The organism is Streptomyces cyaneus (assembly GCF_004028635.1).
In the GTDB taxonomy this organism is placed as follows: Bacteria; Actinomycetota; Actinomycetes; order Streptomycetales; family Streptomycetaceae; genus Streptomyces; species Streptomyces cyaneus.
The window spans coordinates 228,970-339,293 of sequence record NZ_RQJW01000012.1 but is presented as its reverse complement, the minus strand read 5'-3'; the positions used below and the strand labels follow the sequence as shown (position 1 = coordinate 339,293).

The 110,324-nt window shown below is 68.3% G+C and carries 100 protein-coding genes and 2 tRNA genes (1 of these 102 running past the window's edge); 46 read left to right on the top strand and 56 right to left on the bottom strand.

The genetic code is table 11. The annotated features are described in order from the left end of the window. From EHO50_RS36915 to EHO50_RS36875, 9 genes are all read left to right on the top strand, one after another. The coding region (locus EHO50_RS36915; protein WP_164905054.1) for an FHA domain-containing protein at positions 1-378 on the top strand (378 nt) is incomplete at its 5' end. A 10-nt stretch (positions 379-388) separates the two neighbouring features. Further along, on the top strand, positions 389-901 hold the full coding sequence (locus tag EHO50_RS36910; protein ID WP_128435574.1) for an FHA domain-containing protein FhaB/FipA: 513 nt from the start codon (positions 389-391) through the stop codon (positions 899-901). A 128-nt stretch (positions 902-1,029) separates the two neighbouring features. Next, the gene (locus tag EHO50_RS36905; RefSeq protein ID WP_246101754.1) at positions 1,030-2,574 is read left to right on the top strand and encodes a Stp1/IreP family PP2C-type Ser/Thr phosphatase; all 1,545 of its coding nucleotides are present in this window, start codon (positions 1,030-1,032) and stop codon (positions 2,572-2,574) included. Positions 2,575-2,601: 27 nt separating this feature from the next. After that, the gene (locus tag EHO50_RS36900) at positions 2,602-4,053 is read left to right on the top strand and encodes an FtsW/RodA/SpoVE family cell cycle protein (protein ID WP_128435573.1); all 1,452 of its coding nucleotides are present in this window, start codon (positions 2,602-2,604) and stop codon (positions 4,051-4,053) included. Beyond that, positions 4,050-5,525: a peptidoglycan D,D-transpeptidase FtsI family protein gene (locus EHO50_RS36895; protein WP_128435572.1), complete on the top strand. Its 1,476-nt coding sequence runs from the start codon at positions 4,050-4,052 to the stop codon at positions 5,523-5,525. The genes EHO50_RS36900 and EHO50_RS36895 overlap by 4 nt, the downstream gene beginning before the upstream one ends. Positions 5,526-5,694: 169 nt before the next feature. Continuing rightward, on the top strand, positions 5,695-7,707 hold the full coding sequence (pknB, locus tag EHO50_RS36885) for a Stk1 family PASTA domain-containing Ser/Thr kinase (protein ID WP_128435571.1): 2,013 nt from the start codon (positions 5,695-5,697) through the stop codon (positions 7,705-7,707). Positions 7,708-7,905: 198 nt separating this feature from the next. Next, positions 7,906-8,097 (top strand): hypothetical protein, encoded by a 192-nt coding sequence (locus EHO50_RS36880; protein WP_128435570.1) that lies wholly within the window; start codon positions 7,906-7,908, stop codon positions 8,095-8,097. Between the two features lie 200 nt (positions 8,098-8,297). Next, the gene (locus tag EHO50_RS45435) at positions 8,298-8,558 is read left to right on the top strand and encodes a hypothetical protein (protein ID WP_246101752.1); all 261 of its coding nucleotides are present in this window, start codon (positions 8,298-8,300) and stop codon (positions 8,556-8,558) included. A gap of 80 nt (positions 8,559-8,638) precedes the next feature. Beyond that, a complete protein-coding gene (locus EHO50_RS36875; protein ID WP_246101751.1) occupies positions 8,639-9,349 on the top strand; it encodes a restriction endonuclease in 711 nt (236 codons plus the stop codon). Positions 9,350-9,445: 96 nt separating this feature from the next. Here EHO50_RS36875 and EHO50_RS36870 read toward each other — a convergent pair whose 3' ends face one another. From EHO50_RS36870 to EHO50_RS36845, 6 genes are read right to left on the bottom strand one after another with little or no spacing between them, the layout of a single operon-like run. Next, positions 9,446-10,219 (bottom strand): class E sortase, encoded by a 774-nt coding sequence (locus EHO50_RS36870; RefSeq protein ID WP_425472347.1) that lies wholly within the window; start codon positions 10,217-10,219, stop codon positions 9,446-9,448. A 6-nt stretch (positions 10,220-10,225) separates the two neighbouring features. Then, positions 10,226-11,539, bottom strand: a complete 1,314-nt coding sequence (locus EHO50_RS36865; protein WP_128435568.1) for a class E sortase — start codon at positions 11,537-11,539, stop codon at positions 10,226-10,228. Then, positions 11,536-12,174, bottom strand: coding sequence for an aminodeoxychorismate/anthranilate synthase component II (locus EHO50_RS36860; RefSeq protein WP_128435567.1), 639 nt, complete (start codon positions 12,172-12,174; stop codon positions 11,536-11,538). The genes EHO50_RS36865 and EHO50_RS36860 overlap by 4 nt, the downstream gene beginning before the upstream one ends. Next, complete coding sequence (locus EHO50_RS36855; protein ID WP_164905044.1) at positions 12,171-12,368, bottom strand: hypothetical protein; 198 nt, start codon at positions 12,366-12,368, stop codon at positions 12,171-12,173. The genes EHO50_RS36860 and EHO50_RS36855 overlap by 4 nt, the downstream gene beginning before the upstream one ends. 17 nt (positions 12,369-12,385) lie before the next feature. Continuing rightward, entirely contained in the window at positions 12,386-13,111 is a 726-nt protein-coding gene (locus tag EHO50_RS36850; RefSeq protein ID WP_128435566.1) for a class E sortase, read from the bottom strand. Positions 13,112-13,130: 19 nt separating this feature from the next. Continuing rightward, on the bottom strand, positions 13,131-13,907 hold the full coding sequence (locus EHO50_RS36845) for a DUF881 domain-containing protein (RefSeq protein ID WP_128435565.1): 777 nt from the start codon (positions 13,905-13,907) through the stop codon (positions 13,131-13,133). 141 nt (positions 13,908-14,048) lie between these two features. On the opposite strand from EHO50_RS36845, the gene crgA reads away from it, so the two are divergent. Then, a complete protein-coding gene (gene crgA / locus EHO50_RS36840; protein ID WP_128435564.1) occupies positions 14,049-14,303 on the top strand; it encodes a cell division protein CrgA in 255 nt (84 codons plus the stop codon). A 339-nt stretch (positions 14,304-14,642) separates the two neighbouring features. Here the strand turns inward: crgA and EHO50_RS36835 are convergent, their stop codons facing one another. Both EHO50_RS36835 and EHO50_RS36830 read right to left on the bottom strand, forming a co-directional pair. Next, a complete protein-coding gene (locus tag EHO50_RS36835; RefSeq protein WP_128435627.1) occupies positions 14,643-15,530 on the bottom strand; it encodes a rhomboid family intramembrane serine protease in 888 nt (295 codons plus the stop codon). Positions 15,531-15,632: 102 nt separating this feature from the next. Continuing rightward, the gene (locus tag EHO50_RS36830; RefSeq protein ID WP_128435563.1) at positions 15,633-16,166 is read right to left on the bottom strand and encodes a peptidylprolyl isomerase; all 534 of its coding nucleotides are present in this window, start codon (positions 16,164-16,166) and stop codon (positions 15,633-15,635) included. Between the two features lie 326 nt (positions 16,167-16,492). On the opposite strand from EHO50_RS36830, the gene EHO50_RS36825 reads away from it, so the two are divergent. Continuing rightward, positions 16,493-17,206 carry a DUF5324 family protein gene (locus EHO50_RS36825; protein ID WP_128435562.1) on the top strand — a complete coding sequence of 238 codons (714 nt, stop codon included), beginning with the start codon at positions 16,493-16,495 and terminating at the stop codon, positions 17,204-17,206. 147 nt (positions 17,207-17,353) lie between these two features. Here EHO50_RS36825 and EHO50_RS36820 read toward each other — a convergent pair whose 3' ends face one another. The 4 genes from EHO50_RS36820 to EHO50_RS36805 form a co-directional block, all read right to left on the bottom strand. Continuing rightward, positions 17,354-18,364: a hypothetical protein gene (locus EHO50_RS36820; RefSeq protein WP_128435561.1), complete on the bottom strand. Its 1,011-nt coding sequence runs from the start codon at positions 18,362-18,364 to the stop codon at positions 17,354-17,356. Beyond that, complete coding sequence (locus EHO50_RS36815; RefSeq protein ID WP_342787031.1) at positions 18,348-18,959, bottom strand: RNA polymerase sigma factor; 612 nt, start codon at positions 18,957-18,959, stop codon at positions 18,348-18,350. The genes EHO50_RS36820 and EHO50_RS36815 overlap by 17 nt, the downstream gene beginning before the upstream one ends. After that, positions 18,956-19,135, bottom strand: a complete 180-nt coding sequence (locus EHO50_RS36810; protein WP_128435560.1) for a hypothetical protein — start codon at positions 19,133-19,135, stop codon at positions 18,956-18,958. The genes EHO50_RS36815 and EHO50_RS36810 overlap by 4 nt, the downstream gene beginning before the upstream one ends. A 401-nt stretch (positions 19,136-19,536) precedes the next feature. Beyond that, positions 19,537-19,609, bottom strand: a tRNA-Ala gene (locus tag EHO50_RS36805). Between the two features lie 182 nt (positions 19,610-19,791). On the opposite strand from EHO50_RS36805, the gene EHO50_RS36800 reads away from it, so the two are divergent. Together EHO50_RS36800 and EHO50_RS36795 are read left to right on the top strand one after the other, a co-directional pair. Then, positions 19,792-20,340: a helix-turn-helix domain-containing protein gene (locus tag EHO50_RS36800; protein ID WP_128435559.1), complete on the top strand. Its 549-nt coding sequence runs from the start codon at positions 19,792-19,794 to the stop codon at positions 20,338-20,340. Positions 20,341-20,659: 319 nt separating this feature from the next. Further along, complete coding sequence (locus EHO50_RS36795; RefSeq protein ID WP_128435558.1) at positions 20,660-22,462, top strand: serine/threonine-protein kinase; 1,803 nt, start codon at positions 20,660-20,662, stop codon at positions 22,460-22,462. Between the two features lie 329 nt (positions 22,463-22,791). Here the strand turns inward: EHO50_RS36795 and EHO50_RS36790 are convergent, their stop codons facing one another. Continuing rightward, positions 22,792-24,183, bottom strand: coding sequence for a hypothetical protein (locus tag EHO50_RS36790; protein WP_246101750.1), 1,392 nt, complete (start codon positions 24,181-24,183; stop codon positions 22,792-22,794). Between the two features lie 231 nt (positions 24,184-24,414). Continuing rightward, the gene (locus EHO50_RS44725) at positions 24,415-24,543 is read right to left on the bottom strand and encodes a DLW-39 family protein (protein WP_003999697.1); all 129 of its coding nucleotides are present in this window, start codon (positions 24,541-24,543) and stop codon (positions 24,415-24,417) included. A 337-nt stretch (positions 24,544-24,880) separates the two neighbouring features. On the opposite strand from EHO50_RS44725, the gene EHO50_RS36780 reads away from it, so the two are divergent. Beyond that, on the top strand, positions 24,881-25,255 hold the full coding sequence (locus tag EHO50_RS36780) for a DUF6344 domain-containing protein (RefSeq protein WP_128435557.1): 375 nt from the start codon (positions 24,881-24,883) through the stop codon (positions 25,253-25,255). A gap of 191 nt (positions 25,256-25,446) precedes the next feature. Here EHO50_RS36780 and EHO50_RS36775 read toward each other — a convergent pair whose 3' ends face one another. The 10 genes from EHO50_RS36775 to dnaA all read right to left on the bottom strand — a co-directional run bounded on the left by EHO50_RS36775 (position 25,447) and on the right by dnaA (position 39,440). Then, positions 25,447-26,190 carry an AAA family ATPase gene (locus tag EHO50_RS36775; protein ID WP_128435556.1) on the bottom strand — a complete coding sequence of 248 codons (744 nt, stop codon included), beginning with the start codon at positions 26,188-26,190 and terminating at the stop codon, positions 25,447-25,449. Positions 26,191-26,267: 77 nt separating this feature from the next. Next, positions 26,268-26,344: transfer RNA gene (locus tag EHO50_RS36770), tRNA-Ile, on the bottom strand. A gap of 160 nt (positions 26,345-26,504) precedes the next feature. Then, positions 26,505-27,326: a DUF3566 domain-containing protein gene (locus tag EHO50_RS36765; RefSeq protein ID WP_128435555.1), complete on the bottom strand. Its 822-nt coding sequence runs from the start codon at positions 27,324-27,326 to the stop codon at positions 26,505-26,507. A gap of 18 nt (positions 27,327-27,344) precedes the next feature. Further along, positions 27,345-29,936: a DNA gyrase subunit A gene (gene gyrA, locus EHO50_RS36760; RefSeq protein ID WP_128435554.1), complete on the bottom strand. Its 2,592-nt coding sequence runs from the start codon at positions 29,934-29,936 to the stop codon at positions 27,345-27,347. A 42-nt stretch (positions 29,937-29,978) separates the two neighbouring features. Further along, positions 29,979-32,039: a DNA topoisomerase (ATP-hydrolyzing) subunit B gene (gene gyrB, locus EHO50_RS36755; RefSeq protein WP_128435553.1), complete on the bottom strand. Its 2,061-nt coding sequence runs from the start codon at positions 32,037-32,039 to the stop codon at positions 29,979-29,981. A 525-nt stretch (positions 32,040-32,564) separates the two neighbouring features. After that, positions 32,565-33,113, bottom strand: a complete 549-nt coding sequence (locus EHO50_RS36750) for a DciA family protein (RefSeq protein ID WP_128435552.1) — start codon at positions 33,111-33,113, stop codon at positions 32,565-32,567. After that, the gene (recF, locus tag EHO50_RS36745) at positions 33,110-34,231 is read right to left on the bottom strand and encodes a DNA replication/repair protein RecF (RefSeq protein ID WP_128435551.1); all 1,122 of its coding nucleotides are present in this window, start codon (positions 34,229-34,231) and stop codon (positions 33,110-33,112) included. Before recF ends, EHO50_RS36750 begins: the two co-directional genes overlap by 4 nt. Positions 34,232-34,391: 160 nt before the next feature. Further along, positions 34,392-35,267: a phosphogluconate dehydrogenase (NAD(+)-dependent, decarboxylating) gene (gnd, locus tag EHO50_RS36740; RefSeq protein ID WP_128435550.1), complete on the bottom strand. Its 876-nt coding sequence runs from the start codon at positions 35,265-35,267 to the stop codon at positions 34,392-34,394. 270 nt (positions 35,268-35,537) lie between these two features. Beyond that, a complete protein-coding gene (gene dnaN / locus EHO50_RS36735) occupies positions 35,538-36,668 on the bottom strand; it encodes a DNA polymerase III subunit beta (protein ID WP_128435619.1) in 1,131 nt (376 codons plus the stop codon). Positions 36,669-37,526: 858 nt separating this feature from the next. After that, the gene (dnaA, locus tag EHO50_RS36725) at positions 37,527-39,440 is read right to left on the bottom strand and encodes a chromosomal replication initiator protein DnaA (RefSeq protein WP_128435549.1); all 1,914 of its coding nucleotides are present in this window, start codon (positions 39,438-39,440) and stop codon (positions 37,527-37,529) included. A 384-nt stretch (positions 39,441-39,824) separates the two neighbouring features. Here dnaA and rpmH point away from each other — a divergent pair, with 384 nt between their 5' ends. The 9 genes from rpmH to EHO50_RS36680 all read left to right on the top strand — a co-directional run bounded on the left by rpmH (position 39,825) and on the right by EHO50_RS36680 (position 46,738). Next, complete coding sequence (gene rpmH, locus EHO50_RS36720) at positions 39,825-39,962, top strand: 50S ribosomal protein L34 (RefSeq protein WP_015659252.1); 138 nt, start codon at positions 39,825-39,827, stop codon at positions 39,960-39,962. A gap of 21 nt (positions 39,963-39,983) precedes the next feature. Continuing rightward, complete coding sequence (rnpA, locus tag EHO50_RS36715; protein WP_128435548.1) at positions 39,984-40,355, top strand: ribonuclease P protein component; 372 nt, start codon at positions 39,984-39,986, stop codon at positions 40,353-40,355. After that, complete coding sequence (gene yidD, locus EHO50_RS36710; RefSeq protein ID WP_128435547.1) at positions 40,352-40,705, top strand: membrane protein insertion efficiency factor YidD; 354 nt, start codon at positions 40,352-40,354, stop codon at positions 40,703-40,705. The genes rnpA and yidD overlap by 4 nt, the downstream gene beginning before the upstream one ends. Positions 40,706-40,708: 3 nt before the next feature. After that, positions 40,709-41,968, top strand: coding sequence for a membrane protein insertase YidC (gene yidC, locus EHO50_RS36705; RefSeq protein ID WP_128435546.1), 1,260 nt, complete (start codon positions 40,709-40,711; stop codon positions 41,966-41,968). A gap of 15 nt (positions 41,969-41,983) precedes the next feature. Then, positions 41,984-42,496: a Jag family protein gene (locus EHO50_RS36700; protein ID WP_128435545.1), complete on the top strand. Its 513-nt coding sequence runs from the start codon at positions 41,984-41,986 to the stop codon at positions 42,494-42,496. 124 nt (positions 42,497-42,620) lie between these two features. After that, entirely contained in the window at positions 42,621-43,337 is a 717-nt protein-coding gene (gene rsmG, locus EHO50_RS36695) for a 16S rRNA (guanine(527)-N(7))-methyltransferase RsmG (protein ID WP_128435544.1), read from the top strand. Between the two features lie 298 nt (positions 43,338-43,635). Next, complete coding sequence (locus EHO50_RS36690; RefSeq protein WP_128435618.1) at positions 43,636-44,709, top strand: ParA family protein; 1,074 nt, start codon at positions 43,636-43,638, stop codon at positions 44,707-44,709. After that, positions 44,706-45,803 (top strand): ParB/RepB/Spo0J family partition protein, encoded by a 1,098-nt coding sequence (locus EHO50_RS36685; RefSeq protein WP_128435543.1) that lies wholly within the window; start codon positions 44,706-44,708, stop codon positions 45,801-45,803. The genes EHO50_RS36690 and EHO50_RS36685 overlap by 4 nt, the downstream gene beginning before the upstream one ends. A 317-nt stretch (positions 45,804-46,120) precedes the next feature. After that, the gene (locus EHO50_RS36680; RefSeq protein ID WP_128435542.1) at positions 46,121-46,738 is read left to right on the top strand and encodes a GNAT family N-acetyltransferase; all 618 of its coding nucleotides are present in this window, start codon (positions 46,121-46,123) and stop codon (positions 46,736-46,738) included. A gap of 70 nt (positions 46,739-46,808) precedes the next feature. Here EHO50_RS36680 and trxA read toward each other — a convergent pair whose 3' ends face one another. The 7 genes from trxA to EHO50_RS36645 all read right to left on the bottom strand — a co-directional run bounded on the left by trxA (position 46,809) and on the right by EHO50_RS36645 (position 56,647). Next, positions 46,809-47,141, bottom strand: a complete 333-nt coding sequence (gene trxA, locus EHO50_RS36675) for a thioredoxin (protein WP_062707865.1) — start codon at positions 47,139-47,141, stop codon at positions 46,809-46,811. 42 nt (positions 47,142-47,183) lie between these two features. After that, positions 47,184-48,152 (bottom strand): thioredoxin-disulfide reductase, encoded by a 969-nt coding sequence (trxB, locus tag EHO50_RS36670; RefSeq protein ID WP_128435541.1) that lies wholly within the window; start codon positions 48,150-48,152, stop codon positions 47,184-47,186. Positions 48,153-48,322: 170 nt separating this feature from the next. Then, a complete protein-coding gene (locus tag EHO50_RS36665) occupies positions 48,323-49,249 on the bottom strand; it encodes an anti-sigma factor family protein (RefSeq protein WP_128435540.1) in 927 nt (308 codons plus the stop codon). After that, on the bottom strand, positions 49,246-49,980 hold the full coding sequence (gene sigM / locus EHO50_RS36660) for an RNA polymerase sigma factor SigM (RefSeq protein WP_128435539.1): 735 nt from the start codon (positions 49,978-49,980) through the stop codon (positions 49,246-49,248). The genes EHO50_RS36665 and sigM overlap by 4 nt, the downstream gene beginning before the upstream one ends. 93 nt (positions 49,981-50,073) lie before the next feature. Further along, positions 50,074-51,786 (bottom strand): protein kinase family protein, encoded by a 1,713-nt coding sequence (locus EHO50_RS36655; protein ID WP_128435538.1) that lies wholly within the window; start codon positions 51,784-51,786, stop codon positions 50,074-50,076. 136 nt (positions 51,787-51,922) lie between these two features. Beyond that, entirely contained in the window at positions 51,923-54,193 is a 2,271-nt protein-coding gene (gene murJ / locus EHO50_RS36650) for a murein biosynthesis integral membrane protein MurJ (RefSeq protein ID WP_128435537.1), read from the bottom strand. Between the two features lie 45 nt (positions 54,194-54,238). Next, positions 54,239-56,647 carry a DUF6049 family protein gene (locus EHO50_RS36645; RefSeq protein ID WP_128435536.1) on the bottom strand — a complete coding sequence of 803 codons (2,409 nt, stop codon included), beginning with the start codon at positions 56,645-56,647 and terminating at the stop codon, positions 54,239-54,241. 268 nt (positions 56,648-56,915) lie between these two features. On the opposite strand from EHO50_RS36645, the gene EHO50_RS36640 reads away from it, so the two are divergent. After that, positions 56,916-58,358: a CCA tRNA nucleotidyltransferase gene (locus EHO50_RS36640; RefSeq protein WP_128435535.1), complete on the top strand. Its 1,443-nt coding sequence runs from the start codon at positions 56,916-56,918 to the stop codon at positions 58,356-58,358. A gap of 99 nt (positions 58,359-58,457) precedes the next feature. On the opposite strand, the gene EHO50_RS44315 is transcribed toward EHO50_RS36640, so the two are convergent. The 4 genes from EHO50_RS44315 to EHO50_RS36620 form a co-directional block, all read right to left on the bottom strand. Further along, the gene (locus tag EHO50_RS44315; protein WP_164905052.1) at positions 58,458-58,961 is read right to left on the bottom strand and encodes an LppU/SCO3897 family protein; all 504 of its coding nucleotides are present in this window, start codon (positions 58,959-58,961) and stop codon (positions 58,458-58,460) included. 110 nt (positions 58,962-59,071) lie between these two features. Further along, on the bottom strand, positions 59,072-60,349 hold the full coding sequence (locus EHO50_RS36630; RefSeq protein WP_128435534.1) for an MFS transporter: 1,278 nt from the start codon (positions 60,347-60,349) through the stop codon (positions 59,072-59,074). 96 nt (positions 60,350-60,445) lie between these two features. After that, positions 60,446-61,528, bottom strand: a complete 1,083-nt coding sequence (locus tag EHO50_RS36625) for an inositol-3-phosphate synthase (protein ID WP_128435533.1) — start codon at positions 61,526-61,528, stop codon at positions 60,446-60,448. A 44-nt stretch (positions 61,529-61,572) separates the two neighbouring features. Then, complete coding sequence (locus EHO50_RS36620) at positions 61,573-62,256, bottom strand: PadR family transcriptional regulator (RefSeq protein ID WP_128435532.1); 684 nt, start codon at positions 62,254-62,256, stop codon at positions 61,573-61,575. A 352-nt stretch (positions 62,257-62,608) separates the two neighbouring features. Here EHO50_RS36620 and EHO50_RS36615 point away from each other — a divergent pair, with 352 nt between their 5' ends. Then, positions 62,609-65,236: a transglycosylase domain-containing protein gene (locus tag EHO50_RS36615; protein WP_128435531.1), complete on the top strand. Its 2,628-nt coding sequence runs from the start codon at positions 62,609-62,611 to the stop codon at positions 65,234-65,236. 232 nt (positions 65,237-65,468) lie between these two features. Further along, positions 65,469-66,968: a glycosyltransferase family 87 protein gene (locus tag EHO50_RS36610; RefSeq protein ID WP_128435530.1), complete on the top strand. Its 1,500-nt coding sequence runs from the start codon at positions 65,469-65,471 to the stop codon at positions 66,966-66,968. A gap of 114 nt (positions 66,969-67,082) precedes the next feature. On the opposite strand, the gene EHO50_RS36605 is transcribed toward EHO50_RS36610, so the two are convergent. From EHO50_RS36605 to EHO50_RS36595, 3 genes are all read right to left on the bottom strand, one after another. Beyond that, positions 67,083-68,114, bottom strand: coding sequence for an alanine racemase (locus EHO50_RS36605; protein WP_128435529.1), 1,032 nt, complete (start codon positions 68,112-68,114; stop codon positions 67,083-67,085). Positions 68,115-68,212: 98 nt separating this feature from the next. Continuing rightward, positions 68,213-69,331 carry a peptidoglycan bridge formation glycyltransferase FemX gene (gene femX / locus EHO50_RS36600; protein WP_128435528.1) on the bottom strand — a complete coding sequence of 373 codons (1,119 nt, stop codon included), beginning with the start codon at positions 69,329-69,331 and terminating at the stop codon, positions 68,213-68,215. 217 nt (positions 69,332-69,548) lie between these two features. Beyond that, positions 69,549-69,860 carry a hypothetical protein gene (locus EHO50_RS36595; RefSeq protein WP_062707911.1) on the bottom strand — a complete coding sequence of 104 codons (312 nt, stop codon included), beginning with the start codon at positions 69,858-69,860 and terminating at the stop codon, positions 69,549-69,551. A 264-nt stretch (positions 69,861-70,124) separates the two neighbouring features. On the opposite strand from EHO50_RS36595, the gene rpsF reads away from it, so the two are divergent. The 4 genes from rpsF (at position 70,125) to rplI (ending at position 71,851) form a co-directional block, all read left to right on the top strand. Beyond that, positions 70,125-70,415: a 30S ribosomal protein S6 gene (rpsF, locus tag EHO50_RS36590; protein WP_005482942.1), complete on the top strand. Its 291-nt coding sequence runs from the start codon at positions 70,125-70,127 to the stop codon at positions 70,413-70,415. Between the two features lie 80 nt (positions 70,416-70,495). After that, positions 70,496-71,092, top strand: coding sequence for a single-stranded DNA-binding protein (locus tag EHO50_RS36585; RefSeq protein ID WP_128435527.1), 597 nt, complete (start codon positions 70,496-70,498; stop codon positions 71,090-71,092). A 57-nt stretch (positions 71,093-71,149) separates the two neighbouring features. Beyond that, positions 71,150-71,386 (top strand): 30S ribosomal protein S18, encoded by a 237-nt coding sequence (gene rpsR, locus EHO50_RS36580; RefSeq protein ID WP_003949403.1) that lies wholly within the window; start codon positions 71,150-71,152, stop codon positions 71,384-71,386. A gap of 18 nt (positions 71,387-71,404) precedes the next feature. Next, positions 71,405-71,851, top strand: coding sequence for a 50S ribosomal protein L9 (gene rplI, locus EHO50_RS36575; RefSeq protein WP_019760035.1), 447 nt, complete (start codon positions 71,405-71,407; stop codon positions 71,849-71,851). A gap of 121 nt (positions 71,852-71,972) precedes the next feature. On the opposite strand, the gene EHO50_RS36570 is transcribed toward rplI, so the two are convergent. Further along, positions 71,973-73,310, bottom strand: coding sequence for an MATE family efflux transporter (locus EHO50_RS36570; RefSeq protein ID WP_128435526.1), 1,338 nt, complete (start codon positions 73,308-73,310; stop codon positions 71,973-71,975). Positions 73,311-73,769: 459 nt separating this feature from the next. Between EHO50_RS36570 and dnaB the strand changes: the two genes are divergently transcribed. Then, on the top strand, positions 73,770-75,248 hold the full coding sequence (gene dnaB / locus EHO50_RS36565) for a replicative DNA helicase (RefSeq protein ID WP_128435525.1): 1,479 nt from the start codon (positions 73,770-73,772) through the stop codon (positions 75,246-75,248). Between the two features lie 60 nt (positions 75,249-75,308). Beyond that, complete coding sequence (locus EHO50_RS36560; RefSeq protein ID WP_128435524.1) at positions 75,309-76,700, top strand: serine hydrolase domain-containing protein; 1,392 nt, start codon at positions 75,309-75,311, stop codon at positions 76,698-76,700. A 46-nt stretch (positions 76,701-76,746) separates the two neighbouring features. Here EHO50_RS36560 and EHO50_RS36555 read toward each other — a convergent pair whose 3' ends face one another. Further along, complete coding sequence (locus EHO50_RS36555) at positions 76,747-77,199, bottom strand: GNAT family N-acetyltransferase (RefSeq protein WP_128435523.1); 453 nt, start codon at positions 77,197-77,199, stop codon at positions 76,747-76,749. Between the two features lie 9 nt (positions 77,200-77,208). Then, positions 77,209-77,667, bottom strand: a complete 459-nt coding sequence (locus EHO50_RS36550) for a MarR family winged helix-turn-helix transcriptional regulator (protein ID WP_128435522.1) — start codon at positions 77,665-77,667, stop codon at positions 77,209-77,211. 140 nt (positions 77,668-77,807) lie between these two features. Between EHO50_RS36550 and EHO50_RS36545 the strand changes: the two genes are divergently transcribed. Beyond that, complete coding sequence (locus tag EHO50_RS36545) at positions 77,808-79,019, top strand: MFS transporter (protein WP_128435521.1); 1,212 nt, start codon at positions 77,808-77,810, stop codon at positions 79,017-79,019. An 88-nt stretch (positions 79,020-79,107) separates the two neighbouring features. Next, complete coding sequence (locus EHO50_RS36540; protein ID WP_128435520.1) at positions 79,108-79,530, top strand: GlcG/HbpS family heme-binding protein; 423 nt, start codon at positions 79,108-79,110, stop codon at positions 79,528-79,530. Between the two features lie 146 nt (positions 79,531-79,676). On the opposite strand, the gene EHO50_RS36535 is transcribed toward EHO50_RS36540, so the two are convergent. Continuing rightward, on the bottom strand, positions 79,677-80,543 hold the full coding sequence (locus EHO50_RS36535; protein WP_128435519.1) for a GNAT family N-acetyltransferase: 867 nt from the start codon (positions 80,541-80,543) through the stop codon (positions 79,677-79,679). A gap of 228 nt (positions 80,544-80,771) precedes the next feature. On the opposite strand from EHO50_RS36535, the gene EHO50_RS36530 reads away from it, so the two are divergent. Beyond that, positions 80,772-81,404, top strand: a complete 633-nt coding sequence (locus EHO50_RS36530) for an HAD family hydrolase (RefSeq protein WP_128435518.1) — start codon at positions 80,772-80,774, stop codon at positions 81,402-81,404. A 406-nt stretch (positions 81,405-81,810) separates the two neighbouring features. Beyond that, complete coding sequence (locus EHO50_RS36525) at positions 81,811-83,655, top strand: globin domain-containing protein (protein ID WP_128435517.1); 1,845 nt, start codon at positions 81,811-81,813, stop codon at positions 83,653-83,655. An 83-nt stretch (positions 83,656-83,738) separates the two neighbouring features. On the opposite strand, the gene EHO50_RS36520 is transcribed toward EHO50_RS36525, so the two are convergent. From EHO50_RS36520 to EHO50_RS36500, 5 genes are all read right to left on the bottom strand, one after another. Further along, positions 83,739-84,221: an NUDIX domain-containing protein gene (locus EHO50_RS36520; RefSeq protein WP_128435516.1), complete on the bottom strand. Its 483-nt coding sequence runs from the start codon at positions 84,219-84,221 to the stop codon at positions 83,739-83,741. Positions 84,222-84,309: 88 nt separating this feature from the next. Then, positions 84,310-85,215, bottom strand: a complete 906-nt coding sequence (locus EHO50_RS36515) for a LysR family transcriptional regulator (RefSeq protein ID WP_128435515.1) — start codon at positions 85,213-85,215, stop codon at positions 84,310-84,312. A gap of 231 nt (positions 85,216-85,446) precedes the next feature. Further along, complete coding sequence (locus tag EHO50_RS36510; protein WP_128435514.1) at positions 85,447-86,601, bottom strand: cystathionine gamma-lyase; 1,155 nt, start codon at positions 86,599-86,601, stop codon at positions 85,447-85,449. Beyond that, the gene (locus tag EHO50_RS36505; RefSeq protein WP_128435513.1) at positions 86,598-87,089 is read right to left on the bottom strand and encodes a low molecular weight protein-tyrosine-phosphatase; all 492 of its coding nucleotides are present in this window, start codon (positions 87,087-87,089) and stop codon (positions 86,598-86,600) included. Before EHO50_RS36505 ends, EHO50_RS36510 begins: the two co-directional genes overlap by 4 nt. Before the next feature lie 7 nt (positions 87,090-87,096). Next, on the bottom strand, positions 87,097-87,474 hold the full coding sequence (locus EHO50_RS36500) for a phage holin family protein (RefSeq protein ID WP_128435512.1): 378 nt from the start codon (positions 87,472-87,474) through the stop codon (positions 87,097-87,099). 60 nt (positions 87,475-87,534) lie between these two features. On the opposite strand from EHO50_RS36500, the gene EHO50_RS36495 reads away from it, so the two are divergent. The 4 genes from EHO50_RS36495 (at position 87,535) to EHO50_RS36480 (ending at position 89,859) form a co-directional block, all read left to right on the top strand. Further along, positions 87,535-87,852, top strand: a complete 318-nt coding sequence (locus EHO50_RS36495) for a cupin domain-containing protein (RefSeq protein ID WP_019755167.1) — start codon at positions 87,535-87,537, stop codon at positions 87,850-87,852. A 161-nt stretch (positions 87,853-88,013) separates the two neighbouring features. After that, positions 88,014-88,226 (top strand): DUF5326 family protein, encoded by a 213-nt coding sequence (locus EHO50_RS36490; RefSeq protein WP_128435511.1) that lies wholly within the window; start codon positions 88,014-88,016, stop codon positions 88,224-88,226. A 238-nt stretch (positions 88,227-88,464) separates the two neighbouring features. Next, on the top strand, positions 88,465-89,325 hold the full coding sequence (locus EHO50_RS36485; protein ID WP_181449754.1) for an IclR family transcriptional regulator: 861 nt from the start codon (positions 88,465-88,467) through the stop codon (positions 89,323-89,325). 96 nt (positions 89,326-89,421) lie between these two features. Continuing rightward, positions 89,422-89,859, top strand: a complete 438-nt coding sequence (locus tag EHO50_RS36480; protein ID WP_062707976.1) for an SsgA family sporulation/cell division regulator — start codon at positions 89,422-89,424, stop codon at positions 89,857-89,859. 143 nt (positions 89,860-90,002) lie between these two features. On the opposite strand, the gene EHO50_RS36475 is transcribed toward EHO50_RS36480, so the two are convergent. Further along, a complete protein-coding gene (locus EHO50_RS36475; protein WP_128435509.1) occupies positions 90,003-91,604 on the bottom strand; it encodes a YibE/F family protein in 1,602 nt (533 codons plus the stop codon). Positions 91,605-92,127: 523 nt separating this feature from the next. Between EHO50_RS36475 and thiC the strand changes: the two genes are divergently transcribed. After that, on the top strand, positions 92,128-93,912 hold the full coding sequence (thiC, locus tag EHO50_RS36470) for a phosphomethylpyrimidine synthase ThiC (protein ID WP_128435508.1): 1,785 nt from the start codon (positions 92,128-92,130) through the stop codon (positions 93,910-93,912). Between the two features lie 155 nt (positions 93,913-94,067). Here thiC and EHO50_RS36465 read toward each other — a convergent pair whose 3' ends face one another. From EHO50_RS36465 to EHO50_RS36455, 3 genes are all read right to left on the bottom strand, one after another. Beyond that, on the bottom strand, positions 94,068-94,937 hold the full coding sequence (locus EHO50_RS36465) for a hypothetical protein (protein WP_128435507.1): 870 nt from the start codon (positions 94,935-94,937) through the stop codon (positions 94,068-94,070). 193 nt (positions 94,938-95,130) lie between these two features. Next, the gene (locus tag EHO50_RS36460; protein WP_128435506.1) at positions 95,131-96,207 is read right to left on the bottom strand and encodes a metallophosphoesterase; all 1,077 of its coding nucleotides are present in this window, start codon (positions 96,205-96,207) and stop codon (positions 95,131-95,133) included. Between the two features lie 241 nt (positions 96,208-96,448). Beyond that, positions 96,449-97,561: a LacI family DNA-binding transcriptional regulator gene (locus EHO50_RS36455; protein ID WP_128435505.1), complete on the bottom strand. Its 1,113-nt coding sequence runs from the start codon at positions 97,559-97,561 to the stop codon at positions 96,449-96,451. 428 nt (positions 97,562-97,989) lie between these two features. On the opposite strand from EHO50_RS36455, the gene hisC reads away from it, so the two are divergent. Then, positions 97,990-99,069 carry a histidinol-phosphate transaminase gene (gene hisC, locus EHO50_RS36450; RefSeq protein ID WP_128435504.1) on the top strand — a complete coding sequence of 360 codons (1,080 nt, stop codon included), beginning with the start codon at positions 97,990-97,992 and terminating at the stop codon, positions 99,067-99,069. Positions 99,070-99,104: 35 nt separating this feature from the next. Here the strand turns inward: hisC and EHO50_RS36445 are convergent, their stop codons facing one another. Then, entirely contained in the window at positions 99,105-99,497 is a 393-nt protein-coding gene (locus EHO50_RS36445; RefSeq protein ID WP_128435503.1) for a cyclophilin-like fold protein, read from the bottom strand. Positions 99,498-99,638: 141 nt separating this feature from the next. Between EHO50_RS36445 and EHO50_RS36440 the strand changes: the two genes are divergently transcribed. From EHO50_RS36440 to EHO50_RS36425, 4 genes are all read left to right on the top strand, one after another. Further along, positions 99,639-101,147 (top strand): cytochrome ubiquinol oxidase subunit I, encoded by a 1,509-nt coding sequence (locus EHO50_RS36440; protein ID WP_128435502.1) that lies wholly within the window; start codon positions 99,639-99,641, stop codon positions 101,145-101,147. 20 nt (positions 101,148-101,167) lie between these two features. Further along, positions 101,168-102,187 (top strand): cytochrome d ubiquinol oxidase subunit II, encoded by a 1,020-nt coding sequence (cydB, locus tag EHO50_RS36435; protein ID WP_128435501.1) that lies wholly within the window; start codon positions 101,168-101,170, stop codon positions 102,185-102,187. Between the two features lie 64 nt (positions 102,188-102,251). Beyond that, entirely contained in the window at positions 102,252-105,803 is a 3,552-nt protein-coding gene (gene cydD / locus EHO50_RS36430; RefSeq protein WP_246101746.1) for a thiol reductant ABC exporter subunit CydD, read from the top strand. A gap of 157 nt (positions 105,804-105,960) precedes the next feature. After that, positions 105,961-107,043: a peptidoglycan DD-metalloendopeptidase family protein gene (locus EHO50_RS36425; RefSeq protein WP_128435499.1), complete on the top strand. Its 1,083-nt coding sequence runs from the start codon at positions 105,961-105,963 to the stop codon at positions 107,041-107,043. A 45-nt stretch (positions 107,044-107,088) separates the two neighbouring features. Here EHO50_RS36425 and EHO50_RS36420 read toward each other — a convergent pair whose 3' ends face one another. From EHO50_RS36420 to EHO50_RS36405, 4 genes are all read right to left on the bottom strand, one after another. Further along, positions 107,089-107,979, bottom strand: coding sequence for an HAD hydrolase family protein (locus tag EHO50_RS36420; protein ID WP_181449753.1), 891 nt, complete (start codon positions 107,977-107,979; stop codon positions 107,089-107,091). 112 nt (positions 107,980-108,091) lie between these two features. Beyond that, positions 108,092-108,994 (bottom strand): LLM class flavin-dependent oxidoreductase, encoded by a 903-nt coding sequence (locus EHO50_RS36415; RefSeq protein WP_128435497.1) that lies wholly within the window; start codon positions 108,992-108,994, stop codon positions 108,092-108,094. Between the two features lie 79 nt (positions 108,995-109,073). Beyond that, positions 109,074-109,616 (bottom strand): RNA 2'-phosphotransferase, encoded by a 543-nt coding sequence (locus tag EHO50_RS36410; RefSeq protein WP_128435496.1) that lies wholly within the window; start codon positions 109,614-109,616, stop codon positions 109,074-109,076. Positions 109,617-109,738: 122 nt separating this feature from the next. Continuing rightward, on the bottom strand, positions 109,739-110,324 hold the 3' portion of the coding sequence (locus EHO50_RS36405) for a MerR family transcriptional regulator (protein WP_128435495.1). Its footprint extends 410 nt past the window's final position; 586 of the gene's 996 nt are visible here — the last part of the coding sequence; the start codon falls outside the window, past its right edge; the stop codon is at positions 109,739-109,741.

Sequence of the window (110,324 nt, the reverse complement as noted above, 5' to 3'; positions counted from 1 at the left end):
ATGCCGGCCGCGCCGCCGCCCGGCGGTCGCCCCGGCGGCTACGGCTACCCGCAGCCCGCGGGCGGCCAGCGTCCCGCGGCCCCCGCGGCCGGCGGACGCACCCGCTACTGGATCGAGATCAACGGCACCCGCCATCAGATCTCCCGCCCGACGCTGGTGCTGGGCCGCAGCACCGAAGCCGACGTGCGGATCGACGACCCCGGCGTCTCCCGCCGGCACTGTGAGATCCGGACCGGAACGCCCTCGACGATCGCGGATCTCGGGTCCACCAACGGCATCGTGGTGGACGGGCAGCACACCACCCGCGCTACGCTCCGCGACGGCTCGCGGATCGTCGTGGGCAGTACCACCATCATTTACCGGCAAGCCGAAGGGTGAAGCGGGGGCAATGTCAGAGCTGACCCTCACGGTCATGCGGCTGGGTTTCCTGGCCGTACTGTGGCTGTTCGTGATCGTGGCCGTGCAGGTCATCCGCAGCGACCTGTTCGGTACGCGCGTCACCCAGCGCGGCTCCAGGCGCGAGGCCGGCCGGTCGCAGCAGGCGGCCCGGCAGGCGGCGCCTCCGCAGCAGCGCGCCCAGCAGAGCGGCGGCCGCCAGCGCCGTAACGCCCCCTCCAAGCTGGTCGTGACCGAGGGCACCCTGACCGGCACCACCGTGGCGCTCCAGGCCCAGACCATCACCCTGGGCCGGGCGCACGACAGCACCATCGTGCTGGACGACGACTACGCCTCCAGCAGGCATGCCAGGATCTACCCGGACCGCGACGGCCAGTGGATCGTCGAGGACCTGGGCTCCACCAACGGCACGTACCTCGACCGAACGCGGCTCACGACCCCCACACCGATTCCGCTGGGCGCGCCGATCCGCATCGGCAAGACCGTCATCGAGCTGCGGAAGTAGTGCTACATCATGAATAGGCGCGAGCGGAGCGAGCACGCAGCGGCGGCCCACACGACGGGCCCCGGCGCGCTCCCGACCGGAGGGTGGGCACCGTGCGGATGTACCCGGAGCCGACGGGCGAGGTGCGCATGAGTCTGTCACTGCGCTTCGCCGCCGGATCGCACAAAGGCATGATCCGGGAGGGCAACGAGGACTCCGGATACGCCGGACCCCGCCTGCTCGCCATCGCCGACGGCATGGGCGGGGCCGCGGCCGGCGAGGTCGCCTCCTCCGAGGCCATCTCCACCATCGTCGCGCTCGACGACGACGTCCCCGGCTCCGACATCCTCACCTCGCTCGGCACGGCCGTACAGCGCGCCAACGACCAGCTGCGCTCGATGGTCGAGGAGGACCCCCAGCTCGAGGGCATGGGGACGACCCTGACGGCCCTGCTGTGGACCGGGCAGCGCCTCGGCCTCGTCCACGTCGGCGACTCGCGCGCGTACCTGCTGCGCGACGGTGTCCTGACGCAGATCACGCAGGACCACACCTGGGTGCAGCGCCTCGTCGACGAGGGACGCATCACCGAGGAGGAAGCCACCACCCACCCGCAGCGCTCCCTGCTGATGCGCGCGCTGGGCAGCGGCGACCACGTCGACCCCGACCTGTCCATCCGCGAAGTCCGCGCCGGCGACCGGTACTTGATCTGCTCCGACGGCCTGTCCGGGGTGGTGTCCCACCAGACCCTGGAGGACACCCTCGCCAGCTACCAGGGCCCCCAGGAGACCGTCCAGCAGCTGATCGAACTCGCGCTGCGCGGCGGCGGCCCCGACAACATCACCGTGATCATCGCGGACGTCCTCGACCTGGACACCGGCGACACCCTCGCCGGGCAGCTGTCCGACACCCCGGTCGTGGTCGGCGCCGTCGCCGAGAACCAGCACCACCTGCACGACAACGGCATCATGCAGACCCCGGCCGGCCGCGCCTCCGGGCTCGGCCGCCAGGTCCCCGGACAGGGCGGCGGGGGCGGCGAGTTCGGCCCGCCCGGCTCCGGCGACACCACCGGCTACATCCCGGCGGGCAGCTTCGGCGACTACACCGACGACGACTTCGTCAAGCCCCGCAAGGGCCGCAAGTGGCTGAAGAGATCCTTCTACATCGCCCTCGCGCTCGGCGTGATCGGCGGCGGCCTGTACGGCGGCTGGCGCTGGACGCAGACGCAGTACTACGTCGGCGCCAACGAGGAACACGTCGCGCTGTACCGGGGGATCAGCCAGGACCTGGCCTGGGTCTCGCTCTCGAAGGTGGAGAAGGACCACCCCGAGATCGAACTCAAGTACCTGCCGCCGTACCAGAAGAAGCTGGTCGAGGCGACCATCGCCGAGGGCGGCCTGAAGGACGCCCAGGCGAAGATCGACGAGCTCGCGCTGCAGGCCTCCGCGTGCCAGAAGCGGGCCGAGCAGCAGGCCGCCGAGAGCGAGAAGAACTCCAGGACGGGCGAAGGCGAGGCCGGAGGCACCACGGGAACCACCCGTACCTCTCTTACGTCCAAGGCGACACCGACGCCGAATCCGTCGGCCACCAACTCCCCGAACCCGTCCACCTCCCCGACACCGACTGCCACGCCAAGCCCCGGCCCCACTCTCTCGGAGGAAGAGCAGAAGGTCGTCACGAACTGCGGCACGCAGTAGGCAAGCCGTGAGAGGCCCCGTCACACGATGAGCAGCACTACGAACTCGCCGACCCACCACACATCCACGATCGGCGCGATCGGCGCACCGAGCAGACGCAACACCGAACTGGCGTTGCTGGTGTTCGCGGTGGTCATTCCGGTTTTCGCGTACGCCAATGTGGGTCTGGCGATCGACGACGAGGTGCCGGCCGGCCTGCTGAGCTACGGCCTGGGCCTCGGCCTGCTGGCCGGCGTCGGCCATCTCGCCGTACGGAAGTTCGCCCCGTACGCGGACCCGCTGCTGCTGCCGCTGGCGACGCTGCTGAACGGACTCGGGCTGGTGGCCATCTGGCGACTGGACCAGTCGAAGCTGCTGCAGCAGATCGGGCAGGCCGGCGGCAAGGCGACCAACCAGCTGATCTACACGGCGATGGGCATCGCCCTCTTGGTCGCCGTGCTGATCTTCCTCAAGGACCACCGCACGCTTCAGCGCTACACGTACATCTCCATGGCCGGTGCGCTGGTCCTGCTGCTGCTGCCGCTGGTACCGGGCCTCGGCGCCGACATCACCTACGGCGCCAAGATCTGGATCCAGGTCGGCAGCTTCACCATTCAGCCCGGTGAGTTCGCCAAGATCGTGCTGGCGATCTTCTTCGCCGGCTATCTGATGGTGAAGCGCGACGCCCTCGCCCTCGCGAGCCGCCGCTTCATGGGCCTGTACCTGCCACGCGGCCGTGACCTGGGTCCGATCATCGTCGTCTGGATGATCTCGATCCTGATCCTCGTCTTCGAGACCGACCTCGGCACGTCGCTGCTGTTCTTCGGAATGTTCGTCATCATGCTGTACGTCGCCACCGAGCGGACCAGCTGGATCGTCTTCGGCCTGCTGATGTCCGCGGCCGGTGCCGTCGGCGTGGCCAGCTTCGAACCGCACGTCAAGACACGTGTCCAGGCCTGGCTCGACCCCATGCGCGAGTACACGCTCAGCCAGGAGGGCGTCAGGGACGGCGTCGTCCACTCCGAGCAGGCCATGCAGGCCCTGTGGGCCTTCGGCTCCGGCGGCACCCTCGGCACCGGCTGGGGCCAGGGCCACTCCGAACTCATCCGCTTCGCCGCCAACTCCGACTTCATCCTCGCCACCTTCGGCGAGGAGCTGGGCCTGGCCGGCGTCATGGCGATCCTGCTGATCTACGGCCTGATCGTGGAGCGCGGCGTGCGCACCGCCCTCGCCGCCCGCGACCCCTTCGGCAAGCTGCTCGCCATCGGCCTCTCCGGCGCCTTCGCGCTCCAGGTCTTCGTCGTGGCCGGCGGTGTGATGGGCCTGATCCCGCTGACCGGTATGACGATGCCGTTCCTCGCGTACGGCGGTTCCTCCGTCATCGCCAACTGGGCGCTCATCGGCGTACTGATCCGCATCAGCGACACGGCGCGGCGCCCCGCGCCCGCCCCCGCCCCCAACCCCGACGCCGAAATGACCCAGGTGGTCCGCCCGTCATGAACAAGCCCCTGCGCCGGATCGCGATCTTTTGTGGCCTGCTCGTCCTCGCCCTGCTCATCCGGGACAACTGGCTCCAGTACGTCAAGGCCGACAGCCTGAGGGAAGACCCCAAGAACCGCCGCGTCCTCATCGCGCGCTACGCCACACCCCGCGGCGACATCATCGTCGGCGGCAACCCGATAACCGGGTACGCGGAGACCACCTCGGGCGACTTCAAGTACAAGCGCACGTACAAGGACGGCGCGATGTGGGCGCCCGTCACCGGCTTCGTCTCGCAGGCCTACGGCGCCAACCAGCTGGAGTCCATCGAGGACGGCATCCTCACCGGCACCGACGACCGGCTCTTCTTCCGCAACACGCTCGACATGATCACGGGCAAGGAGAACAAGGGCGGCAACATCGTCACCACCCTCAACGCCGCCGCGCAGAAGGCCGCGTACAACGGCCTGAAGGCACAGGGCGCCAAGGGTGCCGTAGCCGCCATCGAGCCGTCCACCGGCAAGATCCTCGCGCTGGCCTCCTACCCGTCGTACGACCCCGGCACGATCGCCGGCGGCAGCACTTCCGACGCTGAGGCCTGGAAGAAGCTGCAGAAGAAGAACAACCCCGACGACCCGATGCTCAACCGGGCGCTGCGCGAGGTCTACCCGCCCGGCTCGACCTTCAAGGTCGTCACCGCGGCCGCGGCGCTGGAGAACGGCCTGTACACGGACGCGGACGCACCCACCAAGACGCCGCTGCCGTGGACCATGCCGGGCACCACGACCGTGCTGAAGAACGAGGGGAACATCCCCTGCAAGAACGCGACTCTGCGGGTCGCCCTGCAGTACTCCTGCAACACCGTCTTCGGCAAGGTCGGCTCCGACCTCGGCAACGACAAGATGCTGGAGGAGGCCAAGAAGTTCGGCTTCACCGAGGAGCAGTTCACGCCGGTCCGCACCAGCGCCTCGGTCTTCTCCGACGACATGGCGCCCTCCGAGGTCGCGCTGTCCTCCATCGGCCAGTTCAACACGGCCGCCACCCCGCTGCAGATGGCCATGGTCGCCTCGGCCGTCGCCAACGACGGCACGCTGATGAAGCCGTACATGGTCGACGAGCTCCAGACGCACAACCTCGACGCCCTCGAGACGACCACGCCCGAGGAGATGAGCAAGCCGCTGTCGGCGGAGAACGCGGAAATCCTGCAGTCGATGATGGAGACGGTCGTCGAGGACGGCACGGGTACGAACGCGCGGATCGACGGCGTCAAGGTGGGCGGCAAGACCGGTACCGCCCAGCACGGTGTGGACAACAGCGAGAACCCGTACGCGTGGTTCATCTCCTACGCCAAGCTCAGCGACAACAGCTCGCCGGTCGCCGTGGCCGTCGTGATCGAGGACGAGGACGCGGTCCGCGGCGACATCTCCGGCGGCGGCCTGGCGGCCCCGATCGCGAAGAAGGTCATGGAGGCGGTCATCAACAGCAAGAAGTGACCCCGCTCACGTCCCCTTCACATCGGTGCACGTTGCGATACCGGTCCTGTATCGGGTTACGGGCTTGGCCAGGTCACACAAGATGAGCCGGGTACGGTATGCCCGGACGGACCACCGTCACACCCACAAGGGTGAGGGCGGGACCGACGGAGAGGGCTGGTAGGTAGCTATGGAAGAGCCGCGTCGCCTCGGCGGCCGGTACGAACTGGGCCAGGTGCTCGGTCGTGGTGGCATGGCGGAGGTCTACCTCGCGCATGACACCCGCCTCGGCCGCACCGTCGCCGTGAAGACGCTGCGCGCGGACCTCGCGCGCGACCCGTCCTTCCAGGCCCGGTTCCGCCGGGAGGCCCAGTCGGCCGCCTCGCTCAACCATCCCGCGATCGTCGCGGTCTACGACACGGGCGAGGACTACATCGACAACGTGTCGATCCCGTACATCGTCATGGAGTACGTGGACGGCTCCACACTGCGTGAGCTGCTCCACTCCGGCCGCAAGCTGCTGCCGGAGCGCGCCATGGAGATGACCATCGGCATCCTCCAGGGCCTGGAGTACGCCCACCGCAGCGGCATCGTCCACCGCGACATCAAGCCGGCCAACGTCATGCTGACGCGCAACGGCCAGGTCAAGGTGATGGACTTCGGCATCGCCCGCGCCATGGGCGACTCCGGCATGACGATGACCCAGACGGCCGCCGTGATCGGCACCGCGCAGTACCTCTCGCCGGAGCAGGCCAAGGGCGAGCAGGTGGACGCGAGGTCGGACCTGTACTCCACGGGCTGCCTGCTCTACGAGCTCCTGACGGTCCGCCCGCCCTTCGTCGGCGACTCCCCGGTAGCGGTCGCCTACCAGCACGTCCGCGAAGAGGCCCAGGCCCCGTCCGTCTTCGACCCCGAGATCACGCCCGAGATGGACGCGATCGTGTTGAAGGCCCTGACCAAGGACCCCAACTACCGCTACCAGTCGGCCGACGAGATGCGCGCCGACATCGAGGCCTGCCTCGACGGCCAGCCGGTGGCGGCGACCGCGGCCATGGGCTCCGTCGGCTACGGCGGCTACCCCGACGACCAGCCGACCACGGCCCTGCGCGCCACGGACGCCGGCGCCACGTCGATGCTGCCGCCCATGAACCCCGACGACGGCGGCTACGGCTACGACGACCGCGTCGACCGACGCCGCCAGAAGAAGTCCAACACCTCGACGATCCTCCTGGCCGTCGCAGCTGTGCTGGTCCTGGTCGGAGCGATCCTGATCGGCAAGTACGTGTTCGACGGCCAGAACGCCAGCAACAGCAGCGTTCCCGTGCCGAACCTGGTGGGTGAGACCAAGGACAGCGCTGAGGCACTCCTCCAGAACGTCGACCTCAAGCTGGGGACGGTCACTCCGAAGGAGTGCGAGAGCCAGAGCAAGGGCAAGATCTGCGAGCAGGACCCCGGCGCCGAGACCAAGGTCGACAAGGGGTCCACGGTCAATGTCGTCATGTCGACCGGTGCCCCGAAGGTCACCGTGCCGAGCGTGATCGGCCTGAAGCTGGACGAGGCCAAGTCGCAGCTCGAGGGCGACGACTTCCAGTTCGTGATCAAGACGAAGACCCGCGAGACCTCCTCGGACGATCCGAACACGGTCCTCGACCAGGACCCGAAGCGCGGCAAGGAAGTCGAGAAGGGCACGACGATCACCCTCACCATCGCCGTGGAGGAGGAGGAGTCGACCGTCCCGGCCGTCGCCGACAAGACCTGCGACGAGGCGAAGGCCCAGATGTCGGCCAACGAGCTGATCGGCAACTGCGTCGAAGTGGAGACCGACGACCCGAACAAGGTCGGCAAGGTCATCGACACCAACCCGGCGATCGGCGCCCAGATCCCCAAGAACTCGCAGGTGGAGATCCGGATCGGCAAGGCCGCCGAGCAGGAGCAGGTTCCGGTGCCGACCGTGACCCAGCTGACGGTCAAGGACGCCAGGAAGGCCCTTGAGGACGTCGGCCTGACGGTGGGCAACATCCAAGGCTCCCAGAACGACCAGGCCATCGTCCTCCAGCAGGACCCACAGCCGAACACCCCGGTCGCCAAGGGCACAGCGGTCAACCTGATCGCCCTCGACCAGGGCGGCAACAACGGCGGCGGCGACAACGGCGGCCAGATCTTCGGCGGAGTCACCGGAACGTCAGCCCGCACGGAGGACTGACCCGACGGCCCTGAGCGCAAGACGAAGCCCCGGCCCCCTGAGGGGGTGCCGGGGCTTCGTGGTCTCGACGCCAGGCCGGCACTACTTGGGCTATTGGGCAGGCTGCCTCAGTGACGAGCATCACTCACCGGTGTCAAGTACGGCGAGGTTTACCTCTACTACAGCACCGCCAACGGCGGCACCAACTGCGCTGTCACGATGGACACCTACTTCGGTGCCAGCACCACCAAGCACATGGCGATCTTCATCGACCGGTGCGCCGCCGGGAGCGTAGCCGGCAAGGCGTGCGCGTCCGACCAGTCTGATTCCGACTCCAACTACTACACGTGGTACGCGGGCCCCGCCGATGTCACGGGCACCGCGAACCATTGCACCAAGCTGCACTGTTAAACGCCTCACCACCAGCAGGTCGCGCCCCCGGCGAGTTCACCGGGGGCACGACCTGTTTCACTTCAGCGACCTCTCCGCCTTCACCGAATATCCGTTTCCATCTAGATCGTGTCTTCATATGTGACGACTCGTTGATCGGGTGGGGTGAGGACTCAGCTCTGCCCCGCCATGCGGCCACACCACAAGCGGAAGGGCAGAACGTGATCAACGAGTCAGCGCTGCTGGAGTCGAAGAGCCTGCGCAACAACGTGCTGGAACGAACCGACGTGCTCGACAGAGTGAAGGCACTGTCACTGCTACCGGACGGGATGCATGTGACCACGGCGATGGTGGCGGCGTACTTCGAGGTCGCCGAGACGGTCATCAACAACCTGCTCAGCCGCCACCGACAGGAGCTGGAGTCAACGGCCTGCGGGTGCTGCGCGGTGCTGACCTGCGTGAATTTCAGGAACTCAATCTGAGTTCCACTTCCGGAGGCGGATATCCACAGCGGCGCTCCAGCCTTGCCGTCTGGTCACGCCGAGCCGTCCTCAACGTCGCCATGCTCCTCCGTGACAGCGAAGTCGCACGTCAGGTGCGTGTGTACCTCCTCGACATGGAGTACCTGGCCCGCACACAGCCTGTGGAAAAACCGGCCCCCACTGACGTCACCTCCCTCGACGACCGCATCGACCAACGCATCACCCACATCCTCGGCAAGACCGTCGTCCCCATGTTCAACGCCCTGATCGAAACCTCAGGCGAGCACAGCAGGGAGCTCATCGCGCTCCGCGCAGGCGTCCAGCGCATCGAGCGACGGCTCCACCAGCACCACGCCCGGCTGCAGAGACTCGAAGGGGTGCGAGACGACCGCCCCGCAGTCGGAGTCATGGCCGCCATGGACGGCATGAACGGCCGCACGTTCGAGCACCACATCGCCAAACTCCTGCGCCGCGACGGCTGCACGAACGTCGTCGTACAAGGCGGTCACGGAGACCGCGGCGTCGACATCATCGCGCTCACGGCCAACGGACGGCGCCTCGTCGCCCAGTGCAAGAGGTTCGCGCCCTACCTCTCCATCACCAGCCCGGACGTCCAGAAGTTCATCGGGTCGGCAAAGGTTCTGTACGGCGCGGACGTGGCGCTGTACGTGGCGACGTGCCCCTTCACACCTGAGGCCCTGAACATCGCCGCCGAGGCCGGCATCACGGCCGTACACCGTGGCGTGCTTGAGGAGTGGAGCGCGGGGGAACCGCTGAGGATTCTGGAGTAGGCATGGCATGACGCAAGGAGGCCCGAAGCCGCAAAAGGAAGTTGCGGCTTCGGGCCTCCGCCATGTTAGGGGACAGAGTTGCTCAAAGAACCTCTGTCAGCGCAGCTCCTCCGGCGGCGTCCGCTCCTCGTCGACCTTCTCCACCCGCTCCAACTCCCCCCACACCACATACCGATACCGGCTCGTGTACACCGGCGTGCACGTCGTCAGCGTGATGAAGTGGCCCGCCTTCGTCCTGCCCGACTCCTTCGGGACGGCGGACAGGACCTTGACGTTGTACTTCGAGGTCTCGGGGAGGACGGCGTAGACCTTGTAGACGTACCACTTGTCCTTCGTCTCGAAGACGATCGGGTCGCCCTTCGCGAGCTTGTGGATGTTGTGGAACTTCGCGCCGTGACCGTCGCGGTGGGCGGCGAGGGAGAAGTTGCCCTTCTTGTCCGAGGTCGGAAGGGTCGCCTTGACCGGGTCGGTGTAGTAGCCGGCCACGCCGTCGTTGAGGATCTTCGACGTCGTGCCCTTCTCGACCAGGATCTCGCCCTTGCTCATCGCGGGGACGTGGAGGAAGCCGATGCCGTTCTTGGAGTCGAACTCGGCCGGACGCCCCGAGTCCTCGTCCTGGTGGGCCCAGATGTCACGCACCTTGTCGGCCTGCTTGTCCGCCGCACGGTCGGCGACGACGTTCGTCCACCACAGGGAGTAGACGACGAACAGGCCCAGCACCAGGCCCGCCGTGATGAGGAGTTCCCCGAAGACGCTGATCGCCATCGCGATCCGGCCCATGCCGCGTCGGCGGCGAGCCGGCCCACGGGACTCGGACGCAGCGGTGCGCTCCGCGTGCTCGGTGTCGTCGGTGGTCGCTGCCACGTTCATCTGCCCTTAACTGACGAGCGCATCCGGCTTGCCCTTGCTGCGCGGCCGTTCCTCGACCATCTTGCCCCAGACGATCATCCGATACTTGCTGGTGAACTCCGGCGTGCACGTGGTGAGCGTGATGTAACGGCCCGCCTTGGTGAAACCCGAGTCCCGCGGAACCGGATCCAGCACGCTCACGTTGCTCGGCGACGTCACCGGCAGGATCGACGCCATCTTGTACACGAAGTACTTGTCCTGCGTCTCCACGACGATCTCATCACCCGGCGTCAGCCGGTTGATGTACCGGAACGGCTCGCCGTGAGTGTTGCGATGCCCGGCCAACCCGAAGTTGCCGGTCTTGGCATCCGGCATCGCCGTCTTCAGCTTGCCCTCGCCGTAGTGACCGACCATGCCCCTGTCGAGCACCTTCTTGTTGCTGACGCCCTCCGCGATCGGAACGACGACGTCCAGCTTCGGGATGTGCAGGATGGCGAAACCCTGCCCCGGCTCGAAGGTCCCGGGGCTCCGCTTACCACTCGCCCAGTCGTCCTGGAGGCTGCTCGCCTCCTTGTCCGCCTGCGCATGCGCCCGGACGTTCGTCCACCACAGCTGGTAGCTCACGAACAGCAACATCAGCACACCGGTGGTGATGAACACCTCACCGATCGCTCGACTGGCGACGGTGGCCGGACTGGGCCTGCGCGCCCGCGCCTGCCTACGCGCCTCCACACGCGAGAGGGGGGCCTGCGAGGCCTCCGAGCCGCTCTCGGCCGCCTCGACGGCCTCCGACTCCTCACGAGAGCCCCCATGACGCCCGTGACGCCGCTTGGCGGCCCTTCTACGGGCCGCACGGCCACCCGTAGGGGTTCCTGTGGCCGAAGGGGCGGAAGAGGCGGCAGAAGCCGATATGGCCTCGCCGACGGGCGGATCCGGTATCCGCAGCGCCACGGTCTCGTCGTCGGGCGGCGGTATGTACGGCTCCACATAAGGTTCCGCGTGCGGTTCCACATACCGTCCCGCATGCCGTCCCACAGGCGGTTCCACATGCTGCTCCGCATACGGCTCTCGAGACGCGGCAGCCGCCTCGGCGCCATAACCGTCCACACCGTAACCGCCGGCGCCGTGCCCCTCGCCGCCGTAGCCGCCGGCGCCATACCCCTCGGCGCCCTGCCCCTGAGCGACGTAACCCTCCCCGCCGTACCACTCCCCGAGCGCACCCGACTCCTCGTACGGCTGCTGCCCGTACGAGGTGCCCTGGTCGCCGGCGCCGCCGTAGGAGTCCGCGAAGGACTCCCCGTACGCCGCGCCGGACTCGCGCTCGGGGCGCAGCGCGGTCACGCCGTGGCCCTGCCCACCACCGGGGCGAGCCCCGCCGACCTCGCCACCGCACCCTGGTCGCCGCACTCCACCAGCCAGTTGGCCAGCATCCGGTGCCCGTGCTCGGTCAACACCGACTCGGGGTGGAACTGCACACCCTCGACGGGGAGTTCACGGTGACGCAGGCCCATGATGATGCCGTCGTGCGTGCGCGCAGTCACCTCGAGCTCGGCCGGAACCGTCTCCGGCTCGGCCGCAAGCGAGTGATAGCGCGTCGCCGTGAACGGCGTCGGCAGGCCCGCGAAGACACCCTTGCCCTCGTGCTCGACCAGCGAGGTCTTGCCGTGCAGCAGCTCCGGCGCACGGTCCACCACACCGCCGTACGCCACCTGCATCGACTGCATGCCGAGACAGACGCCGAAGACCGGCACCCCCGTCGAGGCGCAGTGGCGCACCATCTCGATGCAGACCCCGGCCTCCTCCGGCGTACCCGGACCCGGCGACAGCAGCACGCCGTCGAAGCCGTCCTGGGCATGCGCCGTCGACACCTCGTCGTTGCGCAGCACCTCGCACTCGGCGCCCAGCTGGTACAGGTACTGGACCAGGTTGAAGACGAAGCTGTCGTAGTTGTCCACGACGAGAATGCGCGCGCTCACTGGTTGTCCACCGTCACATCGTTGAAGGGCAGCAGCGGTTCGGCCCACGGGAAGACGTAGTTGAACAGGACGTAGACCACGGCCACGACCAGAGCGAGCGAGAGCAGCGCCCTCACCCACGCGTTCCCCGGCAGATGCCGCCAGATCCAGCCGTACATGCCGTCCCTTCCGTCGCACCACGGCACCAGACTCACGCCGTACAGCCAACAGACTAACGGCGCAACGCCTCCGGTTTCCCGGCCTCCACAGGCTGGGTGGAGTCCAGATGCGCCCACACGATCAGCCGGTGACTGTGCCCCCACTCCGGATCACACGTGGTCAGGGTCAGATAGCGGCCCTCACGCGTATACCCCGACTTACGAGGCACAGGGTCGATCACCTCAATGTCCGTGGGCAGTGTTTTGTAAGGGCCTTTGTCGATCCGATACGTGAACCAGGTCGTCCCGTCCGTCAGCACCACCGCGTCACCGGGACGCAGCCGGGGGAAGTCCTTGAACGGATCCCCGTACGTACGCCGGTGGCCGGCCACCGAGAAATTGCCCTTCTGACCGAGCTGGGCGGTGTTCGCGTAGTGGCCCAGGCCCTTCTTGAGGGTCTTGGTGGCAGTGCCTTCGAGGACCGGCTTGTTCCACGTGAAACCAAGGCGCGGGATGTACATGATCGCGAAGGGCTTGTCCGCGGTGTACGGGGCGGGCTTCGGTGGACTCGTCCGCGGACTCGCCTGCGAGCCCTCGCTCGGACTCGCCACGCTGCCAGGTGCCGCAGCCGTCGGCCGCACCGCCCCCTGCGCCCACTGCTCCTGTAACTGATCGATCTGGTCGGCCATGACGTTGTCGGCCTTCACGCCGGTCCAGAACAGTACATAGACGACGAAAAGAACGATCACCGTGCCGACGGTGATGCACAGCTCGCTGACGGTCCTGACGACGACACGCACCGGCAGCTCCAGAGAAGGCTCACTCCACGGGCTTGGCGTACTGCAGATCCACTGTGCCCGAGTAGCCGGGCAGAGTCACCGTCCCGTCCTCGGTGACTTTCCAGCCGAGACCGTAGACATTGACGTACACCATGTAGTTCTGGATCGCCGCCGAGGCCGCGAGCGCCTTCTGCATCTTCTCCGGGTCACCGACCGCCGTGATCTTGTACGGCGGTGAGTAGACCCGGCCCTGGAGGATCAGGGTGTTGCCCACACACCGGACCGCGCTGGTGGAGATCAGCCGCTGGTCCATGACCTTGATGCCCTTGGCGCCGCTCTGCCACAGCGCGTTGACCACGGCCTGGAGGTCCTGCTGGTGGATGACCAGGTAGTCGGGCTGCGGCTCGGGATACCCGGGGAGCTTGGCCGTGGCGTCCGGCGGGGCGTCGTTGAGCGTGACCGTGATCGCCTCGCCCGTCAGCTTCTGCGTCCCCGTTTTCTGCTCCAGCGCCGCGAGCTTGTCGTCCTCGGCCTTGGTACTGCCGTCGTCCCGCTCGGCGAGCGCCTCCACGTCGTCCCGCAGGGCCGCGTTGGACTCGTTGAGCTCACCGTTCTCGTGACTGCGCTCCTGAATGAGGTCCGAAAGCTTCAGGAGCGAGGCGTCCGTACGGATATTGGTGCCTTTGGCCGTATCGAAACTGGTGAAGAAAATGAGCCCCGCGAGAGCGAAGACAGCCCCGGTCAGCACCCGCACCGGCCGGAACCGGCCGCGGACAGGACTGGATCCAGTCCCGGGGGAGTCGGCAGAATTGCTCAACGTACCCTTATCTCCTTCGGCGCCGCGGAAGCACTACGCTAACGGACGCCCGGGGGAGCAATCAGAGTCCCCTTGTACGCTGCCCCGAGCCAGCCACAGTTCCCTGCGCGGCCACGCAGCGCATCGACAGGAGAGACCCTCGTGCCGAAGTCACGTATCCGCAAGAAGGCCGACTACACGCCGCCGCCGTCGAAGCAGGCGACCGCCATCAAGCTGACCAGCCGCACATGGGTCGCACCCGTGATGCTGGCCATGTTCCTCATCGGTCTCGCCTGGATCGTCGTCTTCTACGTGACCGATGGTTCGCTGCCCATCGACGCGCTGGGCAACTGGAACATCGTGGTGGGCTTCGGCTTCATCGCCGCCGGATTCGGCGTCTCCACGCAGTGGAAGTAGCGGTCGAAGCGACAGTCGAAGCAGCATTCGAAGCGGTGGCCACTTCGTGGTGAACGCAGCTCTGCCCAGGGCTATCCGCTGAGTTATCCACAGCCTTGCAGCAATTTCCACAAGCTGACTGGGGAAAAGACGACGATCTGTGGATAACCCATCGGGCGTTGACGCCGGTATGACTGCCACACCGGGTCACCCGAAGGCACCCCGAACATATGTGCGCCCCCTGCCTGACCTGCGGAAACGCTGGTCCAGGACAGGGGGCGCGGCCCTTTCCGCACAGTGCGCACAAGATCCGCCACACGCTGTGGACAACCCTGCCGCTCACGTGGATAACCGCTGTACTCAGGTGAGCTGCAGTGTCCTCAGTACGGTCATCAGGACGACGACGGCCAGGACCAGCGCGCAGGTGCCGTACTGGACCAGGGCCCGGCGCTGACGCGGTGCGTGGACCATGGCGTAGCCGATGGCGACGCCTGCGACGAGGCCGCCGATGTGGGCCTGCCAGGCGATGTTGAATCCTGGGCTGAAGGTAAAGATCAGGTTGATTGCCAGCAGGGCGAGGATGGGCCGCATGTCGTACTGGAGACGGCGCATGAGGACGGCGGTGGCGCCGAAGAGGCCGAAGATGGCGCCGGACGCGCCGAGCGAGGCGCTGGTCGGGGCGGCCAGCAGGTAGGTGAGGGCGCTGCCCGCGAGGCCTGAGCAGAAGTAGAGCGCGAGGTAGCGGGCGCGGCCGAGGGCGGCTTCGAGGGGGCCGCCGAGCCACCACAGGCTGAGCATGTTGAAGGCGATGTGCCAGATGGCCTCGTGCGTGAACATCGAGGTCAGGAGGCGGTACCACTCGCCTTCGGCGACGCCTTCGGTGGGGACGAAGGGGGCGGGCGGCCAGCTGCCGGTGAGGACGAGGTCGTTCAGGAGCGAGGTGCTGGTCTGGACGGCGATGAAGACCGCGAGGTTGATCCCGATGAGGATCTTGGTGAGCAGGCGGGGGTCTGCGGTGACGGTGCCGCCGGCGATGGTGCGGGGCTGGGAGGCGCTGGGGGCGTGTCCGGTGCCGGAGCCGTTGCGGACGCAGTCGGGGCACTGGAAGCCGACGGAGGCGCTGACCATGCAGTCAGGGCAGATCGGGCGTTCGCAGCGGGTGCAGCGGATGCCGGTCTCACGGTCGGGGTGTCGGTAGCAGACGGGCAGGCTCTGGGCGTCCTGCGGGCTGCCTGCCGGCTGGTCCATGAGGTCCCCTAGGTCGTCGTACGCGATGCACGTCCTCATGCATCGCCCCGCTCATCCTTACGGACGAGCGGGGCGTTTGGTTCCCTGTGGGAGGTGTCGGACTCAGCCTTCGCGGGTCTCGACGACGACCGACTCGATGACGACGTCCTTGAGGGGTCGGTCGGTGCGCGGGTTGGTCTGGACGGTCGCGATGGCGTCGATGACCTTCTGGCTGGCGGGGTCGACGACCTCGCCGAAGATGGTGTGCTTGCGGTTCAGCCAGGTCGTCGGGGAGACGGTGAGGAAGAACTGGGAGCCGTTGGTGCCCGGGCCGGCGTTGGCCATGGCGAGCAGGTACGGCTTGTCGAAGCGGAGGTCCGGGTGGAACTCGTCCTGGAACTGGTAGCCAGGGCCGCCGGTGCCGTTGCCGAGCGGGTCGCCTCCCTGGATCATGAAGCCGCTGATGACGCGGTGGAAGACCGTGCCGTCGTAGAGCTTGGCGGTGGACTTCTCACCGGTGGTGGGGTTCGTCCACTCACGCTCGCCCTGGGCGAGCTCGACGAAGTTCTTGACCGTGATCGGCGTGTGGTTCGGGAAGAGCCGGACCTGGATGTCGCCGTGGTTGGTCTTCAGGGTGGCGTAGAGCTGCTCGGCCACGATCTGCCTTCCGTTGTCTTCCTGTGACCCCCCGATCCTCGCACGGACGGCGGCTTGCGTCGCCCGGCGCTTGTTCATCGGCACGTGGCCGGGGCGATCCCTTGCAGAAAACTGCTCGAGTAGTGCCGGGACGGGGCGCGCGGCGCGGGGATCCGTGGCATTGTCGACGACAAGCTCCCGTTGCCCCGTATTGATCCGCTATTGCACTCGATCAACTCCATCCGCACCCATATGCCTGCCTTCACATGCTGCGAAGCGGTCGGGGAGGCATGATCCGTAAAAGGGTGGAGAGTCGAAATACGTACGCCACCGAGGAGGAGGATCCCGTGACCCGCATCGACAGCGTGCGCGCCGCGACCGGCTCGGCGAAGGACAGCGTGCTGCACGCCGCGGAAGTGGTGGCGCCCTACGCCGACACCGCCAAGGACAGGGCCGCGCACTACGCGCACGAGGCACGCGTACGGCTCGCGCCGAAGGTGACGCAGGCCACCGAGCAGGCCCGCGCGCAAGCCCTGCTGCAGTACGGCGCGTATGTCGCGCCGCGTCTTGAGCAGGCCCGTTCACATGTGCCACCGAAGGTCGACCTGGCCGCTCATGAGGCGGCCGCTCGTACGCGCAAGGCGGCTCGGCAGGCCGCCGACTATTCCCGGCCGAGGATCGAGCAGGCGGTGGCCGCGGCCGGGCCCGTCAGGGACGAGGCCGCTGCGCGCGGTGCGGCCGCGCTGGCCGCGCTGCGCGGTCAGGTCTCGCCGAAGGAGATCGAGAAGCTGGTCCGCAAGCACCAGCGGCGTGCCAAGGCCGGCCGTACCGCGAAGGTGCTGGCGGTGGTCGGTGCTTTCGCAGGTGCCGCGTTCGCCGCTTGGAAGTGGTGGGACAAGCAGGCCAACCCGGACTGGCTGGTCGAGCCCCCTGCCGCGACCGAGGTGCCCGAGTCGAACCGTCTCACTTCGGTGGACGGCAGCGGTCAGTCCGTTCTCGATCCTGAGGTCGAGGCCAAGGAGGCCGAGGAGGAGGCTGCCCGGCGCGACGAGGGCCGGTGAGGTGAAGACCGGTGACGGTCGGCACTTCGAACTGCGCCGTGGGGCGCGGGACTTGAGTGTCCTGCGCCCCGCGGCGATGTTTCACGTGGAACATCGGCCGCGCTCGCGGGAAGGCCGGCCTGTTTCACGTGGAACGGGGGCTGCGTTTCACGTGGAACGCCGGTCGCGTGGTCGCGCAGGGTCGTCGGTCCGTTGGCGTGACGGCAGGGGGTCGAGCTTGTGCCCGCGTTGCGGAGTGTCCTGGACTGCCGGGACGGGGGTGGCGAGGGCGCGTATGCGGTCGGTGAAGTCGGGATCGGGCAGGGGGAGGTCCAGGTCGTCGTCGACGTAGGCGACGGCGGCGGGTATGTAGTGCAGGACTGCGTTGACCGGGTCGGGGACGGGCGAGGTGTCGGGCTTGAGTGCGCGCAGGACGCGCAGGGTGGTGCTGATCTCGTCCTCGGGCTCGGGGGCTGATTCGTCGATGTAGATGGCGGCGTCGGCCGCGACGGTGTTCTGCTCGTGGAGGTGCTCGCCCGGGGGGTTCTCACCCTGTCGGTCCGCGGGGTCCGCTCCCTGGGAGTCCTCGCCTTGGAGGGCCTCGCCTTGAGAGTCCTGGTCTCGGAGGTCGTCGCCTCGGAGGTCGTTGATCCCGGGCCGGACGCTACGGGTGTACCGGGCGTGCTGTGTCTGCCACCAGTCGGCGACGCCGTGCTCGCCCAAGGCGCGGTGGTGCAGATAGAGGCAGTAGCTGGCGGCGGTGTCGCCGGCGCCGGCGGCGTACTGCCACCACATCCGGGCCGACTCTTCCCGTGCGCAGAGCTGGAGCATGCAGCCGAGGACGCGGGCGCCGGGGGGTTCGGGCAGTGCTCGGGCGAGGAATTCCTCGAGGTCCGCGAGGGCGTCGGTGTGGGTGATGACCGTCTCGCAGAGGGTTTGCAGGTCGTCGGCGGCGGAGCGCTCGTCGGTCGGTGGAGCCTGGCTCGGCGGGGCTTGCGGGGCCGGTGGGGCGGGCGGGCTTTGTCCGAGGGTGGCTCGTACCGAGTTCGGGCCGGGGGTGTCCGGGAGGGCGGCGGCGCGTATGGACAGGCGTGCGGCCGCCGCGTCTATGGCTGCCTGGGTGTAGGGCCGGCGGTGGAGGCGGGCCCGGGCGAGCAGGTCGTCAATGGGCGATGTCATCGGCTTTCCCTTCCGCGGCGTGCCCGTCTTCGTCCGTACGGGGCCGCGTGAGGTTCTTCTTCACGCCGTACGCGTGTTGGAGGCGCCGTTTGGCGTGGCGGACGGTGGAGCGCACACCGGCCGGGGTGATGCCGAGGGCGGCCGCTATCTCGACCGCGCTGTAGCCGAGCCCGAAGTGCAGGTAGGCGACGTCCATCTGACGCGGCGGCAGTTGTTCGATCTCCGCGTAGAGGTTGAGGCTTTCCTCGAGCTGGCTGATGGGGTCCACGGCTTGGGTCAGCGCCACGGTCTCGAAGGCCTCGCCTATGAGTGCCGGGCGGCGGTCGCGGGTCCGGGAGTGGTCGATGGTGCTGTTTCTGATCACCCGCCAGGCGTACGCGGTGGGGTTCTCCTTGGACAGCACGGTGCTCCATGCCTTCAGCAGTTGCTCGAAGGCGGCGTCCACCGCTTCCTCGGCGTCGTGCCAGTTGCCCAGCCGGGACTTGGCCCAGTTGACGTACAGCGGCCGGTACATCTGGTGGAAGGCCTCGAAGTCCGGCGGGAGCTTCTTCATGCGCGGGGCGCGGGAGGCTTGGCTCGGCAGGTCCTGACTCACGCCTGCCCCTCGTGGTGTGCGTCCTTGGTGCCCTCGCCGAGGTCGCGCCGCATCTCGCTGATGCCCGCCCGTACACCGGCCGCGGCGAGCCGGCGCAGCAGTACGACCGCGTCGCGGCCGAACACCCGTAGGGCGAGCGCCGCCAGGATCACCTCACCGGCAATGTCCATCGTCACTGTGCTGTTGTGCCTTCCTGGTGTCAGGCGAGGCCTGTCAGCACCCCCGGTGGCCTCGAGACGGCGTGTGTTTACGCCCTCCGCCCACGATGACGTTTGCAACGGCCTGTATGTGCAAGTCCCGCACAGACTTTCTTAACGGAGCGCATCCTTCTGATTACCCGTCCCCGTTCACGCCAGCTCACACAAGGCTCCCGCGCCGGAGCACGCCACCCTGGCGCCACGTCGGCCACCTGCGTAACCACGCGGCGGACCGCACACGCCTCACGGATTTGCGCAAACATCCGCAACGACACCACCACCCGTCACGTGATGCACGTCACTCACGGGGCGGCTCCGCCGGAGCCCACGGAATACAAAACCGGCCAGAAGCCACGAGGGCGTCTGACCGGTCCGAGGTGTGGAGCCTAGGGGAGTCGAACCCCTGACATCTGCCATGCAAAGACAGCGCTCTACCAACTGAGCTAAGGCCCCGGAAGAGGAGCGTCCAACCGGAAGAACCGCGTACCGGCGGGCGCCGCAGACCAGAGTACCGGGTCGCCCCCCGTATCTCGCAAAAAGATTGGGGGTCCCGATGAACGACCACTCTCCGTAAGATGCTCGGCGTGGTTCGCTACAGCGAACCACGGTTTTTGGGGAAGCGATGGGGAGACGCAATGGACGCCGCACAGCAGGAAGCGACCGCAAGAGCGCGGGAACTGCAGCGGAACTGGTACGGGGAGCCGCTGGGGGCGCTCTTCCGTAAGCTCATCGACGATCTTGGTCTCAACCAGGCTCGTCTCGCGGGGGTACTGGGACTGTCCGCACCGATGCTGTCGCAGCTGATGAGCGGCCAGCGGGCGAAGATCGGCAATCCCGCCGTGGTCCAGCGGGTGCAGCTGCTGCAGGACCTGGCGGGGCAGGTCGCGGACGGCAGTGTGAGCGCGGCCGAGGCCACCGACCGCATGGAGGAGATCAAGAAGTCGCAGGGGGGCTCGGTGCTCAGCAACACGACGCAGACGACGAGTAGTTCGGGGGCGCCCACGGTCAAGCGGGTGGTCCGCGAGATCCAGTCGCTGCTGCGCTCGGTGGCCGCCGCGGGGGACATCATCGATGCCGCGGACACCCTCGCCCCCACCCACCCGGAACTGGCAGAGTTCCTCCGGGTGTACGGCGCCGGCCGGACCTCCGACGCGGTCTCGCACTACCAGTCCCACCAGAACTGACCCCGAGGCCCGGTCGCCGAAGGGGGTTCGGCAGCCGGGCCGAAGGCCCAGGTTCTGATCTGAGCGGTCATGAGCAGGCTGCGCGGTTCACCAGCGCGGCCACGCGGGGGTCTGGCCGCTCACCGGGGGGGGAGATCACGACGGGGGCGTGTCTCCCACCGGGAAGGATGCAAGAGGCAGTCAGCCCCGGGGGCCCGCGAAGGGTTCGCGAAGGGGCGACGGGGGAGTCCGCAAAGGGAGGGGACGGCGAGGGGAGTCGTATCGCTCGTCGAGGGGGAAGCAAGGGGGGTAACCGAAGGGGGAGGAGCGACGCACAACCATGGGTGAGGTCTTCGCCGGCCGGTACGAACTGGTCGACCCGATCGGACGCGGAGGCGTCGGCGCCGTCTGGCGCGCCTGGGACCACCGCCGCCGCCGGTACGTGGCCGCCAAGGTCCTGCAGCAGAGCGACGCACATTCGCTGCTGCGGTTCGTCCGCGAGCAGGCCCTCCGAATCGATCACCCCCATGTGCTCGCGCCCGCCAGCTGGGCCGCCGACGACGACAAGGTCCTGTTCACCATGGACCTGGTGGCCGGCGGTTCGCTGGTCCATCTCGTCGGGGACTACGGCCCCTTGCCGCCCTCCTTCGTCTGCACGCTCCTCGACCAGCTCCTCGCCGGGCTGGCCGCCGTGCACGCGGAGGGCGTCGTCCACCGCGACATCAAGCCCGCCAACCTGCTGCTCGAGGCCACCGGCACCGCCCGCCCGCGACTGCGCCTGTCCGACTTCGGCATCGCCATGCGGCTGGGCGAACCCCGCCTGACCGAGACCAACCTCGTGGTGGGAACGCCCGGTTACCTCGCGCCCGAGCAACTCATGGGCGCGGAACCGGACTTCCCCGCCGACCTGTTCGCCGTAGGACTGGTCGCGCTCTATCTGCTGGAGGGCGCCAAGCCGGACACCAAGGCACTCGTCCAGTACTTCGCCGCGCACGGAACTCCCGGTGCGCCCAAGGGAATTCCCGAGCCGCTGTGGCAGGTAGTGGCCTCGCTGCTGCAGCCGGATCCGCAGGCGCGGTTCCGCACGGCCACGGGGGCACGCAAGGCCCTCGCCTCGGCCGCCGAGCTCCTGCCGGAACCGGGCCCCGACGACGAGCTGATCGAGATCTTCGACCAACTCGGTCCGCTGCCACCGGGGTTCGAGGCGGGCGGGCCGCTCAAACCGGCGCCGGGAGTCGACAGAGGCAGGGGTGGCTCCCAACAGTTCAGCATGGGCACCGCAGGTGCGGGCGGCACCGGCTCGGGACCGACGGGCACCGGATCCGTACCGACCGACAACAGTTCCGCACCGGCCGGCCCCGGATCCGTACCGACAGGCCCCGGATCGATCGCGACCGGCACCGGCACCGGCTCTGCATCGCAGGGCACTGGTCCTGGGACGGCCGACGGCACCGGCTCGGGCACCGTACCGAGCGATCCACGCCAGGGCATGGCCGGGCCGATCCCGGCCTCGGAGGTCACGGACCCCCACTCCACGCCCACCCCGCACACACCCCGGCCCGGATCCCGACCACCCGCCGACCAGGAGCCGTCCATCCCCTCGCAGCTCGGCGACAGGGACGGCCCTCTCACCATGTCGGACACCGGCAGCTTCCACCTGCCACCACCTGGGGCCACAGGCTCCTCCCCCCGGACTCAGACGCCCCCGCCGCAGCCGCACGCGGCACAGGAACCAGACCAGACGCCGGCACAGGCACAAGCACAGGCACAGGGCCAGAGACAGGCGGGCCAAGCGCACCAGGGCGCGCAGCATCACTCGGCTTACGTCTCCCCCTACGACAACACGCACGTCTTGTCCTCCCCTCACCTGCACGCACCGCAGTACCCGGCTCAGCCCCCGACGCCGACGCAGCACCAGCGCGTCGATGCCTCTACTGCTTCGTACACCGCTCAGAGCCCGCAGGTTCCACCTTCGGAACCCCCAATTCGGCAGCCGCGCCGCCGGGGCGGCCACCGCGCCACCCGTCGCGCCTCCCGCGGCCTCGCGCGACGGCCCGGCCCACCTGCCAAGGTGACAGTTCCGCTCCTGCTGCTCGCGCTGGCCTGCTACGCCGTGGGTTTCTGGGCACTGACCCGCATCTGAGCTCGCTGCCGACAGCCAAGGCCGCGAGCTTGAAAGGGGCGCTGCGGGGGTCAGCACTCCGATTCAGCACGCCCCGGACCCCAGGTCCGGCAGCCCCCGTCCCGAGCGCGCCGCCCTTGCCCCGCTCCCGCGCCCTGAGTCGGCGCCCTGAGTCCGCGTCCCAAGCCTGCGAGCCCTAGTCTCCTGAGCCCGCAAATCGCAGAGCCCTCTATCCCCAGCCTGGCCCAACCCGGGAATTCCGAGAGCACCCCCGATCACCCAGCAGAGCCCGAGCCATCAACAGCCCAGCCCAGCCCAAGAATTCCAAGGACACCAGAGCCCCCCCCCGCCTACCAGGCCCCAACCCTCCGCCGAGCCACCACAGCCCACACCCCCAGCACCACCAGCACCAAGGTCCCCGCGCCGATCCCGCTCACCGCGAGCACCGTCATCGCAGCGTCACCGCCGCCTCCGGCCCCGTCCCCGGACCCGCCCCCCGCAGCCGCCCACGGATCGTCTTCCGCAACCTGGAAGACACCCCCAGGCTCCGGCTCCCCCGCATAACCGGGCCCAGCCTCCGCCGCACCCCCCACCCGCACGCGCAACGTCAGCCGCAACGGCCCGTCGCCGTACCTCTCGGCCACATCGGCCGCGAGGTGCACCACGAGGTAGTAGGACCCGGCGAACCGCACGGCTTTGATCCGTTTGGGAATGGCATACCGGTTCTCGTACGCGACCGGCGGCAGTGGATCGAGGTCGGCGACCTTCTGGCTGCCGTTGTAGCTGATGCTCGCTTCGTCGACGAAGCCGCGCGCGGGGTTGTAGAGCGCGAGGTTCAGGGCGCCGCTCACGGAGCCGCCATCGCTGCTGGAGCTGCCCAGTTCAGCGGTGGCGTACAACTGTCGGCCCCAGTCGAGCGGCACCTTGTAGAAGAGCGTCTTGCCGGGCTCGATGTCGGAGTTCCAGACGCCTTGCCCGACGGATACCGCCGAGGCGAATCCGGAACCGCCGTCGCGGCGCACTTCCTCGCCGGTGAGGGGCTCTGGTGAGGCGGAGTCCCAGGCCTCGGGGGCGCTCGTCGCACCGGTCTTTTTCAGGGGCGGCTCCGAGGTGACGAAGAGTTCCAGGCCCCAGGCGTCCGTGGTGGAATCCGCCGTACCGATGCGCTCGACGATCACGTGGTAGGTCCCCGCGCTCTCACAGCGGCTCCGGTTGGAGGAGACCTCGCGTGCGGTCCAGGCCGCGATCGGGCGTGGAGTGTGCACCATGCCGAAGGTCTCGGTGCCGAAGGCGCAGGTGTCGCCGTCGGCGTTCTGCATGGTCACCTTGATGCCGTCGCTCGCGGCGAGGGTGGTGCCGGGGGCGGGGATGGCGGTCGCGGAGACGTACGCGTCGGAGGGGGCTTCGAGGTCGAGGCGGTAGTGGGTCTTTGCGCCGCTCGGCAGGGAGCTTTTGTACGTCGTACCGGGCGTGAGGCGTGCAGCGGCGTCCGTGGCGCCCGTCGCGCCGGTGATGGGCCGGGCGTCCGGGGCGAAAGCGTAAGGGGTTGGTGTTCCGGCCGCGAGCGCGGACCGGCCCGGCAGGGCAGCCGTCGTGCACAGCAGCAGTGCCGCTACGACGGCCGCACGCGCGCGTGCCGAGCGATGTCCGCGCCTCACCCTCGCGCGACGCCACCGCGCCGTACGCCGCCGCCCCATCACGCGCCACCCCTCGTCGTCACCGGACCATCGACCGTCGCCCATCCTGCCCAGCCCGGCCGCTCGTCACCCCCGCAATCCGTACGACCGTCCGAAACGCCCGGGTCTAAGACCTCCGGGCCGCTCCCGCAACTCGAGGCCACGGCACTCCGCGAGACGGCGAAGACACTGCGAGCCATGGCGCACCCTCGGCGGGGGCCCGGCAAGCACCCGGCGAGCACACAAAACCCCGACCGCGAGGGCGGCCGGGGTCTGTTCAGATTCCGATGTGGTGACTCACGAACCCGTGGGCACGGAGTCAGTCGCCTCCGTCCACAGATCCTGCTCGGCGCGATCCGCCTGGATCTGGCGGTACACGAGGAGCCCGCCGATGGCGGCCAGTGCGACCAGGAGAAGCTTCTTCACCGCGCGACCTCGTCTTTCCTTGACGTAGGGGACCTCTGGCGCCCGACTATACACACCGACCGATATCGATCGGTGACCTGCGTCGGGGCTCAACTGCCGTCCGGTGGACCGCAGTAGAAGCACATGTCGGCGCTCCGATCGGAGAGTGATGACACCTCGACAGATGGTGACTTTGCTCCCCTTCCCTCGCTTTCCTTCTCTTTTCAGGCCTGATACGCCCATCCGTGTGGTGTTCATCTGAAGATCGACGCGTCATGGGCGTCGGTCCATGACTTCTCGGCCCCCATACACATCATGAGGAAAGTACGCAAATCGCCCAACCCGAAAGTGAGGGGCCATGGCCCGGAACAAGGTCATGAACCTGTGGACCACCATCGTCACCGCCTTCCTCGCGCTGTGCACGGCGCTCGGATTCGTCACGACGAGCGCGGCCGCGGCCGCACCGCACAAGGAGGCGGCGCGCAAGAGCGACAGCGACCGCGACACCAGTGCGCAGCTGACAGTGCCGCCGATGCCCCAGTGGGCCTGGTCCTACGCCAGAGCACTGCCCCCCACGATGAAGCAGCGCATCCGCGCCGAGGCGCACGGCAAGACCCCCAGCTGCCGCCACCGTCCGCTCACGGACACCGAAGCTGCTGCATCCACCTCGGCGATCGGCGCCTGCGACTCCGCCGCACCCCCTGTCCAGCCCCTGGTCCCGCACCAGCGCTGAACCCACGGCTCGCAGCCGAGACGTACCTGCGTAAACCCAGTTCCAGTTGTCCCAGAACGCACAGTCACAGCGAGCTTGCGTACACGGCAGCACCGCTCATAGACAGACAGCACCGCTCATAGACAGCGCCGCTCACACAGAGCACCGTTCTTGCACAGCACCACCCAGGACGCCGGCCCCTACGACGTACCTCAACCCGCTTCGACGATGTGCCGGAGATAGGCCCCAGGGTCGTTGAGGTAACGCCGCCAGTGGTCGACGAGTTCCAGATCCCGCCAGTCGGCGGGACGCATTCCGTGGTCGCCCACCTCGATGATCTCGGCGCCAGGCAGCGCCGTCAGCACAGGTGAGTGTGTCGCGCAGATGATCTGTGCGCCGGAACGCCCCAGTTCATGCAGCAGCCCTACGAGTTGAAGACAAGAAGCGAAGGACAGCGCAGCCTCGGGCTCGTCCAGCACGTACAGCCCAGGCTCCTGAAACCGCTCGCGGAAGGCCATCAGAAAGCCCTCGCCGTGGCTCATCTCGTCCACGGTCCCGGACAGCCTTCCCGTCTTCTGCTCTCGGCCCAGCGCGTCCAGCGCCGTCTCCGCCCGCAGGAAGAATCCTCTGCGGCGCGTCCGAGGCCCGCGCAGCATACGGCGGCCGGCTGCCGTCGCCTCGAACCGTATCCGCCCGCCCAACGCCGACGGCTCACGCCAACTCGCGTACCGGTAGCCCGCGGATCCGCCCCAGGAGTCCAGGCCGAACCCCTCCGCCAGCGCCTCGACGAGGGTCGACTTGCCCGAGCCGTTCTCCCCCACCAGGAACGTGACCGGCGCGGTGAACTTCAGGCCGTCCTCCAGCAGCTGCCGCACGCACGGCACCGACCACGGCCACTGGCTCCCCTCGCCCAGCTCGCCCTCGGCGACATGCGCGTATGCCCGTTCGACGATCATGCCGCCAGGCTCTCATCCGGCACTGACAATCGGACATGCGAAAACCCCCAGCCCGTGTGGACTGGGGGTCTTTTCGCTGGTGGGGCTAACAGGATTTGAACCTGTGGCCTCATCCTTATCAGGGATGCGCTCTAACCAACTGAGCTATAGCCCCGCCGCGCTCTGCGGTGTGTGTCCCGCGCGCTGACTCCTGAAGATTAGCGCACGAGGTGGGCAGTCCCAAAATCGGTTGTCGGGGGTCCGTCAGGAGAGGTTTGAAACCGTCTCCGGGCGGCAACCGTCATCCGGCCTCGGTCACACTCGCCCGTTCACACTCACTCGTCCTCCGCGAGCGTCAGCTCGACGCCGCCCACGAAGCCGGCGGAGAGGTTGTAGATGAACGCGCCGAGCGTCGCCAGCGCCGTCGCGAGGACGACGTCGATGACCGCGATGATCGACGTGAACATCAGGACGTGCGGCAACGACAGGAAGGACTGCAGGTCAAAGCCGTTCGACTCGTTCGAGCCGGTCGCCTCGGAGATCGTGCCGCCCACCGTCGAGAAGACGCCCATCGCGTCCATGACCATCCAGAGCACCGCGGACGCGACGATCGTGCAGATGCCCAGCGCGATGGAGAGCAGGAAGCTGACCTTCATCACCGACCACGGGTCGGCCTTGGCCACGCGCAGACGCGCCTTACGGGTACGCGGCGTCGTACGCGCCCCCGCTCCCGTGCGCGGCCGACGTACCGCGCTCTCCGGAGCGGGCGTCTGGTAGGCCTGCGGGGGGTGGTAGGGCCCGGAGGGCTGCTGCGCCTGCCGTTCCCCCGGCAGCGGCGACGCCGACGGCGCGGAGGCCGCCTGCTGCGCCCCTGTGGGCGCGGGCTGCGGCTGTGGCTGGGCTGCCGGAGCAGCCGAGCCCGCGCCGGCCGCGTACTTCTGGGGCTGCGGGCCTCGGGTGTCCGTCACGGTTCCCCCCTGGGATCCAGGTGCGTCTGGCGAGGGCGAGTCCGTCGCGGGCGACTTGATCGCTTTCAGCTGGGTCGTGTGCGTGTCCGTCGCACGCGCGGCGGAGCCACGGCCGCCGCCGTCCGTCTCCTTACCGGCCGTAGAACCGGTCGAGGTACCGGACGATCCGGCGCCCGTGGCTCCGCTCACGATGACTCTCTCCTCGTGCTACTCGGCCGAGGGTGCGTCACCCTCGTCCGTGCCGATGGTCGTGGCAGCACCCTCGGCGGTCTCGTCGACGGCAATGTCGCCGTCGACCTCCTCCGCCTCACGTCCCGCCTCGGCGTTACGAGCGATGCCGACCACGGCATCGCGCTTGCCCAGGTTGATCAGTTGGACGCCCATGGTGTCACGGCCCGTCTCCCTGACCTCGTTGACTCGCGTACGAATCACGCCGCCGCCCAGCGTGATGGCGAGGATCTCGTCGGTCTCCTCGACCACCAGCGCACCGACGAGCGAGCCGCGGTCCTCCACGATCTTGGCGGCCTTGATTCCTAGGCCGCCGCGACCCTGGACGCGGTACTCGTCGACGGGGGTCCGCTTCGCGTACCCACCGTCGGTGGCAGTGAACACGAACGTACCGGTTCGAACAACATTCATCGAGAGCAGCTCGTCTCCCTCACGGAAGCTCATGCCCTTGACACCGGACGTGGCGCGGCCCATGGGGCGCAGCGACTCGTCCGTGGCCGTGAACCTGATCGACTGTGCCTTCCTGCTGATCAGAAGCAGATCGTCGTCGGCCGAGACGAGCTCGGCGCCGATCAGTTCGTCGTCGGAACCGTCTTCCGTCTCACGGAGGTTGATCGCGATCACACCGCCGGAGCGCGGCGAATCGTAATCCTTCAGAGGCGTCTTCTTCACCAATCCCGCCTTGGTGGCCAGGACCAGGTACGGCGCCACCTCGTAGTTGCGGATGGCGAGGATCTCGGCGATCGCCTCGTCCGGCTGGAAGGCCAGCAGGTTCGCCACGTGCTGGCCACGCGCCTCACGTCCGGCGTCCGGCAGCTCGTACGCCTTCGCCCGGTAGACGCGGCCCTTGTTGGTGAAGAACAGCAGCCAGTGGTGCGTGGTGGACACGAAGAAGTGGTCGACGATGTCGTCTTCCTTGAGCTTCGTGCCGCGTACGCCCTTGCCGCCGCGCTTCTGCGCCCGGTAGTCGACGGTCTTGGTGCGCTTGACGTAACCGCCGCGCGTGACCGTGACGACGATGTCCTCCTCGGCGATCAGGTCCTCGATGGACATGTCACCGTCGTAGGGCACCAGCATGGTCTTGCGGTCGTCGCCGTACTTCTCGACGATCGCGGCGAGTTCCGCGCTGACGATGCCGCGCTGGCGGACCGGCGAGGCGAGGATCTCGTTGTACTCGGTGATCTTCGCCTGGAGTTCGTCGTGCTCCTGGATGATCTTCTGGCGCTCCAGTGCGGCCAGTCGGCGCAGCTGCATCTCGAGGATGGCGTTGGCCTGGATCTCGTCGATCTCCAGGAGGTCCATCAGACCCGTGCGCGCGATGTCGACGGTGTCGCTGCGCCGGATCAGCGCGATGACCTCGTCGATGGCGTCCAGGGCCTTCAGCAGGCCGCGCAGGATGTGCGCCCGCTCCTCGGCCTTGCGCAGCCTGAAGCGCGTACGGCGGACGATGACCTCGATCTGGTGCGTCACCCAGTGGCGGATGAACGCGTCCAGGGAGAGGGTGCGCGGCACGCCGTCGACGAGCGCCAGCATGTTGGCGCCGAAGTTCGTCTGCAGGTCCGTGTGCTTGTAGAGGTTGTTGAGTACGACCTTGGCGACCGCGTCCCTCTTGAGCACGATGACGAGGCGCTGACCGGTACGGGAGCTGGTCTCGTCCCGGACGTCCGCGATGCCGCCGATCTTGCCGTCCTTCACCAGGTCGGCGATCTTCTGCGCGAGGTTGTCGGGGTTGACCTGGTAGGGCAGCTCCGTGACCACCAGGCACTGGCGGTTCTGGATCTCCTCGACCTCGACGACCGCGCGCATCGTGATGGAGCCGCGGCCGGTGCGGTAGGCCTCTTCGATGCCCTTACGGCCCACTACAAGGGCGCCCGTCGGGAAGTCGGGGCCCTTGATGCGCTCGATGAGGGCGTCCAGGAGCTCCTCGTGCGAGGCCTCCGGGTTCTCCAGGTACCACTGGGCGCCGGCCGCGACCTCGCGCAGGTTGTGCGGCGGGATGTTGGTCGCCATACCGACCGCGATACCGGCCGAGCCGTTGATCAGCAGGTTCGGGAAGCGGGCCGGCAGGACGGTCGGCTCCTGGGAGCGGCCGTCGTAGTTGTCCGTGAAGTCGACGGTCTCCTCGTCGATGTCACGGACCATCTCCATCGACAGCGGCGCCATCTTGCACTCGGTGTAGCGCATGGCCGCCGCCGGGTCGTTGCCCGGAGAGCCGAAGTTGCCGTTGGAGTCCACCAGCGGCATCCGCATCGACCACGGCTGCGCCAGGCGGACCAGGGCGTCGTAGATCGAGGAGTCGCCGTGTGGGTGGTAGTTACCCATGACGTCGCCGACCACGCGCGCGCACTTGTAGAAGCCGCGCTCGGGGCGGTAGCCGCCGTCGTACATGGCGTACAGGACGCGGCGGTGGACGGGCTTGAGGCCGTCCCGGACGTCCGGCAGCGCACGCGAGACGATGACGGACATCGCGTAGTCGAGGTACGAGCGCTGCATCTCCGTCTCGAGCCCGACGGGCTCGACACGCAGGATCTGGCCCTCGTCTGGCGTGACGGGAGTGTTCTCGTCGGTCATTGCTGGTGAAGATCCTTCCTGGTGCGGTCAGCTGAGACCGACTCAGATGTCGAGGAAGCGGACGTCCTTGGCGTTGCGCTGGATGAACGCGCGGCGGGCCTCGACGTCCTCGCCCATGAGAACCGAGAACAGGTCGTCGGCCTGGGCGGCGTCGTCGAGGGTGACCTGGCCGAGGACGCGGTGCTCCTGGTCCATGGTCGTGATGCGCAGCTCCTCGGCGTTCATCTCACCAAGACCCTTGAAGCGCTGGATCGAGTCCTCACGGACACGCTTGCCGCGCTGACGGCCCATCTCGATCAGCGCGTCGCGCTCGCGGTCGGAGTACGCGTACTCGACCTCGTCCCGGCCCCACTTGATCTTGTAGAGCGGAGGACGCGACAGGAACACGTGCCCGGCCTCGACCAGCGGCCGCATGAAGCGGAACAGGAAGGTCAGCAGCAGGGTGTTGATGTGCTGGCCGTCGACGTCGGCGTCCGCCATCAGGATGATCTTGTGGTAGCGGAGCTTCTCGATGTCGAAGTCCTCGTGGACCCCGGTACCGAAGGCGGAGATCAGCGCCTGGATCTCCTGGTTCTGCAGGATCTTGTCGATCCGCGCCTTCTCGACGTTGAGGATCTTGCCTCGGATCGGGAGGATCGCCTGGTACTGCGGGTTGCGGCCGGACTTGGCCGAGCCGCCGGCGGAGTCACCCTCGACGATGAAGATCTCGCACTTGATGGGGTCGTTCGACTGGCAGTCGGAGAGCTTGCCGGGCAGCGACGCCGACTCCAGCAGACCCTTACGACGGGTCAGGTCACGCGCCTTGCGGGCCGCCACGCGCGCGGTGGCCGCCTGGATGCCCTTGCGGATGATGTCCGCGGCCTCGACCGGGTTGCGGTCCAGCCAGTCGTTGAGGTGCTCGTAGACCGCCTTCTGCACGAAGGTCTTGGCCTCCGTGTTGCCCAGCTTGGTCTTCGTCTGCCCCTCGAACTGCGGCTCGCTCAGCTTCACCGAGATGATCGCCGTCAGACCCTCGCGGATGTCGTCACCCGTGAGGTTGTCGTCCTTCTCGCGCAGCAGCTTCTTGTCGCGCGCGTACTTGTTGATCAACGAGGTCAGCGCCGCACGGAAGCCCTCCTCGTGCGTACCGCCCTCGTGGGTGTGGATGATGTTCGCGAAGGAGTACACGCCCTCGCTGTAGCCGCTGTTCCACTGCATCGCGACCTCGAGGGACAGGCTCTTGTCCTTGTCCTCGGCCTCCAGGTCGATCACGGTGGGGTGCACCAGGTCTCCCTTGCGGGAGTTCAGGTACTTCACGAAGTCGACGATGCCGCCCTCGTAGTGGTACGTGACGTGCTTGACCTCGGCCTTCTCATCGGCACCGGCCTCGTCCGCACCGGAGGTGGCCTTCGCCGACTCGCGCTCATCCGTGAGTTTGATCGTCAAACCCTTGTTGAGGAACGCCATCTCCTGGAAGCGCCGCGAGAGCGTCTCGAAGGAGTACTCCGTGGTCTCGAAGATGTCGCCGTCGGCCCAGAAGGTGACCGACGTCCCGGTCTCCTCGGTGGCCTCATGCTGGGCGAGCGACGCCGTCGGGACGCCCATCTTGTAGTCCTGCGTCCAGCGGTGGCCGTCGGTCTTGACCTCAACGGCGACCTTCGACGACAGGGCGTTCACGACGGACACGCCCACGCCGTGCAGACCACCGGAGACGGCGTAACCGCCACCACCGAACTTGCCGCCCGCGTGCAGCACGGTCAGCACGACCTCGACGGCGGGCTTGCCCTCGGACGGGACGATGCCCACCGGGATGCCACGGCCGTTGTCGACGACCCGCACGCCGCCGTCGGCGAGGATCGTCACGTCGATCGTGTCCGCGTGCCCGGCCAGCGCCTCGTCGACGGAGTTGTCGACGACCTCGTACACGAGGTGGTGCAAGCCGCGCTCACCGGTCGAGCCGATGTACATACCGGGTCGCTTGCGGACCGCGTCCAGACCCTCGAGGACGGTGATGGCGCTGGCGTCGTACGAGGCGGTGACCTCGCCGTTCGACGGGGTCACCGCGCCGTTGGCGCCGGCGTCGGTGGACGGGATGTTCTCGTTGGGGTTGCCGGAATCGGCCACGAAGCGCCCTTTCTGGCACAGCACGAGCCGGGCTCGTCGGCGGGTTGCCGGAGCGGCTGCGGCATGTTGCGTTGGTAAGCCTTGATCAGCGTTGCTCAGCTTTTCCCGGACGGTCCCCACGATTGGGGCGGGATTGGGCTCCAGTCTACCGGTAGCGCCGACAGTGATGGGGGTTTGCCGGTACCTGAGTCCGCATGTGCCGCCCTGAACCCGGCTCGGCCGACTCCCGATATACGGATGGGGGCTCCAAGAGGCTCACGGAGCCACTCAGCGCTTCCGGGCGTCAACCCTTGGCTACTTAGGAGTCAGGTCGCGATTCGCAACCGCGTGCGGGTGTACGACGAGAAGGCCGCCGGCCGCACGTCGTGACCGCCGACGACTGCTGATGTGATGTCCGTCACCTGTGGAAAACGGGGCTGCCGGGACGGCTGTGACGGCACCTGCGCAACCGTGGCTCACGGCCACCCGGACGCCGCCGCTCGCCCTCCGGGGAACGCCGGACGTGCGCGGCGCGCGGCGGTCCGATCAGCCGTAGGTGTCGCCGGGACCGGTGCTGCCGGGCGCGCGCAAGGGGCCGTAACGGCGCGCGGGGCCGCCGGGGCCCTGCACCTTGATCTGCCGCACCGCCCCATGGCCGAGGTCCTCGTTGAGGCGGGCGACCAGCGTCGGGGCGAGCAGCCGCAAGTTCGTCGCCCAGGCCGTCGAGTCGCAGCGCACGACCAGGACCCGCTCGTCCTCGTCGTACTTCTCCGGCACACAGTGCTTGGCGACGTCCTCACCGACGATCTGCGGCCAACGGCCCATCACGCCGCCCACCGCCGCCGGCGTCTCCCAGCCCCGCTCGGTGATCAAGCGGTTAATGGCAGCGCCGAGCGCCAGGGGGTCGCGGCCGTCGGCACGCGCGCCGGAGCGCAGCCCCCCGCGCCGCGCCTGCTTCTTCTGCTGCGCCGCATCCCCACGCGCGCGTGCCTGCTCCTTGGCCGCCCGCAGCGCCACGCGCGCGAGGTCGACGCCGGAGGGTTCGGGCGCCTTCTTGGGGGCGTTCTCGGACGGGTTGGACGGCTTCTCGCTCATACGCGCTCCACCGTCCCCTCGGACACGGTGTACCGCGCCCCCGTCAGCACATGCGGTACGTCGTCGTCGACCGCGGCGGTCACCAGGACCTGCTCACCGGGCGCGACCAGCTCGGCCAGGCGCTCGCGGCGCCGGCTGTCCAACTCGGCGAAGACGTCGTCGAGGACCAGCACCGGTTCGTTTCCCTCGGCCCTGAGCAGGTCGTACGACGCCAGGCGCAGCGCCAGCGCGTAGGACCAGGACTCACCGTGCGAGGCGTACCCCTTGGCGGGCAGCTGACCGAGTTTGAGAAGCAAATCGTCCCGATGAGGGCCTACGAGGGTGACGCCGCGCTCAATCTCCTGCTTGCGGGCGTCGGCGAGCGCCGCCATCAGCTGCTCGAAGAGGTCCTCGCGCGTGTGCGCCTCGCCGGGAGCCGACGGCTTGTAGTCCAGGGCGACCGGGCCGCCGCCGGGGGCCAGTTGCTCGTACGCCTTGTCCGCCAGCGGCTGGATCGCCGCGATCAGGTCGAGGCGCTGGGCGAGCAACTCGGCGCCCGCGCGCGCGAGGTGCTGGTCCCAGACGTCGAGGGTGGACAGGTCCATCGTGCGGCCGCCGTGGCGACGGGCCAGCGCGGCCGTCTTGAGGAGCGTGTTGCGCTGCTTGAGCACTCGCTCGTAGTCGGAGCGGACGCCCGCCATGCGCGGGGAGCGGGCGGTGATCAGCTCGTCGAGGAAGCGGCGCCGCTCTCCGGGGTCGCCCTTGATCAGGGCGAGGTCCTCCGGGGCGAACAGGACGGTCCGCACGATGCCGAGCACGTCACGGGGTCTGACCTGCGACGACCTGTTGATGCGGGCCCTGTTGGCCTTGCCGGGATTCAGCTCCAGCTCGACCAGTTGCTGCCGGTCGCCCTGTTTGACCTGCGCCCGGATGATCGCCCGGTCGGCGCCCATGCGGACGAGGGGGGCGTCGGAGGCGACGCGATGGCTGCCGAGTGTGGCGAGATAGCCGACGGCCTCGACGAGGTTGGTCTTGCCCTGGCCGTTGGGGCCGACAAAGGCGGTGACGCCCGGGTCGAGCGGGACTTCGACCCGGGCGTACGAGCGGAAGTCGGCCAGCGACAGATGCGTGACGTGCATGGTCGTTCGCCGACCTCCCCCAACGTGTGGTTCAGCTTCCCCAGTTGTGGACAACCGGGTCACTCCGAGGGTGCCAGGGTGCCATCCCCAGGGTGTGGATTACTTCTTCTCGTTTCCGACGGTCGTTTCCGCCGCCGTTCGCGACGGGCGCTCCCGACGGTTACTTCGTCTCGACCGCGTGGCCACCGAACTGGTTCCGCAGCGCCGCGATCATCTTCATCTGCGGGGAGTCGTCCTGCCGGGACGCGAACCGCGCGAACAGCGACGCGGTGATCGCCGGCAGCGGCACCGCGTGGTCGATGGCGGCTTCCACAGTCCAGCGTCCCTCGCCGGAGTCCTGTGCATAACCCCTGAGCTTGTCCAGGTGCTCGTCCTCGTCGAGGGCGTTCACCGCGAGGTCCAGCAGCCAGGAACGGATGACCGTGCCCTCCTGCCAGGACCGGAAGACCTCCCGGACGTCGGTCACGGAGTCGACCTTCTCCAGCAGCTCCCAGCCCTCGGCGTAGGCCTGCATCATCGCGTACTCGATGCCGTTGTGGACCATCTTCGCGAAGTGCCCGGCACCGACCTTGCCGGCGTGCACCGAACCGAAGTCACCCTCGGGCTTGAGGGCGTCGAAGATCGGCTGCACCTTGGCGACGTTCTCCGCGTCGCCGCCGTACATCAGGGCGTAGCCGTTCTCCAGGCCCCAGACGCCGCCCGAGACGCCGCAGTCGACGAAGCCGATGCCCTTGGCAGCCAGTTCCTCGGCGTGCCGCTCGTCGTCCGTCCAGCGGGAGTTCCCGCCGTCCACCACGACGTCACCGGGCTCCAGCAGCTCGGCGAGCTCGTCGATGGTCGACTGGGTCGGGGCACCGGCCGGGACCATCACCCAGACCACGCGCGGCCCGGGGAGCTTGCCCACAAGCTCTTCCAGGCTGTGGACATCCGCGAGGTCCGCGTTGCGGTCGTATCCGACGACGGTGTGGCCTGCGCGGCGTATCCGCTCGCGCATGTTGCCGCCCATCTTGCCGAGGCCGACGAGACCGAGCTCCATCAGTTGTTCCTTAGGTCGCTGTGTGGCGTGCGGGGCGCTCTCGCACCCCTGGGGCACCTTCGTACCCACGTCCGAGCCTAAACCCGGACGCACGCGCACATCCGTGGGCATACGCGCTCATACGTACGCCCTCACCTGCGGCTTCGCTGGAACGCGGTCGATCACCCACAGGGACCTGCGGGACTGTGGAGAACGGTCACGACCGGGGGCACGAGCGGCCCTGACCGAGGGCCCGGAAATCCACCGGACCCTCAGCCGCTGTGGACAACGTCAGCCGCTCAGGCGCACCGGCATGATCAGGTACTTGTAGGTGTCGTCCGCCTCGGCGTCCAACGCCGGCTTGCCGCTGAGCAGCGCGGGCTTCGTGGACGTCGTGAAGGACAGCTGGGCGACCGGGGAGTCGATGGCGCTCAGGCCGTCCAGCAGGAACGTCGGGTTGAAGGCGATCGAGATGTCGTCGCCCTCCAGCTGGGCGTCGACCCTTTCCACAGCCTGTGCGTCGTCGCTGGAGCCGGCCTCCAGGATCAGCACACCCTGCTCGAAGCTCAGCCGCACCGGGGTGTTGCGCTCGGCGACCAGGGCCACGCGCTTGACGGCCTCCACGAAGGGGGCGGTCTCGATCACGGCGACGCTGTTGAACTCCGTCGGGAACAGCGTGCGGTACTTCGGGAGGTCGCCCTCCAGGAGGCGGGTCGTCGTACGGCGGCCGGCGCCCTCGAAACCGATCAGGCCCTCGCCCGCACCCGAGCCCGACAGCGCCAGGATGACGCTGTCGCCGCTGGTGAGCGCCTTGGCGGTGTCCAGGAGCGTCTTGGCGGGGACCAGGGCGACCGCCGAGGCCTCCGGGTTCTCCGGCTTCCACAGGAACTCGCGGACCGCGAAGCGGTAGCGGTCGGTGGACGCCAGCGTGACCGTGTCGCCCTCGATCTCGATGCGCACACCGGTGAGAACGGGCAGCGTGTCGTCACGCCCGGCCGCGATGGCGACCTGGGCGGCCGCGGAAGCGAAGACCTCGCCGGGGACGGTGCCCGTGGCGTTCGGCATCTGCGGCAGCGCCGGGTACTCCTCCACAGGCAGGGTGTGGAGTGTGAACCGCGAGGAGCCGCAGACCACGGTCGCCCGTACACCGTCTGTGGAAATCTCCACCGGTCGGTTGGGCAGAGCGCGGCAGATGTCGGCGAGCAGGCGGCCGGAGACCAGGACCGTGCCCTCCTCCTCGACCTCGGTCTCCACGGACACGCGTGCGGAGACCTCGTAGTCGAAGCTGGACAGGCTCAGCTGGCCGTCCTCGGCCTTGAGGAGGAGGCCGGCGAGGACAGGCGCCGGCGGACGGGCCGGGAGGCTGCGCGCCGCCCAGGCCACTGCCTCCGCGAGTACGTCGCGTTCCACCCGGATCTTCACTGTTGCCGCCTCCTGCTGTTGCCGGCGCTTCTCGGCCTGCCTGGCTTCGTCGTCTGTCTCGGTGTCGTCGGGCCCAGTGAGGGGAAGGACACCGGGAACAGTCTGACGCACCCCACTGACAGTAGGTGCCTCTCGGGGTCAAGTCGTGACGAGGGGCAGCAGGGAGCCGGACAGCGAGTTGTGCACAGGGCCCTCTTCGAAACGGATTCCCAGCTCTCTCTAGTTGGGAGTAGTAGTAGGGCCTGTGGAAACCGTGGATAACCCTGTTTTCGCAGGTCAGGCAGGGAATTTTGTCCACTGCCCCTGTGGGCGGAGGCGGTGGACAACTGGGCATGTCTGTGGAGAACGGAAAGTTCTGCACACGCCGTGCACAGCCTCGGGCGACTTCTCCCCAGTGCCGTCCCCAGCTTTACCCACCTTTCCCACAGGCCAACCCGGCATCTTCATGTGACGCCTTTCACTCGACCCGGTGAGGAGGCGCGTCGGGTTGCCGAACAGTGGACAGCGATGTGGAGAAGCTGGGGATCACTGGGGACAACCGTCCTCAGCCTGTGGGTTGTCGGTGGACAACTTCATGCACAGCTTGTGGATCGCCGAGCTGTCCACAGTCTGTGGAGATCCTTCGTCCACCAATCCACAAGCACTTGACCTCGCATGATGGTCTCTCGACAGCGAGGGCTGTGGACACGATCTGGACAACTTCCCAGTCCCCAGGATGTGGACGGGAAAAAGTCAGCAGATCTGTGGAGAGAGGCCGTAACGCGGCAGGTAATCGAACACCGGGTGGCAGCGGGACGAAGAAGGGCGCCCCCGGGAACTCGTCCCGGGGGCGCCCTCAGCGTTGTGGCTCGGTCTCTGTCAGCCGTTCTTGATGCGGTTCGTCAGCTCGGTGACCTGGTTGTAGATGGAGCGTCGCTCGGCCATCAGATTGCGGATCTTGCGGTCGGCGTGCATCACCGTGGTGTGGTCGCGGCCGCCGAAAAGTGCGCCGATCTTCGGCAGGGACAGGTCCGTCAGCTCACGGCACAAGTACATGGCGATCTGCCTGGCCGTGACGAGCTGGCGGCCGCGCGAGCTGCCGCACAGGTCCTCGACCGTGAGGCCGAAGTAGTCGGCGGTCGCGCTCATGATGGCCGTCGAGGTGATCTCCGGCGTCGCGTCGTCGCCGCCGGGGATCAGGTCCTTGAGGACGATCTCCGTCAGGCCCAGATCCACCGGCTGCCGGTTGAGTGAGGCGAACGCCGTCACCCGGATCAGCGCGCCCTCGAGCTCGCGGATGTTGCGCGAGATACGGGAGGCGATGAACTCCAGAACCTCCGGCGGGGCGTTGAGCTGCTCCTGAACCGCCTTCTTGCGGAGAATGGCGATACGCGTCTCCAGCTCCGGCGGCTGGACATCGGTGATCAGGCCCCACTCGAAACGGTTCCTCAGCCGGTCCTCCAGCGTGACCAACTGCTTCGGCGGCCGGTCGCTGGACAGCACGATCTGCTTGTTCGCGTTGTGGAGCGTGTTGAAGGTGTGGAAGAACTCCTCCTGCGTCGACTCCTTGTCCGCGAGGAACTGGATGTCGTCGACGAGCAGGATGTCCATCTCGCGGTAGCGCTTGCGGAAGCTGTCGCCCTTGCCGTCGCGGATGGAGTTGATGAACTCGTTGGTGAACTCCTCCGAGCTCACGTACCGCACGCGCGTGCCGGGGTACAAGCTGCGCGCGTAGTGCCCGATCGCGTGCAGCAGATGGGTCTTGCCGAGGCCTGACTCCCCGTAGATGAAGAGGGGGTTGTAGGCCTTCGCGGGTGCCTCGGCGACGGCGACCGCCGCGGCGTGCGCGAAGCGGTTGGAGGCGCCGATGACGAATGTGTCGAAGAGGTACTTGGGGTTCAGGCGCGCGGTCGGTTCGCCGGGCCCGGGTGCCGGCGCGGGCTGTGCGGCCAGTGGGCCGGGGGCGCCGGTGGTGGGCAGGTTCGCGCCGACGGGGCCGCCGCGGTGCACATGGCCGGAGCCGGGGGGCGGCTCGGGCAGGTCACGGCGGGCGTCGCGGTCGTAGTCGCCGCGCGGCTGGTCGTAGTCGGGCCGCTGCTGCTCGTACTCGGGGCGCTTCTGCTCGTAGTCGGGGCGGTGTCCGTCGTAGGACGGCCGCTCCATGGGCTGCGGGCGGTAGTCCTGGGAGGGCGGGCCGTAGGAGTCCTGGGCGTACGAATCCTGTCCATAAGGATCCTGCGAGGGCGATGCGTACGGGTCCCGCTCCGGGAAGCCGAGCCGTTGCTGCTGCCAGCCGTAGTCGTCCTGCGTGGGGCGCGGCCAGCTGCCGGGGCCGGGCTCGGGACGCTGGTACTCGCTCGGGTAGGCCGGGCGAGCGGTGGGCAGGGGGTCGGTGGAGGGACCGGGCCGGTGGTCGTCGGCGCGGTGGCGGCCGTAGCCCTCGTACGAGGGGAGCTCCGGCTCCTCGTAGCGCGGCTGGGGCGGGGCGGGGGGCGCCGGCGGGGCCGGGGGTTCGCCGGCGGAGTCGTCGACGGTGATCGCGATGCGGATGGGGCGGCCGCACTCGCGGCTCAGGGTCTCGCTGACGATCGGGGCCAGGCGGCCTTCCAATACGCCCTTCGCGAACTCGTTCGGTACGGCGAGCAGGGCGGTGTCGGCGACCAGCGCGAGGGGCTGGCAGCGCCGGATCCAGTGCTCGTCCTTCCCCTCGACCCCCTGTCCGCGGCCCTCACCGAGGAGTTGCTCCAATACTCGTGGCCACACTGCGGCAAGATCGGCAGGTACGTCAGCCACAGGGCACGCTCTCTCACGGGTCCCACGAACGTGTGATGGTGGGACGGGTCGGGATTCAAATCGGGTGGAGCCCGAATCAAGGGGACAAGGGAACGAATCGGAGTTCAGCCACGGTAGTCAGGGCGACGGGTGCGGTTCAAGTTGTTGTCCCCAGCCTGTGGATAGTGTCTCCCCGTGGCCTTCGGTTTGACCGGATGGCGCAGCCGCGCGTACCGTAACCAGGTCGAGTTGTCGATGGCTGCTGCCGCCTGCCTCCGATGGGCACAGATCGCGTCAAGGTGATCGGTAAGCGGTGCACTCGGGCGTAACTGCGAGCTACTCGTGGGCGCACGGTGACAGCCAGGACGGCACCCGCAACCACCGATTTATTTCTGGAGCCCCCGAGTGAGCAAGCGCACCTTCCAGCCGAACAACCGTCGTCGCGCGAAGACCCACGGCTTCCGCCTGCGGATGCGCACCCGTGCCGGTCGCGCGATTCTCGCGAACCGTCGTGCCAAGGGTCGCGCCAGCCTGTCCGCCTGATTCCGGTCAGGTCATGACGTCGTGCTGCCCACCGAGAACCGGCTGAGGCGGCGCGAGGACTTCGCGACCGCGGTACGACGAGGACGCAGGGCAGGACGCCAGCACCTCGTCGTCCACTTTCGTAGCGGTGCCACGGACCCGCACGCGCCTGGGGAGAGCGCTCCCCCGGCACGTGCGGGTTTCGTCGTGAGCAAGGCAGTGGGCGGCGCGGTCGTGCGGAACAAGGTGAAGCGCAGGCTTCGTCATCTGATGCGCGATCGAGTCGACCAGCTGCCCCCCGGTAGCCTGGTAGTCGTACGAGCGCTGCCCGGTGCGGGCGACGCCGACCATGCACAGCTGGCCCAAGACCTGGATGCCGCTCTGCAGCGGCTGCTGGGAGGGGGCGCGCGATGAAGTACCCACTGCTGGCCCTGATCAAGCTGTACCAGTGGACGATCAGTCCGCTGCTCGGGCCGGTGTGCAAGTACTACCCGTCGTGCTCTCACTACGGCTATACCGCCATCGACCGGCACGGTGCGATCAAGGGCACGGCACTCACCGCCTGGCGCATCCTGCGGTGCAATCCGTGGTCGCTGGGCGGTGTGGACCATGTCCCGCCGCGTAAGCGTCCGCGGTGGCACGAGATGCTGCGCAACGCTTGGCGCGCACGCAAGGGCGGGCACTCCGCCGCCGAAACGGCCACCGAAGGGAAAGTTCCTCCGAGCCCGGCCGCAGAGACCCCGTCCCATGTCCAAGGAGCATGATTAGTGGACACGATTGCCAGCCTCTTCAGCTTCATCACGACACCCGTTTCCTGGGTCATCGTCCAGTTCCACAAGGTGTACGGCGCCCTCTTCGGCGATGACTCCGGGTGGGCCTGGGGCCTGTCCATCGTGTCCCTGGTGATTCTGATCCGTATCTGCCTGATCCCGCTCTTCGTGAAGCAGATCAAGGCGACCCGGGCCATGCAGACGCTCCAGCCCGAGATGAAGAAGATCCAGGAGCGCTACAAGAACGACAAGCAGCGTCAGTCCGAAGAGATGATGAAGCTGTACAAGGAGACGGGCACCAACCCGCTCTCCTCGTGCCTTCCCATCCTGGCGCAGTCGCCGTTCTTCTTTGCCCTGTACCACGTGCTCAACAGCATCGCGAACAACGACACGATCGGTGTCATCAACCAGAGCCTGCTGGAGAGCGCGCAGAAGGCGCACATCTTCGGGGCCCCGCTGGCCGCGAAGTTCACCGACAGCTCTTCGGACGTCGCCCTGCTCGAAGCCTCGCTGACCACGGTCCGCATCGTCACCGCGGTCATGATCGTCCTGATGTCGGCGTCGCAGTTCTACACGCAGCGCCAGCTGATGACGAAGAACGTCGACACCACGGTGAAGACGCCGTTCATGCAGCAGCAGAAGATGCTGATGTACGTCTTCCCGGTCATGTTCGCCGTCTTCGGCATCAACTTCCCCGTCGGTGTTCTCGTCTACTGGCTGACCACCAACGTGTGGACCATGGGCCAGCAGATGTACGTCATCCACAACAACCCGACCCCGGGTTCCAAGGCCCAGGCTGCGTACCTGGAGCGCCTGACCAAGCACGTCACGCACCACAGCAAGACCCGCGGACGTGGCGAGCGCGCCATCGTCAAGGCCATTGTCGCCAAGGGCCGTGACCGCAACGAGCACGAGCGCAAGTTCATCAACGCCCTGAGCAAGGCGGGTCTCGCGGTGCAGGCCGACGGCACCGTGGTGAAGAGCGAGGGCGCTGTTGCCGCCGTGGCCGAGGACGGTACGCCGACCACCGCCGCCGGGGCCCCCAAGCGCCAGCAGCCGAAGCGGCAGAGCAAGAGTCAGCGTCAGTCCGGCGGTCCGAAGCAGGCCGGCGAGCCGACGTCGCTGGAGAAGTCCGACGAGCCCGAGGACGCCAAGCCGGGTGCTGCCAAGAAGCCCGGCAGTGGCGGTCGCAGTAAGGCCCAGTCCGGGCAGCGCAAGGGCGGTCCGCAGCGCCCCAAGTCCCCGTCCAAGAAGTAAGAAGGAGCCCATCCCGTGACGGAAGGCACCACCTCCGCCGCTGTCGAGGGTGCAGACACCCTGAACCGCCTGGAGCAGGAGGGCGAGATCGCGGCGGACTACCTCGAGGGTCTGCTCGACATCGCCGATCTCGACGGCGACATCGACATGGACGTCGAGGCCGACCGCGCCGCTGTCTCGATCATCAGCGACGCGGGCGGCCGAGACCTGCAGAAGCTGGTCGGGCGTGATGGCGAGGTGCTGGAGGCACTGCAGGAGCTCACGCGCCTGGCCGTGCACCGGGAGACCGGTGACCGCAGTCGGCTGATGCTGGACATCGCGGGCTACCGGGCCAAGAAGCGCGCCGAGCTCTCCGAGCTGGGTGCCAAGGCGGCCGCCGAGGTCAAGAGCACCGGCGAGCCCGTGAAGCTGAAGCCGATGACGCCGTTCGAGCGCAAGGTCGTGCACGACGCGGTGAAGTCGGCGGGCCTGCGCAGCGAGTCCGAGGGCGAGGAGCCGCAGCGGTTCGTCGTCGTGCTTCCCGCCTGATCGGCCCGTACGTTTCCTCCGGCCCCGTCTGTCCGCAGGCGGGGCCGAACTTTGTCAGCCTGTTAGTTCTGGTGGTTCTGGTGGCCGGCGCCCGGGCGTCGGCGGTACGGAAGGACGGTCCCCCGTGACGGAGGCAGCGGAGCTTCCCCCTGTGCCTGAGCAGGCACGTGAGGTGTTCGGCGATCGCTACGCTGATGCGGTCCGCTACGCCGAACTGCTCGCCGAGGCGGGTGTGCAGCGCGGCCTGATCGGCCCGCGAGAGGTGCCCCGCCTGTGGGAGCGGCATCTGCTGAATTGCGCTGTGCTCTCCGAGGTCGTTCCTGAGGGCGTGACGGTGTGCGACGTGGGCTCGGGGGCCGGACTGCCCGGGATTCCCCTGGCGCTTGTCCGTGAGGACCTGAAGATCACGCTGCTGGAGCCCCTGCTGCGGCGTACGAACTTCCTGACTGAGGTCGTGGAGCTGCTTGGGCTGGACCATGTGACGGTCGTCCGCGGTCGTGCCGAAGAGGTCATGGGGAAGCTGACGCCGGTGCATGTCGTGACCGCGCGTGCGGTGGCACCGCTGGACCGGCTGGCCACCTGGGGCATCCCGCTGCTGCGTCCCTATGGCGAGATGCTCGCCCTCAAGGGCGACACGGCGGAGGAGGAGCTGAAGAGCGCGGCGACGGCTCTGAGCAAGCTGGGGGCGGTCGAGACGTCGATTCTCCATGTCGGGGAGGGCGTGGTGGACCCGATGTCCACGGTCGTGCGCGTCGAGGTCGGGGAAAGCCCGGGCGGTGTGCGCTTCGCGGCGAAGAGGGCGAAGGCGGCCAGGACGGGTCGCGCTCGGCGGCGTCGCTGATCCGTCCTGACGACGAGACGTACTCCACACAAGCTGGCAAACCTACGCGCGCCGGAGTGTCGCGACAGTTCGGCCAGGGCTGCTGTGCATCGTGTTTCACGTGAAACGTCGCTCACTGCTGCACGGCATCATCAGTCGCGGCCGCGCTGCGGCCGAACCCCGCGACCGAAAGCCCCTCGGATCTCTAGGAGGAGGTGCCTCTGATGACGCTCCGTCCCCCCTGAGGGGCACAGAGTTGTCCACAGAGGTGGATTTCTCCACAGAACAACAGGCCTCACTGGTTCACGACCCCGAAGACATGGGAGGCTCTGTTCATTGCGAGCCTGAAGTCGAGGAGAGTGAATCCTTGCGGTCCGACGCCAACATCGCGGGACCGATGACCGATCCGGTCCCCGGTCCCCGTACCGAGTCGATGGGGGAGGATGTTTCACGTGAAACACCGCCCCCGATGGACGACACTCCCATCGGTCGTGCTGCCCAACTGGCGGTGGAGGCTCTAGGCCGCGCCGGCGAGGGCCTGCCACGGCCCGAGCAGACCCGCGTCATGGTGGTCGCCAACCAGAAGGGGGGCGTGGGCAAGACGACGACGACCGTCAACCTTGCCGCGTCACTGGCCCTGCATGGCGGCCGTGTGCTGGTCATCGACCTCGACCCGCAGGGCAACGCGTCCACGGCCCTGGGGATCGACCACCACGCAGAAGTGCCTTCCATCTACGACGTGTTGGTCGAGAGCAAGCCGCTCGCGGAAGTCGTCCAGCCGGTCCCCGACGTCGAGGGACTCTTCTGTGCCCCCGCCACGATCGATCTCGCCGGTGCGGAGATCGAGCTGGTGTCCCTGGTGGCACGCGAGAGCCGACTGCAGCGGGCTATCCAGGCCTACGAGCAGCCGCTGGACTACATCCTCATCGACTGCCCACCCTCACTCGGTCTGTTGACGGTCAATGCGCTGGTGGCCGGGCAGGAAGTCCTGATCCCGATCCAGTGCGAGTACTACGCGCTGGAGGGCCTCGGCCAGCTGCTGCGCAACGTGGACCTGGTGCGGGGGCACCTCAACCCCGCCCTGCATGTCTCGACGATCCTGCTGACCATGTACGACGGTCGGACCCGGCTCGCGTCCCAGGTCGCGGACGAGGTGCGTACCCACTTCGGCGACGAGGTGCTGCGGACGAGCATTCCCCGCTCGGTCCGTATCTCCGAGGCGCCGAGCTATGGACAGACGGTGCTGACCTACGATCCAGGATCGAGCGGTGCCTTGTCCTATCTTGAGGCAGCACGAGAAATCGCGCTGAAGGGTGTTGGCGTCAGTTACGACCCGACGCACGCCCACATCGGCGCCCAGAGCAACCCGAGCATGGTGGAGGGGATCCAGTGAGCGAGCGACGAAGGGGTTTGGGTCGTGGTCTCGGCGCACTGATCCCTGCTGCACCGACAGAGAAGACGGTGGCCCCGGCCGCGGTGGGGGGCGCTGCTTCCGCATCCCCCGCCGCTGTCCCGGTGCTCACCGACCGTGGGGTGGCCGCGGCGAAGGTGGCCACGCTGCCGCCTGTTTCACATGAAACCGAGGAGCCGTCGCTGAACGGCGCCGTGGAGACGCCCGCCTCTGTCGTGGGCGCCCACTTCGCGGAGATCCCCCTCGATGCGATCACGCCGAACCCGCGGCAGCCGCGTGAGGTCTTCGACGAGGACGCCCTGCAGGAACTCGTCACCTCCATTCAGGAAGTCGGTCTTCTCCAGCCGATCGTCGTGCGGCAGATCGGTCCCGCGCGGTATGAGCTCATCATGGGTGAGCGCCGCTGGCGGGCCTGCCGTGAGGCCGGCCTCGATGCCATCCCGGCGATCGTGCGGGCCACGGACGACGAGAAGCTGCTCCTGGACGCCCTCCTGGAGAACCTGCACCGCGCTCAGCTGAATCCGATCGAAGAGGCGGCTGCTTACGATCAGCTGCTGAAGGACTTCAACTGCACGCACGACCAGCTGGCGGACCGCATCGGTCGTTCCCGTCCTCAGGTCTCCAACACCCTGCGCCTGCTGAAGCTTTCGCCCAAGGTGCAGAACAGGGTTGCTGCCGGGGTACTCTCCGCGGGGCATGCGAGGGCGCTGCTCTCCGTCGAGGACCCGGAGGAGCAGGAGCGGCTCGCGTACCGGGTGGTGGCCGAGGGGCTTTCCGTCCGGTCCGTCGAGGAGATCGTGACCCTGATGGGCTCTCGCCCACAGAAGACCCAGCGCTCCAGGGGGCCGCGGGCCGGCTCCGTGCCCTCCCCGGCGCTGTCCGACCTCGCGACTCGGCTCTCGGACCGCTTCGAGACTCGGGTGAAGGTCGAACTGGGCCAGAAGAAGGGCAAGATCACCGTCGAGTTCGCCTCTCCGGACGATCTCGAGAGGATCCTCAGCACGCTCGCTCCGGGCGAGAAGCTGGCTCTGCAGAAGAGTCTCCTGGACGATGACGCGGAGGAGATTGAGGCCTGAGGCCGGCGGTCGGCTTTGCTTCCTGGCCTACCCTCGCGGGCCGTGTCCGGTGTGTACCGGAACACGGCCCGCTCTTTGCTTTCTGGCGGTATCGATGGAATCGCATCGTGGATACGATGCGTTCGGGTATGGCGCATCCACCTGGCAGACCTCTTAGGGGAGGCGGGGTCCATGCGAACGGTGAGCCGCACCGGACTGGTGAGCGCGGGCCTTGGGCTGGGCGCGGTCGGCGGGTTCGTCGGCAGCCTGCTCAGGGAACGAAGCGCCCTGACAGCCGCTCGCGACGCTGCGGGCGAAGGAAGCGAGGAACAGCCTTCATGGGGCGTCGGCTCGTACCGCTCACGCTGGACAACCTTCAGGACCTTCCCAAGCGCTGCCGCGCGTGTGTCTTCTGGGAGTTGGACCCGGTCAGTGGCGAAGCCGCGGTAAAAGCCGGCAAACCCGCTCTGGAGAAGGAAGCCTGGATCTCCGCCGTCCTGCTGGACTGGGGCTCCTGTGGTCGGGTCGTCTACGTCGACGACGTACCGGTGGGCTTCGTGCTGTACGCGCCTCCTGCTTACGTCCCCCGCTCGACGGCCTTCCCCACGAGCCCCGTCTCACCGGACGCGGTGCAGCTGATGACCGCGTTCATCATGCCGGGCTACCAGGGTCAGGGACTGGGCCGGGTGATGGTCCAGACGGTCGCCAAGGATCTGCTGCGGCGGGGCTTCAAGGCGATCGAGGCGTTCGGAGACGCTCGCTGGAAAGAGCCTGCGTGTGTTCTGCCCGCGGACCATCTCCTGGCCGTGGGCTTCAAGACGGTTCGCCCTCACCCGACGTCTCCGCGCTTGCGGTTGGAGCTGCGGACGACGCTGTCTTGGAAGGAAGACGTGGAGATGGCGATCGACCGGCTTCTGGGAGCGGTGCAGAAGGAACCGGCGCTGAGGCCTCTGTAGAGCCAGCTGCCTCTCTAAAGCGAATGGGCCAACCCCCTCGGGTTGGCCCATTCGTGTTTCACGTGAAACGTCACTCGGCGATGAAGTCCTCGAGGTCGCGGACGATCGCGGCCTTCGGCTTGGCGCCGACGATGGTCTTGGCGACCTCGCCGTTGTGGTAGACGTTCAGCGTCGGGATGGACATGACGCCGTACTTGGCGGCCGTACCCGGGTTCTCGTCGATGTTCAGCTTGACGATCTCGATCTTGTCGCCGTACTCGGCGGCGATCGCCTCGAGGGACGGCGCGATCTGGCGGCACGGTCCGCACCAGGCGGCCCAGAAGTCCACCAGGACGGGCTTGTCGCTCTTGAGGACGTCCTGCTCGAAGGAATCGTCGGTCACGTTCTTCAGGGTGCCGGCCACGGCGGGCTCCTTAACTTTGGTGCGTGGTGGGGTGGGTGGGGGTCAGACAGAGGTCTTCTCGGGCTCGGCGTTCTCCTCGTCCGCGAGGGCGGCGAGGAAGCGCTCGGCGTCGAGGGCGGCGGAGCAGCCGGTGCCGGCCGCGGTGATTGCCTGGCGGTAGGTGTGGTCCACCACGTCGCCGGCGCCGAAGACACCGCTCAGATTGGTGCGGGTGGAGGGGGCGTCGACCTTGAGGTAGCCCTCCTCGTCCAGCTCCAGCTGACCCTTGAACAGCTCGGTCCGCGGGTCGTGGCCGATGGCGATGAACAGGCCGGTGACCGCCAGGTCCGAAAGCTCGCCGGTCTTGACGTTGCGCAGCTTCAGGCCGGAGAGCTTCTGCTCGCCCTGGACTTCGGCCACCTCGCTGTCCCAGACGAACTTGATCTTCGGGTCGGCGAACGCGCGGTCCTGCATCGCCTTGGAGGCGCGCAGGGTGTCACGGCGGTGGACGATGGTCACGGACTTGGCGAAGCGGGAGAGGAAGGTGGCCTCCTCCATCGCGGTGTCGCCGCCGCCGATCACGGCGATGTCCTGGTCCTTGAAGAAGAACCCGTCGCAGGTGGCGCACCAGGAGACACCGCGGCCGGAGAGGGCGTCCTCGTTCGGCAGACCGAGCTTGCGGTGCTGCGAGCCGGTGGCGACGATGACGGCCTTCGCCCGGTGGACCGTGCCCGCGGTGTCGGTGACGGTCTTGATCTCACCACTCAGGTCGACGTTGACGATGTCGTCCGGGACGAGTTCGGCTCCGAAGCGCTCGGCCTGGCCGCGCATGTTGTCCATGAGCTCGGGGCCCATGATGCCGTCCTGGAAGCCCGGGAAGTTCTCCACCTCGGTCGTGTTCATGAGCGCACCGCCGGCGGTGACGGCACCCTCGAACACAAGCGGCTTCAGCGACGCGCGCGCGGTGTAGAGCGCCGCCGTGTAGCCGGCGGGCCCGGAGCCGATGATGATCACGTTACGGACGTCGCTCACGGCTTGGTTCCTCGTCTCTGGACTGCGTCGTCGGACCGGGTGGAGCCCCTTTCAGAACTCTCACCCCACCCAACGGATCCTAAGGGGCGCGCATTCCCACTGTGTCCGGGCACACGGTGATGCCACACCGTAGGGATTGTCACGCCTGAAGGAGACGAAGCACCGACTTCTCAGGAGCGCGCGTAGGAGTCCGTCAGGAGAACCTTGGCCGTGGTCGACGACGGCTGCTTCACACAGGTCGCGTCCATGACGTAGACGGTGACCCGGTGGATGTCAGAGGTATCGCGCAGTACAACGAGCAGAGCGTCCTTCCCCTGGTAGACGCCTTCCTCAGCGGCGAGCGCCGCATCGTTGCGGCCGATGCCCTTCTGGATGCATTCGGGCACCTCGATCTTGCGCAGGATCTGAGGGCTCTTGGGATCGGGCTCGCCTACCGCGCCCAGGCTCCGGTCGGGAGCGCGAGAGCTGCCGGGGGAGCTCTCGCTGTTGGCAAGGAGATCGGCGACCTGCTTCTCCAGCTTCGCTGCGGAGAAGGTGTCGGCACGGGTCTGCCCGCCGTCGGCCGATGGACCGGCCCCCCCGCCCCCCATCAGTGAGGTCACCAGCACAGAGCCGAGGCCCAGGGCGGCGGCTGTGAATGCGGCGCTGAGGACGGCGACCTTGCGTCGGCCGGCCTTCTTGCGGTCCTTGCGGCCGGGGCCGGTGGTCGAGGAGCGGGCGTGGCCTGCCGGACGGTCTGTCGTTGCCGATGTTTCACGTGAAACATGCGCGCTGTCGTCCGCTTCGGAGATCGAGCGGGTCGCGCCGGCGAGCTTCGGCTGGTTGATGTCATCGGGCGCCGTGGCGTTGAGCAGAGCTTCTGCGGCGAGTGCGGCGTCGATGCGCCCCGCGACATCGGCAGGCATGCGTGCGGGGCCGGGCAGGGTGCCGAGCAACCCCCGGATCTCCTCAATCGATGCGTGGACGTCCGCGCACAGTTCGCATTCGTCCAGATGCCGCCGTACGTCGGCGGTCCTGGACGGAGGGAGAAGGCCCTCGGCAAGGTCGGAGATCTCGGCGACGTCCGGGTGCCCGGCCGTGTCTGTCGTGGAAGTCACGCTCGCCCACCTCCGCCCTTCACTGCAGCTGAATCACTTGGCCCGGTATCGCGCGGATCCTTGGCTCGCCCGGTGCGTGGACCCGCTGCCGGTGGGACGGATGTCCCCTGCGTCCGGTTCCGTCTCTCGCCGGGATCCTTGCCGTCACTGGCGCTATCCGGCCGCAGATGCTTGAGGAGGGGCACGAGTCTGGCTCTGCCGCGCGCGCACCGGCTCTTGACCGTGCCGGTCGGCACATCGAGGACCTGGGCGGCCTCCGCGACCGGGTATCCCTGCATGTCCACCAGGACGAGGGCCGCGCGCTGGTCGGGCGGCAGTGTGCCGAGGGCCTCCAGTAGCTGGCGGTGCAGGTCGTTGCGCTCGGCCGGAGCGGATGCCTCCTCGTGGGGCTCCAGCAACTGCTCCAGGCGCTCGGTGTCGTCGACGGGGGAGGTCTTCCGGGAGGCGGCCTTGCGGGCGCGGTCCAGACAGGCGTTCACGGTGATCCGGTGCAGCCAGGTCGTGACGGCCGACTGGCCCCTGAAGGTGTGGGCGGCCCGGTAGGCGGAAACGAGGGCGTCCTGGACGGCGTCAGCGGCCTCCTCGCGGTCGCCGAGCGTCCGCAGCGCCACCGCCCAGAGCCGATCACGGTGACGCCGCACGAGCTCACCGAAGGCGTCGGGGTCGCCTTCTACATGCCGAGTGAGAAGGTCTTGGTCGCTTGCATCGCCGTATCCGGCGTCCTCTGCCATCGGCCCCTCCCGTGGGCAACTCTAAGCGAGCTCGCGGCATCGTGGAGAAGTCCTGAACACAGGCCCTCAGGTACATCGCGAGCCCGGCCTCGGTCAGCCCTTGATCTCGACCTCCGAGATGCCACCGCGGAACAGGCTCGCAGACCCGTCTTCCGGCAGCTCCGTGATGTGGATGAGAACGTACCGCGTACGGATCGGCTTCTTCAGTTCGACCTGGAGGCTGGATCCGGTGGACGACAGCTTGGTCAGCCGCTGGGAGAAATCGCTCAGGGACGTGGGAGCCGAGGCACTGGTGTCCGCCGCGAGTACTTCGGCGGTCTGCCCGCTGCGATACATGGAGATGTCGAGGCGGGACACGTTCTCCACGCTTCCGAGGTCCAGGATCAGTCCACTGCCCTCCTTGCGCTGAGGCAGATTGCCGAAGTTGGCGTATCCCTGGTACTGCGGGGTGACCCACGCGGTGTCCGTCTTGCCGTCGATGGCGAGCTGGACCTCGTCCTCCTGTATGCCGGACCCGCTCGGCGCGAACTCCTGCACGCTGTCGATCGGGATCTGCTTGAGGGGCGCGGCGGGCTTGTCGCCGCCGTCCTCGTCAGTCGTCTGCGTCTGGTCGGAGTCCTCGGACTTGCCGCCCTGGTCCATGAGCGCGTCCGCGAGCTGCCAGCTGCCGAGGCCAAGGGCGGCGATCAGGAGGGCCGAGACGGCCCACTTGAGCGCCTTGCCGGTGCGGCTCTGCAGTGGGGGCGGCGGAGTCGGTACCGGCTGGGTGGCGCCCGGATGCGGCGCCTGACGGCCGTACGTGCCCTGCTGATAGGTCGTGCGCTGATACTCGGGCGGGGCCGTGAACGCGGGCTCCGGCGGGCGGATGCGAGGCATCTCACCGATCGCCTTCACCAGCTCCTCCGGCGTCGTGCACGCGGACTCGTGCCGGGACGCGGTCGCCCCGTCGTTGACCAGCGCGCGCATGGCGAGCTCGGACAGGCCACGGTGGACGCCGGCGCGCACCTGGTCGGGGGCGATCAGTCCGACGTCCTTCGGCAGCCCGGACAGGCCGTAGGCGTCGCTCTCGTACGGCCAGCGTTGGGTGAGCGCGGCGTACAGCAGTGCGCCGATGCCCTCCGTGTCGGTGCGCTGCGGGGTGTCGGAACTGATGCCGCGCAGCGCGGCGTTCACCGCGAGGCCGCGGATGCGCCACTGGCCGGTCGACGAGCGCAGCACGGCGTTCGGGTTGAGGCGCAGATGGGCCAGGCCCTCGCGATGGGCGGCGGCCATGGCGGCGGACACCTGGGTGACCATCTGGTAGGCGTCGTACACCTCCAGCGGGCCGGAGGCGAGCAGCGTGGTCAGTTCGGTCGCGTCAGGGAGCCACTCGTGGACGACGTAGACGAGGTCGTTCTCCTCGACCGCGTCGAGAACCTGGACGAAGCGGGGGTCGCCGAGCAGTGCGGAGGAGCGAGCCGCAGCCAGTACGGAACGAGCCCGCGTATGGTCCGCGGGCAGGATGTGCACGCCGACGGCGCGCCGAAGTTTCTCGTCGACCGCACGCCAACTGCTGAAACCGTCCAGACGGGTGACGCACTCCTCGAGGCGATAGCGTCTGGCGAGCTTGTGGCCGCTGTGCAGCTCGGGTGGTGAGGCCTTTCCGGGACCCTCGGTCCCGCCACTCCCCTGTGCCTCGTCGGTGTCCGTGTCCCGCTCCCGATTCTTGGCCACCCCGTCGGCCGTGGACTGGTCCGCCTGAGCGGTCAGCGGCTCGTCGCCGCTGTTGTCTGCCACGTCGACGGCAGCCGTGCTCCGTTCCGCCACCGTCGTTCCTGCCTCCCCATCCATTGCGCGCCGTACGACTTCGTGCGCGCCGTCCGACGCCGAACCAATTGTGCCCACAGTCCGCCGCTATGCACGACACACGGTGGCGGACGATGGTTGTGCGCGTACCCCAGCTTCAGCGACCCAGGCGCCCGCGGACCATGCCGACCAGTGAGTTCAGCTCTTCGATGCGCATCCGGCGGGCGGCGACGAAGAAGATCCCGAGCAGCACGGCTCCGCCGGCCAGCAGGGCGGCGAAGGAGCCGAGGACGCCCTGACCGAGGACCCGGGCGATCCCGTAACAGGCCGCACCGCTCAGCATGGCCGCGGGCACCGAGGCGAGGCCGAGTCTCGCGTACGTCCGCATCACCCGAGCGCCGTCCAGGTCGCCGCCCAGCTTCTTGCGCAGCCGGTTCCAGGCGACGCCGACGCCGATCGCATAGGCAAGGCCGTACGAGGCTGCCATGCCGACCACGGCCCAGCGGGGCGGAAGGACGACGTAACAGATGGCAGAAGCGATGGCGTTGCCGGCCGCCACGATGACCGTGTTGTAGAAGGGGGTGCGGGTGTCCTCGTAGGCGTAGAAGGCACGCAGGACGACGTACTGCACGGAGTACGGGATCAGGCCGAGCCCGAAGGCCATCAGCATGAAGCCCATGTTCGTGGCCTCGCTGGTGCCCGAGGAGCCGAACATCAACGTGCACATCGGGACGCCGAGGGCGACGAATCCGAAGGCGAGCGGCACGATCGCGACTGCCGTGGTGCGCAGGCCCTGGGAGATGTCGTCGCGAACCGCGCCGGCGTCGTCCTCGGCCGCCGAGCGGGAGATACGGGGCAACAGGGCGGCCATCAACGAGACGGTGATGATGGCCTGTGGCAGACCCCAAATGAGCTGGGCGTTGGCGTAGGCACTGAAACCGGTGCCGGGGACGCCGGAGTCCGTGATCGCAGCGGTGGCCAGCTGGGTAACAACGAGGGCACCCGCCTGGTTGGCGAGGACGAACAGGATCGTCCACTTGGCGAGCATCGCGGCCTTGCCGAGGCCGTGGCCCTTCCAGTCGAAGCGCAGCCGCGGCTTGAAACCGGTCTCGCGCAGGTACGGGATCATCGCGAGGGCCTGAACGACGAGGCCGAGGAGGACCCCGACGCCGAGGAGCTGGACGCCCTCCGGCGGGATGTTGGTGACCTTCATGCCGGAGTGCTCGGCGGTGCCGTACACCCAGAGGAAGGCGCCCAGCGTCACGATGATGACGATGTTGTTCAGGACCGGCGTCCACATCATGGCGCCGAAGCGGCCGCGGGCGTTGAGGATCTGTCCCATCACCACGTGGATGCCCATGAAGAAGATGGAAGGCAAGAAGTACCGGGTGAAGGTCACGGCCGTCTCATTGGCCGCGGGATCGTTGGCCAGGGGCGTCGACAGCGCCCGGACCAGGAGCGGCGCCGCGAACATGGCGAGCACGGTGAGGAAGCCGAGAATCACCATGACGAGGGTCAGCAGCCGGTTGGCGTACGCCTCGCCGCCGTCTTCGTCTTCCTTCATGGAACGAACGAGCTGGGGCACGAACACAGAGTTGAGTCCGCCGCCGACTGTCAGGATGTAGATCATCGTCGGCAGCTGGTAGGCCACCTGGAAAGACTCGCCGAGCAGACCAAGGCCCAGCGCCGAGACGATCATCGCGGACCGGACGAACCCGGTGAGGCGGGACACCATCGTGCCCGCCGCCATCACAGCGCTGGACTTCAGCAGCCCGCCGGCTCGCCCGCCCTTCTTCGCAGCTGGCGCTGACGCAGACGCCGGGGCAGGCCCGGGCGACGGCGCAGGCGCCTCGGCCGCGGCAGGTGGCGCTGGAGCCTCGTACGCGCCCGTGGCGGGGCCTGCGGCCGGTGCCGGGGAAGGCCCCGGGACCGTCGGCGGCTGGTACTGCGGATGGTGCCCGCCGCCCTGCTGCTGGTCGCGGAAGAGATGCGCGAAAGCGTCGTGCTCGTGGCGCTGCTCGGTGGAGTGCGTGACGAGGTCGTCGACGCCCACGTACTGGGTCGTGCGGGGGTCGTCGCTGTACGGCAGGTACTGGTTCGGGCCCTCCGGCTCGGGCGCCGGGGTCTGGGCCCACACGTGCGGGTCGGGGGCGTACGGCGACTGGGGCGGCTGGCCGTACAGCGGCTGCTGCGGCTGGTACGTGCCCGGCGGGGGCGGCGGGTGGGCGGCACGGTCGTACAGCGCCTCGGCGACCGGGTCCTGGGCGGTGAGGTCCTGGGCCAGGTAGGGGTCCTGGTCGTAGGCGTCCTGGAGGTACATGTCCGCGGGGTGCTGCGGCGGTACCTGGCCGTGCTCGGGCGGCGGGCCCTCGGGGTGCCCCGAGCTGCCCGCGGCCTGGCCGCGGTCACCGTCGTACGGCGCGTTCATGGCTACCCCACCTCATCGTCCCGGGCCCACCGGCCACGACATCGCTCAACGGTCCACTCTCTCACCCGTGCCGGACGGGTCGGCGCTTTCCGTTGCGGTGTCCGGTGTCAGGTCACTCGGCTGCTCCGGGGCGTCTGCCCGGGTACCGGTGCCGGATTCCTCCTTGAGGAGGTTCTCGGTCGTGAGACGGTCTTCAGGGCCTTCCTGGTTCTCCGGGCCGCCGTCGGCCTCGCTCGACTCCGTAGGGCTGTTCTCCTCGGCGTCACGGGCGGCCGCGCGCTTGCGCTGCGTGTACATCCGGAATCCGGCGAGGACGAGAAGGAGGAAGCCGCCGCCGATGACCAGCATCACGGTGGCCGTGAACTCGGTGACCTTCACATCGAAGGTGACGGGTGCGCCGTACGGCTGGCCGTCCTCCGTGAACAGCTGGGCGACCACCGTGGCTTGGCCGTTGGCCTGAGCCGACGTGGGGAACTTCACCGTCTGGCTGTGCCCGCCGGACACCGCGACGCGCTGTTCGGACAAGCGATCGCCATCGATTTCGAGGCGCCTCGGGCTCTTAGAGGTGAGCCTGAGCACGAGGTGCTCGACGCCCTGCACCAGGTTGTTCTGCACCGTCACAGGGATCGTGGCGCTGCGTCCGGAGAGCTTGGTCTCCGACTTGTCGATCAGCGTGACCTGGCCGGCCAGGGAGTCGATGTACGCCTCCACGCCATTGCGATAGTCCGCCGCCTCCCCGGAGCGGCCGCGCCACGACGTGGACATCTCGCGGTTCATGGCCCGCCCGAAGGGCGTGACCACGCGGGCCTCCTTGCTGAGGATCACCTTGAACTTGTTGAGCTTGTCCTGCGTGGTCGCGATCTGCTCGTAGGCCGATCGCGGCAGCTCCTGCTTGCGCAGCGAGGAGGGGTACTTGGACGCCGCAGGCACGTTCGTGGTGGCGCCGGAGTCGGGCTTGGCCGTGGCCGCGGCCGTGAGCTCCTGGGACTGGGACCATGTGCCGTCCTGGAGTGCCGTCACCGCCTCGGCCATCGCCTGGGCCTGGCTCGCCGTCGGCATCCGTTGCGGGGCGACGACGATGCTGCGCTGCTTGTCCGACTGGTGGTTGAGGGCGAGGCTCTGGGCCAGGAACCTCTGCACGGCGAGCGTCGAGCTCGATGCCCTTGTCAGGTTGCCCTGGAACACCGTCGACATCCGTGCGTCCGCCACGACTGCCGTCGTGCCGCCGCCGATGGGGCGGGCCGCGGAGGGCGTGTAAGGCAGGCCGCCCGTTTCCACCAGGCTGTCGCTGCGGGCGATCACCTTGTCCGCGCCCGCGGAGGTGGCGACCTTGACGATGGAGGGGTCGACGGCGCCGTTCACAGGCCAGGCGAAGTCGGTGGTCGGCTCCACGTGAAGGATGGAGTCGACCGTGTCGGCGGCGACGTCGGCGGCCTCCTTGAGGTGGTTCAGCGAGCCGGTGACGTTCGTGCCGTTGTGCGCGAGTGAGGCCAGGTCGGGGTCGGCGAAGGGCAGGGCGACGACCTCCTTGTCCTGCACGGCCTCTTGCAGTTCGGCCAGCCACTGGTTGGCGACCGCCTGATGGGTGCCCGCCGTGGTCGTGTCACCCTCGCCCTGCACGCGGTAGTTGTCCGTCATCGCGTCCACGGAGGCCAGCAGGTCGGGGTCGATCACCCAGGTGACGTCGAGCTCCCTGCCCAGCGACACGAGCTGCTGCAGACGGCCGCCGGGGGAGATCTCCTTGGCGAGGTCGTCGTCGCGGAAGACCGGCGTCTGCGACTCGTTCGACCCCGTCTGCGCCGTCATATGTGCGGTGGAGATGAGCGGCCACAGCACCGTCGTGCGGGTCTTCGTGTCGGTCCCTTCGGGCTGCCACGGCAGGAACGTCCGCTCGATGCCGAGTACGTGATCCCAGGGCTGCGCGGATGTCTCACCGGAGAGAGAGACGGCGAACTCGTAGACCCCGTCTCCCTTGAGGTCGAGATCGTCGACCGGCACGGAGATGCTGAAGCGCTGGGAGACGCCCGGGGTGAGCTTGGAGAACTCCTTGACGTACTTGCCGCCCACCGGAGCCCCGTCGAGGCCCTCCTGGTAGCCGGTGCGACCGGCGACCGCGTCGACGTCCGAGCGCGTGTTCAGGGCGGGCCCCAGGCGCAGGTCCACCTGTGCGTCGGTGACGGCCTGCTTGCCCTCGTTGGTCACCGTGCCGGACACCGTCAGAGTGTCGCCGTCACTGGGGACGGAGGGAGTGAGGGAATCCACAGCGACGGCCACCGTGCCCGAGCCGGAGGCGGCCTTCAGGGAGTCCTGCCCGACGGCGTACGTGGGCGCGGCGGCGGGCAGCTGGAGGAGGCCGGCCAGCAGAGGCGCCCCGGCGAACAGTGCTCCGGTGCGCCGCAGCCACCGGCGGGCAGGTGAGGGACTCATCCCCTGGAAGTCTGCCGCCTCGGCCACGCGCTCGCCCGTCCCTCGTCGTCGTCAGTGGTCGTCGGAATGTGCGTCCACGCATGGTAACGATGCGCGCCGAGGGGAAGTGCCGCGGTGTGCTCCACAAGATCGGGCCGCGCAGTCGGCCTGTCCTGTATGTACAGGAATAAAGAGGAGCGCTTCTGTACGTCGCAAGGCAGTCCTCGTGCACCTTTTGACGCAGGTATCCGTGCACGCGGTGTGCACGTTTAATGGAGGCGCTCGCGGTCGGCCGGGCCACGTACCCTCTTCTGTTGTGCCGAACGCCAACGAAGACAAGCCCAGTGTCCTGAGCCAGGTGCAGCACCGCGCCGTGAGCGAACTGCTGCGGGTCGCGCCTGTCGCCGACGACCTCGCCCGCCGTTTCCAGGAGGCCGGGTTCTCACTCGCCCTGGTCGGCGGGTCGGTCCGGGACGCGCTGCTCGGCCGGCTCGGCAACGACCTGGACTTCACGACCGACGCCCGCCCCGAGGACGTACTGAAGATCGTCCGCCCGTGGGCCGACGCGGTGTGGGAGGTCGGGATCGCCTTCGGCACCGTGGGGGCGCAGAAGAGGGGCTACCAGATCGAGGTGACGACCTACCGGTCGGAGGCTTACGACCGGACCTCGCGCAAGCCCGAGGTGTCGTACGGCGACTCCATCGAGGAGGACCTCGTCCGGCGCGACTTCACGGTGAACGCGATGGCCGTCGCCCTGCCGGAGAAGGAGTTCATCGATCCGCACGGCGGGCTGGAGGACCTCGCGGCGCGGGTGCTGCGGACCCCGGGGACGCCGGAGGCGTCCTTCTCGGACGACCCGCTGCGCATGATGCGGGCGGCGCGCTTCGCGGCCCAGCTCGACTTCGAGGTGGCTCCTGAGGTCGTTACTGCCATGAAGGAGATGTCGGGCCGCATCGAGATCGTCTCGGCGGAGCGGGTGCGGGACGAGCTGAACAAGCTGATCCTGTCCGCGCACCCCCGCAAGGGGCTGACCCTGCTGGTCGATACCGGGCTCGCGGATCATGTGCTGCCCGAGCTGCCGGCGCTGCGGCTGGAGAGCGACGAGCACCATCGGCACAAGGACGTCTACGAGCACACGCTGATCGTCCTGGAGCAGGCGATGGCGCTGGAAGAGAACGGCGCCGACCTGACCCTCCGGCTGGCCGCGCTGCTGCACGACATCGGCAAGCCCCGCACGCGCCGCTTCGAGAAGGACGGCCGGGTCTCGTTCCACCACCATGAGGTGGTCGGCGCGAAGATGACGAAGAAGCGCATGCTGGCGCTCAAGTACTCCAACGAGCTGGTGAAGGACGTCTCACGTCTGGTCGAACTCCACCTGCGCTTCCACGGCTACGGCACCGGAGAGTGGACGGACTCCGCTGTCCGTCGCTATGTCCGTGACGCCGGTCCGCTCCTGGACCGCCTCCACAAGCTGACCCGCTCCGACTGCACCACGCGGAACAAGCGCAAGGCGGCCGCGCTGTCTCGTGCTTATGACGGCCTGGAGGAGCGGATCGCTCAACTCCAGGAGCAGGAGGAACTGGACGCCATCCGACCCGACCTCGACGGCAACCAGATCATGGAGATCCTCGGGGTCGGGCCTGGGCCGGCCGTTGGTCGCGCGTACAAGCACATGCTGGAGTTGCGGCTGGAGAACGGGCCGATGGTGCACGACGAGGCGGTTGCGGCGCTGAAGGAGTGGTGGGCCGAGCAAGGCTGAGGCTGTGAAACGGGGTCATGTTTCACGTGAAACATGACCCCGGGATGCGTAGAGGGGCGGTGTTTCACGTGAAACACCGCCCCTCGGCATGTTCAAGCGTTACTTGTTGTCCCCCAGGCAAAGGACGAACGAGTCGCTGCCTTCCGTCCACTCGATGGCGGCGGTCGTTCCCGTGACCGACTGGCAGGCGAGCTGGGACAGGCTGGTGCCGCCGTCCTTCTTGAGGACCTTGTAGTCGGCCTTGGAGTCGCTGCAATCCAGCTGCTCGATCTGAGGGGAAGTGTCGCTCCCCTTGTTGGTCAGGCAGTCGCCGACTGCCAGCTGCTTGGTGTCGTCGTTGCCGATGTACCAGCCGACGGCCGCAAAGATGAGGCCGGCGACGATGACGCCTATGCGCAGGTACTGCTTGATGCCACGCTTCGGTCGCTGCGGCGCAACCGGCGCGTACGGCGCCGCGCCCTGCTGGGGGAACCCGGGCTGGCCCGGCTGCTGCGGGTAGCCGCCCTGGGGCGGGTACGGGGCCTGGCCCTGGGGCTGCTGGCCCTGGGCGTACGGGTTCTGGCCCTGGGCGAACGGGTTGCCCTGGGGCGGCGGAGTTGTCACTTGGGGGTCCCCCTAGAACTTGGGTGCGTGGCGCGAACTGAGCGCGGAAATAAGACGCACGTAAGTTATCGGTCCCCACTGACACCCGAGGGGCCGGGAGTGGCTCTGTGTCATTGATGTGACACGGACTGGCGCTCAAAGCGGGCCATAGCCCCAGCAACTGCCGCGTAGATAACGGCGACTGTGACGAGGAGCGGCGTTGAGCGGCCGTCAGGCGGCAGTATCAGGGCGGCCACTCCGGCCGCACCGACGAAGGCGACGTTGAACAGCACGTCGTAGACGGAGAAGATCCGGCCGCGGAAGCCGTCCTCGACCGAGGCCTGCACGATCGTGTCCGTCGCGATCTTCGCCCCCTGCGTCGTCAGGCCCAGGACGAATGCCGCCACCAGCATGGGAGTTGTGGCGAAGGGGAGGCCGAGCGCGGGCACCAGGACTGCGGCGGCCCCCGCGCACACGGCGATCCAGAGGCCGGAGCCCAGCCGGCCCGCAGCCCAGGGGGTCGCCACTGCCGCCGCGAAGAATCCGGCGGCAGAGATCGCCAACGCCAGCCCCAACAGGGCGAGTCCGTCATCGGCGTTCGAGGAGAAGGCGTACCGGCAGAGCATCAGCAGCGTGACCAGCAGGGCGCCGTAGCAGAAGCGCATCAGGGTCATCGTGAGCAGTGCCCAGACGGCTTCCCTCCGCGGCGGCGTGGCGAGATGGCGTACCCCTGCCGCCAGGTCGTGCGCGGTGCCGGAGATCGCCGCCGCGAGGCGGGGTTGCACCAACTCTCGGTCAGGACCCAGCAGTTCCCGTGACATGCGCAGTGACGCCAGACCCGCGCACAGATACAGGGCAGCTCCCAGGAGCACCACGGCGGCATCGGAGTCCCAGGCCACCAGCCGTACGACGAAGGCAAGGCCGGCACCCACGCTCGCGGCGAGCGTTCCGGCGGTCGGGGAAAGGGAGTTGGCGATCACCAGACGCTCGTCGTCGACCACGCGTGGCAGCGCGGCGGACAGGCCGGACAGGACGAAGCGGTTGACGGCGGTGACGCACAGAGCGGAGACATAGAAGAGCCAGTCCGGGACATCAGTGATGATCAAGACGGCTGTCACCGTGGCCAGTACGGTGCGCAGCAGGCTGCCGTACAGAAGAACCTGGCGGCGGCGCCAGCGGTCCAGCAGGACGCCGGAGAAGGGGCCCACCAGGGAGTACGGCAGGAGCAGTACCGCCATCGCGGAGGCGATCGCGGCGGCCGAGGTCTGCTTCTCCGGGGAGAAGACGACGTACGTGGCGAGCGCGGTCTGGTAGACGCCGTCGGCGCCCTGTGAGAGCAGGCGTACGACGAGCAGGCGCCGGAAGTTCCCGAAGCGCAGCAGGACCCGCAGGTCGCGTACGACGGACATGGGGCACAGCCTCACATATGGGGAGGGTCCCCGGGCGGTGCAACCCGGGGACCCTCAGCAGCTCTGGCAGGAGCGTATTAGTGCGGCGCCGTCTGCTTAGCGCTCGACCTCACCCTTGATGAACTTCTCGACGTTCAAGCGGGCCTCGTCGTCGAAGTACTGGACCGGCGGGGACTTCATGAAGTAGCTCGACGCCGACAGGATCGGGCCGCCGATGCCGCGGTCCTTGGCGATCTTCGCGGCGCGCAGGGCGTCGATGATGACGCCGGCGGAGTTCGGGGAGTCCCAGACCTCGAGCTTGTACTCCAGGTTCAGCGGGACGTCACCGAAGGCGCGGCCCTCGAGGCGGACGTAGGCCCACTTGCGGTCGTCGAGCCAGGCGACGTAGTCGGACGGGCCGATGTGGACGTTCTTCTCGCCGAGCTCCCGGTCGGGGATCTGGGAGGTGACGGCCTGCGTCTTGGAGATCTTCTTGGACTCCAGGCGGTCACGCTCGAGCATGTTCTTGAAGTCCATGTTGCCGCCGACGTTCAGCTGCATCGTGCGGTCCAGGACGACGCCGCGGTCCTCGAACAGCTTCGCCATGACGCGGTGCGTGATGGTGGCGCCGACCTGGGACTTGATGTCGTCGCCGACGATCGGGACGCCCGCCGCGGTGAACTTGTCCGCCCACTCCTTCGTACCGGCGATGAAGACCGGCAGGGCGTTGACGAAAGCGACCTTGGCGTCGATGGCGCACTGGGCGTAGAACTTCGCCGCGTCCTCGGAGCCCACGGGCAGGTAGCAGACGAGGACGTCGACCTGCTTGTCCTTGAGGACCTGGACGACGTCGACCGGGGCCTCGGCGGACTCCTCGATGGTCTCGCGGTAGTACTTGCCGAGGCCGTCGAGGGTGTGGCCGCGCTGGACGGTCACGCCGGTGCGCGGCACGTCGCAGATCTTGATGGTGTTGTTCTCGCTGGCGCCGATGGCGTCCGCGAGGTCGAGGCCGACCTTCTTCGCGTCGACATCGAAGGCGGCGACGAACTCGACGTCACGGACGTGGTAGTCGCCGAACTGCACGTGCATCAGGCCGGGGACCTTGGACGCCGGGTCGGCGTCCTTGTAGTACTCGACTCCCTGAACCAGCGACGCGGCGCAGTTGCCCACGCCGACGACGGCTACGCGAACCGAACCCATTCCGGTTGCTCCCTGTGTGTACGAGTGAGGCCCTGACTGGGCTCTCACGTGGCGGTGTCGCCGGGCGAATCCGTCCCGGGGGCGCCCCCGGGACGGGGCAGATCGCCCGGCTCTCCAGATGTGGTGTCCTGCTGAGCGGGCCCCCCGGAAGCGGAACCCTTCAGGTCCCGCCCGGCCCGCTCGCTCTCGATGAGCTCGTTCAGCCAGCGCACTTCGCGCTCCACGGACTCCATCCCGTGGCGCTGGAGCTCAAGCGTGTAGTCGTCGAGGCGCTCCCGCGTGCGTGCCAGGGAGGCGCGCATCTTCTCCAGGCGCTCCTCCAGCCGGCTGCGACGGCCCTCCAGTACGCGCATGCGTACGTCCTGCGGTGTGCGTCCAAAGAAGGCAAATCGGGCAGCGAAGTGCTCGTCCTCGTACGCGTCGGGGCCGGTCTGCGAGAGCAGTTCCTCGAAGTGCTCCTTACCTTCCGCCGTCAACCGGTAGACGATCTTGGCGCGGCGCCCTGCGAGTGGTGCGGCGAGGGCGTCCTCGACGGTGTTCCCGGGTTCCTCGATCAACCAGCCGTTGGCGACCAGCGTCTTGAGGCAGGGATAGAGCGTGCCGTAGCTGAACGCGCGGAACACGCCCAGTGACGTATTGAGTCGTTTGCGCAGCTCATAGCCGTGCATCGGGGACTCGCGGAGTAGTCCGAGTACGGCGAACTCAAGGATCCCGGAACGTCGGCTCATCCCCTCGCCTCCTCGTCATATCTCGCGCTGATGTATCGACTCGATACATCACGACGATAGAACGGCCTTCCGGGCGGGACAAGTGGGGGAACGGTGAACGGGATCACATCAACGATTCATGTGGAGCGAGTTGCCTGATTTGGGGTGAAGTTCGGGGCTAGGTGGACTTTGGCGGTGCGTAGTCTGTGCGCCATGCACACCACCGGGAACCGAGTGACACCTGAGGGCGTCCTCGTCCTTGGTGCAGTACGGGTGAATGCGGAACCGACCACATCCGTACTTCGGGGGGACCGGAAATCAGCCGCCGTTGCCAGGCGCGCAGGGGTGCGCCTGCCCGAGGAGTAGTCGTTCGATGAGCGAGCACCGTCGCAAACCGCCGCAGCCGCAGGGAGGCGGACGTGCCGCGGCCCGCCGCGGCCAGGCCGGCTCGTCTCCCGGCCGCCGAGCGGCACCGCGAGGCGCCACCGGATCTCCTTCCGACTCGTACGGGTCGGGTTCCAGCGGGTCGGGAGGCGAGGAACGGCCGTACGGCGGCCGTGCCGAGGCACGGCGCGCGGCCCAGAGAAGTGGAGGCGGCCGCCGCAGAGCGGCCGAACCGGGCCGGGGTGGCCGCCGCGCCGCTCCCGGTGGCCCGGATGGTCCCGGGCGTGGCAGAGGGCGCTCGGCTCCGCCTGCCAGGAAGCGGTTCATCGACTATCCGCGCGCGGGCAAGTACGGTGCGGCGCGCTGGGTGCCGTCGTGGAGGCTCGTCACGGGGACGTTCCTCGCGTTCATGGGCGGTCTGCTCGCTGCCGCGGGCATCGGGTACGCCATGGTGGGTATCCCGAATCCCCAGGACACGGCCCTGGCTCAGAACAACGTCTTCTATTGGTCCGATGACACGCAGATGGCGTCGACCGGCGGTCAGACGAACCGCCAGCTCGTGAGCAACGCGGAGATCCCCAAGGACATGAAGGACGCGGTGGTCTCCGCCGAGAACGCGTCCTTCTACGAGGACAACGGCATCGACCCGGCGGGTATCGGGCGGGCCCTGCTCAACATGGCGAGGGGCGGCGAGACGCAGGGTGGTTCGACCATCACCCAGCAGTTCGTGAAGAACACCTACCTGAGCCAGGAACAGACGGTCTCCCGTAAGTTCAAGGAGCTGTTCATCTCCATCAAGGTCGGCCAGCAGATGACCAAGGACGACATCCTCGCGGGCTACCTCAACACCGCCTACTACGGCCGTAACGCCTACGGCATCCAGGCGGCGGCCCAGGCGTACTTCGGCGTGGACGCCAAGGACCTCACCACCTCGCAGTGCGCCTTCCTCGCCGCTGTGCTGAAGGGCCCGAACTTCTACAACCCCGACGGTGGCGTGGGGGCGGGTGCCACGGCGGAGGCCAACACCGAGCGGGCCAAGGAACGCTGGTCGTGGATCCTGGACCGCATGGTCGAAGTGGGGCGCATGCCGGCGGCGGACCGCGCCAAGGTCGGCGACTTCCCCAAGTTCAAGAGGCAGAGCTCGAACCTGTCCGGGCAGAGCGGCTATCTCATCGACATCGCCAAGGAGTACGTCGCCAAGAAGACGGGTCTGTCCCCCGAGGACTTGGACAAGGGTGGCTACCGCATCTACACGACCTTCAACAAGAAGAAAGTCAACGAGCTGGCGGCGGCCGTCGAGAAGACGCGGAAGAGCTTCCTCGAACCCAAGAAGCGCGAGAAAGACAAGTACGTCCAGTTCGGCGGGGCGTCGGTCGACCCCAAGTCCGGAGCGATTGTCGCCTTGTACGGCGGCGAGGGCTACGACAAGGGGCACTACTCCAACAACGCCAACACGCTGGGTGTGCCGGTCGGCTCGACCTGGAAGCCCATCGTGCTGGCCGCCGCGATGAAGTACGGGACGTACGAGACCGACGGAGAGCCGCTTTCGCCGTTGGCCAAGTACAACGGCAACGACCTTCTCGTGATCAAGGACCAGAACGGCGACCCGATCATGGGTAACAACGGAAAGCCGTTCCGGCAGAAGAACGAAGGCACCAAGGCCTGGGGCATGGTGACGCTCAAGAAGGCCATGGAGCAGTCGATCAACAGCCCGTTCGCGCAGCTGGGCATCGATGTGGGTCTCCCCAACACCCAGAAGCTCGCGAACGACATGGGCATTTCGTCGGGCTTCTTCGACAAGGCCAACATCAGGAACGTGTCCTTCTCGCTCGGTACGTCGACCCCCAGCGCCATCCGCATGGCCGACGCGTACGGGAGCTTCGCCAACGAGGGTGCGCACTACGAGCCGTACTCGGTCACCAAGGTTCTCAAGGACGGCGAAGAGCTCAAGCAGTTCCAGCGGCCGACGAAGCAGACCGCCATGGACGCCAACATCGCGAACAACGTGACGGACGTCCTGGAGAACGTGGTCCAGAACGGCACCGGTAAGAAGGTCGCGGACATCGGGTTCCCGGTGGCCGGCAAGACGGGTACGACCGACGAGAACAAGTCGGCGTGGTTCGTCGGGTACACCAGGGAACTGTCCACGGCCGTGACCCTGTTCCGGACGGACCCCGGCAAGGGCAAGCTGCTGTCCATGAACGGCACCGGTGGCGTGCCGTCCATCCACGGTGGTGACATCCCGGCTCAGGTCTGGAAGGACTACATGGTCGAGGCGATGAAGAGTTACGGCATCCCGGAGCCCTTCCCGGAGGCCGAGCCCATCGGTGAGATCATCAACGACACCCCGACGCCGACAGTGGTGCCGACGCCCACCGAGACTGTCGAGGAGAGCCCGAGCCCGTCGCCGTCGCCCTCCGAGTCGCTGACGTCGCCGTCGCCGACGCCGACCGAGACGTGCTTCGGCTTCCAGTGCAATGACGTCGGAGGCTCGGGCAACGGCGGTACGGACGGGGGCGTGACCTCGACACCGACTCCGACGGCAACAGAGACGGACGGCAACAGCAACGGCAATGCCAACGGCAACGGAGGCATCTTCGGAGGACCATCAGGCTGACCGACGCTCTCAGCTGACGCGAGAAGGCCGGTGGCCGGCACCCACGAAGCAGGGGTGCCGGCCACCGGCCTTTGCCGCTTGTACGGCTGTGCAGCCACCTTCCCGCTCCCTTGAACCGGGGATCGGGCGTCGGCTTGTTTCACGTGAAACGTCGGTTTCACGTGAAACACTCAGCCGTCGCACCCAGGTCGTCCTCGCACTGTTCTCAGACAGGTACGGCAGGATGTGCCCCATGCCCAGTGCAGAGACGACGCCCACGAGCGTGCACGAGCCGGACCCGGTGCGGCCGACCAAGGAGGACGAGGTCGCCGCGAGCGGGAGTGAGCTGATCGGCGGCCCCATCGGGCGGCGCGCCCTGCTCGGGACGTCCTGGTGGACTCCCGTGCGGATCATCGCGCTCGTGGCGATCGGCATGTTCGCCCTCGGCCTGGTCCAGAAGGCACCTTGCTACAACGGCGGCTGGTTCTTCGGCGCCAGCTCGCAGTACACGCATGCCTGCTACTCGGACATCCCGCACCTCTACCAGGGGCGCGGCTTCGCCGACGGGCTGGTGCCGTACTTCGACAAGCTCCCCGGCGACATGGAGTACCTCGAATACCCCGTGCTGACCGGTGTGTTCATGGAAGTCGCCTCCTGGCTCACGTCGGGCAGCGGCAGTATCCAGGACCAGGAGCAGTGGTACTGGATGGTCAACGCCGGGATGCTGATGGTGTGTGCGGCCGTCATCGCCGTCTGTGTGACCCGCACGCACGCCCGGCGCCCCTGGGACGGCCTGCTGGTCGCCCTCGCGCCTGCCTTCGCGCTGACCGCGACCATTAACTGGGACCTGCTGGCCGTCGCCCTGACGGCCGCAGCGATGCTGATGTGGTCGCGCGGCCGCTCCCTCGCCTTCGGCATCCTGCTGGGGCTCGCCACGGCCGCCAAGCTCTATCCCGTCTTCCTGCTCGGTCCCTTGCTCGTCCTGTGCTGGCGTGCGGGCAAGTGGCGGGACTTCGGGAAGGCGCTGGGCGGCACCGTCGTCGCCTGGCTGGTCGTGAACCTTCCGGTGATGCTCCTCGCTTGGGACGGGTGGTCGCAGTTCTACCGGTTCAGCCAGGAACGGGGTGTCGACTTCGGCTCCTTCTGGCTGATCATGGCCCAGAACTCCACCGACCCGCTGAGCACGGAAACCGTCAACACGCTCGCCACCCTGCTGACGCTGCTGTGCTGTGCCGGCATCGCCGCGCTCACGCTCACCGCGCCCCGACGTCCACGCTTCGCGCAGCTGGCCTTCCTGATCGTCGCGGCGTTCATCCTCACCAACAAGGTCTACTCGCCGCAGTACGTCCTGTGGCTCGTGCCCCTGGCCGTGCTGGCCCGGCCGAAGTGGCGGGACTTCCTGATCTGGCAGGCGTGCGAGGTGGGGTACTTCCTCGGGATCTGGATGTACCTCGCGTACACGACCAGCGGGGACGCCCACAAGGGACTGCCGCCCGACGGCTACCACTGGGCCATCGGCGTGCACCTGCTGGGGACGCTGTACCTGTGCGCCGTCGTCGTACGGGACATCCTCATGCCGGAGCGGGACCCGGTGCGCCGGGGCGGCGACGACGATCCCTCGGGCGGTGTGCTCGACCGGGCGGAGGACATGTTCGTGCTCGGCCCCGCGGCTCATCCACCGCGGCACGCGGCCCACTTCGACGGACCGCAAGTGGAGTGGGGCAAAGAGGGGACAACGGGCGGTTCGCTCTGAGCGAACAGGGCGTAGGCAGGGCACGCAGAAGGCCGTACACGGAAGAGTCCGTGTACGGCCTTTCCTCGTTGCGGCGTTGCCGAGCGGCGGTCGTTCAGTTGCCGCGGCGTTCGCTCAGCGGTCGACGAGCCGGTCGAACTGCGTGGTGGTGTGCCGCAGATGGGCGACCAGCTCGTCGCCGACCTTCGGCTCGGGAGCGTCCGAGGGGACGAACAGGATGGAGACCTGCATGTGCGGCGGCTCCGCGAACCAGCGCTGCTTGCCGCCCCATACGAAGGGAGAAAGGTTCCGGTTGACCGTGGCGAGGCCGGCCCGGGCGACGCCCTTGGCGCGCGGCATGACGCCGTGCAGGGCCTTGGGGGCCTCGAGGCCCACCCCGTGCGACGTACCGCCCGCTACGACCACCAGGAAGCCGTCGGAGGCCGCCTTCTGCTGCCGGTAACCGAAGCGGTCGCCCTTGGAGACGCGCGTGACGTCCAGGACCGCGCCGCGGTACTCGGTGGCCTCGTGGTCCCCCAGCCACAGCCGGGTGCCGATGCGGGCACGGAAGCGGGTCTGCGGGAACTGCTGCTGCAGGCGGGCGAGTTCCTCGGCCTTGAGGTGGCTGACGAACATCGTGTGCAGCGGCAGCCGGGCGGCACGCAGGCGGTCCATCCAGCCGATGACCTCTTCGACGGCGTCCGAGCCGTCGGTGCGGTCCAAAGGCAGGTGGATGGCGAAACCCTCGAGCCGGACGTTCTCTATGGCGGCGTGCAACTGTGGCAGTTCGCGTTCGCTCACGCCGTGCCGCTTCATCGAGGACATCACCTCGATGACGACGCGGGCGCCGACGAGGCCGTACACGCCGTCCACCGACGACACCGAGCGGATGACCCGGTCGGGCAGCGGCACCGGCTCCTCGCCCCGTCGGTACGGCGTCAGCACCAGCAGGTCACCGCCGAACCAGTCCTTGATGCGCGCGGCCTCGTACGTCGTGCCGACGGCGAGGACTTCGGAGCCCAGGCGCGTGGCCTCCTCCGCCAGCCGCTCGTGCCCGAACCCGTAGCCGTTGCCCTTGCAGACCGGGACGAGGCCCGGGAACTGCTCCTGCACGTGCTTGTGGTGCGCCCGCCAGCGCGCGGTGTCGACGTAGAGCGTGAGCGCCATGGCCGGACCTGGAACCTTTCTCGTGGCTGCGGTGTATCAGAGGTATGGAAGCTATCGCCGGTGCAGCTGTTGACGGTATCGAAGCAGAGAACGCGAGGTCAGCGACGCGACATGTAGATGTCGAGCGCCTTGTGGAGCAACTTGTTCAGCGGGAAGTCCCACTCCCCGAGGTACTCGGCGGCCTGCCCGCCCGTGCCCACCTTGAACTGGATCAGGCCGAAGAGGTGGTCGGTCTCGTCCAGCGAGTCGGAGATGCCGCGCAGGTCGTAGACGGTCGCGCCGAGCGCGTAGGCGTCGCGCAGCATCCGCCACTGCATCGCGTTCGAGGGCCGGACCTCACGGCCGATGTTGTCGGAGGCGCCGTAGGAGTACCAGACGTGCCCACCGACGATCAGCATCGTCGCCGCCGACAGGTTCACGCCGTTGTGGCGGGCGAAGTACAGCCGCATGCGGTTGGGGTCCTCGGTGTTGAGGGCCGTCCACATGCGCTGGAAGTACGACAGCGGGCGCGGCCGGAAGTGGTCGCGCACGGCCGTGATCTCGTAAAGGCGCTGCCACTCCGCGAGGTCCTGGTATCCGCCCTGGACGACCTCGACGCCGGCCTTCTCGGCCTTCTTGATGTTGCGGCGCCACAGCTGGTTGAAGTTCTTGTGGACCTCTTCCAGGGAGCGGTTCGCCAACGGCACCTGGTAGACGTAGCGGGGCTGGACGTCACCGAAGCCGGCCCCGCCGTCCTCGCCCTGCTGCCAGCCCATACGACGCAGCTTGTCGGCCACCTCGAAAGCGCGCGGCTCGATGAAGTCGGCCTCGATGTCCCTCAGACGCTTCACGTCCGGGTTCTGGATGCCTGCCTTGATGGAGGTGGCTTCCCAGCGCCGGATGATCACCGGCGGGCCCATCTTCACGGAGAAGGCGCCCTGGTGCTTCAGGTGCGCGAGCATCGGTTCCAGCCAGTCGGTCAGATTCGGCGCGAACCAGTTGATGACCGGGCCCTCGGGCAGATAGGCGAGATAGCGCTTGATCTTGGGCAGCTGCCGGTAAAGCACGAGACCCGCCCCGACGAGTTCGCCGCTCTTGTCGAACCAGCCGAGGCTCTCCGAGCGCCACTCCGCCTTGACGTCCGCCCAGGCCGGAACCTGCATGTGGCTCGCCGACGGCAGGCTCTGGATGTATGCCAGATGCTGCTCGCGACTGATCGTCCTCAGGGTCAGGCTCATTCGGGGCGCTCCTCGGGCTGGTGTGTCCCCATGGGTACAGGGGCTCCGGCTCTCGCGCCGAAGCCTACTGCGCCTTGGGAGCGCCCCGACTGGGCGTATGGCAGCTTCGCCCCGGCCTTGTGGGCCGCCGAGGCGTTCGATGGTGTTCTATGCGCTGTTCTACCGGTGTTCGGAGGGCAGTCTCCGTGGCCGGCTTGTCGAGGACGGTGCCCTGGCGTCAGAAGACCCCGCCGAAGAGGCCGCCGTGCGCCATGCCGAGGAAGAAGCCGACCGCTGAGGCGCCGAGGCCGATGATCAGCCCGAAGCGCTCGCGGGTCGTCTCCGAGATCCACTGGCCGTACGCGCCGGTGAGGATCCCCACCAGACCGGTCCAGGAGCTGAGCAGGTGCAGGTTGTGGAACATCGCCGTGACGAAGGCCGTGATGCCCAGCACCAGGGTCACCGCGAGCAGGGTGTCCTGGAGAGGGTGGGGCTTTCCGTCCGTGGCGAAAAGGCCTCCGACGGTGTTGGGTCGCATTGCCTGTGCCATAGGGCACCTCCTGCGGAAGGCGGCGCATCGTAGCGCCATACACACCCGATGTGTACAGATTGTGGGCGACGGCGCCCGGATTTCAACCGGACGCCGGTGTGCAGGTACTGTGTACCGTCTGCACCGGTGTCTGCCCGGACCAGCTCGGAGGAACCGCGAGGTCACCTCCGATTGTCAGTGGCGGCCGATACCGTTGCGTACGCATCACAACCCTCCTGCCACGGAACGACCGTGGCCGCTGAGTCCAAAGGAGGTGGGTTCCACATGCGTCACTACGAGGTGATGGTCATCCTCGACCCCGATCTGGAGGAGCGCGCTGTCGCCCCCCTGATCGAGAACTTCCTCTCCGTCGTCCGTGAGGGCAACGGCAAGGTCGAGAAGGTCGACACCTGGGGCCGTCGTCGTCTCTCGTACGAGATCAAGAAGAAGCCCGAGGGCATCTACTCGGTCATCGACCTGCAGGCCGAGCCTGCGGTCGTCAAGGAGCTCGACCGCCAGATGAACCTGAACGAGTCGGTCCTCCGGACCAAGGTCCTCCGCCCCGAGACCCACTGAGCATCCCGCTCAACTGATCTCGGGATTCGAGTAGCAGCAGCACCAAGCAGCCAGCAGCAAACCCGCCGAGAGGTTCCCCCATGGCAGGCGAGACCGTCATCACGGTCGTCGGCAATCTTGTCGATGACCCCGAGCTGCGCTTCACCCCCTCCGGTGCGGCGGTCGCGAAGTTCCGTGTCGCGTCCACTCCCCGCACCTTCGACCGCCAGACGAACGAGTGGAAGGACGGCGAGAGCCTCTTCCTCACCTGCTCGGTCTGGCGTCAGGCGGCGGAGAACGTCGCGGAGTCGCTCCAGCGAGGCATGCGCGTCATCGTGCAGGGCCGGCTGAAGCAGCGGTCCTACGAGGACCGTGAGGGCGTCAAGCGCACGGTCTACGAGCTGGACGTCGAGGAAGTCGGCGCCAGCCTGCGCAACGCCACGGCCAAGGTCACCAAGACCGCCGGCCGCGGTGGCCAGGGTGGTTACAGCGGCGGTGGCGGTGGCGGCCAGGGTGGCGGCGGCTGGGGCGGTGGCCCCGGCGGCGGTCAGCAGGGCGGCGGCGCTCCCGCCGACGACCCGTGGGCGACCGGCGCTCCCGCCGGTGGCCAGCAGGGCGGCGGCGGTGGTGGCGGCTGGGGTGGAAACTCCGGCGGCGGCGGCGGTGGCGGCGGCTACTCGGACGAGCCCCCCTTCTAGGCCTTGGGCCGAGGGGCGGGTCGTACCCAAACTTCTTGATCACACAGGAGAATCACCATGGCGAAGCCGCCTGTGCGCAAGCCGAAGAAGAAGGTCTGCGCTTTCTGCAAGGACAAGGTCACGTACGTGGACTACAAGGACACGAACATGCTGCGGAAGTTCATTTCCGACCGCGGCAAGATCCGTGCCCGCCGCGTGACCGGCAACTGCACGCAGCACCAGCGTGACGTCGCCACGGCCGTGAAGAACAGCCGTGAGATGGCGCTGCTGCCCTACACCTCCACCGCGCGATAAGGGAAGGGTGACCGACACATGAAGATCATCCTCACCCACGAGGTCTCCGGCCTCGGTGCCGCGGGCGACGTCGTCGACGTCAAGGACGGTTACGCTCGCAACTACCTGATCCCGCGGAAGTTCGCTATCCGCTGGACCAAGGGTGGCGAGAAGGACGTCGAGCAGATCCGTCGTGCTCGCAAGATCCACGAGATCCAGACCATCGAGCAGGCCAACCAGATCAAGGGCCAGCTCGAGGCCGTCAAGGTCCGCCTGGCCGTCCGTTCGGGCGACGCCGGTCGTCTCTTCGGTTCCGTCACCCCGGCCGACATCGCCTCGGCGATCAAGGCTGCCGGTGGCCCCGAGGTCGACAAGCGCCGCATCGAGCTCGGTGCGCCGATCAAGACCCTGGGCGCCCACGAGACGTCCGTGCGTCTGCACCCCGAGGTTGCCGCCAAGGTCAACATCGAGGTAATCGCGGCCTGATCGCTGCGCTCGGCTTGAACAGCTGAAGAAGGGGCCGTACCCCGCGGGGTACGGCCCCTTCGCTGTGCAGAGAGCGGGTCCGGTCCGTTTCACGTGAAACAGCGTGTTTCACGTGAAACATTCAGCGCGTTGCGCCAGTGACGATCCAGCGGCCCGAGCGGGCGCGCGCCCAGAGCGTCAGCATGCGTACCGTCATCATCAGCGTCATGGCCGCCCAGACCGCGGTGAGGCCTCCGCCGAATACGGGGACGAGCAGCGCCACCGGCGTGAACACTGCCAGGGTGAGCACCATGGCCCAGGCGAGGTAGGGGCCGTCGCCTGCCCCCATCAGGACGCCGTCCAGGATGAAGACGACGCCGCAGATCGGCTGAGAGAGCGCCACCATGAGCAGGGCGAGCAGCGCCGTTTCCTTGACGACCGTGTCACTGGTGAATAGCGGCAGGAAGAGCGGTCGGGCGATCACCACGAGCAGGCCGAGTGCCACGCCGGCTGCGATGCCCCACTCCACCATGCGGCGGCAGGCGGCCCGGGCGCCCTCGGCGTCGCCGGCACCGAGATACCGCCCGATGATGGCCTGCCCGGCAATGGCGATGGCGTCCAGTGCGAAAGCGAGCAGACTCCACAGCGACAGGATGATCTGGTGTGCCGCGATGTCGGCGTCCCCGAGGCGGGCCGCGACGGCCGTGGCGATCATCAGGATCGCCCGCAGCGAGAGGGTGCGGACCAGCAGGGGCACTCCGGCCTGTGCACAGGCCCTTATCCCGGCCGCGTCGGGGCGCAGGGAGGCGCCGTGTTTGCGGGCCCCGCGGACGACGACCACGAGATAGGCCGCGGCCATACCGAACTGGGCGATGACGGTGCCCCAGGCGGAACCTGCGATGCCGAGGTCGGCGCCGTAGACGAGTCCCGCGTTGAGGGCGGCGTTGGCGACGAAGCCTGCGACGGCGACGTAGAGCGGTGTCTTGGTGTCCTGCAGTCCGCGCAGAACGCCCGTGGCGGCGAGCACGACGAGCATGGCTGGTATGCCGAGTGCCGAGATCCGCAGATAGGTGGTCGCGTAGGGGGCTGCTGTTTCCGAGGCGCCGAAGAGTTCCACGAGATACGGTGCGGTCGGCAGGAGGACTGCAATGACGGTGGCGCCGAGGAGGAGGGCCAGCCAGATGCCGTCCATGCCCTGGCGGATGGCGGCCTGGAGGTCGCCCGCGCCGACGCGTCGTGCCACTGCCGCCGTGGTGGCGTAGGCGAGGAAGACGAAGACGCTGACGCCTGTCATGAGGAGAGCCGAGGCGACCCCGAGTCCGGCGAGTTGTGCGGTGCCGAGATGACCGACGATCGCGCTGTCGGCCATGACGAAGAGGGGCTCGGCGACGAGTGCACCGAAGGCCGGGACGGCGAGTGCGACGATCTCTCGGTCGTGCTGTCGCCGGGTGGCCGTGGGAGACGCGGGAGCCTGTGTCATGGCCACCAATCTAATCGTCCACAGGTAAGAGATGCAATCGAGTAGTGACCCTTACTTGCTGTCTCGTGGTGTGTGCTTCCGCATACCGTTCGAAGCGATCTTGGTCCGACCGGGGAAGTTTTTCTTCTGCACAGCCGGTGGACGGTAAATCCCCAGGTCAACGATGGTCCCCAGAATTTTTGTTGGGCTTGTTCACAGGGCTGTCCACCGTGTCGTGCACAGGTTTTGCGGAGTTCTCCACAGCATCCGGGCGGTCGTCCACATGGCCTGTGGATAACCAGATTGGCTGACGGTGCCCGCGGGCCTACCGTGGTCCGGCGCCCGCTCCGTCCGTCGGCCTTGAAAACCATCACAAAACCGGCGAGCCAGAACCGGAGTTGGGCCTCTTATTTGTCAGTGGCGTGCCGTAGAACTGAGAGGCACGCGAGGTCCGCTCGGCGGACGGGAGGAGGTGGCTCGGTGAGCATTTCCGAGCCCTTGGACGACCCGTGGGCCGACAGCGGTCCCAGTGATCGTCTGCCCGCCTCCCGCCGACGCGGCGACGGTGGCCGGGGACGCGACGAGCAGCATGATCGCGGCCGGGACAGCGGCGAGTGGGACGGTGGCGGTTCGGCCTTCGAGCGGGTTCCGCCGCAGGACCTCGATGCCGAGCAGTCGGTCCTCGGCGGCATGCTCCTGTCCAAGGACGCCATCGCCGATGTCGTCGAGGTCATCAAGGGCCACGACTTCTACAAGCCCGCGCACGAGACGATCTTCCAGGCGATCCTCGACGTCTACGCCAAGGGTGAGCCTGCCGACCCCATCACCATCGCCGCCGAGCTCACCAAGCGCGGCGAGATCAACAAGGTCGGCGGCGCCTCGTATCTCCACACGCTCGTCCAGACGGTGCCGACGGCGGCGAATGCGGAGTACTACGCGGAAATCGTCCATGAGCGTGCCGTCCTGCGCCGCCTGGTCGAGGCCGGCACTCGCATCACACAGATGGGATACGCGGCCGACGACGACGTCGACGAGATCGTCAACCGCGCCCAGGCCGAGATCTACGCGGTCACCGAGCAGCGCACCAGCGAGGACTATCTGCCGCTCGGCGACATCATGGAGGGTGCGCTCGACGAGATCGAGGCGATCGGCTCGCGCACCGGCGAAATGACCGGTGTGCCCACGGGGTTCACAGACCTCGACTCACTCACCAACGGCCTGCACCCGGGCCAGATGATCGTGATCGCGGCCCGCCCCGCCATGGGTAAGTCCACGCTCGCACTGGACTTCGCACGGGCGGCGTCCATCAAGAACAACCTGGCCAGCGTCATCTTCTCCCTCGAAATGGGGCGCAACGAGATCGCGATGCGTCTGCTGTCGGCCGAGGCTCGCGTGGCCCTGCACCACATGCGCTCCGGCACCATGACGGACGAGGACTGGACACGCCTGGCGCGCCGGATGCCGGAGGTCTCGGCGGCGCCGCTCTACATCGACGACTCCCCGAACCTGTCGATGATGGAGATTCGCGCGAAGTGCCGCCGGCTGAAGCAGCGCAATGACATCAAGCTCGTGATCATCGACTATCTGCAGCTGATGCAGTCCGGTGGTTCGAAGCGTTCCGAGAGCCGTCAGCAGGAGGTCTCGGACATGTCCCGTAACCTCAAGCTCCTGGCCAAGGAGCTTGAGGTCCCGGTGATCGCGCTGTCGCAGCTCAACCGTGGTCCCGAGCAGCGGACGGACAAGAAGCCGATGGTGTCCGACCTGCGTGAGTCCGGCTCCATCGAGCAGGACGCCGACATGGTGATCCTGCTGCACCGTGAGGACGCCTACGAGAAGGAGTCGCCGCGCGCGGGCGAGGCGGACATCATCGTGGGCAAGCACCGTAATGGTCCGACGGCGACGATCACGGTCGCCTTCCAGGGCCACTATTCGCGGTTCGTGGACATGGCGCAGACCTGATCCACATCACCCGGGGATATGCGCTCGACTCCAGAGAGTCCACCAGGGTGGACTGGGGGCATGACGACATCTCAGGAAGAGCTGCTCCCCACCACGCGCCGAGCGCTGCTGCACCGCATCGCCGTGGCCCAGGCCGAGGGGCGCGCGCCCTCATTGGTCGCCGCTGTCGTACGGGACGGCCGGACGGTGTGGCACGGCTCGCGCACCTCGGTGGACGGGCACGGGCCGGACGAGAACGTGCAATACCGCATCGGCTCGATCACCAAGACCTTCACCGCTGTTCTCGTCCTGCGACTGCGCGACGAGGGTTTGCTCGATCTCGGTGACCCGCTCGAGAAGCATCTGCCGGGCACGGGCGTGGGGGAGGCCACCATCGCCGAGCTGCTGGCGCACACGAGTGGGCTGGCAGCCGAGACGCCGGGACCCTGGTGGGAGCGCAGCCCCGCATCACTGCGGCCTGAGCTCTCCGACGTCCTGGGTGAGCAGCCGGTCCTGCATCCGTCCGGCCGTCGATTCCACTACTCGAACCCCGGCTATACGCTGCTGGGCGCGCTGGTCGAGGAGCTGCGCGGGGCTTCCTGGGAGGACGTACTCCGGCGTGAAGTGCTCGAACCCCTGGGTCTGAACCGCACGAGTATGCGACCGCAGGCGCCGCACGCCGGAGGCTGGGCGGTGCATCCCTGGGCCGACGTGATGCTTCCCGAGCCCGTCGAAGATCTCGGCCTGATGGCGTCGGCTGGTCAACTGTGGTCGACGACCGCCGACTTGGCGCGGTTCGCCGTCTGCCTGGCCAAGGGCGACGATCGGGTGCTGAGCGGCGAGACCCTGCGGGAGATGCGAACGCCCGCAGCACCGCCCGAGGCTGGTGACGTGGTGGATGGTGCGGCGTACGGCCTCGGTCTGCAGATCCAGTACAGGGACGGACGGCTGCTCGTGGGGCACGGCGGATCGTTGCCGGGTTTCCTGGCGAGTCTGATGCTCAGCGTGGAGGACGATGTCGCAGCCGTGGTGCTCGCCAACTGCACGTCTGGTCCGCTGGTCTCCCTCGTCGCCGCCGACCTCGTCCGCATCGTCGCCGAGGCAGAGCCCCGCATCCCCGAGCCATGGCGGCCGATGCCCGAAAACGAGGCAAAGGACCTGGAGTTGGCGGGTCAGTGGTACTGGGGGACTCATGCCTTCGCCCTGCGGTTGACCGCGGACGGACTCGTCTCACTGGAGCCGTTGTCCGGCAAGGGGCGCCGTTCCCGGTTCCGGGCCAACGGTGACGGCACATGGACGGGCTTGGAGGGCTACTACGCAGGCGAGCTCCTGAGGGCCGTACGACGCCCGAACGGCGCCGTGGACCATCTGGACCTCGGGTCGTTCGTCTTCACGCGTCAGCCGTACGACGAGGGGGCTGCCGTGCCGGGCGGCGTGGATCCCGACGGATGGCGGGGGGCCGGCTCGTTCTGACCGCCCGGTGAGCGCCTGTTTCACGTGAAACAGGCGCTTCGCCGTGTCACAGCGGGAGCTTGAAGCCCACGTGCGAGGCCGTGAAACCGAGCCGCTCATAGAAGCGGTGGGCGTCTGTACGGGTGTTGTCGGAGGTCAGCTGTACCAACTGGCAGTTCTGGCGCCTGGATTCGGCGACCGCCCACTCGATGAGCTGAGTGCCCAGGCCGCTGCCGCGCTCATCGGCGTGGATGCGCACAGCTTCGATGATGGAGCGGGTCGCGCCCCTGCGGGACAGCCCCGGAATGATCGTGAGCTGGAGCGTGCCGACAACGCGATCTTCACGCACCGCGACGACCAGGTGCTGGTTCGGGTCCCTGCTGAGTCGCTCGAGCGCGGCCAGGTAAGGCGTCACGTCGTCCGGTGACTCGCGCTGGGCGCCCAGTGGATCGTCCGCGAGCATGCCGACGATCGCGGGGATGTCATCGGCGACGGCAGCTCGTATTTCAAGATCTCCCATGCTTGCACCTTATGCGGGTGCGCGAAGTGTCTCCACGGCCCGGACCAGTGGGGCCAGTTCGGGGTTTTGCGCGGCTTGGTCGAGGGCCTGGCGCAGGGCTGTGTCGTTGGTGGGGCGGGCTTCTTCGAGGAGGTTGAGGCCTGCTTCGGTGACGTCGGTGTAGATGCCGCGGCGGTCGGTGGGGCAGAGGTAGCGGGAGAGCAGGCCGCGGTCTTCCAGGCGGGTGACGAGCCGGGTGGTGGCGCTCTGGCTGAGGACGACGGCGTCGGCGACCTGTTTCATCTGCAGGTGCCCGCCTTCACCGTCGTGCTGGCGGCTGAGTACGTCGAGCAGGGAGTACTCGCGCACGCTCAGGTCGTGCCCGGTCTGCAGGGCGCGCTCGATGTGCGCCTCGATCCTCCCGTGGAGCAGGGAGAGGGCGCACCAGCCCTGGGCGAGGGCGGTGAGCGTGGGGTCCGTGGCGGTCATGGCGTTTCCTCCGTCCCGGAGCGGCTGAAGCAAGATTAGGGCAGAAGCGAAATAGTCCGCGCTTGCAAGTATAATGCGCCTGCAAGTATTGTCTTCACTTGTTAAGCGCTCATGCAATCTTCTGGAAGGTGCATCCCTTCATGCCTCTCGCGCTTCTGGCCCTCGCGATCGGGGCCTTCGGAATCGGAACGACCGAGTTCGTGATCATGGGCTTGCTGCCCGAGGTCGCGGGCGACTTCGGGGTCTCCATCCCCACAGCGGGGCTGCTCGTGACCGGCTACGCGCTCGGTGTGGTCCTCGGCGCTCCCCTGATGACCGTGCTCGGCACCAAGGTCTCCCGCAAGCGGATGCTGATGCTGCTGATGGGACTGTTCATCGCCGGCAACCTCCTGTCCGCTCTCGCCCCCGCCTTCGGGGTCATGCTGGTCGGCCGTGTGGTCGCCTCGCTCGCCCACGGTGCCTTCTTCGGCATCGGCTCGGTCGTCGCAGCCGACCTGGTCGCCCCGGACAAGAAGGCCGGGGCCATCGCGATGATGTTCACCGGCCTGACCGTCGCCAATGTCGTCGGCGTCCCGCTGGGAACCTTCGTCGGGCAGTCCGCCGGCTGGCGCGTCACCTTCGGCATCGTCGCCGCCCTCGGCGTCGTCGGCCTGGTCGGCATCGCCAAGCTCGTCCCCGACCTGCCCCAGCCGCAGGGGGTGCGCCTGCGCCACGAGCTGGCCGCATTCAAGAACGCCCAGGTCCTGCTCGCCATGGCGTTGACGGTTCTCGGCTTCGGCGGCGTCTTCGCGGCCATCACCTACATCGCGCCGATGATGACCCACGTTGCCGGCTTCGCCGACGGCTCCGTCACCTGGCTGCTGGTCCTCTTCGGGCTCGGCATGGTCGGCGGCAACCTCATCGGGGGCAAGTACGCCGACCGCGCGCTGATGCCCATGCTGTACGTCTCCCTGGGCGCCCTCGCCGTCGTGCTCGCGCTCTTCACGCTCACAGCCCAGAACAAGGTCCTCGCGGCCGTCACCATCACGTTGATCGGCGCCCTGGGCTTCGCCACCGTTCCGCCGCTGCAGAAGCGCGTCCTCGACCAGGCCCACGGCGCCCCGACGCTGGCCTCGGCGGTGAACATCGGCGCCTTCAACCTCGGCAACGCCCTCGCCGCCTGGCTCGGCGGCATCGTCATCGGGGCGGGCTTCGGCTACACGTCCCCCAACTGGGTCGGCGCCGCCCTGGCCGCGGCCGCGCTGATGCTCGCGTTCCTCTCGGCCGCGCTGGAGCGCCGCGAGGGAGCGTCCCCCAGCACACCCGTCACCGGCACCGCGCCCACCGAGCAGCGAGTCGGCGTACATCACTGAGCCGACCTGCGTGCGGGGTCAGGGCCGCCCCGCACATCCGGCGCCTTGAGAACCCACCTCAGCACCACAGGACAAGGAGAAGCCGCTCATGAGCACTGCCACCGCCGTCGCTCCCCTGACCACTCAGGATGCCGACGTCCTCGTCGCCGCAGCCCACCGGGCCGCCGAGGCCGCCGGGGTGACCGTCAGCGTCACGGTCCTGGATGCCGGAGGTCATCTGCTCGCCTTCCGACGGGACGACCGAGCCGTGCTGATCGCCGGGGAGACCAGCACCCGCAAGGCCTACACAGCACTCCAACTCGGCGCCCCCACCGCCGATCTCATCGAGGCCGTACAGCCTGGTGGCCTCTTCCACACCCTGCCCACCGCGCTCGACCGGCCGCTGCTGTTCATCGCGGGGGGTGTGCCGATCCATCGGGACGGCCGGCTGATCGGCGCGATCGGCGTGGGTGGCGGGGCACCGGAGCAGGACCACCACTTCGCGGCAGCCGCGATCGATGCAATCGCCTGACGACACCCCAGCATCGACAACGAAGCTGTCGACTACGAGCGCTAATTCCGAACGGAGCCTATGAAGGCGCCTATGAACGGCGGCTACGAAAACGTCGACGACGAAACGCCGGTCCCCGACAGGGACCGGCGTTTCCCATGCAGGTCTCAGCCCGCCGCGACCGTCAGCGGAGCGAACCGCCGGGTCCAGTCGCCGGGCAGTTCCGAGATGCCGTAAGTCATGACCGCGTTGAAGGCGACGGAGGCCAGCCCGTGTTCCTTCGCCCAGGTCAGGAGCTCCTCGTGGCGTACGTCGATGTCGGTGCGCAACGGGCGGTCGGTGTGGGCGGCGAGGGAGGCGATGAGCGCCTTGGCGGTCTGCGTGTCACGGGCGATCAGTGGGCCCACGACCTGCGTGTCCATGTTGGGCCAGGCACCCGCGTATCCGATGATCCGGCCGTTCTCCTCGGCGACGCGCAGCTGGTCGGCGAACGCGGGGAGCCGCGTGATGATGTGCGTGCGATCGGCGCCGAAGACCTCCTCGTCGAGCCGCAGGATCGCGGTGAGGTCCTCGGCGGTGGCCGCGCGCGTGGCGACCGACGGCCCCGAGGTGCCGGGCGTGAAGTGCCCGCACAGCATCTCCGCCCGGCCGGTGACCTTGAATCCGAGTTCCTCGTAGAGCGGTTGACCGTTCGGGGTCGCGTGCATCGTCAGTGGTGTCGTGCCCATTGCGGAGACGACATGACGCATCAGGCGGCGCCCGATGCCCTGGCGGGAATGCCGCTCGGCGACCAGGACCATGCCGATGGCCCCCAGGTCGAGGCGTTCGTGCGGCCCGTACTCCGTGATGACGCAGGCGCTGACGAGCCCTCCGTCGGGGTCGTCGATGCCGTAGCCCTTCCCGGCTGTGAGGAGGAACCCCCACTTGTGTTCCTCACGGGGCCAGCCCCGATTCTCGGACAAGTCGGCGCAGGCGGTGAGATCCCGAGGCGTCAGACGGCGGATGGGCAGAGCGGCGAGGGAAGGAGTCGGCACGCAGGTCAGGCTGTCTGACTACTGCCCTGGTCGTCCAGCCGTTTCCGGAGAGACGTACGAGCTTTTGGCCATGTCGTGGGACGGCGCACAGCGTGCCTACAGGCGCTCGTGTTTCACGTGAAACATGGAGAAACGGCTAGCGTCCAGCAGGCGAGCGAGTATCCAGCGAGCATCAAGGGCGTCTCCGGCCAAGGGCGCGACGGGTACACCCGATTAGCCTCTTGCCCCATGGCAAGACTTCACCTCTTCGACCTCGACGGCACCCTTCTGCATGGAAGTTCCGCCCCCGTGGAGATCTCGCGGCAACTCGGGTTGGAAGCCGAGACCGTGGCGCTCGACCGGGAGATCTCGGCGGGGCTGATCGGGCCACCTGAGTATGCGGCGCGGGTGCACGCGCTCTGGGCGGATCTCACCGAGGCCCATGTGGCGGCCGCTTTCGAGGGTGCTCCGTGGCTGGCCCGGATCCGTGAGGTCTGGGCGGAGATCAGGGGACAGGGCGACTACTGCGCGGTCATATCGCTCTCGCCCTCCTTCTTCGTGGAGCGGCTGACGGGCTGGGGCGCCCACGCGGCGCACGGTTCCCGCTTTCCAGCAGTGCCCTTCACTGAGCCCGTCGACCCGGCAGGCGTTCTCAGTGCCGCGGCCAAGGTCCTCATCGCCGACCGGCTGTGTGAGGAGTTCGGGGTGGAGCGGGCCGATTGCGTCGCTTATGGCGACTCGCTGTCGGACAAGGACCTGTTCGGAGCCGTCCCGGTCTCCGTCGCCGTCAACGCCGACGGTCATCTGACCGGACTCGCGACCCACTCCTACATAGGGATGGATCTGTGGGAAGCATATGAATTGGTGCGCAGCGGACGGTAATTGAAGGAATTACGCGTTCGACGCCCGCGCAATTCGTGAGGGAGGAAGGGGGGACTTGTGATCGGGGCATCGGCCGGTAGGGTCGACTCCGGTTCGTGGCCGAGCTGTGATGCAGACTCCCGGCGCGGGCTCGCAGTGCGGACCGAGCGCAAGGCAAAGCAGCCTAACGGGACGGAGAGATCGAAGACCCGCATTCACGGGTATGCGGCCGGGGCTCCCACACGCGGTGGGATGCTGCGGTGAGAGTACTGCGGCCAATGTCACACTCTCGCCTTACTTGTCCGTACCGAGTGTGAATACGGGTTGAATGTGGCCGTATTGGTCGCGGCAACGAACGGGGAAAAGCAAGCCGTAGCGGGGGAAGCAGGCACCTTCCGACCGAGGAAGTGCGCAGACCGACCGAAAGATGTTCGAGGCGAGGCACACCATGGACGCTCCGACCACCACGTCGGCCGACAACGGCACTTCCGGCGGCGGGGGCGGCTGGTTCACGCCGCGCAAGCAGCCGGCAACGACTCCGGGCAGTGAACAGGAGACGGCCGACGGCCGCCGCCTGGCCGCGATGCGCCCCGTCGGCAGGACGGCGACGGGCGACGAGACGCCTCCGTCGGCTCAGGACGGCACACAGCCTGGCACGACGGTCGGGCCGACAGCGCCCACCCCTGCGGCGGACGCCGGCGCAGGTCCCGGAACACCGGACGCTGCCTCACGCCCGGCCCCGGGACGGGCGCCCGCCGGCCCCGGATACGGCCTCGGCGAACCCGGCCGCACATCGAACACCGCCGCTGACCCGACCTGGCGCCCTGGGCCTGGCCCCGACGACGCCTACCGCGCGAGCCATGGCACGACGACCCCGGAGCGAGAGGCACCGGCCGCGATAACGACGCCCGGCACGCCGACCCCGGGTCACCTACCCCTCGCGCCCACGCTGTCGACGCCTGCCCCCGCTCCCGGACTCGCCGCGGCCAGGGCCCAAGAGTCGGCCGCACCTGCCTCAACCCCAAGCCAAATGCCGCCTGCCTCCGCTGCCGCCCAGGCCACCACCGCCCACTCGGCGATATCAGGCCCCAGCCCCATATCCCCACCCTCCCCCCAGCTGCGCGTACCGACTCAGCGCCCCGCCCCGGCCCGACCCGCGTCCCCGGACGCCGTCCTGATCCGCCGGACGATGGCCGAGATCGCCCCCGTGGCCGACAAGGTCACCTCGTACTTCTACGCGCTGCTCTTCGTACGCCACCCCGACCTGCGCTCCCTGTTCCCGGCCGCGATGGACACCCAGCGCGACCGGCTGCTGAAGGCCCTGCTCACCGCGGCCGAGCACATCGACAACACGCCCGTGCTCGTCGAGTACCTGCAGAACCTCGGCCGCGGCCACCGCAAGTACGGCACCCGGGCCGAGCACTACCCGGCCGTCGGCGAGTGCCTCATCGGCGCGCTGAACAAGTACGCCGCCGGCGTCTGGGACGCGGAGATGGAGGCCGCCTGGGTGCGGGCGTACACGACGATCTCGCAGGTCATGATCGACGCGGCGGCTGCGGACGAACTGCGCGCCCCCGCCTGGTGGTATGCGGAGGTCGTGTCGCACGACCTCAGGACCTCGGACGTCGCGGTCGTCACCGTCCGCCCCGACCAGCCCTATCCCTTCCTCGCCGGGCAGTACACGAGCCTGGAGACGCCTTGGTGGCCGCGGATCTGGCGGCACTACTCCTTCGCCTCCGCGCCCCGCTCCGACGGCCTGCTGACGTTCCATGTGAAGGCCGTCCCGGCGGGCTGGGTCTCCAACGCGCTGGTGCACCGCGCTCGGCCGGGGGACATCATCCGGCTCGGCCCACCGGCCGGGTCGATGACCGTGGACCACACCACCGACAGCGGTCTGCTCTGCGTGGGCGGAGGCACCGGCATAGCACCCATCAAGGCACTGGTCGAGGACGTCGCCGAGCACGGTGAACGGCGACCCGTCGAGGTCTTCTACGGCGCCCGCACCAACCAGGACCTGTACGACATCGACACGATGCTCCGACTCCAGCAGTCCCATCCCTGGCTGGAGGTCCGCCCAGTAGTGGACCGGCATGGACTGCTTCAGCTTCCCGACGCCATACGCGAGTACGGCCCCTGGACCGAGTACGACGCCTACGTCTCCGGACCGCCTGGCATGATCCGCAGCGGTGTGGACGCGCTGAGGGAAATCGGCATCCCGTCCGAGCGCATACGCCATGACTCGGTGGAGGAACTCGTCGCCACCGGGGACTGATGAACCGTCGCCATCGCGGACTGGCGGGCCGTCGTCACCGGGGACTGGCGAGCCGCCGCCAAAGCCGAGGCCGGTCGTCGGTATCAGCCCAGGTCGGGGGCGTGCATGGCGCGGACGCCCTCGATGTTCCCGTCCAGGTAGTGCCGTAGTGACAGCGGTACGAGATGGACGGAGGCGATCCCGACCCGGGTGAACGGCACCCGCACGATCTCGTACTCGCCGACGGGCTCGTCCACCTCGGGCCCGTGCCGCAAGGACGTGTCCATGGACTCCAGACGGCAGACGAAGAAGTGCTGCACCTTCACACCGGTCGCGCCGCCGTCATCGCCTATGTGCTCGACGGTGTCGACGAAGCAGGGCACCACATCGATGATCTTGGCGCCGAGCTCCTCGTACACCTCGCGATGCAGGGCCTCGACGACAGTCGTGTCCGTCGGCTCGACCCCACCACCGGGAGTGAGCCAATAGGGATCCACGCCAGGCTTGGTGCGCTTGATCAGGATCAGATCGTCGCCATCCAGCAGAACGGCGCGGGCGGTGCGCTTGACCACGGGTCGGACGGTCATGGGAGAAATGTGGCCCGGCTGGTTCCACGTGAAACATCGCGAGACGTCACCGGTCGAGTTCATGCTGTGATGGACCTGAATTCCCTGCTCAGGCCCAGTCGGAAGCCGCTCGCAGCAGCCACTCGTGGGCCCGCGCTATGTGTGGCATCGCCAGCGTGCCGGTGCGGACCACCAGGAAGTACGTCCGCAGCGGTGGTACCGGTGGATCCTGCAGGGCGACGACGTCGCCGCGATCCAGGGCGGCCGCGCACAGGTAGCGGGGCAACACCGCCAGCCCTGCCCCCGCGGCCGCGCAGGCGAGTACCGCGCGCAGATCGGGGACGATCACGGTGCCCGGCGCGGCGGGCCGGGAGTCGTAGACCGAAGCCCAGTAACGGGAGACAAAGGGCAAGGACTCGTGCACCTCCACCACAGGGACGTCCTCCAGCGCGTGCGCTCCCTTGAGGCGCAGCGTCCCCGAGCCGATCCGGTCGGCCCAGTGGGGAGCGGCGACGAGGACGTGCTCCTCGTCGCAGAGTGCAGTCGCCGTGAGCAGAGCGCCACGTGGACGGGCCGTACTGATGGCCAGATCGTGATGTCCGGCAGCCAGCCCTTCGAGGGTCTCCTCGGCGTTGCCGAAAGACGCGCGCAGGGCGAAGCCTTGGGCGTCTTCGCCGGTCAGCTCGGTGAGTGCGGGTAGCGCCCGCTCGGCGGTGAACTCAGGAGGGCCGGCGAGGTGCAGGGATCGTAAGGAGGACTCGTCGTCCAGCCCGGTCTCGGTGATCTCCACCAGGGCGTCGAGATGCGGTGCGGCCTTGTGGGCGAGTTCGTCACCGATGGTCGTCGGTGTCACTCCGCGGGCCTGCCGTAGGAACAGGGGTCGGCCCAACTGCCGTTCCAAGGTGCGGATCTGCGAGGTCACGGCCGGCTGCGACAGCCCGAGCAGCGCGGCGGCACGGGTGAAGGAACCGGCCCGGTGCACCGTCACAAAAGTGCGCAACAAGGCCAGATCCATGCCGCACCCTCCCCTTTCCCGCCCTTCTCCCCACCCCCAGGGCAGGGCCCAACTATAAATAAGTCGATAGGTCGCTGTCGCTACTGTGATTGGACACTGACAGAGAGTCAACTAGCCTTGTTCGCGCGGTTCTTCGCGCGCGGAACCGAGGACGGTCCGAGCCACGAGGGGGGAGGTTCGGACCGTCCGTTCTACGTATCGGGACACCGACGGCCGCAGCAGCGAACCCGATCACTCCGCCGATTCGTCCAGCGCACGCAGCACATCGGCCACCAGGTCCTCGGGGTCCTCCGCACCGACCGACATACGAATGAAGCCCTCCGGTACGGCGTCGCCGCCCCAGCGCCCGCGCCGCTCGGCCGTGGAGCGCACCCCGCCGAAGCTGGTCGCGTCGTCGACGAGCCGCAGGGCCTCGAGAAAGCGCTCGGCACGCGCGCGCGTGGGCAGCGTGAAGGACACCACGCACCCGTAGCGCCGCATCTGCTGCGAGGCGATCTTGTGCGAGGGGTCGCCGGGCAGCCCCGGATAACGCACCCCCAGCTCCTCCGGCCAGTCCCGCAGTGCCTCGGCGACCGCGAGGGCATTGGCGTTCTGCCGCTCCACGCGCAGCTGGAGCGTGGCGAGCGAACGGTGCGCGAGCCAGGCCTCCATGGGCCCCGGAATCGCCCCGACGATCTTGCGCCAACGCCGTACGGAAGCCATGGCCTCGGCGTCGCGGCCGGAGACGTAGCCCATCAGTACGTCGCCATGCCCCGTCAGCTGCTTGGTGCCGCTGGCCACCGAGAAGTCGGCGCCGAGCTCCAGTGGCCGCTGCCCGAGCGGTGTCGCGAGCGTGTTGTCGACGGCGACGAGCGCGCCACGCGCGTGTGCCGCTTCGACGAGCCGCCGGATGTCGCACACATCGAGGCCGGGGTTCGACGGCGTTTCGATCCACAGCAGCTTCGCGCCGTCCAGGACGCCGAGCTGTGCGTCCCCGCCGGTAGGCGCCGTGCGCACCTCGATGCCGTAGGCCTCCAGCTGCGCCCGTGCCAGGGGCAGCGCCTGGTAGCCGTCGCTGGGCAGGACGGCCACGTCACCGGCGCGCAGCTGCGAGAAGAGCACCGACGAGGTGGCGGCCATGCCCGACGCGAAGACCAGCGTCTCCACGCCGTCCTCCCCCGGCGCCTCCAGCTCGCCGATGGCGCGCTCCAGGTGGGTCCAGGTCGGGTTCTCGTCACGGCCGTAGGTGTACGGCCCCGTCGGCTCGCCCGGCAGGTGGTAGTGGGCGGCGAACACCGGACCCGGCAGGGTCGGCTCGTACTTGACCGGCTCGGGCAGCCCGGCCCGCACCGCCCGCGTGCCGTCGCCGCCGCCGGAATGCAGTCCCTGAGGATCCGTGCCGCTCATGCCGCCTGCCCCTCTACCTGCTTGCGGACCTCAGAGAGAAGGCCCGTGCTTGCCGCCTCCACCATCTCAAGGCACTCCTCGAAGCCGTCCCGGCCCCCGTAGTAGGGGTCGGGTACATCGAGGTCGTCGCCTGCGGCGGGGTCGTAGGAACGCAGCAGCCGCACCTTCGCCGCGTCCTCCGGCGAGGGCGCAAGGCGGCGAAGGGCCTTGAGGTGCCCGGAGTCGAGCGCGATGACGAGATCGAGGCGGGTGAACCAGGACGGCTGGAACTGCCGAGCCGTGTGGCCGCCTTCGTAGCCGTGCTCCTCGAGGACGGAGACGGTGCGCGGGTCGGCCGGGTCGCCCTCGTGCCAGCCGCCGGTGCCGGCGCTGTCGACCTCGACCAGGCCGTCGAGCCCGGCCTCCGCCACGCGGGCGCGGAGGACGGACTCGGCCATCGGGGAGCGGCAGATGTTGCCGGTGCAGACGAAGCAGACGCGGTAGGTCATCGGATGCTCAGTCCCCGTCGGGCAGGACGACGTGGAGCGCCCAGGAGACGATCGAGATGATCAGGCCGCCGAGCACGGCGGTCCAGAAGCCCTCGACGTGGAAGCTCAGGTCGAGCTTGTCGGCCAGCCACGACGTCAGCATCAGCATCAGTGCGTTGACGACCAGAGTGAACAGACCGAGCGTCAGGATGAGCAGCGGCAGGCTCAGGAGCTTGACGAGCGGCTTGACCAGGAAGTTCACCAGGCCGAAGATCAGTGCGACCACGAGCAGGGTGCCGATCTTCTTGCCCGTGCTGTCACCGGTGAGGGTGATGTTGTCTATCAGCCAGACGGCGACCGCCAGGGCGCCCGCGTTGGCGATCGTCTTGACTACGAAATTCTTCATGTGTCTGATCGTGGCAGACGAGATCGGCCATGAGCACTGTGACAAGGGCGGACTACAGCGATGAAGGCATTCCGGCTGGATGAACTGGAGGCGGAGCGCGCCGCCAACGAGGGCGCCTACCTGCAGTTTCTGCGCGAGCGGAACATGTCGGTCGGTCTGTACGCGCTCAACGCGGGCGAGCACGATCCACAGAAACCGCACAACCAGGACGAGGTCTACTTCGTTGTGAGCGGCCGTGCCCAGATCACCGTCGGCATGGAGACCACCCAGGTGGCGCGCGGCAGTGTGGTGTACGTGCCGGCCGGAGTCGCCCACAAGTTCCACCACATCAGCGAGGACCTGCGGGTGCTCGTGGTGTTCTCTCCGCCAGAAAGCTGACCTTTGGCCTCGGGGTTCCCTAGGGGATCGATCAGGGGAGGACAAGGGCTGCGAGGCCCCCGCCGGGGCACCTGCTCGTCCTAGCATCGGGTGCAGGGAATCAGCAGATTCGAAGGATCGGACCCGGCACTGTGACGGGCGGAGAGGTAAGGACGAGGGCGATGCGTGAGATCTTCGCAGGACTGCCGTGGTGGGTGAAGTGGATCGCGGTGCCAGTTATCGCCCTGGTCGTGTTCGGCGGGTTGATAGCCAACGTCGTCGGGTTCGTCATCGGGCTGCTCTTCAAGGTGCTGGTGTTCGTGGCACTGGTCGGTGGACTGATCTACGTCGTACGGAAGTTCATGTCGAGTTCCTCGTCGCGCAGCGATTGGTGAGGGCTGGCGGCGGTTGGTGACGGTCGACAGCGACTGGTGAGGGCAGTGGGGCCAGGGAAGCGGTAACAGGAATCACCGGTTCCCTCGGGCGAGGGAAGTTTTCCGGGCAGGCCGTCTGCGAGCGGTGGCGGACGAATAGAGTCCGGAAATCGACGCGGGGACGACCCCGCGAGCGGCGTGCCCCCCCTCCCGTGTCTCCCCAGCACGGGCTCCCCCCTCGCGCCCTTGGGAGTGACCCTTGGCCACGGTTGACACCGCCCCCTCAGAACCCCACTCGCCTCGCGGACAACCGCGCTCCTCCGTACCTCAGGTACCGAGGCAGGCCTCCCCGAGACCCGCCGAGCAGCCGCACTCCGCGACGCTCATCGGATCCGTCCAGCGTGCGATGCGCCTGCTGGAATGCGTTGCCGAGCACGAATACGGCGCTCCCGCCAAGCAGCTCGCCCGCGAGACGGGTCTGGCGCTGCCCACCGCGTACCACTTGTTGCGCACCCTGGTGCACGAGGGTTATCTGCGCCGCGACAAGGGCCTGTTCTTCCTCGGCGAGGCGGCGGTTCGGCTGGGCAGCAGCGGAGCCCAGCAGAAACGTCGCAGCACGGTTGCCGAAGCACTCGCCCAATGGCGTGATGCCATCGGTGTCCCGGTTTACTACGCCCAGTACCGCGACGGCGAGATCGAGGTCATGTGTGTCTCCGACACCCCGGGCAATCCGGCGGTCGAGGAATGGGCCGACTTCCGTGAGACCGGCCACGCGCATGCCATCGGTCAGTGCCTGCTGTCCCAGCTGGACGAGGACGCCCGCCGCGATCACCTCGATCGCCATCCCGTGCAGTCCATCACCCCGTACACGGTGCGAGACAGCCGCACGCTGCTGCAACGCCTCGAACGGACGCGTCGGATGGAGCCGGTGACCGAGCGTCAGGAGTACGCGCTGGGCACGGTGTGCGCGGCGATTCCGATCACGGTGGGCACCACGGCCGCGACGATGGCCATTTCCCTGCCCGCACATCAGGCCGACCGGCTGCTGTCGGCGGCGCGGCAGTTGCAGGACGAGGTCGGGCGGCTCCTCGGGTCACTGGCGATCTCTATCAGTATCTGAAAACTCACTCCTTGTGATCTCTCGTGTACGTTCAGCAAGATTCCACCAGTGTCGGGTCCGTTCCCGGCCAGTCGACTGCAAACGACGGGGTAGGCGATGCGCGAGTCCGTACAGGCAGAGGTCATGATGAGCTTTCTCGTCTCCGAGGAGCTCTCGTTCCGTATCCCGGTGGAGCTGCGCTACGAGACCTGCGATCCCTATGCGGTGCGGTTGACCTTCCACCTGCCCGGCGATGCCCCCGTGACCTGGGCCTTCGGCCGCGAGCTGCTGGTCGACGGGGTGGGCAGACCGTGCGGGGAGGGAGACGTACGGGTCTCACCGGCCGGTTCCGAGACGCTGGGTGACGTCCTGATCCGGCTTCAGGTCGGTGCCGACCAGGCGCTGTTCCGCTCCTCGGTGGCGCCTCTCGTGGCCTTCCTCGACCGCACCGACAAGCTGGTGCCGCTAGGGCAGGAGGGCGCGCTCGCCGACTTCGACGCCCACCTCGACGAGGCCCTCGACCGCATCTTGGCGGAGGAGCAGAGCGCGGGCTGAAGCGCGACGGCAGCGAGGGTGTGGCGTAACGCTTCGCCGGGGCGCTGCGGGGGCGCGCGGGAACGCTTCTTCTTCGCGGGCGTGCGCCGTGTTCCGCCAGATGGGCAGGCCCGCCGACCGCGTGAGATCGGCGGCCGTCTCCGTCACCGCTTCCTGCGGCGCCCCCGCCCGCCCCGCCCCGGAGCCGGCTGCGTGCCCGCCGGTACCGGCTGGGCACCGGCAGACACCGCCCCCTTTTCCGGCCGGTCGGCCGAGACCACCAGGGCCGCGAGAGCCGTGGTGACCGGCACCGACGCGACCAGGCCGATGGAGCCCACCAGCGTGCGCACGATCTCCTCCGCCACCAACTCACTGTTGGCGACCGTGCCGACGCTGCTCTGCGCGATCGAGAAGAGCAGCAGCAACGGCAGCGCGGCGCCGGCGTAGGCGAGGACCAGGGTGTTGACGACGGACGCGATGTGGTCGCGGCCGATCCGGATGCCCGCGCGGTACAGCCCGCGCCAGCCCATCGTCGGGTTGGCCTCGTGCAGCTCCCAGACCGCGGACGTCTGGGTGACCGTCACGTCGTCGAGGACACCGAGCGAACCGATGATGACGCCGGCGAGGAGCAGACCGCTCATGTCGATCGACGGGTACAGCCCGTGGATCAGACCGGTGTTGTCGTCCGTGTTGCCGGTGAGCGCGGCCCAGTCGATGAACCCCGAGCCGAGAAGGCCGATCAGCAGCAGCGAGAGCAATGTGCCGAGCACCGCCACGGACGTACGGGCCGACAGGCCATGGCACATGTAGAGGGCGATCAGCATGATCGCGCTCGCTCCCACCACCGCCACGACCAGTGGGTTCGACCCCTGCAGGATCGCCGGCAGGATGAAGAAGGTCAGCACCAGGAAGCTGATGGCCAGCGCGACCAGCGCCATGACACCGCGCATCCTGCCCACCACCACGACGGCGAGCGCGAAGATGCCGGCGAGGAGGGCCATCGGGATCCTGCGGTTCACATCGGTGACCGAGTACTGCAGGTCCTTGGGCGCGGAGGGCTCGTAGGCGACCACGACGTCCTGGCCCTCGTGCAACTGCCGTGACTGGTCGGGCTGCACGATCTCCGTGAAGGTGCGGCCCTTGTCCTTGCCCGTGTCGACGCGGATCGTCGCCTTCTTGCAGGTGCCGTTCTCCTGCTGCACCGCGGAGGAACCCTCGGCTGTGGAGGTGTCGCCGGTCGGGGGCACTCCCGAGGCGCCGACGTCCTTGCAGTTCACCTCGACCACCTCGGTGACCGTGGCCTCGTAGGTCTGCCGGTCGAAGCCGACCCCCGTGCGTTCGTGCGGCGGGGCACCGCCCGGCCACAGCACCGCGAGCCCCACCACCACCGCCGCGGCGAACGGGATCAGGATCGCCGCGATGACCTTGCGCAGGTGCTGGGAGACGGGCGCCGCGGGACCGTGGGCGTGACTGTGGGAGTGCGCATGCCCGCCACCGCCGTCGTCGCCGTTGCCGCCGCCACGCGAGCCGCCCGATCCGGAGCCGTGCCCATGGCCACCACCGGAGTCGTGACCACCACCCGGGCCGGGCCCCTGCCGCGGTGAGCCGCCGGAAGCGGGACCCTGATCACGCAGTCCTCCAGAACCGGGACCGTGTAGTCCTCCAGAACCGGGTCCGTGCAGTCCACCAGGACCGGGACCGTACGGGCCGCCTGATCCAGGCCCGCGCTCATGCCCCCCGCCACCCTCGCTCCCATGCCCCTGCATCCGACCGTCCCTGGACCCGTCCCCGGACCCGGACCCATCCCCGGCTCCGGCCCCGTGTTCGTGCCAGCCGCCGGAACCAGCCGCTTGATCGTCGTGGCCGCCGCCGGAACCAGGCCCGTATCCACCGCCGTATCTGCCTCCGGCAACTCCCGAACCCCGCCCGTCTGTACGGCCGTTGCCCCGCGCGGGGCCGTTTGCGGGGCCGTTTCCGAAGCCCGAGCCGCGGGGCGGCTCGGGCGGAGGGTACGGAGGCTCATGCGTCGTGGTCACCGACCGATCATCGCAAGAACGACCGGGGCCCTCTGTTCACCGCGCCCGAATTGACGCTAGCGTGGTGCCACCTTTGTACACGCGGGAGCTCGGAGCACCGGGCTGAGAGGGCGCTGACCTCCGTCCCTGCGATGTTTCACGTGGAACATCATCCGAAGAGAGTGATGTTCCCCACGAAACATCGGCAGACGGAAACCGCTGCGTCGACCGCCGAACCTGTTACCGGGTAATGCCGGCGTAGGGAGTAGGTCTCATGACCATCAAGGACGCGCGCACGCCTGCCTCCGTTCAGGACGAGAAGTCCGAGGAGGCCGGGAAGTCCATCGGCTGGCACAAGGCGTACATCGAGGGCTCACGCCCCGATCTGCGGGTGCCGGTCCGCCAGGTGCACCTCACCAATGGGCAGTCGGTCACGCTGTACGACACATCGGGCCCGTACACCGATCCACTCGCCGACACCGACGTCCGCAGGGGGCTGCCCCCGCTGCGGGAGAACTGGATCATCGCCCGCGGCGACACCGAGGAGTACGCGGGCCGTCCCGCCCGCCCTGAGGACGACGGGATCAAGCACACCTCGCCACGCGGCGGCCTGCGCAACCTCGACGCGGTCTTCCCCGGGCGGCCGCGCCAGCCGCGCCGGAGCCGTGACGGCGGGGCGGTCACGCAGCTCGCCTATGCGCGCCGCGGCGAGATCACGCCCGAGATGGAGTACGTGGCCATCCGGGAGAACGTTTCTCCGGAAGTGGTCCGCGAGGAGATCGCGGCGGGCCGGGCCGTACTGCCCGCCAACGTCAACCACCCGGAGATCGAGCCGATGATCATCGGCAAGCGTTTCCTGGTGAAGGTCAACGCCAACATCGGCAACTCCGCGGTCACCTCCTCCATCGAGGAGGAGGTTGAGAAGATGACCTGGGCGACGCGCTGGGGCGCCGACACGGTCATGGACCTGTCGACCGGCCGCAACATCCACACCACCCGCGAGTGGGTGCTGCGCAACTCCCCCGTACCGATCGGCACGGTGCCGCTCTACCAGGCGCTGGAGAAGGTCGACGGCAGGGCCGAGGAGCTGACCTGGGAGATCTACAAGGACACGGTCATCGAACAGGCCGAACAGGGCGTGGACTACATGACGGTCCACGCGGGCGTGCGCCTGCCGTACGTACCGCTCACCGCCAACCGCAAGACCGGCATCGTCTCGCGCGGTGGCTCGATCATGGCGGCGTGGTGCCTGGCGCACCACAAGGAGTCGTTCCTGTACGAGAACTTCGAGGAGCTCTGCGAGATCCTCGCGGCGTACGACGTCACGTACTCGCTGGGCGACGGCCTCAGGCCGGGCTCGATCGCGGACGCCAACGACGAGGCGCAGTTCGCGGAGTTGAAGACGCTCGGGGAACTCAACCGGATCGCGAAGCGTTTCAATGTTCAGACCATGATCGAGGGGCCGGGACATGTCCCGATGCACAAGATCAAGGAGAACATCGACCTTCAGCAGGAGATCTGTGATGAAGCTCCGTTCTATACGCTCGGCCCGCTGACCACGGACGTCGCGCCGGCGTACGACCACATCACCTCCGGCATCGGTGCCGCGATGATCGCCTGGTGGGGCACGGCCATGCTCTGCTACGTCACACCCAAGGAACACCTGGGCCTGCCCAACCGTGACGACGTCAAGACCGGCGTCATCACCTACAAGATCGCCGCCCACGCGGCCGATCTCGCCAAGGGGCACCCCGGGGCGCAGGAGTGGGACGACGCGCTGTCCGACGCCCGCTTCGAGTTCCGGTGGGAGGACCAGTTCAACCTGGCTCTCGACCCGGACACGGCACGGGAGTTCCATGACGAGACCCTGCCGGCCGAGCCCGCCAAGACGGCCCACTTCTGCTCCATGTGCGGGCCGAAGTTCTGCTCGATGAAGATCTCCCAGGACATCCGTCGCCAACACGGCGGATCCCAGCAGGAGATCGAGGAGGGCATGGCTCAGAAGTCGAAGGAGTTCGCTGCGGCCGGCAACCGGGTGTACCTGCCGATGGCGGACTGACGCCGACGTCCTGACCCAGGGCGCCATGCCCCGGCGTCCGGTGTGCTGCCCGGGCGTTCGGCTTGCGCCTCCCCGAGGAGGTCTCCCCGGGGCTCCGTCGTGGAGGAGGGTCCCCTGGCGGGGGCTCTCCTACGGCGGGGGCGCAAGCCGAGGGGCTACTCCGGCTGGTGTTCCGGCCCTCCGAAGTCCGGGCTCGTGTAGTCCGGGCTGGAGAAGCTCGGCCGTGAGCCTCGGGAGCCACCGTCGTCCGGGCTGCTGAAACCCGGGCGGCCGTAGCCGAGGTTCGGGATACGGCCGGCCGGCGTCGAGGGTGGCGTGCGGCGCAGTGCCGATGCCGTGCCGGGGTCGGCGAGCGCCTCCCGCAGGAAGGGCAGGATGCCGCGCTCCAGGAGCGCCTCGCGCCAGGCTTCCCTGGCCCGGGCGACCTCCTCGCTCAGCTCGCCGTACGGTCCGCCGTCGAATGCCGGCCGGTTGCGCAGGGCGGTGAGCAGGAGACCGACGGCGGCGACCAGGATCGCGGCCGCCGCCACGGCGCCGAACACCCATCCGGTGGTCAGCATCGTCTGGGCGAACGCCGGCTCGGGGTCGAGCATCTTCAGGATGTAGCCGACGAGCAGGAAGATCGCCGCGGCGGTGCCGGCGAGGACGGGCGCCAGGACGGCGACCACGGCGACGACGCCGGGGCCGGCGGTCTCGGCGACTTCTCCCATGGTGGTGGCGAGCCCCATCGCACCCGTGCCCGGCTCGGTGGAGCTGGACTCGCGGGTGGACGACGGGGTGGACGGCGCCGGTTGGCGCAGTTCCTCGCGGACCTTCACGTAGTGCTGGTACTCGGTCGCCGCGGCCGCCGTGATGAGTGCGGTGGCGTTGAGCGCCATGGTGCGCAGCTGTTCGGAGTTGAGCCGCTGTCCGACAGCGGCCAGTTCCGGGCGGTGTGGTGCGGAGCGCAGCGCCTCATCGAGGATCCGCTCGTACTCTTGGCGGTCCTCGCTGTGCAGGTGCTGCGGAACGCTGTTCATGTGCATCCCCCGATGCTCCGTAGGGCTTGGGGCTCGCATGCCAACGAGCCGTCGGGCAGAAACGGAGGGGAGCCTGCTACGGATAAGCCGATGGTAGAGCGGTGACGGCACACGGTGACAGGGGGTTTGACAAAATTGGGCCCTGGCCTGCGCCGTCTTCCATCACTGTGCCATGAGGGGACGTCTGCCCGGTGAACGTTCAGATATCCAGGGGAAGTTGTTGGACCAGCAGCTTCCCGGCCATGGTCACGCCGCCGTCCATCGCGATGGCGAGACGGTCGGCGTAGACGTGCGGTCCCTCGATCTGGGGCCCGGTGCTGTCCTCGCCCTCTTCGGAGCCGACCTCGCCCAGCAGGTAGGGAATGGGGCTGTGGCCGTGAACGATGCGGGTGCCGCCGTACGTATCGAGCAGGGAGCGAACGTGGTCGGGGCCGCCCTCGTCGCGGAAGGAGAACCGCCTGGTGAACTTGCGGAACAAGTCCCAGACTTCGTCGGCGTCGTTGCGCGTGAGCGTCTCGCGGACGGTGTCGTTGACCGCCTCGATCGAGTCGCCGTAGTCGAGATAGGCGGTGGTGTCCGAGTGCACGAGCAGATGGCCGTCGACCTGCTCCATGGCGTCCAGCCGGGACATCCACTGCAGGTGGTGGTCCTGGAGACGGTCCATGTCGGTCTTCTGGCCGCCGTTGAGCAGCCAGGCCGCCTGGAAGGTGGCGGTGCCCGCGCCGGAGTTGACGGGTGTGTCGCCGAACCGCTTGGCGCCGATCAGCAGCAGCTCGTGGTTGCCCATCAGGGCCTTGCAGTAGCCGCCGGCCGCGGCGGCCTCCGCCGACAGCCGCATCACGAGGTCGATGACGCCGATGCCGTCGGGGCCGCGGTCGGTGAAGTCGCCGAGGAACCACAGCCGGGCGGTGCCCGCGCACCAGTTCCCAGCCGAGTCGATGAGGCCCTTCTCCTGGAGGGCGGCCACCAACTCGTCGAGATAGCCGTGCACGTCACCGACGACGAACAGCGGACCCGGCCCGTCCACCGACTGCGGATCCGGCACGGCCGCGGGGTCCACGGTCACCTGAAGAGTGTCACCGCGGTTGATCACGGGCAGGTCGCGCTGCGTGGGTGTGTAGCCCTCCGGATAGGCCTCGTCTTGGGGCGGGGCGACATCGCCCGGGTGCGTGCTGTGGGCGTACGGACCGGTCTCGTGGACGTAAGCGGGCACCCGGAAGTCGCGCAACGTCGCCGTCCGCTCCATCTCGGGTCCCTGACCGGCCCCCTGAGTCATCAGACCCCTCCACCATCGCGCCGCAGCTGCACCGCATCGGACTGCCTGGTCGCAGCGGCCCGCGGGTGTCGTGGGCCCATCATAGGAATGCCGATCGCGCCATGTGATGACCCAGGGGTGGTGAATCGGAGCAGGACTCCTGTTCACCGCGGCTTTCGCCCCGATTGGGCAGGGCTTCGGCCGCTGATGACCGCGCTTTCTTTCGCTCCTCGACCTGCTTGTACCGCCCCCCGGCCTGCTTCTACCGCTCCTCGGGCGACCGAGGCGGGCTGACCGTCGTACGCGGCGGCCGTCGCTGGGACGAGGTACGCACGATCAGCTCGGTCGGTATCACCTGCTCGACCGGTCGGTCCGACTCGACCCCCTCGATGGCGTCGATGAGGAGCTGGACCACGGCCGTGCCGATCCGGCGCGGCTTCAGGGAGAGCGTGGTGATGGGCGGCTCGGTGTTGGCATACACGGTGGACTCGCTGCAGCAGACCAGAAGCAGGTCGTCCGGTACGCGCAGTCCGTAGCGGCGGGCTGCGGCGAGCAGGTCGGTGCCGTTCGGGTCGAACAGGCCGTAGACGGCGTCGGGGCGGTCGGGGCGGGCGAGCAGCCGGTCGGCGGCGACGGCGCCCGCGCACGGGTCGTGCGCCGGGTAGGCCTCGTACACCGGGTCCTGGCCGACCCGCTCGCACCAGCGCAGGTACGCGGTGGTCGACAGACGGGTGTACGTGTCCGTGGTGGTGCCCGTCAGCAGACCGATCCGGCGGGCGCCGGCGTCCGCCAGGTGGTCGAGGATGCCGAGTACGGCGGCCTCGTGGTCGTTGTCGACCCAGGCGGTGACCGGGAGCGAGCCCGCCGGACGACCGTCGGAGACGACCGGCAGGCCCTGTCTGACCAGTTCACTGACGACCGGGTCCTGGTCGGACGGGTCGATGACGACCGTGCCGTCGAGGGCGACGTTCGACCAGACGTCGTGGCGCGAGGTCGCGGGGAGGATCACGAGGGCGTAGCCGCGGGCGAGCGCGGCCGAGGTGGCGGCGCGGGCCATTTCGGCGAAGTACGCGAACTCGGTGAAGGTGAAAGGTTCATCCCCGTATGTCGTCACGGTGAGGCCGATGAGGCCTGATTTGCCGGTACGGAGTGTGCGGGCGGCGGCCGAGGGCCGGTAGCCCAGCCGGTCGGCGACCTCGCGGACATGGCGTCGGGTGGCGTCGGGGAGCCGGCCCTTGCCGTTGAGGGCGTCGGAGACGGTCGTGATGGAGACCCCGGCGGCGGCGGCCACGTCTCTGATGCCCGCCCGGCCGGGCCGGCTGCCTCGACGTGAGGTTTCCGCGCGGCTCACCTGGTGCTTCCCTGCTGCTGTCATGGCGAGCCGATAGTAGGGCTCATGCGGTGGGGTAGTGCGGACGCATATGCACTCGTTGACAGGCACGTTTCTGCAAGGTCATCGAGCGTCAAACCCCTTGGAAACCAAGGGAGTTGAACGATCCAATGATAGGACGTGACTTGTCGGCACGCATGGGCCTGCCAACTGCCCGATGTTTCGAAGAGGTCTCAACTCACCTTCACGAGGGATGCGCGCCACGGCGCGAGCCACCGGCGCGTAGATATATGTGTGATGCGCCCCCCAATTCGTACAACTTCGTACAACGATGCCCCTGATGCAGGTGTGACGGAAGGGGTCCGTACTCGAGGGCGTCGCACCTGTACGCATCGGCGCCGAATCCTCATAAGGTGAGGAGTATTGGAGTCGGCGGTGGTGATGGGCCGCCGGTGGTCGCGAGGAGGACTGCGGTGAGCGAGACGAGCCCCAAGCTGCGCGCGGAGCTGGAGGGGATCCCCACCTACAAGCCCGGCAAGCCTGCCGCGGCCGGTGGTCCGGTGGCCTACAAGCTGTCCTCCAACGAGAACCCTTATCCGCCGCTGCCCAGCGTGATGGAGACCTTGACGGCCGCCGCCTCGTCCTTCAACCGCTACCCGGACATGATGTGCACGGGGCTGATGAACGAGCTGTCCGAGCGCTTCGGTGTGCCGGTCTCGCACCTGGCCACCGGCACCGGCTCGGTCGGCGTCGCCCAGCAGCTGATTCAGGCCACGGCCGGACCCGGCGACGAGGTCATCTATGCCTGGCGGTCCTTCGAGGCGTACCCGATCATCACGCAGATCAGCGGTGCCACGTCGGTGAAGGTGCCGCTGACCCCGGGCGATGTGCACGACCTGGACGCGATGGCCGCCGCCATCACCGACCGGACCAGGCTGATCTTCGTCTGCAACCCCAACAACCCGACGGGCACGGTCGTGAAGCGGGCCGAGCTGGAACGGTTCCTCGACCGGGTGCCTGCCGATGTGCTGGTGGTGCTCGACGAGGCGTACCGCGAGTTCATCCGCGATCCCGAGGTGCCGGACGGTGTGGAGATCTACCGTGAGCGGCCGAACGTCTGTGTCCTGCGGACGTTTTCCAAGGCGTACGGCCTCGCCGGCCTCCGTGTCGGCTTCGCGATCGCCCATGAGCCGGTCGCGGCGGCGCTGCGCAAGACGGCCGTGCCCTTCGGGGTGAGCCAGCTCGCGCAGGACGCGGCCATCGCCTCACTGCGTGCCGAGGACGAACTGCTGGGCCGGGTCGGCTCGTTGGTCTGCGAGCGCAACCGCGTGCTCGACGGGCTGCGCGCCCAGGGCTGGACGGTGCCCGAGCCCCAGGCCAACTTCGTGTGGCTGCGGCTGGGGGAGCGCACGGTCGACTTCGCGGCGGCGTGCGAGCAGCACGGCGTGGTGGTCCGACCGTTCCCGGGCGAGGGTGTGCGGGTGACGGTCGGGGAGGCCGAGGCGAACGACATCTTCCTCAAGGTGGCGGAAGGGTTCCGCAAGGAGCTGTAGAGCTTCGCAATGAGCTGTAGGGCTCCACAAGCAGGTCAGGCGTCCACGAGTTCCACGCGCACGGGGTCTCCGTCGCGGACGGTCGCCAGCAGGCGGGGGTCGCCGTCCAGATGGCCGAGGACGTTGCACGGGCTCGCGAGGCGGCACTCGTCGCCCCGCGAGATCGGCGTGGGTCCATAGGGGAGGGCGAGCGCGTCGCCGTCCGTCCAAAAGGCGACCGTGCCCGGGTCGACGACCTGCCGGGCGTTGGTTTCACGTGGAACGGCGGCGCCCGTGTCGAAGTAGACCTCCTCGCCCCACGTACGGGCGGTGGAGACGAGAGGCAGGGCCTTGGTGAGGGCCTGCGTGGTCGGGGTGTCGTCGAGGGCTGCGGTGAGGTGCCCCGCGGGCCAGGAGATCCGTATCCGCAAGGGTGTCTGTGTCTGCATGCAGGCGATTCAACAATATGTTGAAGTTCACGCCAAGGGGTTGGTGCTAACGGGGGACCCCCCTCGGAGGCCGAAAAGCTGGTGCTGCATAATTGCTTGTGAATGTGAACGCTTTCACAAGCGTAGGTAAGGAGCGGCGACGTGGACCTGGCTTTGGCGCCGGAGACTCTGGCGCGCTGGCAGTTCGGTATCACCACCGTCTACCACTTTCTGTTCGTCCCCCTGACGATCTCGCTGGCCGCCCTGACGGCCGGGCTGCAGACCGCCTGGGTGCGTACGGAGAAGGAGAAGTACCTCAGAGCGACGAAGTTCTGGGGCAAGCTCTTCCTGATCAACATCGCGATGGGTGTGGTCACTGGCATCGTGCAGGAGTTCCAGTTCGGCATGAACTGGTCCGACTACTCCCGCTTCGTCGGTGACGTCTTCGGCGCTCCGCTCGCCTTCGAGGCTCTGATCGCCTTCTTCTTCGAGTCCACGTTCATCGGCCTGTGGATCTTCGGCTGGGACAAGCTGCCGAAGAAGATCCACCTGGCCTGCATGTGGATGGTCTCCATCGGCACGATCCTGTCGGCGTACTTCATCCTCGCGGCCAACTCATGGATGCAGCACCCGGTCGGCTACCGGATCAACGAGGCGAAGGGGCGGGCCGAGCTCACCGACTTCTGGCTCGTGCTGACCCAGAACACCGCGCTCGCCCAGGCCTTCCACACCCTCTCGGCGGCCTTCCTCACCGGTGGCGCGTTCATGGTCGGCATCTCCGCCTTCCACCTGCTCCGCAAGAAGCACATCAGCGACATGAAGACCTCGCTGAGGCTCGGCCTGGTCACCGTCGTCATCGGCGGCATGCTCACCGCGATCAGTGGCGACACCCTCGGCAAGATCATGTACGAGCAGCAGCCGATGAAGATGGCTGCGGCCGAGGCGCTGTGGGACGGCGAGGAGCCGGCGCCCTTCTCGGTCTTCGCCGTCGGCGACGTCGACAAGGGCCACAACAAGGTCGCCATCGAGATTCCGGGCCTGCTGTCCTTCCTGGCCAAGGACGACTTCACCTCGTACGTCCCGGGCATCAACGACGTCAACAAGGCCGAGCAGGAGAAGTACGGTCCTGGCGACTACCGACCCAACATTCCCGTCGCCTACTGGGGCTTCCGCTGGATGATCGGCTTCGGCATGGCGTCGTTCGCCATCGGTATGGCCGGGCTCTGGCTGACCCGCAAGAAGTTCATGCTGCCGCAGCACCTGAGGGTCGGTGACGACGAGGTGCCGCATCTGGTCCTGCTCCCGAAGAAGGCGCTCGGGCCGAAGCTGACCAAGTGGTACTGGCGCATCGCGATCTGGACCCTGGCCTTCCCGCTGATCGCCAACTCCTGGGGCTGGATCTTCACCGAGATGGGCCGCCAGCCATGGGTCGTCTATGGCGTCCTGCGGACCCGTGACGCGGTCTCCCCCGGTGTCTCCCAGGGCGAGGTCCTCACCTCGATGATCGTCTTCACCGCGCTCTACGCCATCCTCGCCGTCGTCGAGGTCAAGCTGCTGGTGAAGTACGTCAAGGCCGGCCCGCCCGAGCTGACGGAGGCCGACCTGAACCCGCCCACGAAGATCGGCGGCGACGACCGTGACGCCGACAAGCCGATGGCCTTCTCCTACTAGGCCGAGGGAGTTGCAGAGTCATGGAACTTCACGACGTCTGGTTCGTGCTGATCGCCGTCCTGTGGGTCGGCTACTTCTTCCTCGAGGGCTTCGACTTCGGGGTCGGTGTCCTCACCAAGCTGCTCGCCCGGAACCGGCCCGAGCGGCGGGTGCTGATCAACACCATCGGCCCCGTCTGGGACGGCAACGAGGTGTGGCTGCTGTCGGCAGGCGGTGCCACCTTCGCGGCCTTCCCGGAGTGGTACGCCACGCTCTTCTCCGGGTTCTATCTGCCGCTGCTGCTCATCCTCGTCTGCCTGATCGTCCGGGGCGTGGCCTTCGAGTACCGGGCGAAGCGGCCCGAGGAGAACTGGCAGCGCAACTGGGAGCACGCCATCTTCTGGTGCTCGCTGCTCCCGGCGTTCCTGTGGGGCGTGGCCTTCGCCAACATCGTGCGGGGCGTGAAGATCGACCAGAGCCATGAGTACGTCGGCAACGTCCTGGACCTGCTCAACCCGTACGCGCTCCTCGGTGGTCTGGTGACGCTGACCCTGTTCACCTTCCACGGCGCGGTGTTCACTGCGCTCAAGACGATCGGGGAGATCCGGGAGCGGGCGCGGGCGCTGGCTCTGCGGGTCGGTCTGGCCGCCGCTGTGCTGGCGCTGATCTTCCTGCTCTGGACGCAGGTCGAGAACGGCGACGGCGAGAGCCTGGTCGCCCTGATCGTGGCCGTCGCGGCACTGGTCGCCGCGCTCGTGGCGAACCAGGCCGGGCGCGAGGGATGGTCGTTCGCCTTCTCCGGTGTCACCATCGTGGCCGCCGTGGCGATGCTCTTCCTGACGCTCTTCCCGAACGTCATGCCGTCCTCGCTCAATGACGCGTGGAGCCTCACGGTCACCAACGCCTCGTCGAGCCCCTACACGCTGAAGATCATGACCTGGTGTGCGGTGATCGCCGCACCGATCGTCATGCTCTACCAGGGCTGGACCTACTGGGTGTTCCGCAAGCGGATCGGCACGCAGCACATCGCCGCGGACGCCGCTGCGGGGGCCACGCACTGAGTCCACTGCGGGCGGGGTGGTTCACGATGTTTCACGTGAAACACCCCGCCCTGGACCGAAGGGCATGTTTCACGTGAAACCGATCGATCCGCGTCTTCTTCGATACGCCCGTACCACTCGCCTCTTCCTGATCGCGGCCGTCGGCCTGGGTGCCGTCGGTGCGGTGCTGGTCATCGCGCAGGCGATGCTCATCGCCGAGGCGGTAGTAGGTGCTTTTGAGCACGGGATGTCCGCCGCTGAACTGCGCACTCCCCTGCTGCTGTTGGTGGCTGTCGCGGTCGGCCGTGCGGTCATCGCGTGGCTCACCGAGCTCGCTGCCCACCGGGCTAGCGCGGCGGTGAAGTCGGAGCTGCGGGGGCGGCTGCTGGAGCGGGCGGCCGAGCTGGGACCCGGCTGGTTGAGCGGGCAGCGGACCGGATCACTGGTCGCCCTCGCCACCCGAGGAGTCGATGCCCTCGACGACTACTTCTCACGCTATCTGCCTCAGTTGGGGCTCGCGGTGGTGGTGCCCGTGGCGGTGCTGGCGCGGATAGTGACCGAGGACTGGGTCTCGGCGGCGATCATCGTGGGAACCCTGCCGCTCATTCCGATCTTCATGATGCTGATCGGCTGGGCCACTCAGTCCCGGATGGACCGTCAGTGGCGGCTGCTGTCCAGGCTGTCCGGGCACTTCCTTGACGTCGTCGCCGGGCTGCCGACCCTGAAGGTGTTCGGACGTGCCAAGGCCCAGGCCGAGTCGATCCGGCGTATCACCGGTGAGTACCGCAGGGCGACCATGCGGACCCTGCGGATCGCCTTCATCTCCTCCTTCGCACTGGAGCTGCTCTCGACTCTCTCGGTGGCGCTGGTCGCGGTGACGATCGGCATGCGGCTCGTCCACGGCGAGATGCATCTGTACGACGGCCTGGTCATCCTCGTGCTGGCGCCCGAGGCCTATCTCCCCCTGCGTCAGGTGGGCGCGCAGTACCACGCGGCGGCCGAGGGGCTGTCCGCGGCCGAGGAGATCTTCGAGGTGCTGGAGTCGCCGGTGCCGGCCTCGGGCACTGCGGCGGTGCCGACGGGGACGCTGTCGTTCGCGTTCGAGGGTGTCTCGGTCCGCTACCCCGGACGGTCCGCCGACGCCGTGTCGGACGTGTTCCTCGCCGTTGAGCCCGGGGAGACGGTCGCACTCGTCGGGCCGAGTGGCGCGGGCAAGTCGACGCTGCTGAACGTGCTGTTGGGGTTCGTGCGGCCGACTGAGGGGCGGGTGCTGGTCGGGGGAGCCGATCTCGCCGAGCTCGACCTGGAGGAGTGGCGCTCGCGTATCGCCTGGGTTCCGCAGCGGCCGCATCTGTACGCCGGGACGATCGCCGAGAACGTACGGCTGGCACGTCCCGACGCGGACGACGCTGCCGTACGACGTGCGCTGGGGGACGCGGGTGCGCTGGAGTTCGTGGACGCGCTGCCCCGGGGCGTCGACACCGCGCTGGGTGAGGACGGGGCCGGGCTGTCCGCGGGGCAGCGGCAGCGGCTCGCACTGGCCCGGGCGTTCCTTGCGGACCGGCCTGTCCTGCTGCTCGACGAGCCGACCGCCGCGCTCGACGGGGCCACCGAGGCCGAGGTCGTGGAGGCCGTGCGGAGGCTGGCGGTGGGGCGGACGGTGCTGCTGGTGGTGCATCGGCCGGCGCTGCTGGGGGTGGCGGACCGGGTGGTGCGGCTCGCGGAAGCCGTGGCAGCTGGGCAGGTAAGCGCACTGCCCAATGCGCCCGTGTCCGTCGCCGGCCGCCCGATCGACCCGATCGAGCGGGAAGCGCACAGCGGTACCGCTGTAGACGACCCCCAGGCCTCTTCGGACGCCGCCGAGGCCATGCCGCTCGCGACTCGCACACGGGGCGTCCTGGCCCGTGTGCGCGCCATGTCCGGTCCCCGGCGCGGTCGCCTGGCCCTCGCGCTGCTGCTCGGGAGCCTCGCGCTCGGCAGTGCCGTCGGGCTCATGGCGACCTCCGGGTGGCTCATCTCGCGGGCTTCGCAGCAGCCGCCGGTGCTGTATCTGATGGTGGCCGTGACGGCGACGCGGGCCTTCGGCATCGGGCGAGCGGTGTTCCGGTACGCCGAGCGGCTGGTGTCGCATGACGCTGTGCTGCGCATGCTGGCCGACACCCGGGTCGCGGTGTACCGGCGGCTGGAGCGGCTGGCGCCCGCCGGGCTGCGTCGCACACGTCGGGGCGATCTGCTGTCGCGGCTCGTCGCCGATGTGGACGCACTGCAGGACTACTGGCTGCGGTGGCTGTTGCCCGCGGCTGCGGCGACCGTCGTGTCCGCCGGGGCCGTCGGCTTCACCGCGTGGCTGCTGCCCGAGGCCGGTGCCGTGCTCGCGGTGGGGCTCCTGGCGGCCGGGGCTGGTGTCCCGCTCGTCACGGGTACCGTCGCCCGCCGCGCCGAGCGCAGGCTGGCCCCCGCCCGCGGAGTGCTCGCGACGCGCGTGACGGATCTGCTCACCGGCACCGCGGAGCTGACCGTCGCCGGCGCCCTGCCCAGCCGTACGGCCGAAGCACGGCGGGCCGACGGGACGCTCACCCGGATCGCCTCGCGGGCCGCCACCGCGACCGCGCTCGGCGACGGACTCACCGCGCTGATCTCCGGGCTCACCGTCGCCGCCACCACCCTCGTGGGCGCCCAGGCGGTCGCCGACGGGCGGCTGGGCGGCGTGACGATGGCCGTCGTCGTCCTGACCCCCCTGGCCGCCTTCGAGGCCGTCCTGGGGCTGCCGCTCGCCGTGCAGTACCGGCAGCGCGTGTGCAAGAGCGCGGAGCGCGTGTACGAGGTCCTGGACGCCCCCGAGCCCGTACGGGAGCCGGAGCGGCCCCGGCAGGCGCCTGCGTCGCCCTTCCCGGTCGCCGTCACGGGCCTGACCGCCCGCTACGCGGGGCAGGAGCGCGACGCGCTCGCCGGCCTCGACCTGACCCTGGAGGAGGGCCGCCGGATCGCCGTGGTCGGCCCGTCCGGGTCCGGCAAGACGACGCTGGCGCAGGCCCTGCTGCGCTTCCTGGACGCGGACGCGGGTTCGTACATGTTGGGCGGCGTGGACGCGTACGCCCTGGACGGCGACGACGTACGGCGGCTCGTGGGGCTGTGCGCGCAGGACGCGCACCTCTTCGACAGCTCTGTGCGCGAGAACCTGCTCCTCGCCAAGAAGGACGCCACCGAGTCCGAACTGCGCGACGCCCTCGAGCGTGCCCGGCTGCTCGACTGGGCCGACAGCCTGCCCGACGGGCTGGACACGCTCGTGGGTGAGCACGGGGCGCGGCTGTCGGGCGGCCAGCGGCAGCGGCTCGCGCTGGCCCGCGCGCTGCTCGCCGACTTCCCCGTCCTCGTCCTCGACGAGCCCGCCGAGCATCTCGACCTGCCCACCGCCGACGCACTCACCGCCGACCTGCTGGCCGCCACCGAGGGCCGTACGACCCTGCTCATCACCCATCGACTGGCCGGGCTGGAGGCCGTCGACGAGGTGGTCGTCCTGGACGAGGGACGTGTGGTGCAGCGGGGGGCGTTCGCGGAGCTGGCCGCCGTGGACGGGCCGCTGCGGGGGATGGCGGAGCGGGAGGAGGCGGCGGATCTGCTGGTGGGGGTGCCGTAGCGCGGGACCCGCCGGTGGTCGTGCGTGATTGCTGTCCGGCGGGGACGCTGGTCGACGCTCACGTCAACCTCCGTACTGAGCCATCCGCAGCAACAAGTCCCCCAGGCGTACGACCTGAACAGGACCGCGACCCGGCCTGGGGGCCACGATCGCTGACATGCGCTCATATCGCCGCCGTCGCCTGTTCGTTCCGGCGCTGCTGTGCGCGCTCGTCGTGCTCGTGGCCCAGCCCCCCTTCGCCACCGGCGACGACAACGACACCCCGAGCCTCAATGGCGAGGGAATCGGCGGTGATCTGGGCCTCGGTGCGCAGGTGGCGCGGTTGTACAAGGACGCCGCACTGGCGACGCAGCGGTACGAGACGGGGCGGCAGGAGGCCGAGGTGCAGCGGACGAAGGCACAGCGGATCGAGGCGCTGCTCGAACGCGAGCGGCGACAGATCGGCGTCCTGCACGAGGACCTGGGCCGGATCGCGCGCGCCCAGTACCGCAGCAGCGGCGGGATGCCGCTCACCGCGCAGCTCATCCTCGCCAAGAGCCCGGACCAGTTGATGCGCGGTCAGCATGTCTTCTCGCAGACGAACATGGCCGTCAACAACGCCATCGAGAAGAACCGTCGCGCCGAGGCCCGGCTGGCCGCGGACGAGGCCAAGGCCGCGAGGGCCTGGCAGACCCTGGACAAGCGCAACGCCGAGCTCGCCGAGCTGAAGAAGGGGATCGAGCAGAAGCTCGAAGTGGCGCGGTGGCAGTTGCAGGGACAGGCCGACGCCTCCGTGGCCGCCGGCTCCTGCGCCGGTGCCGTCCGGCTCGATCAGCCGCAGACGGACTTCACGACCGAGTGGGTCGCGCCGGTGGAGTCGTACGAGCTGTCAGCGGCGTTCGGCAGCGGCGGGCTGCGGTGGGCGAACCAGCACACCGGGCAGGACTTCGCGGTGCCGATCGGTACGCCGGTACGGGCGGTCGGGGAGGGGCGCGTGGCCAGGGTGTCGTGCGGGGGCGCCTTCGGCATGGAGATCGTCGTCCGGCACGCGGACGGCTACTACACGCAGTACGCCCACCTCGCCTCCGTCGCCGTCGACCAGGGCGAGCGCGTGGACACCGGGCAGTGGATCGGCCAGACGGGCACGACCGGCAACTCCACCGGCCCGCACCTGCACTTCGAGGTACGACTCACCGCGGAGATGGGCTCGGCACTGGATCCGGTGCCGTGGCTGGAGGCGCGGGGAGTGCGGCTCGGTTAGGCGGAGAGTGCAGGTCGGGCGGGCGAGGGCGCAGCTCGGGTGGGCCTACCGCCGGTCCGCCAGCAGCTGTTCGATCACGACCGCCACACCGTCCTCGTTGTTGGCGACCGTTCGCCCCGACGCGGCGGCGATGACATCCGGGTGCGCGTTGCCCATCGCGTACGACTGGCCCGCCCACGTCAGCATCTCCACGTCGTTCGGCATGTCCCCGAAGGCCACGACCTCTTCGTGCGAGATACCGCGCTCGGCGCAGCACAGGGCGAGCGTGCTGGCCTTGGAGACGCCGGGGCCGCTGATCTCCAGCAGGGCGCTGGGGCTGGAGCGGGTGACATTGGCGCGGTCGCCGATGGCGAGGCGGGCGAGGGTGAGGAAGGCGTCGGGATCGAGGGTGCGGTGGTAGGCGAGGATCTTGAGTACGGGCTCGCCGGCCCCGGGGGCGTGCGGCGCCAGGAGGTCCTCGGCGGGCGCGAGCTCGTCCGGTATCTCCATGTGCAGCTTGGGATAGTCCGGCTCCTGGTAGAAGCCGTACGTCTGCTCCACCGCGTACACCGTGTCCGGAGCCGCCTCCCTCAGCAGCCGTACGGCGTCCAGCGCGTTCTCCCGCGCCAGCTCCCGCACCTTCACGAACCGGTGGGCGCCGGGGCCACCGTGCAGGTCGACCACCGCGGCGCCGTTGCCGCAGATCGCGAGGCCGTGGCCGTGGACGTGGTCGCTGACGACGTCCATCCAGCGGGCCGGGCGGCCGGTGACGAAGAACACCTCGAGGCCCGCCTCCTCGGCGGCGGCCAGCGCGGCCACCGTGCGCGGGGAGACCGACTTGTCGTCCCGCAGAAGGGTGCCGTCCAGGTCGGTGGCTATGAGCCGCGGGCGGACAGCGGCGGCGGCCGGGGTCCGGGGCTGTCGAGTCGCTGAGGTCACCGGGTCATTCTCCCGCATATGCCTGCACGACCGTGCGGCAGTCCGCACATCTGAGGCGGCACCTGGGGAGAAACAGCCCCTGAGAGCGCCGCCCACACGGCCCTGACCAGCACTGTCGCGCCCGACCGGCTCATCGCAGCTGAGCCGCCGCCTCCATGGCGATCTGCTCGAAGACCTTCTCGTCGGCCGCGAAGTCCGAGTCGGGGATCGGCCAGTGGACCACGATCTCGGTGAATCCCAGTTCCTGATGGCGGCCCGCGAAGTCCACGAACGCGTCGAGGGACTCCAGCGGACGGCCGCGGTCCGGGGTGAAACCGGTGAGCAGGATCTTGTCGAGGTCGGCGGTGTCCCGGCCGATCTCGGCGCAGGCGTCGGCCAGCTTCTCGGCCTGTCCACGAATGGCTTGAATCGACTGTTCAGGAGTGCCGTTCTCGTACAGCTTGGGGTCGCCGGTGGTCACCCATGCCTGCCCGTACCGGGCCGCGAGCCGCAGCCCGCGCGGTCCGGTCGCGGCGACCGCGAAGGGCAGCCGGGGGCGCTGCACACAGCCGGGGATGTTGCGCGCCTCGTGCGCCGAATAGAAGTCGCCCTCGTACGACACCGAGTCCTCGGTCAGCAGCCGGTCCAGGAGCTGGACGAACTCGGCGAACCGGTCGGCCCGCTCGCGCGGCGTCCACGGGTCCTGCCCGAGCACGGTGGCGTCGAACCCGGAGCCGCCGGCGCCGACGCCGAGTGTGAAGCGGCCGTCGGAGATGTCGTCGAGGGAGATCAGTTCCTTGGCGTAGGGCACCGGATGCCGGAAGTTCGGCGAGGTCACCAGAGTGCCGAGTCGCAGACGGTCGGTGACGGCCGCAGCGGCGGTCAGCGTCGGCACGGCACCGAACCAGGGGCCGTCACGGAAGCTGCGCCAGGACAGGTGGTCGTAGGTGTACGCGGTGTGGAAGCCGAGCTGCTCCGCGCGCTGCCATGCCTCGCGGCCCCCCTCGGACCAGCGGCGATACGGGAGGATCACGGTGCTCAGGCGCAGACTCATGTGTCGAGCGTAAGCGGCCGAACGGGTTTCACGTGAAACAGTCACCGCACGCTGCTGCTCCGCCACGGAGTGAGGCTGATCATTGCCAATCCCCCAGATACTCCGGCGGCACGGCCTTCGTCAGCCACACCCCGTTCGCGCTGACGTGGAAGACATGGCCGTCGCGGTGCATGGCGCCGGCGTCCACGGAGAGCACCACTGGGCGGCCACGCCGGGCGCCGACCCGCGTGGCGGTCTCGCGGTCGGGCGAGAGGTGCACGTCGTGCCTGTTCATGGGCCGCAGCCCTTCGGCGCGGATCGCGTCGAGGCTTCGGGCCACGGTGCCGTGGTAGAGGTACGGCGGTGGAGTCGCTGGGGCCAGTCCGAGGTCGACCTCGATGCTGTGGCCCTGGCTGGCGCGGATCCGGGTGCCCTCGACCGCGAAGCGCCGCTTGTCATTGGCGGCGACCACGTGGTCCAGCTCTTCCCGGGTGAACCGGAATCCGTGCGCGGCCGCGGCGGCGATCAGGGCGTCGATCTCGACCCAGCCGGCCTCGTCGAGCGTGAGCCCAATTCGCTCGGGCTGATGGCGCAGGTGCTTCGAGAGGTACTTCGACACCTTCACGGTGCGTCTTTCGTCCATGACACCAGCGTGCCGGGAGAGCCGTGAATCACGCGAATGATTTCGCTACGGATGTTTGATCCACAACCAAGTACGGTTATCCACAGGGGAATTGGCGATTCTGTGGACAACGACCCGTCGATTCAAGGTGTTTCATCAAGATCAGCTGATGAGCTGTGACTTGCGGCGAGCTGATCCAAGACACGGGCCTGCACCTCCCGTTCGGCGGCCAGCGCGATGAAGGACGAAGCCTGGTCAGGGCCAACAAGCCTCTCCACGGCCGCCATCGTTTCGGCTGGAACCGTCACGGAACGCGTCCGATTCCGCAGATCGGGTGTCTCGGCCGAGTCCAGGTGCTGACGCAGGTGCCGCACCGCCAACAGGCGCATCGCTCGGGCGAGTTCCGCGTCCACTGTCTGCTGCGCTAGTGGGCGCAGCCGTCGCACGAGAGAGGCCGCTTCGGCCGCTTCGGCGTCCGTCGGACGGTGTGGACCGTCGAGATAGCGGGCGAAGACGTGTTCGGTGGTGAACTCCAGGAAACGGGCGGCGATGTGCTCGACCTGACCCCTCAACTCCCTTAGGTGCCCGGAGATCGCGGACAGGGGAACCCCTGCGGCGTGCAACTCGACTGCTACAGCGAGCTCTTGGGGGCTCGGCACGAGGAACGAGTCCTCGTCACCGGGGATCGGCTCCAGCACACCGAGGTCAACGGCCTCGGCCACCGCCGCG

What these genes read in the sequence shown, in the direction of transcription:
- EHO50_RS36910 (WP_128435574.1), top strand. Translation starts at nt 389, where the DNA reads ATGTCAGAGCTGACCCTCACGGTCATGCGGCTGGGTTTCCTGGCCGTA.
- EHO50_RS36905 (WP_246101754.1), top strand. Translation starts at nt 1,030, where the DNA reads ATGAGTCTGTCACTGCGCTTCGCCGCCGGATCGCACAAAGGCATGATC.
- EHO50_RS36900 (WP_128435573.1), top strand. Translation starts at nt 2,602, where the DNA reads ATGAGCAGCACTACGAACTCGCCGACCCACCACACATCCACGATCGGC.
- EHO50_RS36895 (WP_128435572.1), top strand. Translation starts at nt 4,050, where the DNA reads ATGAACAAGCCCCTGCGCCGGATCGCGATCTTTTGTGGCCTGCTCGTC.
- pknB (WP_128435571.1), top strand. Translation starts at nt 5,695, where the DNA reads ATGGAAGAGCCGCGTCGCCTCGGCGGCCGGTACGAACTGGGCCAGGTG.
- EHO50_RS36880 (WP_128435570.1), top strand. Translation starts at nt 7,906, where the DNA reads ATGGACACCTACTTCGGTGCCAGCACCACCAAGCACATGGCGATCTTC.
- EHO50_RS36875 (WP_246101751.1), top strand. Translation starts at nt 8,639, where the DNA reads ATGCTCCTCCGTGACAGCGAAGTCGCACGTCAGGTGCGTGTGTACCTC.
- EHO50_RS36870 (WP_425472347.1), bottom strand. Translation starts at nt 10,219, where the DNA reads ATGAACGTGGCAGCGACCACCGACGACACCGAGCACGCGGAGCGCACC.
- EHO50_RS36835 (WP_128435627.1), bottom strand. Translation starts at nt 15,530, where the DNA reads ATGGACCAGCCGGCAGGCAGCCCGCAGGACGCCCAGAGCCTGCCCGTC.
- EHO50_RS36820 (WP_128435561.1), bottom strand. Translation starts at nt 18,364, where the DNA reads ATGACATCGCCCATTGACGACCTGCTCGCCCGGGCCCGCCTCCACCGC.
- EHO50_RS36800 (WP_128435559.1), top strand. Translation starts at nt 19,792, where the DNA reads ATGGACGCCGCACAGCAGGAAGCGACCGCAAGAGCGCGGGAACTGCAG.
- EHO50_RS36795 (WP_128435558.1), top strand. Translation starts at nt 20,660, where the DNA reads ATGGGTGAGGTCTTCGCCGGCCGGTACGAACTGGTCGACCCGATCGGA.
- EHO50_RS36790 (WP_246101750.1), bottom strand. Translation starts at nt 24,183, where the DNA reads ATGGGCGACGGTCGATGGTCCGGTGACGACGAGGGGTGGCGCGTGATG.
- EHO50_RS36780 (WP_128435557.1), top strand. Translation starts at nt 24,881, where the DNA reads ATGGCCCGGAACAAGGTCATGAACCTGTGGACCACCATCGTCACCGCC.
- EHO50_RS36775 (WP_128435556.1), bottom strand. Translation starts at nt 26,190, where the DNA reads ATGATCGTCGAACGGGCATACGCGCATGTCGCCGAGGGCGAGCTGGGC.
- gyrA (WP_128435554.1), bottom strand. Translation starts at nt 29,936, where the DNA reads ATGACCGACGAGAACACTCCCGTCACGCCAGACGAGGGCCAGATCCTG.
- EHO50_RS36750 (WP_128435552.1), bottom strand. Translation starts at nt 33,113, where the DNA reads ATGAGCGAGAAGCCGTCCAACCCGTCCGAGAACGCCCCCAAGAAGGCG.
- recF (WP_128435551.1), bottom strand. Translation starts at nt 34,231, where the DNA reads ATGCACGTCACGCATCTGTCGCTGGCCGACTTCCGCTCGTACGCCCGG.
- gnd (WP_128435550.1), bottom strand. Translation starts at nt 35,267, where the DNA reads ATGGAGCTCGGTCTCGTCGGCCTCGGCAAGATGGGCGGCAACATGCGC.
- yidD (WP_128435547.1), top strand. Translation starts at nt 40,352, where the DNA reads ATGAAGTACCCACTGCTGGCCCTGATCAAGCTGTACCAGTGGACGATC.
- EHO50_RS36690 (WP_128435618.1), top strand. Translation starts at nt 43,636, where the DNA reads ATGGGAGGCTCTGTTCATTGCGAGCCTGAAGTCGAGGAGAGTGAATCC.
- EHO50_RS36680 (WP_128435542.1), top strand. Translation starts at nt 46,121, where the DNA reads ATGGGGCGTCGGCTCGTACCGCTCACGCTGGACAACCTTCAGGACCTT.
- sigM (WP_128435539.1), bottom strand. Translation starts at nt 49,980, where the DNA reads ATGGCAGAGGACGCCGGATACGGCGATGCAAGCGACCAAGACCTTCTC.
- murJ (WP_128435537.1), bottom strand. Translation starts at nt 54,193, where the DNA reads ATGAACGCGCCGTACGACGGTGACCGCGGCCAGGCCGCGGGCAGCTCG.
- EHO50_RS36630 (WP_128435534.1), bottom strand. Translation starts at nt 60,349, where the DNA reads ATGTCCGTCGTACGCGACCTGCGGGTCCTGCTGCGCTTCGGGAACTTC.
- EHO50_RS36625 (WP_128435533.1), bottom strand. Translation starts at nt 61,528, where the DNA reads ATGGGTTCGGTTCGCGTAGCCGTCGTCGGCGTGGGCAACTGCGCCGCG.
- EHO50_RS36620 (WP_128435532.1), bottom strand. Translation starts at nt 62,256, where the DNA reads ATGAGCCGACGTTCCGGGATCCTTGAGTTCGCCGTACTCGGACTACTC.
- EHO50_RS36615 (WP_128435531.1), top strand. Translation starts at nt 62,609, where the DNA reads ATGAGCGAGCACCGTCGCAAACCGCCGCAGCCGCAGGGAGGCGGACGT.
- EHO50_RS36610 (WP_128435530.1), top strand. Translation starts at nt 65,469, where the DNA reads ATGCCCAGTGCAGAGACGACGCCCACGAGCGTGCACGAGCCGGACCCG.
- EHO50_RS36605 (WP_128435529.1), bottom strand. Translation starts at nt 68,114, where the DNA reads ATGGCGCTCACGCTCTACGTCGACACCGCGCGCTGGCGGGCGCACCAC.
- femX (WP_128435528.1), bottom strand. Translation starts at nt 69,331, where the DNA reads ATGAGCCTGACCCTGAGGACGATCAGTCGCGAGCAGCATCTGGCATAC.
- EHO50_RS36595 (WP_062707911.1), bottom strand. Translation starts at nt 69,860, where the DNA reads ATGGCACAGGCAATGCGACCCAACACCGTCGGAGGCCTTTTCGCCACG.
- rpsF (WP_005482942.1), top strand. Translation starts at nt 70,125, where the DNA reads ATGCGTCACTACGAGGTGATGGTCATCCTCGACCCCGATCTGGAGGAG.
- EHO50_RS36585 (WP_128435527.1), top strand. Translation starts at nt 70,496, where the DNA reads ATGGCAGGCGAGACCGTCATCACGGTCGTCGGCAATCTTGTCGATGAC.
- rpsR (WP_003949403.1), top strand. Translation starts at nt 71,150, where the DNA reads ATGGCGAAGCCGCCTGTGCGCAAGCCGAAGAAGAAGGTCTGCGCTTTC.
- rplI (WP_019760035.1), top strand. Translation starts at nt 71,405, where the DNA reads ATGAAGATCATCCTCACCCACGAGGTCTCCGGCCTCGGTGCCGCGGGC.
- EHO50_RS36570 (WP_128435526.1), bottom strand. Translation starts at nt 73,310, where the DNA reads ATGACACAGGCTCCCGCGTCTCCCACGGCCACCCGGCGACAGCACGAC.
- EHO50_RS36560 (WP_128435524.1), top strand. Translation starts at nt 75,309, where the DNA reads ATGACGACATCTCAGGAAGAGCTGCTCCCCACCACGCGCCGAGCGCTG.
- EHO50_RS36555 (WP_128435523.1), bottom strand. Translation starts at nt 77,199, where the DNA reads ATGGGAGATCTTGAAATACGAGCTGCCGTCGCCGATGACATCCCCGCG.
- EHO50_RS36550 (WP_128435522.1), bottom strand. Translation starts at nt 77,667, where the DNA reads ATGACCGCCACGGACCCCACGCTCACCGCCCTCGCCCAGGGCTGGTGC.
- EHO50_RS36545 (WP_128435521.1), top strand. Translation starts at nt 77,808, where the DNA reads ATGCCTCTCGCGCTTCTGGCCCTCGCGATCGGGGCCTTCGGAATCGGA.
- EHO50_RS36540 (WP_128435520.1), top strand. Translation starts at nt 79,108, where the DNA reads ATGAGCACTGCCACCGCCGTCGCTCCCCTGACCACTCAGGATGCCGAC.
- EHO50_RS36530 (WP_128435518.1), top strand. Translation starts at nt 80,772, where the DNA reads ATGGCAAGACTTCACCTCTTCGACCTCGACGGCACCCTTCTGCATGGA.
- EHO50_RS36525 (WP_128435517.1), top strand. Translation starts at nt 81,811, where the DNA reads ATGTTCGAGGCGAGGCACACCATGGACGCTCCGACCACCACGTCGGCC.
- EHO50_RS36520 (WP_128435516.1), bottom strand. Translation starts at nt 84,221, where the DNA reads ATGACCGTCCGACCCGTGGTCAAGCGCACCGCCCGCGCCGTTCTGCTG.
- EHO50_RS36515 (WP_128435515.1), bottom strand. Translation starts at nt 85,215, where the DNA reads ATGGATCTGGCCTTGTTGCGCACTTTTGTGACGGTGCACCGGGCCGGT.
- EHO50_RS36510 (WP_128435514.1), bottom strand. Translation starts at nt 86,601, where the DNA reads ATGAGCGGCACGGATCCTCAGGGACTGCATTCCGGCGGCGGCGACGGC.
- EHO50_RS36505 (WP_128435513.1), bottom strand. Translation starts at nt 87,089, where the DNA reads ATGACCTACCGCGTCTGCTTCGTCTGCACCGGCAACATCTGCCGCTCC.
- EHO50_RS36500 (WP_128435512.1), bottom strand. Translation starts at nt 87,474, where the DNA reads ATGAAGAATTTCGTAGTCAAGACGATCGCCAACGCGGGCGCCCTGGCG.
- EHO50_RS36495 (WP_019755167.1), top strand. Translation starts at nt 87,535, where the DNA reads ATGAAGGCATTCCGGCTGGATGAACTGGAGGCGGAGCGCGCCGCCAAC.
- EHO50_RS36490 (WP_128435511.1), top strand. Translation starts at nt 88,014, where the DNA reads ATGCGTGAGATCTTCGCAGGACTGCCGTGGTGGGTGAAGTGGATCGCG.
- EHO50_RS36480 (WP_062707976.1), top strand. Translation starts at nt 89,422, where the DNA reads ATGCGCGAGTCCGTACAGGCAGAGGTCATGATGAGCTTTCTCGTCTCC.
- EHO50_RS36475 (WP_128435509.1), bottom strand. Translation starts at nt 91,604, where the DNA reads ATGCAGGGGCATGGGAGCGAGGGTGGCGGGGGGCATGAGCGCGGGCCT.
- thiC (WP_128435508.1), top strand. Translation starts at nt 92,128, where the DNA reads ATGACCATCAAGGACGCGCGCACGCCTGCCTCCGTTCAGGACGAGAAG.
- EHO50_RS36465 (WP_128435507.1), bottom strand. Translation starts at nt 94,937, where the DNA reads ATGCACATGAACAGCGTTCCGCAGCACCTGCACAGCGAGGACCGCCAA.
- EHO50_RS36460 (WP_128435506.1), bottom strand. Translation starts at nt 96,207, where the DNA reads ATGACTCAGGGGGCCGGTCAGGGACCCGAGATGGAGCGGACGGCGACG.
- EHO50_RS36455 (WP_128435505.1), bottom strand. Translation starts at nt 97,561, where the DNA reads ATGACAGCAGCAGGGAAGCACCAGGTGAGCCGCGCGGAAACCTCACGT.
- EHO50_RS36445 (WP_128435503.1), bottom strand. Translation starts at nt 99,497, where the DNA reads ATGCAGACACAGACACCCTTGCGGATACGGATCTCCTGGCCCGCGGGG.
- cydB (WP_128435501.1), top strand. Translation starts at nt 101,168, where the DNA reads ATGGAACTTCACGACGTCTGGTTCGTGCTGATCGCCGTCCTGTGGGTC.
- cydD (WP_246101746.1), top strand. Translation starts at nt 102,252, where the DNA reads ATGTTTCACGTGAAACCGATCGATCCGCGTCTTCTTCGATACGCCCGT.
- EHO50_RS36425 (WP_128435499.1), top strand. Translation starts at nt 105,961, where the DNA reads ATGCGCTCATATCGCCGCCGTCGCCTGTTCGTTCCGGCGCTGCTGTGC.
- EHO50_RS36420 (WP_181449753.1), bottom strand. Translation starts at nt 107,979, where the DNA reads ATGCGGGAGAATGACCCGGTGACCTCAGCGACTCGACAGCCCCGGACC.
- EHO50_RS36415 (WP_128435497.1), bottom strand. Translation starts at nt 108,994, where the DNA reads ATGAGTCTGCGCCTGAGCACCGTGATCCTCCCGTATCGCCGCTGGTCC.
- EHO50_RS36410 (WP_128435496.1), bottom strand. Translation starts at nt 109,616, where the DNA reads ATGGACGAAAGACGCACCGTGAAGGTGTCGAAGTACCTCTCGAAGCAC.